This is a genomic window from Priestia abyssalis (genome assembly GCF_002019595.1).
Taxonomy (GTDB): Bacteria; Bacillota; Bacilli; order Bacillales; family Bacillaceae_H; genus Bacillus_BA; species Bacillus_BA abyssalis.
In genome coordinates this window covers 36,138-151,480 of the sequence record NZ_KV917369.1, presented here as the reverse complement: position 1 = coordinate 151,480, position 115,343 = coordinate 36,138, and the positions used below count along the sequence as shown (strand labels likewise).

100 protein-coding genes, 20 tRNA genes, 2 rRNA genes, 1 pseudogene, 1 riboswitch and 1 other annotated feature are annotated in these 115,343 nt (G+C 40.4%); of the genes and pseudogenes, 32 read left to right on the top strand and 91 right to left on the bottom strand.

Translation table 11 applies throughout. The features are described 5' to 3' along the window. Positions 1–39: 39 nt before the first annotated feature. From bcp to BK575_RS00750, 4 genes are all read right to left on the bottom strand, one after another. The gene (gene bcp / locus BK575_RS00765; RefSeq protein ID WP_078408473.1) at positions 40–507 is read right to left on the bottom strand and encodes a thioredoxin-dependent thiol peroxidase; all 468 of its coding nucleotides are present in this window, start codon (positions 505–507) and stop codon (positions 40–42) included. A gap of 119 nt (positions 508–626) precedes the next feature. Next, on the bottom strand, positions 627–1,412 hold the full coding sequence (locus tag BK575_RS00760) for an ABC transporter permease (protein WP_078408472.1): 786 nt from the start codon (positions 1,410–1,412) through the stop codon (positions 627–629). 3 nt (positions 1,413–1,415) lie between these two features. Further along, positions 1,416–2,207 (bottom strand): ABC transporter permease, encoded by a 792-nt coding sequence (locus tag BK575_RS00755; RefSeq protein ID WP_078408471.1) that lies wholly within the window; start codon positions 2,205–2,207, stop codon positions 1,416–1,418. Continuing rightward, entirely contained in the window at positions 2,200–3,213 is a 1,014-nt protein-coding gene (locus BK575_RS00750; RefSeq protein WP_078408470.1) for an ABC transporter ATP-binding protein, read from the bottom strand. Before BK575_RS00750 ends, BK575_RS00755 begins: the two co-directional genes overlap by 8 nt. 466 nt (positions 3,214–3,679) lie before the next feature. On the opposite strand from BK575_RS00750, the gene BK575_RS00745 reads away from it, so the two are divergent. The 3 genes from BK575_RS00745 (at position 3,680) to BK575_RS00735 (ending at position 11,021) form a co-directional block, all read left to right on the top strand. Further along, positions 3,680–4,975, top strand: a complete 1,296-nt coding sequence (locus tag BK575_RS00745) for a glutamate-1-semialdehyde 2,1-aminomutase (protein ID WP_078408469.1) — start codon at positions 3,680–3,682, stop codon at positions 4,973–4,975. A gap of 309 nt (positions 4,976–5,284) precedes the next feature. Next, the gene (locus BK575_RS00740) at positions 5,285–9,754 is read left to right on the top strand and encodes a glutamate synthase-related protein (protein WP_078408468.1); all 4,470 of its coding nucleotides are present in this window, start codon (positions 5,285–5,287) and stop codon (positions 9,752–9,754) included. A 178-nt stretch (positions 9,755–9,932) separates the two neighbouring features. Beyond that, positions 9,933–11,021, top strand: a complete 1,089-nt coding sequence (locus BK575_RS00735) for an FUSC family protein (RefSeq protein WP_078408467.1) — start codon at positions 9,933–9,935, stop codon at positions 11,019–11,021. Between the two features lie 162 nt (positions 11,022–11,183). Here BK575_RS00735 and BK575_RS00730 read toward each other — a convergent pair whose 3' ends face one another. Together BK575_RS00730 and BK575_RS00725 are read right to left on the bottom strand one after the other, a co-directional pair. After that, the gene (locus BK575_RS00730) at positions 11,184–13,496 is read right to left on the bottom strand and encodes a copper amine oxidase (RefSeq protein WP_078414589.1); all 2,313 of its coding nucleotides are present in this window, start codon (positions 13,494–13,496) and stop codon (positions 11,184–11,186) included. A gap of 174 nt (positions 13,497–13,670) precedes the next feature. Then, a complete protein-coding gene (locus tag BK575_RS00725) occupies positions 13,671–15,140 on the bottom strand; it encodes an aldehyde dehydrogenase family protein (protein WP_078408466.1) in 1,470 nt (489 codons plus the stop codon). A gap of 271 nt (positions 15,141–15,411) precedes the next feature. Between BK575_RS00725 and BK575_RS00720 the strand changes: the two genes are divergently transcribed. Beyond that, positions 15,412–16,143, top strand: a complete 732-nt coding sequence (locus BK575_RS00720; protein ID WP_078408465.1) for a response regulator transcription factor — start codon at positions 15,412–15,414, stop codon at positions 16,141–16,143. Positions 16,144–16,159: 16 nt separating this feature from the next. Further along, positions 16,160–18,208: a sensor histidine kinase gene (locus BK575_RS00715; protein ID WP_169907464.1), complete on the top strand. Its 2,049-nt coding sequence runs from the start codon at positions 16,160–16,162 to the stop codon at positions 18,206–18,208. Between the two features lie 145 nt (positions 18,209–18,353). On the opposite strand, the gene BK575_RS00710 is transcribed toward BK575_RS00715, so the two are convergent. The 3 genes from BK575_RS00710 to BK575_RS00700 form a co-directional block, all read right to left on the bottom strand. Further along, complete coding sequence (locus BK575_RS00710; RefSeq protein WP_078408463.1) at positions 18,354–19,904, bottom strand: solute symporter family protein; 1,551 nt, start codon at positions 19,902–19,904, stop codon at positions 18,354–18,356. Next, positions 19,901–20,248, bottom strand: coding sequence for a DUF485 domain-containing protein (locus BK575_RS00705; RefSeq protein WP_078408462.1), 348 nt, complete (start codon positions 20,246–20,248; stop codon positions 19,901–19,903). Before BK575_RS00705 ends, BK575_RS00710 begins: the two co-directional genes overlap by 4 nt. 357 nt (positions 20,249–20,605) lie before the next feature. Continuing rightward, a complete protein-coding gene (locus BK575_RS00700) occupies positions 20,606–21,571 on the bottom strand; it encodes an NAD(P)H-dependent flavin oxidoreductase (RefSeq protein WP_078408461.1) in 966 nt (321 codons plus the stop codon). A 78-nt stretch (positions 21,572–21,649) separates the two neighbouring features. On the opposite strand from BK575_RS00700, the gene BK575_RS00695 reads away from it, so the two are divergent. After that, a complete protein-coding gene (locus BK575_RS00695) occupies positions 21,650–22,165 on the top strand; it encodes a gamma carbonic anhydrase family protein (protein WP_078408460.1) in 516 nt (171 codons plus the stop codon). Between the two features lie 21 nt (positions 22,166–22,186). Here the strand turns inward: BK575_RS00695 and paaX are convergent, their stop codons facing one another. From paaX to BK575_RS00630, 13 genes are all read right to left on the bottom strand, one after another. After that, complete coding sequence (gene paaX / locus BK575_RS00690; protein ID WP_078408459.1) at positions 22,187–23,083, bottom strand: phenylacetic acid degradation operon negative regulatory protein PaaX; 897 nt, start codon at positions 23,081–23,083, stop codon at positions 22,187–22,189. Positions 23,084–23,185: 102 nt separating this feature from the next. Then, the gene (locus BK575_RS00685) at positions 23,186–23,962 is read right to left on the bottom strand and encodes an enoyl-CoA hydratase-related protein (RefSeq protein WP_078408458.1); all 777 of its coding nucleotides are present in this window, start codon (positions 23,960–23,962) and stop codon (positions 23,186–23,188) included. Positions 23,963–24,227: 265 nt separating this feature from the next. Continuing rightward, positions 24,228–25,433: a 3-oxoadipyl-CoA thiolase gene (gene pcaF / locus BK575_RS00680; RefSeq protein ID WP_078408457.1), complete on the bottom strand. Its 1,206-nt coding sequence runs from the start codon at positions 25,431–25,433 to the stop codon at positions 24,228–24,230. Next, entirely contained in the window at positions 25,430–26,305 is an 876-nt protein-coding gene (locus BK575_RS00675) for a 3-hydroxyacyl-CoA dehydrogenase (RefSeq protein WP_078408456.1), read from the bottom strand. Before BK575_RS00675 ends, pcaF begins: the two co-directional genes overlap by 4 nt. An 84-nt stretch (positions 26,306–26,389) precedes the next feature. Continuing rightward, positions 26,390–27,907, bottom strand: a complete 1,518-nt coding sequence (locus BK575_RS00670) for an aldehyde dehydrogenase family protein (RefSeq protein ID WP_078408455.1) — start codon at positions 27,905–27,907, stop codon at positions 26,390–26,392. Between the two features lie 17 nt (positions 27,908–27,924). After that, entirely contained in the window at positions 27,925–28,698 is a 774-nt protein-coding gene (locus BK575_RS00665; RefSeq protein WP_078408454.1) for an enoyl-CoA hydratase-related protein, read from the bottom strand. A 12-nt stretch (positions 28,699–28,710) separates the two neighbouring features. Next, on the bottom strand, positions 28,711–29,487 hold the full coding sequence (locus BK575_RS00660) for an enoyl-CoA hydratase/isomerase family protein (RefSeq protein ID WP_078408453.1): 777 nt from the start codon (positions 29,485–29,487) through the stop codon (positions 28,711–28,713). Continuing rightward, positions 29,484–29,789, bottom strand: a complete 306-nt coding sequence (locus tag BK575_RS00655) for an EthD family reductase (protein ID WP_028397054.1) — start codon at positions 29,787–29,789, stop codon at positions 29,484–29,486. The genes BK575_RS00660 and BK575_RS00655 overlap by 4 nt, the downstream gene beginning before the upstream one ends. 15 nt (positions 29,790–29,804) lie before the next feature. Then, positions 29,805–30,305, bottom strand: coding sequence for a 1,2-phenylacetyl-CoA epoxidase subunit PaaD (paaD, locus tag BK575_RS00650; protein ID WP_078408452.1), 501 nt, complete (start codon positions 30,303–30,305; stop codon positions 29,805–29,807). Positions 30,306–30,329: 24 nt separating this feature from the next. Beyond that, a complete protein-coding gene (paaC, locus tag BK575_RS00645; RefSeq protein WP_078408451.1) occupies positions 30,330–31,142 on the bottom strand; it encodes a 1,2-phenylacetyl-CoA epoxidase subunit PaaC in 813 nt (270 codons plus the stop codon). Continuing rightward, positions 31,139–31,492 (bottom strand): 1,2-phenylacetyl-CoA epoxidase subunit PaaB, encoded by a 354-nt coding sequence (gene paaB / locus BK575_RS00640; RefSeq protein ID WP_078408450.1) that lies wholly within the window; start codon positions 31,490–31,492, stop codon positions 31,139–31,141. Before paaB ends, paaC begins: the two co-directional genes overlap by 4 nt. A 25-nt stretch (positions 31,493–31,517) precedes the next feature. Continuing rightward, positions 31,518–32,474: a 1,2-phenylacetyl-CoA epoxidase subunit PaaA gene (gene paaA, locus BK575_RS00635; protein WP_078408449.1), complete on the bottom strand. Its 957-nt coding sequence runs from the start codon at positions 32,472–32,474 to the stop codon at positions 31,518–31,520. A gap of 97 nt (positions 32,475–32,571) precedes the next feature. After that, positions 32,572–33,897, bottom strand: a complete 1,326-nt coding sequence (locus tag BK575_RS00630) for a phenylacetate--CoA ligase family protein (RefSeq protein ID WP_078408448.1) — start codon at positions 33,895–33,897, stop codon at positions 32,572–32,574. A 755-nt stretch (positions 33,898–34,652) separates the two neighbouring features. Here BK575_RS00630 and BK575_RS00625 point away from each other — a divergent pair. The 3 genes from BK575_RS00625 to sucD all read left to right on the top strand — a co-directional run bounded on the left by BK575_RS00625 (position 34,653) and on the right by sucD (position 37,161). Further along, positions 34,653–34,901, top strand: a complete 249-nt coding sequence (locus tag BK575_RS00625; RefSeq protein ID WP_078408447.1) for a ferredoxin — start codon at positions 34,653–34,655, stop codon at positions 34,899–34,901. Positions 34,902–34,919: 18 nt separating this feature from the next. Beyond that, positions 34,920–36,080 carry an ADP-forming succinate--CoA ligase subunit beta gene (sucC, locus tag BK575_RS00620; RefSeq protein ID WP_078408446.1) on the top strand — a complete coding sequence of 387 codons (1,161 nt, stop codon included), beginning with the start codon at positions 34,920–34,922 and terminating at the stop codon, positions 36,078–36,080. A 178-nt stretch (positions 36,081–36,258) separates the two neighbouring features. Further along, positions 36,259–37,161 (top strand): succinate--CoA ligase subunit alpha, encoded by a 903-nt coding sequence (gene sucD / locus BK575_RS00615; RefSeq protein ID WP_078408445.1) that lies wholly within the window; start codon positions 36,259–36,261, stop codon positions 37,159–37,161. Positions 37,162–37,359: 198 nt separating this feature from the next. On the opposite strand, the gene nikC is transcribed toward sucD, so the two are convergent. The 10 genes from nikC to fabL form a co-directional block, all read right to left on the bottom strand. Then, entirely contained in the window at positions 37,360–38,259 is a 900-nt protein-coding gene (gene nikC, locus BK575_RS00610) for a nickel transporter permease (RefSeq protein WP_078408444.1), read from the bottom strand. A gap of 12 nt (positions 38,260–38,271) precedes the next feature. After that, complete coding sequence (locus BK575_RS00605) at positions 38,272–39,276, bottom strand: ABC transporter permease (RefSeq protein ID WP_078408443.1); 1,005 nt, start codon at positions 39,274–39,276, stop codon at positions 38,272–38,274. 167 nt (positions 39,277–39,443) lie between these two features. Then, positions 39,444–41,042, bottom strand: a complete 1,599-nt coding sequence (locus BK575_RS00600) for an ABC transporter substrate-binding protein (protein WP_078408442.1) — start codon at positions 41,040–41,042, stop codon at positions 39,444–39,446. Positions 41,043–41,105: 63 nt separating this feature from the next. Beyond that, complete coding sequence (locus BK575_RS00595) at positions 41,106–42,074, bottom strand: ABC transporter ATP-binding protein (protein WP_078408441.1); 969 nt, start codon at positions 42,072–42,074, stop codon at positions 41,106–41,108. After that, positions 42,049–43,065, bottom strand: coding sequence for an ABC transporter ATP-binding protein (locus BK575_RS00590; protein WP_078408440.1), 1,017 nt, complete (start codon positions 43,063–43,065; stop codon positions 42,049–42,051). Before BK575_RS00590 ends, BK575_RS00595 begins: the two co-directional genes overlap by 26 nt. Before the next feature lie 498 nt (positions 43,066–43,563). Further along, complete coding sequence (locus BK575_RS00585) at positions 43,564–45,315, bottom strand: ABC transporter ATP-binding protein (protein ID WP_078408439.1); 1,752 nt, start codon at positions 45,313–45,315, stop codon at positions 43,564–43,566. Between the two features lie 262 nt (positions 45,316–45,577). Further along, positions 45,578–46,111, bottom strand: a complete 534-nt coding sequence (ntdP, locus tag BK575_RS00580) for a nucleoside tri-diphosphate phosphatase (RefSeq protein ID WP_028397069.1) — start codon at positions 46,109–46,111, stop codon at positions 45,578–45,580. A gap of 377 nt (positions 46,112–46,488) precedes the next feature. Beyond that, positions 46,489–46,734, bottom strand: a complete 246-nt coding sequence (locus BK575_RS00575; RefSeq protein WP_028397070.1) for a YgaB family protein — start codon at positions 46,732–46,734, stop codon at positions 46,489–46,491. 293 nt (positions 46,735–47,027) lie between these two features. Then, positions 47,028–47,225, bottom strand: a complete 198-nt coding sequence (locus BK575_RS00570; RefSeq protein WP_078408438.1) for a gamma-type small acid-soluble spore protein — start codon at positions 47,223–47,225, stop codon at positions 47,028–47,030. A gap of 66 nt (positions 47,226–47,291) precedes the next feature. Then, a complete protein-coding gene (gene fabL / locus BK575_RS00565; RefSeq protein ID WP_078408437.1) occupies positions 47,292–48,041 on the bottom strand; it encodes an enoyl-[acyl-carrier-protein] reductase FabL in 750 nt (249 codons plus the stop codon). Positions 48,042–48,221: 180 nt separating this feature from the next. Between fabL and BK575_RS00560 the strand changes: the two genes are divergently transcribed. Then, on the top strand, positions 48,222–48,446 hold the full coding sequence (locus tag BK575_RS00560; protein ID WP_078408436.1) for a hypothetical protein: 225 nt from the start codon (positions 48,222–48,224) through the stop codon (positions 48,444–48,446). A 75-nt stretch (positions 48,447–48,521) separates the two neighbouring features. On the opposite strand, the gene mutY is transcribed toward BK575_RS00560, so the two are convergent. Beyond that, complete coding sequence (mutY, locus tag BK575_RS00555; protein WP_078408435.1) at positions 48,522–49,625, bottom strand: A/G-specific adenine glycosylase; 1,104 nt, start codon at positions 49,623–49,625, stop codon at positions 48,522–48,524. A gap of 179 nt (positions 49,626–49,804) precedes the next feature. Here mutY and BK575_RS00550 point away from each other — a divergent pair, with 179 nt between their 5' ends. After that, positions 49,805–50,785: a metal-dependent hydrolase gene (locus BK575_RS00550; protein ID WP_169907462.1), complete on the top strand. Its 981-nt coding sequence runs from the start codon at positions 49,805–49,807 to the stop codon at positions 50,783–50,785. A gap of 122 nt (positions 50,786–50,907) precedes the next feature. Here the strand turns inward: BK575_RS00550 and BK575_RS00545 are convergent, their stop codons facing one another. Next, positions 50,908–51,177 carry a YfhJ family protein gene (locus BK575_RS00545; protein WP_078414588.1) on the bottom strand — a complete coding sequence of 90 codons (270 nt, stop codon included), beginning with the start codon at positions 51,175–51,177 and terminating at the stop codon, positions 50,908–50,910. 131 nt (positions 51,178–51,308) lie between these two features. Here BK575_RS00545 and BK575_RS00540 point away from each other — a divergent pair, with 131 nt between their 5' ends. Both BK575_RS00540 and BK575_RS00535 read left to right on the top strand, forming a co-directional pair. Then, the gene (locus BK575_RS00540) at positions 51,309–51,467 is read left to right on the top strand and encodes a small, acid-soluble spore protein K (RefSeq protein ID WP_078408433.1); all 159 of its coding nucleotides are present in this window, start codon (positions 51,309–51,311) and stop codon (positions 51,465–51,467) included. Between the two features lie 29 nt (positions 51,468–51,496). Further along, positions 51,497–51,658: a YpzG family protein gene (locus BK575_RS00535; RefSeq protein WP_078408432.1), complete on the top strand. Its 162-nt coding sequence runs from the start codon at positions 51,497–51,499 to the stop codon at positions 51,656–51,658. 127 nt (positions 51,659–51,785) lie between these two features. Here BK575_RS00535 and BK575_RS00530 read toward each other — a convergent pair whose 3' ends face one another. Beyond that, on the bottom strand, positions 51,786–52,100 hold the full coding sequence (locus BK575_RS00530) for a YfhH family protein (protein WP_078408431.1): 315 nt from the start codon (positions 52,098–52,100) through the stop codon (positions 51,786–51,788). Between the two features lie 262 nt (positions 52,101–52,362). Here BK575_RS00530 and BK575_RS00525 point away from each other — a divergent pair, with 262 nt between their 5' ends. Next, positions 52,363–53,019, top strand: a complete 657-nt coding sequence (locus BK575_RS00525) for an SDR family NAD(P)-dependent oxidoreductase (protein WP_078408430.1) — start codon at positions 52,363–52,365, stop codon at positions 53,017–53,019. 137 nt (positions 53,020–53,156) lie between these two features. On the opposite strand, the gene recX is transcribed toward BK575_RS00525, so the two are convergent. Continuing rightward, entirely contained in the window at positions 53,157–53,969 is an 813-nt protein-coding gene (gene recX / locus BK575_RS00520; RefSeq protein ID WP_078408429.1) for a recombination regulator RecX, read from the bottom strand. A 166-nt stretch (positions 53,970–54,135) separates the two neighbouring features. Between recX and BK575_RS00515 the strand changes: the two genes are divergently transcribed. The 5 genes from BK575_RS00515 (at position 54,136) to BK575_RS00495 (ending at position 57,732) form a co-directional block, all read left to right on the top strand. Next, the gene (locus tag BK575_RS00515) at positions 54,136–55,014 is read left to right on the top strand and encodes a TIGR01777 family oxidoreductase (protein ID WP_078408428.1); all 879 of its coding nucleotides are present in this window, start codon (positions 54,136–54,138) and stop codon (positions 55,012–55,014) included. Positions 55,015–55,048: 34 nt separating this feature from the next. After that, positions 55,049–56,176: an amidohydrolase gene (locus tag BK575_RS00510; protein ID WP_078408427.1), complete on the top strand. Its 1,128-nt coding sequence runs from the start codon at positions 55,049–55,051 to the stop codon at positions 56,174–56,176. Positions 56,177–56,439: 263 nt separating this feature from the next. Further along, positions 56,440–56,997, top strand: a complete 558-nt coding sequence (locus BK575_RS00505) for a GNAT family N-acetyltransferase (protein ID WP_078408426.1) — start codon at positions 56,440–56,442, stop codon at positions 56,995–56,997. Between the two features lie 328 nt (positions 56,998–57,325). Continuing rightward, positions 57,326–57,454 (top strand): YfhE family protein, encoded by a 129-nt coding sequence (locus tag BK575_RS00500; RefSeq protein WP_078408425.1) that lies wholly within the window; start codon positions 57,326–57,328, stop codon positions 57,452–57,454. A gap of 89 nt (positions 57,455–57,543) precedes the next feature. Beyond that, positions 57,544–57,732 carry a YfhD family protein gene (locus tag BK575_RS00495; RefSeq protein ID WP_078408424.1) on the top strand — a complete coding sequence of 63 codons (189 nt, stop codon included), beginning with the start codon at positions 57,544–57,546 and terminating at the stop codon, positions 57,730–57,732. A gap of 499 nt (positions 57,733–58,231) precedes the next feature. Here the strand turns inward: BK575_RS00495 and BK575_RS00490 are convergent, their stop codons facing one another. The 5 genes from BK575_RS00490 to BK575_RS00470 form a co-directional block, all read right to left on the bottom strand. Beyond that, positions 58,232–58,573: a zinc ribbon domain-containing protein YjdM gene (locus BK575_RS00490; RefSeq protein ID WP_078408423.1), complete on the bottom strand. Its 342-nt coding sequence runs from the start codon at positions 58,571–58,573 to the stop codon at positions 58,232–58,234. 36 nt (positions 58,574–58,609) lie between these two features. Next, positions 58,610–59,992 carry a 23S rRNA (uracil(1939)-C(5))-methyltransferase RlmD gene (gene rlmD / locus BK575_RS00485; protein WP_078408422.1) on the bottom strand — a complete coding sequence of 461 codons (1,383 nt, stop codon included), beginning with the start codon at positions 59,990–59,992 and terminating at the stop codon, positions 58,610–58,612. A 445-nt stretch (positions 59,993–60,437) separates the two neighbouring features. After that, complete coding sequence (pdaA, locus tag BK575_RS00480; protein WP_078414587.1) at positions 60,438–61,199, bottom strand: delta-lactam-biosynthetic de-N-acetylase; 762 nt, start codon at positions 61,197–61,199, stop codon at positions 60,438–60,440. Positions 61,200–61,447: 248 nt separating this feature from the next. Continuing rightward, positions 61,448–62,989, bottom strand: coding sequence for a fumarate hydratase (locus tag BK575_RS00475; protein ID WP_078408421.1), 1,542 nt, complete (start codon positions 62,987–62,989; stop codon positions 61,448–61,450). Positions 62,990–63,137: 148 nt separating this feature from the next. Continuing rightward, positions 63,138–63,323: an SE1561 family protein gene (locus tag BK575_RS00470; protein ID WP_078408420.1), complete on the bottom strand. Its 186-nt coding sequence runs from the start codon at positions 63,321–63,323 to the stop codon at positions 63,138–63,140. A 120-nt stretch (positions 63,324–63,443) separates the two neighbouring features. Here BK575_RS00470 and yfkAB point away from each other — a divergent pair, with 120 nt between their 5' ends. Then, positions 63,444–64,571, top strand: coding sequence for a radical SAM/CxCxxxxC motif protein YfkAB (gene yfkAB / locus BK575_RS00465; protein WP_078408419.1), 1,128 nt, complete (start codon positions 63,444–63,446; stop codon positions 64,569–64,571). A 99-nt stretch (positions 64,572–64,670) separates the two neighbouring features. On the opposite strand, the gene BK575_RS00460 is transcribed toward yfkAB, so the two are convergent. Both BK575_RS00460 and cax read right to left on the bottom strand, forming a co-directional pair. Next, on the bottom strand, positions 64,671–65,483 hold the full coding sequence (locus BK575_RS00460) for a YfkD famly protein (RefSeq protein ID WP_204524847.1): 813 nt from the start codon (positions 65,481–65,483) through the stop codon (positions 64,671–64,673). Positions 65,484–65,819: 336 nt separating this feature from the next. Further along, on the bottom strand, positions 65,820–66,875 hold the full coding sequence (gene cax, locus BK575_RS00455) for a calcium/proton exchanger (protein WP_078408417.1): 1,056 nt from the start codon (positions 66,873–66,875) through the stop codon (positions 65,820–65,822). Between the two features lie 237 nt (positions 66,876–67,112). On the opposite strand from cax, the gene BK575_RS00450 reads away from it, so the two are divergent. Next, complete coding sequence (locus BK575_RS00450; protein WP_078408416.1) at positions 67,113–67,529, top strand: pyridoxamine 5'-phosphate oxidase family protein; 417 nt, start codon at positions 67,113–67,115, stop codon at positions 67,527–67,529. An 81-nt stretch (positions 67,530–67,610) separates the two neighbouring features. Here BK575_RS00450 and BK575_RS00445 read toward each other — a convergent pair whose 3' ends face one another. Then, positions 67,611–67,994, bottom strand: coding sequence for an OsmC family protein (locus tag BK575_RS00445; RefSeq protein ID WP_078408415.1), 384 nt, complete (start codon positions 67,992–67,994; stop codon positions 67,611–67,613). Between the two features lie 224 nt (positions 67,995–68,218). Here BK575_RS00445 and BK575_RS00440 point away from each other — a divergent pair, with 224 nt between their 5' ends. The 3 genes from BK575_RS00440 to BK575_RS00430 all read left to right on the top strand — a co-directional run bounded on the left by BK575_RS00440 (position 68,219) and on the right by BK575_RS00430 (position 72,137). Continuing rightward, positions 68,219–69,391 carry an MFS transporter gene (locus BK575_RS00440; protein ID WP_078408414.1) on the top strand — a complete coding sequence of 391 codons (1,173 nt, stop codon included), beginning with the start codon at positions 68,219–68,221 and terminating at the stop codon, positions 69,389–69,391. Between the two features lie 164 nt (positions 69,392–69,555). Continuing rightward, positions 69,556–69,702 carry a BH0509 family protein gene (locus BK575_RS00435; RefSeq protein WP_034329521.1) on the top strand — a complete coding sequence of 49 codons (147 nt, stop codon included), beginning with the start codon at positions 69,556–69,558 and terminating at the stop codon, positions 69,700–69,702. 518 nt (positions 69,703–70,220) lie between these two features. Then, positions 70,221–72,137 carry a heavy metal translocating P-type ATPase gene (locus BK575_RS00430; RefSeq protein ID WP_078408413.1) on the top strand — a complete coding sequence of 639 codons (1,917 nt, stop codon included), beginning with the start codon at positions 70,221–70,223 and terminating at the stop codon, positions 72,135–72,137. Between the two features lie 250 nt (positions 72,138–72,387). Here the strand turns inward: BK575_RS00430 and BK575_RS00425 are convergent, their stop codons facing one another. From BK575_RS00425 to BK575_RS00415, 3 genes are read right to left on the bottom strand one after another with little or no spacing between them, the layout of a single operon-like run. Next, positions 72,388–73,227 (bottom strand): YihY/virulence factor BrkB family protein, encoded by an 840-nt coding sequence (locus BK575_RS00425; protein ID WP_078408412.1) that lies wholly within the window; start codon positions 73,225–73,227, stop codon positions 72,388–72,390. Positions 73,228–73,239: 12 nt separating this feature from the next. Then, positions 73,240–73,587, bottom strand: coding sequence for a YtxH domain-containing protein (locus tag BK575_RS00420; RefSeq protein WP_078408411.1), 348 nt, complete (start codon positions 73,585–73,587; stop codon positions 73,240–73,242). A gap of 38 nt (positions 73,588–73,625) precedes the next feature. Continuing rightward, positions 73,626–74,099 (bottom strand): low molecular weight protein-tyrosine-phosphatase, encoded by a 474-nt coding sequence (locus tag BK575_RS00415; RefSeq protein ID WP_078408410.1) that lies wholly within the window; start codon positions 74,097–74,099, stop codon positions 73,626–73,628. 139 nt (positions 74,100–74,238) lie between these two features. Here BK575_RS00415 and BK575_RS00410 point away from each other — a divergent pair, with 139 nt between their 5' ends. From BK575_RS00410 to BK575_RS00400, 3 genes are all read left to right on the top strand, one after another. Next, positions 74,239–74,466 (top strand): DUF1128 domain-containing protein, encoded by a 228-nt coding sequence (locus tag BK575_RS00410; RefSeq protein ID WP_028397101.1) that lies wholly within the window; start codon positions 74,239–74,241, stop codon positions 74,464–74,466. 100 nt (positions 74,467–74,566) lie between these two features. Beyond that, positions 74,567–74,668: riboswitch (purine riboswitch) on the top strand. Between the two features lie 72 nt (positions 74,669–74,740). Next, positions 74,741–76,471 (top strand): adenine deaminase, encoded by a 1,731-nt coding sequence (gene ade, locus BK575_RS00405; RefSeq protein ID WP_078408409.1) that lies wholly within the window; start codon positions 74,741–74,743, stop codon positions 76,469–76,471. Between the two features lie 120 nt (positions 76,472–76,591). Beyond that, positions 76,592–77,470 carry a metal-dependent hydrolase gene (locus BK575_RS00400; protein WP_078408408.1) on the top strand — a complete coding sequence of 293 codons (879 nt, stop codon included), beginning with the start codon at positions 76,592–76,594 and terminating at the stop codon, positions 77,468–77,470. Positions 77,471–77,918: 448 nt separating this feature from the next. Here BK575_RS00400 and BK575_RS00395 read toward each other — a convergent pair whose 3' ends face one another. The 3 genes from BK575_RS00395 to hmpA all read right to left on the bottom strand — a co-directional run bounded on the left by BK575_RS00395 (position 77,919) and on the right by hmpA (position 80,742). Then, on the bottom strand, positions 77,919–78,620 hold the full coding sequence (locus BK575_RS00395; protein WP_078408407.1) for a CAP domain-containing protein: 702 nt from the start codon (positions 78,618–78,620) through the stop codon (positions 77,919–77,921). A gap of 270 nt (positions 78,621–78,890) precedes the next feature. Beyond that, positions 78,891–79,406, bottom strand: coding sequence for a type 1 glutamine amidotransferase domain-containing protein (locus BK575_RS00390; RefSeq protein WP_078408406.1), 516 nt, complete (start codon positions 79,404–79,406; stop codon positions 78,891–78,893). A gap of 139 nt (positions 79,407–79,545) precedes the next feature. Then, a complete protein-coding gene (gene hmpA, locus BK575_RS00385; protein WP_078408405.1) occupies positions 79,546–80,742 on the bottom strand; it encodes an NO-inducible flavohemoprotein in 1,197 nt (398 codons plus the stop codon). A 372-nt stretch (positions 80,743–81,114) separates the two neighbouring features. Here hmpA and BK575_RS00380 point away from each other — a divergent pair, with 372 nt between their 5' ends. Next, positions 81,115–81,555, top strand: a complete 441-nt coding sequence (locus tag BK575_RS00380) for an Rrf2 family transcriptional regulator (RefSeq protein WP_078408404.1) — start codon at positions 81,115–81,117, stop codon at positions 81,553–81,555. A gap of 145 nt (positions 81,556–81,700) precedes the next feature. On the opposite strand, the gene BK575_RS00375 is transcribed toward BK575_RS00380, so the two are convergent. After that, positions 81,701–82,522, bottom strand: coding sequence for a YitT family protein (locus BK575_RS00375; protein WP_078408403.1), 822 nt, complete (start codon positions 82,520–82,522; stop codon positions 81,701–81,703). Between the two features lie 361 nt (positions 82,523–82,883). Here BK575_RS00375 and BK575_RS00370 point away from each other — a divergent pair, with 361 nt between their 5' ends. Continuing rightward, on the top strand, positions 82,884–83,951 hold the full coding sequence (locus BK575_RS00370) for a M20 family metallopeptidase (protein WP_078408402.1): 1,068 nt from the start codon (positions 82,884–82,886) through the stop codon (positions 83,949–83,951). Positions 83,952–84,090: 139 nt separating this feature from the next. Here BK575_RS00370 and BK575_RS00365 read toward each other — a convergent pair whose 3' ends face one another. Continuing rightward, positions 84,091–84,708, bottom strand: coding sequence for a YflT domain-containing protein (locus BK575_RS00365; RefSeq protein ID WP_078408401.1), 618 nt, complete (start codon positions 84,706–84,708; stop codon positions 84,091–84,093). A 209-nt stretch (positions 84,709–84,917) separates the two neighbouring features. Here BK575_RS00365 and BK575_RS00360 point away from each other — a divergent pair, with 209 nt between their 5' ends. After that, a complete protein-coding gene (locus tag BK575_RS00360) occupies positions 84,918–85,421 on the top strand; it encodes a hypothetical protein (RefSeq protein ID WP_078408400.1) in 504 nt (167 codons plus the stop codon). A gap of 182 nt (positions 85,422–85,603) precedes the next feature. On the opposite strand, the gene megL is transcribed toward BK575_RS00360, so the two are convergent. The 4 genes from megL to BK575_RS00340 all read right to left on the bottom strand — a co-directional run bounded on the left by megL (position 85,604) and on the right by BK575_RS00340 (position 90,002). Beyond that, positions 85,604–86,809 (bottom strand): methionine gamma-lyase, encoded by a 1,206-nt coding sequence (gene megL / locus BK575_RS00355; RefSeq protein ID WP_078408399.1) that lies wholly within the window; start codon positions 86,807–86,809, stop codon positions 85,604–85,606. A 490-nt stretch (positions 86,810–87,299) separates the two neighbouring features. After that, the gene (gene tatC, locus BK575_RS00350) at positions 87,300–88,025 is read right to left on the bottom strand and encodes a twin-arginine translocase subunit TatC (protein WP_078408398.1); all 726 of its coding nucleotides are present in this window, start codon (positions 88,023–88,025) and stop codon (positions 87,300–87,302) included. Positions 88,026–88,146: 121 nt separating this feature from the next. Next, a complete protein-coding gene (gene tatA / locus BK575_RS00345) occupies positions 88,147–88,344 on the bottom strand; it encodes a twin-arginine translocase TatA/TatE family subunit (protein WP_078408397.1) in 198 nt (65 codons plus the stop codon). A 14-nt stretch (positions 88,345–88,358) separates the two neighbouring features. After that, the gene (locus BK575_RS00340) at positions 88,359–90,002 is read right to left on the bottom strand and encodes a PhoX family protein (protein WP_078408396.1); all 1,644 of its coding nucleotides are present in this window, start codon (positions 90,000–90,002) and stop codon (positions 88,359–88,361) included. 276 nt (positions 90,003–90,278) lie between these two features. Here BK575_RS00340 and BK575_RS00335 point away from each other — a divergent pair, with 276 nt between their 5' ends. Beyond that, positions 90,279–91,820, top strand: a complete 1,542-nt coding sequence (locus tag BK575_RS00335; protein WP_078408395.1) for an FAD-dependent oxidoreductase — start codon at positions 90,279–90,281, stop codon at positions 91,818–91,820. A 76-nt stretch (positions 91,821–91,896) separates the two neighbouring features. Beyond that, the gene (locus tag BK575_RS00330) at positions 91,897–92,094 is read left to right on the top strand and encodes a YwbE family protein (RefSeq protein ID WP_078408394.1); all 198 of its coding nucleotides are present in this window, start codon (positions 91,897–91,899) and stop codon (positions 92,092–92,094) included. Between the two features lie 61 nt (positions 92,095–92,155). Here the strand turns inward: BK575_RS00330 and BK575_RS00325 are convergent, their stop codons facing one another. The 35 genes and pseudogenes from BK575_RS00325 to BK575_RS00155 form a co-directional block, all read right to left on the bottom strand. Then, positions 92,156–92,596, bottom strand: a complete 441-nt coding sequence (locus BK575_RS00325) for a DUF2935 domain-containing protein (RefSeq protein WP_078408393.1) — start codon at positions 92,594–92,596, stop codon at positions 92,156–92,158. Between the two features lie 300 nt (positions 92,597–92,896). Next, positions 92,897–94,351 (bottom strand): alanine/glycine:cation symporter family protein, encoded by a 1,455-nt coding sequence (locus BK575_RS00320; RefSeq protein WP_078408392.1) that lies wholly within the window; start codon positions 94,349–94,351, stop codon positions 92,897–92,899. 1,104 nt (positions 94,352–95,455) lie between these two features. After that, entirely contained in the window at positions 95,456–97,399 is a 1,944-nt protein-coding gene (locus tag BK575_RS00315; RefSeq protein WP_078408391.1) for an endonuclease MutS2, read from the bottom strand. Positions 97,400–97,877: 478 nt separating this feature from the next. Beyond that, complete coding sequence (locus BK575_RS00310; RefSeq protein WP_139367948.1) at positions 97,878–99,008, bottom strand: PLL family lectin; 1,131 nt, start codon at positions 99,006–99,008, stop codon at positions 97,878–97,880. A gap of 236 nt (positions 99,009–99,244) precedes the next feature. Next, positions 99,245–100,024: a Cof-type HAD-IIB family hydrolase gene (locus tag BK575_RS00305; RefSeq protein WP_078408390.1), complete on the bottom strand. Its 780-nt coding sequence runs from the start codon at positions 100,022–100,024 to the stop codon at positions 99,245–99,247. Positions 100,025–100,091: 67 nt separating this feature from the next. Continuing rightward, a pseudogene (locus BK575_RS00300) lies at positions 100,092–100,307 on the bottom strand (hypothetical protein); the annotation flags it as partial. Between the two features lie 63 nt (positions 100,308–100,370). Further along, on the bottom strand, positions 100,371–101,534 hold the full coding sequence (locus BK575_RS00295; RefSeq protein WP_078408388.1) for a mannitol-1-phosphate 5-dehydrogenase: 1,164 nt from the start codon (positions 101,532–101,534) through the stop codon (positions 100,371–100,373). Between the two features lies 1 nt (position 101,535). Then, complete coding sequence (locus BK575_RS00290; protein WP_078408387.1) at positions 101,536–101,973, bottom strand: PTS sugar transporter subunit IIA; 438 nt, start codon at positions 101,971–101,973, stop codon at positions 101,536–101,538. Further along, a complete protein-coding gene (locus BK575_RS00285) occupies positions 101,974–104,097 on the bottom strand; it encodes a BglG family transcription antiterminator (RefSeq protein WP_078408386.1) in 2,124 nt (707 codons plus the stop codon). Between the two features lie 251 nt (positions 104,098–104,348). Further along, entirely contained in the window at positions 104,349–106,139 is a 1,791-nt protein-coding gene (locus BK575_RS00280; RefSeq protein ID WP_078408385.1) for a PTS mannitol-specific transporter subunit IIBC, read from the bottom strand. 303 nt (positions 106,140–106,442) lie between these two features. Continuing rightward, on the bottom strand, positions 106,443–106,673 hold the full coding sequence (locus BK575_RS00275; RefSeq protein ID WP_078408384.1) for a helix-turn-helix domain-containing protein: 231 nt from the start codon (positions 106,671–106,673) through the stop codon (positions 106,443–106,445). Positions 106,674–106,751: 78 nt separating this feature from the next. Continuing rightward, complete coding sequence (locus tag BK575_RS00270) at positions 106,752–107,981, bottom strand: hemolysin family protein (protein ID WP_078408383.1); 1,230 nt, start codon at positions 107,979–107,981, stop codon at positions 106,752–106,754. A 584-nt stretch (positions 107,982–108,565) separates the two neighbouring features. Beyond that, positions 108,566–109,174, bottom strand: coding sequence for a methyltransferase (locus BK575_RS00265; RefSeq protein ID WP_078408382.1), 609 nt, complete (start codon positions 109,172–109,174; stop codon positions 108,566–108,568). 82 nt (positions 109,175–109,256) lie between these two features. Then, a tRNA-Ile gene (locus BK575_RS00260) sits at positions 109,257–109,330 on the bottom strand. Between the two features lie 20 nt (positions 109,331–109,350). Next, a tRNA-Gly gene (locus BK575_RS00255) sits at positions 109,351–109,424 on the bottom strand. Positions 109,425–109,437: 13 nt separating this feature from the next. Continuing rightward, positions 109,438–109,513 (bottom strand) — tRNA-His (locus BK575_RS00250). 2 nt (positions 109,514–109,515) lie between these two features. Further along, a tRNA-Tyr gene (locus BK575_RS00245) sits at positions 109,516–109,600 on the bottom strand. An 18-nt stretch (positions 109,601–109,618) separates the two neighbouring features. After that, a tRNA-Thr gene (locus BK575_RS00240) sits at positions 109,619–109,691 on the bottom strand. 10 nt (positions 109,692–109,701) lie between these two features. Next, positions 109,702–109,777, bottom strand: a tRNA-Phe gene (locus BK575_RS00235). A gap of 159 nt (positions 109,778–109,936) precedes the next feature. Beyond that, positions 109,937–110,012, bottom strand: a tRNA-Asp gene (locus tag BK575_RS00230). Positions 110,013–110,050: 38 nt separating this feature from the next. Beyond that, a tRNA-Ser gene (locus BK575_RS00225) sits at positions 110,051–110,143 on the bottom strand. Positions 110,144–110,172: 29 nt separating this feature from the next. Beyond that, positions 110,173–110,247, bottom strand: a tRNA-Asn gene (locus BK575_RS00220). Between the two features lie 10 nt (positions 110,248–110,257). After that, positions 110,258–110,331 (bottom strand) — tRNA-Met (locus BK575_RS00215). 18 nt (positions 110,332–110,349) lie between these two features. Next, positions 110,350–110,425, bottom strand: a tRNA-Ala gene (locus BK575_RS00210). A gap of 20 nt (positions 110,426–110,445) precedes the next feature. Further along, positions 110,446–110,522: transfer RNA gene (locus BK575_RS00205), tRNA-Pro, on the bottom strand. A gap of 55 nt (positions 110,523–110,577) precedes the next feature. Continuing rightward, positions 110,578–110,654 (bottom strand) — tRNA-Arg (locus BK575_RS00200). Positions 110,655–110,791: 137 nt separating this feature from the next. Further along, positions 110,792–110,880: transfer RNA gene (locus BK575_RS00195), tRNA-Leu, on the bottom strand. 14 nt (positions 110,881–110,894) lie between these two features. Continuing rightward, positions 110,895–110,969: transfer RNA gene (locus BK575_RS00190), tRNA-Cys, on the bottom strand. A gap of 8 nt (positions 110,970–110,977) precedes the next feature. After that, positions 110,978–111,052 (bottom strand) — tRNA-Gly (locus BK575_RS00185). A gap of 12 nt (positions 111,053–111,064) precedes the next feature. Beyond that, positions 111,065–111,146 (bottom strand) — tRNA-Leu (locus tag BK575_RS00180). Positions 111,147–111,153: 7 nt separating this feature from the next. After that, a tRNA-Lys gene (locus tag BK575_RS00175) sits at positions 111,154–111,229 on the bottom strand. An 83-nt stretch (positions 111,230–111,312) separates the two neighbouring features. Continuing rightward, a tRNA-Val gene (locus BK575_RS00170) sits at positions 111,313–111,388 on the bottom strand. A 7-nt stretch (positions 111,389–111,395) separates the two neighbouring features. Then, positions 111,396–111,470, bottom strand: a tRNA-Glu gene (locus BK575_RS00165). Between the two features lie 51 nt (positions 111,471–111,521). Continuing rightward, a 5S ribosomal RNA gene (gene rrf / locus BK575_RS00160) occupies positions 111,522–111,637 on the bottom strand. A 186-nt stretch (positions 111,638–111,823) separates the two neighbouring features. Then, positions 111,824–114,756, bottom strand: a 23S ribosomal RNA gene (locus BK575_RS00155). Between the two features lie 307 nt (positions 114,757–115,063). Next, positions 115,064–115,343 (bottom strand) — a sequence feature (16S ribosomal RNA rRNA prediction is too short).

The window sequence follows — 115,343 nt, the reverse complement described above, 5'->3', positions numbered from 1 at the left end:
GGTTCTAGACGAATAACCATTTTTGAAAACCTTTTCTTCTTAACTTTCTTCCTTAATAAAAGACAAAGCCTCTTCTACATGACCTTTTACTCTAACTTTCCGCCACTCTTTAATCAATATCCCATCTTTATCAATGACGAAAGTAGACCTTTCAATTCCCATATATTCCTTCCCAAAATTCTTTTTGAGCTTCCAGACTGCATACCGCTCTGCAGTCTCATGATTTTCATCTACAAGCAACAAGAAAGGCAAACCATGTTTTTCTGCAAACTTTTGATGCTTGTCCACAGGATCCGGGCTAACTCCAAGAATAACAGCATCCAACTCCGCGAACTGTTCGTGATAATCGCGAAAATCACATGCTTCCGTTGTGCAGCCAGGCGTCATATCCTTTGGATAAAAGTACAATACAACATACTTCCCTCGAAAGTCTGTTAATTTCACCGTTTCCCCTGTTTGTGCCACCAGTTCAAAGTGCGGGGCCGCTTGTCCTACTGCTGTTGTCATTTTCACTTCTCCTACCCTTCATGAATCCATTGTCTAGTTAAGCGTATCGAAATATAGCTTCAAAAACAACTAACTGTTGCAAGATCACAGCAGAAACAGTTAGACTCATCTCCCCCGTTTTAATTACCAGCTCCCCGATACCTTTTCACTCCGATGTTCCACAATATAAACGAAAGTATAAAAAATACTAATCCCATTACAGGTGTTAAAAAGGCATAGCCGTACCACTCTGTCCGCTTTAAAAAATAAGCAGATGGATAAACACCCACAAAGGCAAAAGGTAAAATCCATGTGAGTACATAACGAATGACCCGATTATAAATATCAACTGGATAACGCCCATAATTCCCGATGTTATACATAGTAGGCATGATGGATGTACGGGCATCTGACCAAAACCCTATACTTGCAAGAGACACAAAAATTCCTGCATACACCAGCGCGCCTCCTACTACAAATAAAATAAAAATAAATGGATCGTACCAATGAAAACTTAATTGAAGTTTAAAAGAAGCATATGCCATAACCGCTATTCCCGTAAACGCGCCAAACAAAGATTCCAATTCCATCCGCTCCAGCACAACCTGGAACAAACTGTGAATGGGACGTGTTAAAATCCGATCCATTTCTCCCTTTACGATATAACGTTCGTTAAAGTCCCAGATATTAAAGAACGAGGCAAATAAAGCGAACGGCACTAAGAAGAAACCGTAAATGAAGATAATCTCTTCCCTGGACCAGCCATTTAAGAACTGCGTATGTCCGAATACAACTAAAATAAAGATTAAATTGACTCCTTGAAACAGTAAGTCCGACAACATTTCTACAAACATATCAGCACGATATTGCAAACGAGTCTTCATGTATTGGGCAATATATTGAACAAACATCGATAAATAAAACACGTCTTACCCTCCTTGAATAACCATCCGTTTTTTAGCCGCATTCCATAACAAATGAACCGGAATCAGCAATAGGACGGCCCAAATTCCTTGGAATAATAGCGCTTCTACCATTTCATTCCCTTTAAAGCCTTCCGTAAAAATCATACTCGGAATATAACTGATCGATTGGAAAGGAAAAAATTTCATAAACTCCTGCGCCCAAAGAGGATAAAAGCTAATTGGCAATAAAAGGCCGGAAAACAAATCAATGACTACGCGTTTCGCTCGAATTAATCCGTCATTATTAAACAGAAAGAATGTTGTAATACCTGTTAATAAGTTGATTTGAGTATTAATAATGAAACTTAGCACAATGGATAAACTAAAATAAAGCCAGACAGACATATTTGTTGAGAAATCAACAGGAAATAAAAAAGAAACAATAACCATGCCCGGCAAGGAGAAAAATACTAATCTAAAAATCCCTTCACCCAATCCCTGCATCGTTTTCATACCCAAATAGCTGTATGGTCTTATCAATTCAACAGCGACTTTCCCTTCTTTAATCTCCATTGCAATTTCTCGATCAATATTATTAAAGTAAAAAGCCCTCGCCATCCATGAAACAGCAACATACGTAGTCATCTGAATAATGGATAACCCTTGTATGTCTTCCTTCCCTCCGTAAATGGCTGACCAAAGAAAATAGTAGGCTCCTATATTGATGCTGTAGATTAAAATCCCGCTATAATAATTGGTCCGATATGCCAGCATCATGAGAAAACGAATACGAATCATCTCTAAATACTTAGCCACGAATAGCACCTTCTTCATAAATGTTGCGGATAATTTCTTCTGTTGAAACTTCATTGATGCTAATATCTTTTATTTGATATTGACCTACAATACGACCAATAAGATCAGACATGACATCTTGTTGATTTTTAATATGAGCGACCCATATATTCTTCCTTTCTCCCGCCATCCACGCAACAGATAAGTCTCCCGTAAGCAAGGTAAGCTGTTCTTTAGAAGGAGGAGCTGTAAATTCAAAGACGATCTGCTTTCCTTCTCCCCAAGTCGAACGGAGATCTTGAAGAGCTCCATCATAAATGATATTTCCTTCATCTAACATGACCACCCGTTCACAAAGAGCTTCAATATCGGACAGGTCATGGGTAGTCAATAAAATGGTTGTATTATACTTCTCATTAATTTCTTTTAAAAACTGGCGAATTTTTAATTTTACCAATACATCCAACCCAATGGTCGGCTCATCTAAAAATAATAACGGCGGATTATGAATCAATGCGGCAGCCAGTTCACATCTCATTCTCTGGCCCAGTGACAATTTACGAACCGGCTTGTCCAGTAAAGGACCAATGTCTAATGTTTCGATGACATGATTCATATGGTCATTATATTGCTCATCTGTTACCTTATAGACTTTCTTCAATAGGCGAAAGGATTCTTGCACGGCAATATCCCACCACAATTGAGAGCGTTGCCCAAACACGACTCCAATTGTCTGGGCGAATTTCTCCCTTTCTTTATGAGGATTCATTCCATTCACGATCACTTTTCCTGATGTTGGCGTTAGAATGCCTGTCAGCATCTTAATGGTCGTGGATTTCCCCGCCCCATTCTCCCCAATGTAACCGACCATTTCCCCCTGCCTCACCGTAAATGAGATATCATTAACCGCAGGAAGAATTTTATAATTACGGGTAAAAAGATCGCGAAACGCTCCCTTTAACCCTGAACGACTTGAATAGGACTTGAATTCTTTTCGCAGATTTTCTACTTCTATTGCATTTGGCATGTTATTCCCTCCATGATTTTCAACCATAAAGACTAGTTTATACAATCTCCGGCCACTTTCACAAATACTATGCCCAAGAAACTTTTAGCGGATTAGCTCCAACAGCAAAAAACAAAAGGGGAGCGGACAATCGACTTAAACATTTTTGATTACGGCAGCCCTTAAATATATATTCCACTTAATAATTCGACACATCTTCATTTCATCGAGGGGCATCACAATCGGAGAGCTAGACAACTTGAATTCGCCCCCAAGGGTTCACCTATGCGGATGGCGCCAACCCCGCAAGGGGGGGTGTCAGCCGCTTAGGTCTAGAAAATTCGGCGTGGCCGTTCTTTGGTCATGTCGAATTTTCTAAATCGATCTATATAGAAGTTTTTTAAGATGACCAAAATTCTGCTAGAATAATGGAGTCAAAAAGAAACTATTTAAGCACCAGTCATATTTTAAATTAGGAGGATTCAAGATGAATTTTACCAAGTCAGAACAAATCCATCAGGAAGCACTTGAACATATAGTCGGGGGAGTCAATAGCCCTTCCCGCTCTTACAAAGCAGTAGGAGGCGGGGCTCCCGTTGTGATGGAAAAAGGGAAAGGCGCCTATTTTTGGGATGTCGACGGCAATAAATACATTGACTATTTGGCTGCTTACGGACCCATTATTACAGGACATGCTCACCCTCACATTACAAAAGCGATTCAACAAGCGGCAGAAAATGGTGTATTGTACGGAACACCACACGCCCATGAAGTGACATTTGCCAAAATGCTGAAAGAAGCGATGCCTGCCATGGATAAAGTTCGTTTTGTCAATTCGGGTACCGAAGCTGTCATGACGACCATTCGTGTTGCGCGTGCGTATACAGGGCGAGATAAAATCATTAAGTTTGCCGGATGCTACCACGGACATTCTGACTTAGTACTCGTTGCAGCAGGTTCTGGCCCTTCTACCCTTGGGACTCCCGATTCTGCAGGGGTTCCTAAAAGCATCGCTCAAGAAGTCATTACAGTTCCATTCAACGATATCGAACCACTTAAAGAAGCGCTCGAAAAATGGGGAGAACAGATTGCCGCAGTGCTGGTTGAGCCGATTGTCGGGAACTTTGGCATTGTCGAACCAGAGGCCGGTTTCTTGCAGCAAGTAAATGATTTGACTCATGAAGCAGGCGCTCTTGTGATTTACGATGAAGTCATTACAGCCTTCCGCTTCATGTATGGAGGGGCCCAGGATTTATTAGGAGTTAAACCCGATTTAACCGCCCTGGGGAAGATTATTGGCGGCGGTCTTCCAATTGGAGCTTACGGCGGACGAAAAGAGATTATGGAAAAAGTCGCTCCGTTAGGCCCTGCTTATCAGGCAGGAACGATGGCCGGTAATCCAGCTTCTATTTTAGCAGGCATTGCTTGCTTGGAAGTACTTCAACAAGATGGCGTATATGAACATCTCGATCGATTAGGTGCTATGCTGGAGGCAGGCATTTTAAAACACGCTGACACATACGGTGTTCCCATTACCATTAATCGTCTAAAAGGCGCCTTAACGGTTTACTTCACAACTGAAAAGGTCAGAAACTATGAACAAGCCGAAAACACAGATGGAGAGATGTTTGCCAAATTCTTCAAGTTGATGCTCCATCAAGGAATTAACTTGGCCCCTTCCAAATACGAGGCATGGTTTTTAACAACTGAGCATACAGAAGAAGACATTACCAATACATTAAATGTCGTAGAACACGCATTCAGTCAGCTGAAAAGCGAATAATTATGCATATTTTGAAATAAACGGGGGAGTTTGATTCTCCCGTTTATTTTACCCAAATAATGAAAACGTTTTCAACTTTACTTTAGAAAATTAATTTCACTCCAAAAAAAGCTTTCCTCTCATTGTATACAGTATCCAAAGGAATGAATAAATAATTGAAATTTTTTCCCTTTCGTGATACGATGATATTTGATAAATTCAGAAAAATTAAAACATTTAGTTTACAATACATTGTTTACTAATAGAAAGATTTGTGATGGAGGTGAACGGCAGCAAAAGTGTACTCTATGTATACTTTAAGCCAACGTTATGCAAACAACATGGACCCCTAGTTTATTTAAAGATTACCATCTTCATGAGCATGATGCATGTGGAATTGTGTCGGTCATGGAAAAAACAAACAATCCCACAAAGGCTAATATCGACATGTGTATCGACGCTTTGACTACAATGAATCACCGTGCCGGATTCGTAAACAATGAAGGTGATGGAATTGGCGTTCATATTGACCTGCCAAAAGCTTTGTGGAAAGAAAAGCTTGTTCAAGCCGGGCAAGATTCCAGTTTAGTAGATTCTTCTTCCTTTGTGGCTGGGCATATTTTCATTTCAAAACATGCTAATGCAAGCGATATCAAAAAACGGGTGGCTTCCCTCTTCTCCCAAAAATCCTTCTCTATTGTATACGAAGCTGACAATGTAATAGATACAAGCGCTTTAGGTCCTCTCGCCCAAAATGAAGAGCCTCATTTCTGGCAATTTGCTTTAACAGCATCAAGTACCGAAAATTTGTCCAAAACATTATTCGAATTAATAATTGAAATCGAGCAAGATGAACATGTGCACGTCGCCTCTTTAAGCAATTCCTATGCCGTTTATAAGGTGATGGGAGCCGGCAGCACATTGAGACAGTTCTATCATGACCTGCAAAACCCGCTTATCGCTTCAACGATGACATTAGGACATAACCGTTATTCTACCAATACGTTAACAAGCTTCTTTCGTGTGCAGCCATTTAGTTTATTAGGACATAATGGAGAAATCAATACAGTAGCCAAATTGCGTGACGAAGCGAGAATGATAAACGTTCCTCTTACAAAAGGGGGAAGTGACTCACAAGATTTGGATCGAATCATTCAAACCTTGATTGCCCGTGACGGTTATTCCCTGTTTGAAGCAGTCGATATTTTGTTCCCTCCAATTATTAACGAGATCAAATCATATCCTTCTCATCTGCAAAATTTATACACGTACATTCGTGAAGGCTGGGGTCATTTTGCCCAAGGGCCTGCTGGTATTATTTCCAGATATGGAGACGAAGCTGTGTTTAGTGTGGACGCTCTCGGACTTCGCCCTCTTTGGAAGCTTGAAACAGCTACCTCCTATCTATTCTCGTCGGAACCGGGAATTATTCCAAACAGCGAATACACGGCTGAACCAAAACCTTTGGCACCAGGCGAAAAAATCGGTCTGAAATGGAATAGCGAGGGTGTTATGGATATCTACCATTATCCTGCTTTTCAGGAGGAAGTGTACAAGCGCTTTACAGCACGTATTCCACTTTTCAATGAAGCTGAACGGTTAACACCGCCAAAGTATGAGGAGCTCACCTTAGAAGCGGCTCCATCTAAAGTATCGAACGGACAATACGCAGCATTTGGCTGGGACCGTGAGCATATTCAATTGCTTGAACAAATGGCAGAAAAAGGAGCCGAGCCAATCCGTTCTCTTGGACATGACGCCCCTCTTGCGGCCATTGATTCTTCCCGCAAAAATTTAGCGGATTTCATTAAAGAAAGTGTAGCCGTTGTTACAAATCCTGCAATTGATCGTGACCGTGAAACGGAACATTTTTCTACAAGGACCATCATTGGAAAACGCCCTTCCTTAACAAAGAATGAGGTTGAGAACTATGTAGTAGAACTATCTTCTCCCTTGCTGATTGAAGGAGAAATGGGCTATAAATGTTCATCATTATTAGAGCATCCCTCTTATAACCAGCTAGTCCATGCTTATGAATCAAAAGGGCTCGTTCACTATTTATCAGCAACCTTTAGTGAGCAAGAAACATTAAAGCAAGCTTTAGACCGTTTAAAAACTGAGGCCATTAACGCTGTACAGGAAGGAAAAACACTTATTATTCTTGATGATACAAAAGCCCATCAGGACGGGTTTTTATGGATTGATCCTCACCTGATTACGTCTGCTGTCGACCAAGCACTCGTGCAAAAGCAGCTGCGCCGCAACTGTACATTATTGCTTCGATCAGGTGCGATTCGATCTTTACATGACATTATTGTAGCGTATGGATTAGGGGCTAACGCCATCAGTCCTTACTTATTATTTGCAACAGTCAGCGAGGAAGAAGTTCATCCCGTCATGAACTTATACCAATCTCTCGTAAAAGGATTGGAGAAAGTCATTTCTACCATTGGGATTCACGAACTTCGAGGGTATGGCCGACTCTTTTCTTCCATCGGACTGCATGAAGATATCGCTTCCGTGTTAAATGTAGTTAACTTCTTTGGTTCAGATCAATTAAAGTATGACTTTCACGCCTTAAAAGAAGATGCACAAGCAAGAGCCCAAGAGTTTCAAGATGAAAAAGCAAGACCGGGGAAAACATTCCACTTATTCCCTAGGGTTTGGAAAGCCATTGGGGAAGTAGCTCAAACAGGCTCTTATGAATCTTATCGCGAAAAATTAACTGAACTCGAGGAAAATAGTTCCACAACTATTCGACATTTGACCCATTTAGTTCAGGCAGCCAAACCAACAACACCGGAAAAAGTTGATATTGGGGTAGGAGAACATAGCTTACCGTTTATCATCGCATCCATGTCTTTCGGTTCTCAAAATGAAATTGCCTTCCGTGCTTATGCGGAAGCAGCAGACCGTTTAAAGATGATCAGTTTAAATGGGGAAGGCGGCGAGATTAAGGATATGCTCGGAAAGTATCCTCGTACCCGCGGGCAGCAAGTTGCCTCTGGACGTTTTGGTGTCAATGCGGAGCTCTTGAATTCTTCTAATCTTTTAGAAATCAAAATAGGGCAAGGAGCAAAACCTGGGGAAGGCGGTCATTTACCAGCTTCCAAAGTGACAGCGAAGATTGCAGAAGCACGTAATGCAACTATTGGATCTGATTTAATTTCCCCTTCCAATAACCATGACATTTACTCCATTGAAGACTTGGCACAAATGATTGCCGAGCTAAAGACAGCAAATGATCAGGCAAGAGTAGCTGTTAAAGTACCGGTCGTTCCAAACATCGGTACAATCGCTGTCGGAATTGCCAAGGCAGGTGCAGATATTATTACATTAAGCGGATTTGACGGCGGTACCGGGGCTGCCCGTATTCACGCCCTTCAATACGTTGGATTGCCTGTTGAAATCGGGGTAAAGGCTGCCCATAACGCACTTTTAGAAGCAGGACTGCGTCATGAAGTAGAGATTTGGGCCGACGGAGGCATTAAAAGTGCTCTTGACGTCATGAAAGTGATGTTATTAGGGGCAAACCGCATCGGTTTCGGAACCCTTTCCATGATTGCAATCGGCTGTACGACCTGTCGCGGCTGCCACTTGGATACATGCCATGTGGGAATCGCTACACAAATTGAATCGGAAGCACAGGCAAAGGAACATGGTCTGCGCCGTTTTGTTCCCCGCCAACTAGACGGAGCTGTTCAAGGATTAATGAACTTGTTTACAGCGTTCGGTGATGAGCTCAAACGCTTGACTGCAAGCCTTGGATTCGAACGCCTGCAAGATATTGTAGGACGCTCTGATTTACTTGCACAAGTTCGCGGCAAAGATTTAATGGATTTAACGTATTTGTTAAAAACTTTGGATATCCAACCGTTTGCCAAACAAGAAATCGCAGCGAGCAGCGAACAGCCAAGACTAAGCGCAGCAGTCGGTGCAGAATATTTAGATTTTGACGTAGAAGACTTAGGAAAGTCACGTGAATATGAAGCTGTCACATCTGAACAGCGGATTTTGGGAAGCCGTGTATCTTGCCATCGAGTACGTAACCGTTTGGATGGCTCTTATCATAAGCTTCCAAGCATTAAACTTCAGTATAAAGACGGTTCAATCCCTGGAAATGGTCTAGGGGCTTATAATAGTGCAGGAATCGATATTGAAGTGTCAGGCGGAGCCCAAGATGGAACCGGCAAAACCTCTATTGGAGGCAATATTTTCGTCTTTAAATCAAAAGGATTAGATGGAAACTATTACAATGGTTCAGTCGGAAAAGGCTTTGGTTATGGAGCGCAAAAAGGACTGCTTGCCGTACAAGGCAACGCCGATGCAAGAGCCGGTATTCGTCTATCTGGTGCCGATATGATAATTGGCGGCAAATTAAACAACGCCATTCCTGAAGAAGAGCATGGAAATATTGGTGTAAATGCCAACATTAAAGGCTTCGCATTCGAATACATGACAAACGGAAGAGGTCTTGTTTTAGGGGATCCGGGTCCATGGATTTGTGCAGGGATGACGGGCGGTGTCATATATTTAAGACATCAGCCTGAACTGGGGCTAACAAAAGAAGCATTACAGCGACGTATTGCCAAAGGGGCAAAAGTGAGCATTATGCCGTTGAACAAAAAAGGCATAAGCGATATAAAAGAGCTTTTAACCATTTACCGTGATGCGTTAAATACACAAGGCCAAATAGAAGAAGCGAAAGAAATCGACACACTTCTTCAACAGCCGGAGAACTACTTCCTGCAAGTCATTCCAACTAAAGAACAAGCGGATCCTTCCGTTTCAACTGAGTAAGCGCAAATACCCTATTGGTAAAAACAATCGAAAAATCCCGCAAATTGGCGGGATTTTTCTTTTTTCTTCTCTTGATATCAGGCTATAAACCTTGTATATTATGTTATTGTTTACTTTAAATCTAATTGAATAATAACTAACTAAAGATTATTTTAGAGGAAAGGAATTTTAAACCCACATGAAACTTGGTGCCCGCATTTTAAAAACGGGAATTGCCATCACCCTTGCTATTCTATTGGCACATCTTTTACAGCTTCCATCTCCGATTTTTGCTGCAATCGCTGCTGTATTTGCCATTCAGCCGTCGATTTATCGTTCTTATTTATCTGTATTAGAGCAACTCCAGGCAAATATTATTGGAGCTATTTTAGCCATTATCTTCGTATTAATTTTTGGAAACAATCCTTTTATTATTGGATTAACGGCTGTCATTGTTATTGCGATTAATTTAAAACTAAAAATCGAAAATACGATTGGCCTGGCCCTCGTCACTGTCATTGCCATCATGGAAAATACAAGCGAACAGTTCATCGAATTTGCCATTATTCGCTTTTTGACGATTATGCTCGGAGTCTTATCTGCTTTTATAGTCAACCTCGTTTTCATTCCTCCCAAGTATGAAACGAAGCTTTATTATAAAATTGTCGATACGACAGAAGAAATCATTAAATGGACTCGCATGAATATTCGTCAGGCTTCTGAATACACGTTATTAAAGGAAGACATTGAGCGGATTAAGGAAAAAATGAACAAAATGGAGCTGCTGTTTACTCTTTATAAAGAAGAGAGGATATATAAGAAAAAGAAAGTTCTTGTTAAGTCGCGAAAACTAGTCCTTTTTCGCCAAATGATTGTCACTACAACAAGAGCATTAGGAACATTGAAACTTTTACACCGTCTCGAACACGATATGCATCATATGCCAAAGACGTTTCAACACCTTATTAGATCAGAAATTGATTGTTTATTAACATACCATGAGCAAGTGATGTTAAAGTTTGTAGGGAAAATCAAAACACAATTTTCAGAAACCATGGCCAATGAAGTATGCAGCAGCAAACGAGCACTAATCGATCACTTCATGAAGCAAAAACTATTTGAGGATGAAGAAGAAAATAAAATGGTCTATCACCTCTTTCCTCTTGTTTCGGCCATTGTTGAGTACAGTGAACAATTAGAACATCTCGATAAACTCATTGACAGCTTCCATAGTTATCATAAAGAAGTTAATGAATTTGATATTCAAGAGAAGCAGGAGAATGAATAAAAGAGGTTGACTCAAAAGGTATGAAAAGCATACCTTTTGAGTCAACCTCCTGAAAAGGCCCGTCATGAGAATCCTGCAAAATCAAGGATTCAGTGACGGGCCTTTTCAATAAAGAATCATTTTTGTGGTCTGTCTAGAACTTACGGGGCAGCCACTACCTGATTATTTTGAATCTTTTTTAGGCAAATCTAATGTTGGGGTACGATCAAAGAAGTTCCAAGGTTTTAACATCGCATGCACCCATTCTGTTGGCATCATCGGCCATTCTTCAGCACGTGCTACATGAGTTGCTCCTGTGGTCATCCATACAACATTATCCGTATTTTCAATCGAACTATTATCCGCTGTATATTGCTTTAATCCAGTATCGGTTTTACTGCGGTTAGGATATTTTCCTTCCGGGTACCGTTCATTAGGATCATAGTTCGTTACCCAAATTTGTTTATCCATAAAGTTGACTCGCTTTAAAAGCCAATCATCTTCACTAAATAATGCTCCTTTGGCAATTGGATGAGTTCCTCCTGCAAAAGGTATAATTTGGTAAGAGACGGGATTCCCCACTTTGTTTTCTTTATTAGCATTACTTAATAAGCGAATGGTTGACGGATCAAACTTCTGAATAGCCTCTTGTTCAGTTGTCACTGTTTTCTTCTCAGTAACCATGACACTCTTACGAGGACCGCCATCCTGATTTTTTTCTACTTTTGGGTTAATTTCCGTTAGCGAATTTTTCTCACCATCGACATCCAAATCAAGTCTGAAATTGTAAATATGCTGATGAGTTGTCCCTACAATGTTATTATCGAGCAATGTACCATATCGTGTATCATCCTCAGCGGTTTCATCATGCATCGTTTTTGTTTGAACGCCTTTTACAGCTTCTATACCAGATGCTCCCACATCAATTTTAATGGTTCCATTTTGTGATAAAACCCAATCAAAGATATAATCATAGTTTCCTATTGTGCTAATCCAGCGCATAACTAATTCTCGACGTTCACGGCTCTGATTTTCTTCTGTAAATGTAGCAAGGTCGGCATGTTTATATTCCGGACCCGCATACTGCTCAAAAACGGCAATAGCATTTTTTATCGTGTAAGGATTTCCTGCATTATCAGCAATCGTTGCATCAAGCAGTAAAGCATTTTCTGGTACATCCGTTCCTAATTCAAGAGGTGCAGTTAATTGCCCCATCCCATAGTCACCAGCATCTAAATAGGATTTAAAATACCATCCAACATCTGGATCTCCATAAGGAACGATCATCCCGCCCAGTGATCCCTCATACATAATTTTTCTTTTTTTACCATGATCATTATAAGTAACAGTTGATAATACAGGTCCTACACGTGTATCTAAACGTAAGTGAAAATCCCAATTTTGCCAACTGATTGTATTTCCTTTAACATGATAGTTCTTGCCTTTAGGCTCTGTAATAGTAAGGGGCCTTACATCTACTTTTTCCGTATAATCTCTCCCATCATAAGCATTTAATTGCATTGGAACCGGAATGACTCCTTCATCTTCCACTTTAATAACTTTCTTCTTTTCAAGATCCACAACTGCAACTAAATTTTCGATTGGATGCGCCCAAAAATTCCCGTCACCAGTATTTAAATAGGAAACAACTTTTAGCAAACGTTGATCATGCTTCAGACCATCTTCTCCCTCAAAATAGCCAACTGTTAACGGTGTAGCTACAACTTTTTTTATTTCATCTATACCGCGTTTCTTAAGTGCCTTTGCAAACTCCGTACTTGATTCGATGGCAGCTTGGACAGCAGCAAAATCATCTACCATAACCATGCCATGGACACCATCGATTTCATTCCAGGAGACTAGTTTTTTGGTTGATAGATTAACTTCTCCCTCAATTACTTGCTTACCATCTAATGCAATAAATTCTGCTTTTCTAACAAATGTTTCTTTTTTACTCTTATTAAAAGTCCAATCCCAGACTTGCTTTTTATCAGGCAGTTTTAACGTAATTTCTGTAAAACGAAGACTCTCCTGATATTTTCCCGCCTCTTTTAATACATTTATGACAGCTTCAATTTCTTTCGGTGTTAATGGGTCGAGCGGATGAGCCTCGCCTTCTATTTGAACGGTTTGGTCGAGATTAGGCAAAACTTCATTGATAAAATGGTGAGACACATAGACTTTTCCATCTTTTTTTGTTACGGGCGATTCTAATTTAATCACATCATCATTCACATTCGCTTTATTGGAACCAGGTTTTATCTTTATTACCGTATCGTCTTTTTTGATTGTGATTGTATCTGTGAAAAAACTCCAAAAATTTGATCTCACAGTGGCACCTGTACCCTCTAATGCAGTGTCCAATTCAACAGATTCTACTTCGCCGCCGTGAGCAAATGCCCTGTTCTTATAGAATAATGAGAAAGAAGAGAGTGTCAACATTAGTGCAGTAACGACAATAATTCCTGCCTTCATAATCCTTTTCTTTATTTTCATAAGCATAGTCCTTTCATTTTCTTTTTTACCATCATTAAATAAAGGAAACTTCTATCAGTGGGTTGCCCTGTCTCCCACTGATAGATAATCGATCTTATCAGTTTTTTTAGTACAGAGTAGCCGGTTATTACTTTTAGAAGAGCAATTAATGCTTAAATTGCTCTTTTTATTACTCTAGAAGCCGTACCAGTTCAATTTTTCTTTACTTAAATCAACCCAGACATGTTTCGTTTTTGTATACATGTTTAATGCTTCGATACCAAGCTCGCGTCCAAATCCGCTTTGCTTATTTCCTCCAAAAGGAGCCGTACTGTCCAACATACTATATGTGTTTACATAAACTGTCCCTGCATTTAACCCTCTTGCCATACGCAGGGATCTTGATAAATCGTTTGTCCATACCCCGGAAGCAAGACCGTAAATTGTGTTATTTGCTTTTGACAATGCATCTTCTTCATCAGTAAAAGGAATAATAGAGACAACTGGTCCAAAAATCTCCTCTTTTGCGATCGTCATATCATTGCTCACATCTGTAAAAACCGTTGGCGTATAGAAGAATCCTCCCCCTAATGATTGATTCCTCCTGCCGCCTGTTACAAGCTTTGCCCCTTCATCCTGTCCAATTTGAACATAACGCTCAATGACATTCAGTTGTTGCTCGGATACTTGAGGGCCCATTTGCGTAGAAGGGTCAAGCGGGTTTCCAACTCGAATAGATTCTACTTTTGAAACAAAGCGATCAATGAAATTGTCATAAATACTCTTTTGGACAAACAGTCTTGATCCTGCTGCACATACTTGTCCCTGAGCGAAGTAAATCCCAAATAATGAACCATTCACTGCTTCTTCTATATCAGCATCCTCAAAGACAATGTTAGGTGATTTCCCTCCCAGTTCCAAAGACACTGGACGCAAATTATTACTTGCTGCTCTCATAATCAGTTTCCCTGTCGCCGTTGAGCCTGTAAAAGCAATCTTATCTACATCCGAGTGGGAAGATAACGCCGCACCTGCGCTAGAACCACGTCCGTTTACGACATTAATTACTCCATCCGGAATGCCTGCTTCTTGCATTAATCTTGCCAACTCTAGAATGCTGATAGGTGTTTGTTCAGCAGGTTTGATAACAATCGTATTTCCAGCTGCCAAAGCAGGGGCCAGCTTCCACATGGTTAGCATAATCGGAAAGTTCCAAGGAACGATAGCTCCAATGACACCGATCGGTTCACGTAACGTAAAGTTAAAACGATTGCTGGGCGATGCTAATGTATCCCCTTGAATCTTATTAGCCATACCTGCATAGAACTCCAATACATCGATAGCTGCTGGAATGGCAATCATCTTTGTTTCATTAATAGTCAGCCCGTTATCATTTGATTCTGTCTCAGCCAAGTAATCTAAGTTTTCCCATAGCTTCTGAGCTACCTTATACAATAAACGGCCACGATCACTAGGCGCCATGGAACTCCAAGGACCTGATTCGAATGCCTTGCGTGCCGCTTTTACAGCTAGATCTACATCTTTTTCATCACCTTCAGCTACAATTCCATTGATTTCTCCCGTTGCTGGGTTAATGGACTCAAATGTTTTGCCAGATTGTGAACCCACCCATTGACCACCAATAAATGATTGATATTCCTTCATTCCTCATCTCTCCCTGTAAATTTCTTTATAAAGCTTATCGAAATATCCATATACATCTTGGCTCTTATAGCTTGTATTTTATTGGTCTACTATTTTTCATTTCCTTCCTCCCCTCAGTTCTTCTACCTTATTTTTGGCTATTATAAAAGACGAAGTTAAAGAATTATCAAAATTATGTTAAAATTTTAGGAAAAATACTTTGAATAACTCTTACTTTTTTAAATAGTGAACAAATCAAACAAAATATACGTTTTAAGAAAAGGAGATAAATATGCTAACTAACTCCAACGTACTGATAGTCGATGATGAACCTGAAATTAGAGAGCTCATAGGGCTTTATTTAACAAGGGAAGGATGCAACGTTCATGAGGCACAAAATGCAAAAGAAGCTATTCAACAAGTCGAACATATCAACCCGGACCTTGTCGTTCTAGACGTTTTTTTGCCAGATTTGGACGGGATTGAATTATGCCGGAAGATTCGTCAAATAACAGAGGTCCCCATCTTGTTTCTAAGCTGTAAAGATTCAGAGATAGATAAAGTAATAGGGTTGAGTGTAGGTGGAGATGATTATATTGGGAAACCATTTAGCATGCATGAGTTACTTGCACGTATTAAAGCTCATTTACGCAGGAGTCTTTTAATACATAAACGAGTAGAAAAAAACATTTATAAATCGGCCTCTATTTTATTGAATGCCGACCGCCATGAATGTCATGTTTCCAATCAGAGGCTCATTCTCACTTCCAAGGAATTTCAACTGCTGCATTTTTTTATGAGACACCCTCAACAAGTATTCAGTGCCGAACATCTCATGGAAAAAATATGGGGATTTGATGCAGAAATCGATACAAAAACGGTCATGGTCCACATTGGGAATCTAAGAAAAAAACTACAGGGAACCTCTAAAAAAGAGGGTATTATATCAACCATTAGAGGAGTAGGATATAAATTTAATGAAGACGTTCAAGAAGTTACTTCAAATATTTCAGAAGGGTTTTAAAACATTTCGCGGGAGAATGCTGTTTATATTTCTGTTGTTCTCCATAGGCCCGCTTATATTTATTGTATATATGGTCATGCATAACCTCGATGATTTATTGGATATGACAAAAAAGCGGACAGAAGTTGCCCTCTTAAACAATAATGTCTATCTGTATCAAGAACATGTCAAAAAGCAGGCTCAAATCATCAATGAACAACTAGATTCCATTGCAGCCCAGCTCAACCCAACCCGGATACTTGCAGAAGATGTGTTTAATCATTCTATCATCGTGGATGGCTACAATTTGCAGTTAACCAAGGAGAAGGAAGGGTACTATTGGGAGAAGGTAAATGGTGATGTGTCCAACATTGGTGTAAGCGCTAACACTGCAATAACTCCAACTATTAGATCTCGATTGGCTGAATCTAAAATATTGGAAAACACATTTAAAACCATTGTAGAACAAGATCCTAACATAGCGGCCATCTACTTTATAGGAGCTGAATCATACTGGCGTATTTATCCTAAGCTGAATGTCAAACAAGAAGTGGACCAAGGCTACCTAAAACCAGATATTGATTTTACGAAACAGCCGTTCTTCTATTCTGCCACTCAATCTCACAACCAAAAGGCAGCCTGGACTAATACGTATTTAGACTTAACCCATCGAAAAGAAGTGCTTTCTTTGTCCTTGCCTATACATACAACAAATGGAGAATTTATAGGAGTTATCGGTGCAGATATTACGCTTTCACAAGTATTGGACTATTTGCTGGGGTTTGAGTTTAAGGAGAAAGGGGCTTACGCGGTGCTCATTGATTCAAATCAGCAATTCATCTCCTACCAACCTAAAGCGAAGAATGACTTACCTTTTTTAGATCGGCATATTCGTGGACAAATGAGTAAACAGCATAAGTTTTCAACCACTATTAATAAAAAAGAGAAGCTAATATTAACCTCGGAAGTAGAGAATACAGGATGGCAGCTGGCCTATATTATTCCCAAAAAGGATGTGAGCCGTCCTATTAACACTATTTTAGAGGAACAATTAAAAGCATACAGGCAATCTTTTGTCGTTCAATTTATTAGTTTAGTTTTAGTTTTGACCATCGTTTTAATTGTTATATCAGTTATATCATGGAGAAAATTCACCAAGCCTCTTTCAGAAGTAATAAAAGGAATTAGAAGCATTAATAAAAATAATTTAAAAATTAAAATCGGCAAGCAGTCATTGACCGAGTTTCAAGTGTTAAGTGAAGCTTTTAACCAGATGGCCGACCGGATCAATGAACTCGTCGAAAACTATCAGGATTTAAACTCAAAATTAGAAGGAAAAGTACAAGAACGAACCGCTCAATTAAAGCGAATCAATCTCTCTTTAAAAGAAGCAAACGATAAATTATCCAAGATGGAAGAGGCACGAAAAACTATGTTTGCCAACATTGCACATGATTTAAAAACTCCCATCACGCTCGTTTTAGGATACATGGAAGCCATTCAACACGGTGTCATCCAAAAAGAAGATTTTGATGAATATTTAAACCGCATTCAAAAACATCTCCACTCTATTAACCATCTAGTCAAAGAAGTATATGAATTAAATAATGTAGAAATGGGACAGAGTACATTTAAATTCGAGGAAATAAACGTAGAAGTTTTTTTCCAACATCTTAAAGACAGCTATAAAAACCAGGAAAATATAGATATCATGATAGAATCCTCCCTACCGTCTTTACATATAGATAAACGCTATATGGAGCGTGCTATTTTTAATCTGATAGATAATGCCCTAAAATATTCGGAACCCAATGCCTCTGTTATGATAAGAGTGAGCAAAGAAGAAAAGCATCTTCATATAGTCATTTCCGATTCCGGCTGGGGAATCTCTCCAGAAGACTTACCTTATATTTTTGATCGCTTCTACCGGGTAGATAAAGCCAGAAACTCGGATAAACCCGGAAACGGACTCGGTTTGGCCATAGTAAGAGAAATCATTCACGCTCACCGCGGGGAAATTAAGACAGACAGCCAATTAGGGAAAGGTACGAAATTTACCATTATGATTCCGTTTCGCCCTGTATGATGTCATAAAAAACATCTATAAACTAAACCCTCCTCTCTAAAATGTTTTGATAAACAGAGAGGAGGGTTTTATTTATGGATTCACATCGCGAGTTTTTGAGTAGTCAGTAAAAAGCATCTATATACCCTTGAAATATACTATTTTTTTAATGATCTTTCGCCGCGCTAATGCCATATCCAGTATTGGATTTGAATAGAACCTCAGCAAAGCTTTCTGTATTGGCTTTTTCTTTAGATAGAATAGTCCCCAAATAGGCCCCCAGGAATCCTAATGGAACGGTATAAATGGTTGGATTCAACATAGGGAAAATCGGATCTCCCGTAAAGATGGCTGCTCCAGGCGTCGGATTCCATACATTCGGGCTCAAAAGAACGAGCGTAACAGAGCTTAACAATCCAAATACCATTCCCATAATCGCTCCTGTCGCATTAAAGCGCTTCCAATAGATTGTGCATAAGATAACAGGCAAGTTAGCACTGGCGGCGATACCAAGAGCCAATACCGACAAGAAGGCGACATTGAGCTTTTGAGCAAATAAAGCAAGCAAAATAGAAATAACTGCTACTCCAATCGAAGAAAGACGCGCGACAAGTACTTGCTGCTTTTCTGTCACATTGCCGCCTTTAATAATTTGTCCATATATATCATGGGCGAATGCTGAAGCAGATGTTAACACAAGACCTGAAACGACTGCAAGAATGGTCGCAAACGCGACAGCCGATACAAAGGCAAATAAAATTTCCCCACCTACTGTAAGCGCCAATAAAGGAGCCGCCATATTACCTGCAGGGTTAGCCGCCACAATATTATCAAATCCGACAAACGCAGCTGCCCCGAAACCTAAAAAGATTGTCATGATGAAGAAAGCACCAATGAACCAAGTGGAATATACGACAGATTTACGGGCAGTCGCAGCATCTTTTACGGTGAAGAAACGAACGAGAAGATGCGGTAAACCCGCTGCTCCTAATACAAGAGCCATATTGAAAGAGATCATGTCCAATCCGTCTTTATATTTATTGCCCGGATTGAGGAATGCATCTCCTAATGGAGTGACGGATTTCACATGTTCAAACATGCTCATGACATTGAAATTAAATTTGGCAAATACAATAAAGGTCAAAATGAAAGAGCCGACAAGCAATAAAACCGCTTTCGTAATTTGAACCCAGCTAGTAGCCGTCATTCCTCCAAAAATAACGTAAATCGTCATTAAAACACCTACGAGAAGAACAGACCACGCATAATCGATCCCAAGCAATAATTTAATAAGTCCACCTGCTCCAACGAGCTGTGCAATCATATAAAAAATGGAGATAACTAATGTGTTAAGAGCCGCTACTCCACGAACCTTTTTGGAATTAAAACGAGCCGTAATCATGTCAGCCATGGTGTATTTCCCCAAATTTCGAAGCGGTTCTGAAACGAGATAAAGCAAAAATAAAAAGGCAACAAGATTTCCAATACTCATATAAAAACCATCAAAACCTATCAAAGCAATGGCCCCTGTAATTCCAAGGAATGAAGCGGCTGACATAAAGTCTCCGGCTACTGCTAAACCGTTTTGCCAGGCAGTCAAACCACCTCCTGCCGTATAAAAATCACTGGCATTCTTCGTTCTTTTGGATGAAAGGTACGTAATGGTCAACGTTAAAAGGATGATGCCTAAAAATAAGGATAAAGCCACTGTACTCATTGATCTAGTTCCTCCTTATGTTTAGCTAAAATATTCGCTGCTAAATTATCATATTTTTCTGACTTCTTTATATAAATAAACCCGCAAACCCAGACAAGCACAAACTGCAGTAAAGCATAGACCCATGCCCACGGAATATGCCCAACCGCTTGATGGGTCAATACTTTCGTATAAGCAGCTAAAATAGGCAATAAAAAATAAAACCCAAAGAAAAACACTGTCATCGGCAAAATAAATGCTTTTTTCTGTTTTAACAGTTCCTGAAAGTCCGCTGTTTCAACCAGTGATGTGTAGGCAACCTTTTTTATGTCGGATTTTTGCTTCTGCTGAACTTGTACTCCCATACATGCTCCCCCTTTTTATAACAAGTATAATTAATTTTAAATTATCTTTGTTATAGTTCTTTCGTTTTTAATTAACTTCCCAAAAACCACCTTGTTAATCAATGACTGTCCTCTCTATCAATTACATCTATCAACCTCCTATCATTAATATAACAAAAAATAAATAAATCGAATTATAAACGGCATATAAAAAAATATATTAATTTAAAATAAAAGTATCATACCGCCAGATAATTGTAAATAAAATTCAGATATTTCTTTCGAATTTTTTCGAATTAACCTTTACTATTCTGAGAAAGTATTTCTGCATAACAAAAGGCTCGAAGGACTAAACCTTCGAGCCTTTGTTAATATACATTAGTCAAACTTCAAAGCTTCTAATTCTTTGGCGGATTGAGCGATTTGTAGACTTGCTTCCTCAAGCATACTATGAATTAATTCTTTGACACTCGGTATATGAGAGATTAATCCAGCTACCTGCCCGCTGTTAACAAATCCGTTTTCTAAATCACCTAAAACCGCTCCTGCTACATGTTGCTTTTCTGATGTCATCTCATTGTACTGTTCTAAAGTGATTCCTTCCTTTTCCATATCGGCCATTTTATTGGCGTACGGAACTTTCAGCATTCTTCTTACCCGTCCGACAGAACGTCCCACGATGACTGTATCCGTATCACTCGCCTGAACGAGCTTTTGTTTATACACATCATGGAATGGAGCTTCCTTGGTGGCAATGAAGCGCGTACCGATTTGGACACCACTGGCTCCAAGCATCCAAGCTGCCGCTAAGCCTCTTCCATCTCCAATTCCTCCGGCTGCCAATACAGGAATTTCCACACTTTGAACAATTTGCGGAATGAGTGTAAAAGTTGTCAGTTCAAGATTAGAGTTGATGCCCGCTGCCTCATATCCCTCTGCTACTAACACATCCGCTCCTGCTGCTTCCGCTTTTTGTGCATGTTTCACAGACGCAACTACCACTATAACCTTTATTCCATGCTCATGAAGGATCGGAATAATAGGAGCCGGATTTCCAGCAGACAATGACACTACAGGAATGTCATGTTTAATCACCAGCTCTACCAACTCTTTGACAAAAGGCGAAACAGTAATAGCAATATTTAAAGCAAATGGTTTATTCGTTCTTTTTTTGGTTTCTAGAATAATTTTTTCCACTTCTTCTGGCGGCATGGTTCCGCAGCCAATCGTTCCTAATCCTCCTGCCTCTGATACGGCCGCAGTCAGAATCGCGTTGCTGATATTGCCCATCCCGCCCTGAATGATTGGATATATAATTTTCAGTTGTTCACATAAATATTTCATTTTTTCCCCTCCCCATATTAATAATGTTATAATAGAAATAAGATAAAAACAATTGCAATAATGAAAAGGGGAGATGTTATGCTTATTTCTCATAATGGAAAACAGCCGCTCGTTCATGAAACCGTTTTTGTAGCTCCGGGGGCTTATTTAATCGGAGACGTGAAAGTGGCAAAGGAATCAACCATTTGGTTTAATGCTGTCCTGCGCGCAGATGAAGGCGCTATCATAATCGGAGACAGATGCAGTATCCAAGATAACTCTACTATTCATTTATACGAAGGCTGCCCTGTAACAATTGAAGATGAAGTGACAGTCGGCCATAACGTTATTCTGCATGGATGTAAAATAGGAAAGCGTTCGATCATCGGAATGGGCTCTACTATATTAGATGGGGCTGAAATTGGTGAAGAATGCATTATAGGAGCCAATACACTTATTCCATCCGGCAAGAAAATCCCTGCTCGCTCTCTTGTAGTAGGCTCTCCAGGTAAGGTAGTCCGTGACATCACAGAAAAAGATTTGGAACTGATTCAGCTATCCATTGATGCTTATGTCCAAAAAGGATATGAATTTAAACAAATTCTTGATAAGTAAAAAATTCCTAGAGGACTCCCTCTAGGAATTTTTTACCTGCTCGCTGATCAAGGGATGATCAGCCGCATTATAAGATCGATCTTTTCGCCTTAAGTCATTGTCCTCTTGAAACACATCTTCAAAAAAACGATTGGCTGGTTCAGCCAGTAATTTATAATACTGACTAAATAGCAAAGCCGCATGATTGCCACTCCAGCGTGAAGGCAGCAACTCTTTTGGCAACCCTGGATCGATAAATAAAAACTTACGGTATTCATGCACCAAGTTCGTTCTTTCTACGAAACATTCTGCATCGGTCATCTGCCCTCTTTGAATGATGCTTTGATGAACAATATACTTTTTACTGTATGTAGAAATGAACTGTTCGTATTTCTCTTCAATGTCTGTTAGGGGCCAGCTTTTTTCTACTAACGCTTGATTTTCCTTCGGACCTTTGTAATCGGACAAAAAGAAGTCGACATACGGTTCAACATCGTATTTATCGATTAAGAGCTCAACTTCTTTATCCAAGTTGTTAGGTGATATCCAACAGCCATTGGAAAAGCTTCCGAAACCGCTCCATAATAGTTCTTTTCTGAACTCATCGCGAACTTGCCTTTTCTCTTCCGGAATGGTGTACATTAAAATTCTCCACTTGCCATCCCATTCATGCGGATTTAACTTAAAAATTCTTCGTGCCGCTTCTTCCACCCGATTGACACCGCGATCGGTAAGAAAATAATAGCTCTTATTTCCCTGTTTTTCAGACTGTACCCAATCCTGTTTAAGCATACGGGAAACCGCTACACGCACCGCTTGTTCGTTATGGCCAAATTCCTTCAACAAACGGATTAAACTGCCAATCCAAATTTTATTGCCGTAATGTCGGATATAATCGCCGTAAATCGTGAAAATCATCGATTGTGTGTTTGTACTCATTCTTCTCTCACTCTTTCTATTTGCACCGCCTACTCATGTTTTACAGTATCGTACTAAAGATTTATTATTATCATATCTGATATTTCTTAACAATCGCAACTATTATTTTCCCATAAAATTTGGAGATCTGCGTTCACTGAAAGCTCTTAACGCTTCTAAACGGTCTTCTGTCGGAATCGTGATTTCGTAAGCTTTCGATTCAATCGCAAGACCTGTCTGCAAGTCCACATTCATCCCTTGAGTGATGGCATACTTAGCCTGCTTTAAGGCAACTGGCCCATTCTTCATCATCTCGCGCGCAAACTCTTCACAAGATGCCATTAACTCTTCTTTGTTTACGACTCTAGTTAGTATGCCCCATTCATAGGCCTGAGCAGCAGAGATTTTACGTGCCGTAAAGATAAGCTCTTTCGCCTTCGCTTCCCCTATTAAACGCGGCAGACGCTGTGTTCCTCCAGCTCCGGGAATGATGGCCCAGCTTGTTTCTGTAAGCCCCATTTTCGCTACTTCAACAGCAATTGAAAAGTCACATGCCAGCATTAATTCGAATCCCCCGCCAAAGGCATAACCATTTACAGCAGCTATAGTAGGTTGCGGAAGAGCAGCAATACTGTTAAATACATCGCGAATAGCCTTTACGTTTCTTCTTACTTCTGTTTCGTTCAGCGTCTTTCGCTCTTTCAAATCCGCTCCTGCACTAAAAGCTTTCTCACCCGCTCCAGTGAAAATGACGACTCTTACTTCTGGGTCAAGCTGGATGGAATCGACGACTCCCTGCAGTTTATGCAGTGTCTCGTAATCGAAACAGTTCAGCACATCTGGCCGATTAATTGTAACATAACCGATATTATTTTGTACTTGATATAAAACAGAGGACATTCTTCCTACACTCCTTTTTTGTTAGCATCTGCACGAAAGCCCTTTGAGCAAAAGAAACTTTCACATAATTCCCATTCCTAAATCACAATCATTATTTTTACTAAAAAACCCCGTCATTGAATCCTAATGTCATTGGATTTTCATGGCGGGGCCTTTTAGGACGATGACTCAAAAGGATGTTTTTTAATACCTTTGGAGTCACCCTCCCTTTTGTTTTATCCTATTCTAAAAGGCAGGCTAAAACCCTGCAAATGATCGCTTTTCTTTATTCGGTTACATTCTCTACAATGGTTGCAATTCCTTGGCCAACCCCTACGCACATGGTCGCAAGCCCGTATTTTGTATCACGCTTTTTCATCTCATAAATAAGGGTTGTCAAAATGCGTGCTCCGCTTGCGCCAAGCGGATGACCGAACGCAATGGCACCGCCATTGACATTTACCTTGTCTGTATCTAACTCTAATTGACGGATACACTCCAGCGATTGGGAAGCGAATGCTTCGTTTAATTCAATTAAACCGATATCTTCTACCGTTAAATTGGAACGTTGCAGCGCTTTTCTTGTAGCAAAAATCGGGCCTATTCCCATGATAGCCGGCTCGAGCCCTGCCGTTGCTCCCACTACATATTTGACTAGAGGTTTTAAACCTAACTCTTTCGCTTTATCAGCGCTCATGATTAAAAGCGCGGATGCACCATCATTGACACCTGAAGCGTTACCTGCCGTAACAGTTCCTCCTTCAAACAGAGGCTTTAGTTTCCCAAGCTTTTCTAACGTTGTATCCGGACGAGGATGCTCATCCGTATCAACGACAATTTCGTTTCCTTTTCTATCTTTGTATACAACCGGGACGATTTCTTCTGCAAAACGGTTTTCTTCCATTGCTTTTTTCGCTCGCTGCTGGCTGTCAACAGCAAATTGGTCCTGGTCGCTGCGTGAAATGTTAAAGCGTTCTGCCACATTTTCCGCAGTTCTAGGCATAGTGTCTACACCATACATTTCTTCTAATTTCTTATTCGTAAAACGCCAGCCAATCGTCGTGTCTTGTAATTCCATACTGCCGCGTGGAAACTCTTTATCAGGCTTGGCCATGACGAAAGGTGCACGTGTCATGCTTTCCGTACCGCCAGCAATGTAAATGTCCCCTTCTCCAACAGCAATCGCTCTGGCTGCATACATCACCGCATCCAACCCAGATCCGCACAAACGGTTGACTGTTGTACCCGCAACGCTGACTGGGAGTCCCGCCAATAAAGCTGACATTCTTGCCACGTTACGATTGTCTTCCCCTGCCTGATTAGCGTTTCCGAAAATCACTTCTTCAATTTCATCAACCGGAAGATCTGGATTGCGTTCTACAAGTGCTTTAATGACGACCGCACCTAAATCATCGGGACGTACACTTTTCAAAGCCCCGTTATATCTGCCAATCGGCGTTCGAACTGCATCTACAATGACTACCTCTCTCATTTTTTAATCGCCTCTTTTTCCTTATTTGTATAATCATATACGCCTCTGCCTGACTTGCGTCCTAGACGGCCTGCCTTTACATATTGCTCCAATAACGGGGCCGGGCGATACTTTTCGCCTAACTTCTCGTGTAAATACTTCAAATTATTCAAACGGGCATCTAATCCTACAAGGTCAACAAGCTCAAATGGTCCCATCGGATAATTCAATCCTAATTTAATGGCTTTATCAATATCTTCCGGTGTACCAAGTCCTTCTTGCAGCATATAAAAAGCCTCATTGCCAACTAAAGCACTGATGCGGCTCGTGACAAAACCCGGAAATTCATTGATGACAACCGTTTCTTTCCCCATCTGTTCCGCAACTTCTTTAATCACTTGTGCCGTTTCATCGCTTGTTTCTAATCCACGAATGATTTCAACAAGCGGCATTTTATGCACAGGGTTAAAGAAATGCATCGCAATTGTTTTTTCAGGACGCTTTCCGTATGAAGCAATCTCCGTTGGACTCATCGTTGAAGTATTCGTTGCAAAGAAACAATGAGCTGGTGCATATTCTTCAATCGTTTCAAATACCGCTTTTTTGATTTCCGCTTTCTCAGGAACAGCCTCAATCACTAAATCCGCTTCACTGGCCGCTTCTTGTAAACTAGTAGCATAGTAAAGGTTTTTCTTGGACAATTCTACTGTTTCAGCGGATATTTTACCTCGGGATAATCCTTTTTCAAAAATGCTGTTAATTTCGTTTTTTGCATTCTCTAAAGCTGCTTCATTCACATCTACCAATGTAACAGAGTAGCCGCCGACAGCCCCTACATAGGCAATACCTCTTCCCATTACGCCTGAACCTACTACAACAATGTTATTTATCATGGTTGTCCTCCTTTTTGAACACACACTTATACAAATGAGTACGAATAAAGCCCATAAAGAGCTGTATTCGTACTCATCATTACATTACACGCCAAACGGATTTAACGGACGGCTTCCGTAGTAAGAAATAATACTTTTCGTTTCAGTGTATAAATCAAGTGTTTCAATGCATAGTTCACGGCCAAAGCCTGATTGCTTATAACCGCCAAACGGTGTTCCAGGCATCGCTGAGAACGGGCAGTTCACCATGACGATACCAGCTTGGATTTGATTTGCTACACGAGTAGCGCGTGCTCCGTCTTTCGTCCATACAGCTGAACCTAATCCAAATTCAGTATCATTAGCTAATTTGATTGCTTCTTTTTCATCTTTAAATTTCATAATAACAACAACTGGTCCAAAGATTTCTTCTTTAACTACTTTCATGTCATGATTGACATTGGCAATAACAGTTGGTTCGTACCAGAATCCATTTTCAAACCCTTCGACTTTTGCTCCTTTACCGCCGGCTAAAATTTCAGCACCATCTTCGATTGCAGATTTCACATAACTATCCACTACATCCCATTGGCTTTGATCAATAATCGCACCAACATGTGTTTCTTTGTCAAAAGGATTTCCTAATTTTAATTTCTTTGTCTTTTCAACAAATTTACTTACAAACTCGTCATAAATGTCTTCGTGTACGTATAAACGTGAGCGAGCTTCACAAGACTGACCTGTATTGTAGAAAATACCGAATAAAGAACCGTCTACCGCTGCATCGATATCCGCATCATTAAATACGATATTAGGAGATTTACCGCCTAGCTCCAACGTAACACGCTTTAACGTTTGAGACGCTCTTGCCATGATGTCTTTACCGATTGGTGTAGAACCCGTGAAGGCTACTTTATCTACTTGTGTATGCTCCACTAAGTAGTTTCCAACTTCTGCACCTGAACCTGGAACGATGTTTACCACGCCTTCTGGTACTCCAGCTTCCAGGCAGATTTCTCCTAGGATAATCGCTGTAAGCGGCGTTAACGAAGCAGGCTTGACCACGACTGAACATCCGACAGCGATGGCAGGAGCGATTTTCCATGCAGCCATCATTAATGGGTAATTCCAAGGAATGATTTGCGCACAGACTCCCACAGGTTCTTTTTCAGTATAGTTGTGGAACTGTCCTGGCACAGGGTTCACCGTACCGCCGTGGCCTACAATGGCCCCTGCATAAAATTCAAAGTCTTCGATTGCCTGCATCACTTGACCTTGTGCTGCATGGAGGGACTTTCCTGTATCTAAAATCTCTAACTCTACTAATTCATTAAATCTTGAACGCATGATTGAAGCGATTTTATTTAATACACGAGAACGCTTATTAATAGGTGTTTTTTTCCATTTACCGAAATCAAATGCATTGCGAGCAGCTTGGATTGCTTTTTCTGTATCTTCTTTTGTTGCTTTTGCCACTTCTGCGATTACTTCACCAGTAGCAGGATTATATGTTTTAAATGTAGCGCCGTTGCTGCTTTCTACTTTTTCGCCATTAATAATTAAGTGATAAAATTCACGCTTCATTGCAGGCTTTTCTGCTTTGACTTCTTGAACTGTTGACATAATATATCCCACTCCTTTTATTTTCCTGTAAAAGCTGGTTTTCTTTTCTCTAAAAAGGCACTTACACCTTCTCGATGATCTGCTGTGAGCCCTGCGATTCGCTGACCCTCTGCTTCCCTTTCCAAAAACGATTCAAAAGGAAGGTCATTCGCTAAATTTAAATAACGTTTTATTAAACCGATTGCCTTCGTCGGCATATTTGCCAACCGAATGGCAAATTTCTCAACCTCTGCTTCCCACTGATCCAGTGGAATCATCTTTGTCACGAGTCCTAATTGAAACGCCTGGTCAGCTGAGACTTTTTCTCCTAAAATAGCAAGTTCTGCCGCCTTCGCATGACCAATCAATTTAGGAAGGAAATAAAGATTTCCTGAATCAGGAATTAACCCGACATGAACAAAGGCGTTAACAAAGCTAGCTTTTTCTGACGCTAATCGAAAATCACAAGCAAGTGCTAAACTAAATCCTGCCCCTGCCGCTACACCATTAACTGCAGCTATAATCGGTTTTTCACATTGCATAATTTGTTTCATCATTGGACCATAGTGATCTCTAAGAACCTGTCCGTGGTCCATACTTTCATTGACTTCTGATAAATCCTGGCCGGAACAAAAAGCTCGTCCCTCTCCTGTTATAACCACACAGCGAACCTCTTCATTGAAAGAAGCCTCTTTTACCGCTTCTTTAATTTCACGATTCATTTGGCCAATAAAAGCATTTAATTTATCCGGTCTGTTTAACCGCAGCCATGCTACTCCGTCCTTTACATTGTAACGAATGGTTTCAAACATTGTTTCTCCCCCTCATCTGCCTTTGAAATTCGGTTTTCTTCTTTCTATGAAAGCCTGCATTCCTTCTTTTTGATCTTCTGAGGAGAATAATAGATAAAAGTTTTTTCGCTCGTATTGCATTCCTTCATATAAAGAGTAGTCGACTGCTTTGTTAACGGAATCTTTAATAAGGCGTAACGATAAAGGAGGCTGTTTAGCAAGTTTCCCAGCAAACTTCATTGCTTCTTCCATTAACAATTCATGAGAAACAATTCGGTTAACGATTCCATGCTCCATTGCCTTCTCCACCGGAATCCGGTCTCCCGTCAAAAGCCACTCCATCGCTTTTGTTCTTCCAACAAGCTTCGTCAGTCTCTGCGTACCGCCTGCTCCCGGCATCACCCCGATATTGACTTCAGGAAATGAGAACTCGGTGCCGCTCGCTGCGATTAACATATCGCAGCAAAGCGCTAACTCAAACCCCCCGCCAAATACAAATCCTTTAACAGCTCCAATGATAGGCTTCTTGATTAAGGCTAGACGATCCCAATCGGCAAATTGATTCAATAACTCTAAACGAATAGAATCATCGTTTGCCATTTCGTCAATATCAGCCCCCGCTGAAAAAGCGCGGCCTTTTCCTGTCAGTAAAATGGTGATCACTTCATCGCGCTGATCAAATGATTCCATCGCTTCTACAATTTCTCGTACCATTGTGCGATTTAACGCATTGTATTGCTTGGGGCGGTTTAGTTCAATTACCCCCACCCCATCTACAATAGAAGTTTCGATGAATTGGAACACACTCATTTCACTTCTTCACCGATCATTAATGTGACAAGCTCCCCGGCAAATCCCATTAAATCTTTGCCCGACGCTTTACCTTCCGCAGAACGCATGCCTTGTTTAAGAGCCTCATGGTCGTCGTAATACATTTCACACATTAAATAATATTCTCCTTCTCCACCCATTGGAGATCCAACAACTTTAGTTACCTCCATTTTGCGAAGACCAGGAATCTTCTCCGTAATTGGAGCGTGTACATTAAAATAATGCTCATCAAATGCTTCTTTATTTTCAGGATGCTTATATAATGCGATCATTTTAACCATGTCTTTCTCCCCGCTTTACATTAAATTTGAGATAGGCTTCATTGCCTCAAATGGGTTTTTACAGCTTTTACAGTACAAAATGCTTCTGCATGCAGTTGGCCCAAAAATATTTTCCATCGTGACATAAGTAGAACCGCAATACGGACAATCAATATGCCATGACCCGTCTTCCTCCATATGTTTTGGAGGAGGAGCAATCCCAAAGGCTTTTAATCCTTCGCGCCCCTTTTCTGTTACACGATCTGACGTCCATGGCGGTGATTGAATAAACTCTACTGCCACTTCCCCAATGCCATCAATTTTCTTTACGGCTCCGACAATGTTGTTCTTAATAATTTCTAAGGCCGGACAGCCTAAGAAGGTCGGCAAAATCTTGATCGAAACATGATGATTTTCAATCGAAATATCTTCCACCATCCCTAAATCGATAATACTCACTGTATCGATTTCAGGATCTTTTACATTCTCTAATACGGTTAACACTTCTTCCTGTGTTATCTGTAAGGGTGCTATCATTTTTCACACCTCTTTTCTGATTGATTACCAAGGCGCAACAGGATCGAGGTTGTATACTTCCCCTAGTGTTGAAAGCGCATCATCTAATTCTTTCGTGTGCTCTCCATTGCGTCCATTTTGGCTTTGAGAATTTGCTTTTCTAGGAATCTCTAAATTTAGTGATTCAAATACAGGAGCCAAGACAACAGTCCATTTTTCTTTTAAAGCGCTTTCTTCTTCAATCAAGCCAAACTGCTTCATTTGTTCTGCATGACGCCCTAATGAAAATACATCATCAAAGTCACTCATTACTTTGTCCATTGCCTGCATCATTCGCCCTTTCGCTTCTTCCGTTGTACTTAAAAGTTGGACAAACCAAGTTTTCCAATGAAGCAAATGATAGTAAAGTTCCATATTTACTTTCACAGCCACTTCTGCCAGCGGACCGTATGTGCTTTGTTTTAAAGAATCTATTTTGACCTTCTTAGCTTGTGTATAGAAATAGTTTCTCACTACCGCATAAGCCCAATCGTATTGCGCATCTTCCATATAATGACCAGGACCGTTTACACGTTCTACTAAAATACTATTCTTTCTTTCATGTGCAGGACGGGCATGCGCTAAATCGTCTGCTTTCCCTAATCCCAATTCTTCTAACAGACTGTAGAACATGGCCGCATGCCCCATGCTGTCCTGGCTGATGGAAGAAGAAGCCACATCCTCCTCAATATGCGGAGCGAGTCCAAGCCACTCAGAGCCGCGGTAAGCAAAAAAGAAATCATCATCTGCCAGCTGGAATAATAATTCAACCAATGCCTCTTTATACTCTGGGCTTAATGCTTTCGCTGCTTCACTCATTTGTCTTTCCCCCCTGCCCATGACAAAATCTCTTTTTCATCGAACATTTTCTGTTCGTAATGACGCCATTTTTTCTTTAAATATCCATATCCTTTTGTTGTACGGTAATCTTTATTATCCAAACGATTTAATATTTGCTTCTCTTCAGGTGCCAGCGCTCGAATGTCTGATCTGTTAACCACCCAAATGTCAGCAACCGGTTCACGGCGCATGAAATTTTCTTGAGCCATAATCAAAGCCATTTCCGCGTTTGGAGCGAGCAAGCTGAATTGATGCTGAAACGCAGAGCTAGGTGTACGCTTACTAAACACTTCATACTCTTGATAAAATGTTTTATTGTTGTTTTCCATTTTTTCGTTTACTCCCTTCTGCTTCTCAGCTAATCGCTGCGCTTAATGCTTCTCGTACCCAAGCGTTACTTTCGTAAGATGTTCTGCGAAGGTTCAGACGAGCTTGAGATCGCGGACCTTGGTTTTTGCTGATTTTCTTTAACTCATTCCAATCCGGCTGCTGATATACCCATTGTTGCTTTTCCTCATCGAAATGAAGCGTTGGATCGGGAATTGTTAATCCTAATGATAAAATTCGCGGAATATATTTCGTAAAGAAAGCCTGACGTAGTTCTTCATTATTTTTTGTACGAATCTTGTACTTAATCGTTACGTCTTGTTTAGAGCTACCCATCGTAGTGCTGCTGGCAGGTCCAAAGAATATGAGCAACGGCTCCCACCAACGATTTAATGCCTCTTGAATCAATGCTTTTTGCTCTTCTGTTCCTTCAGCCAAAGCAATGATGATTGATTCTCCGTGCTGAGCATGGAACACCTCTTCAGCACAAATGCGCTGTAGTGCTCTTGCATATGGACCATAGGAAGCACCTAACATATCCGTTTGAGTAATAATCGCTGCTCCGTCTACAAGCCAGCCGATTAGTCCTGCATCTCCCCAAGTTGGCGCCGGCATATGAAACACGTTGTGAAACTTAAGGTCACCTTTAAATAAGTCTTCCATCAAGTCCCCTCGTGTTTTTCCATAAGGCTTTAACAAGTCTTCCGCTACACGCAGCAATAATTGACCGTGTCCCATTTCATCTTGTACTTTTGCCATAATGCCGAGTTTACGACGAAGGGAAGGAGCTTTCGGTACCCATTCTTTTTCCGGAAGCGCTCCCATTATTTCACTCATTCCGTGCATAGAAATTAATTTAGTAAGTGCCATTCTATATTCATCGGGCATCCAATCATCTACTTCGATTTTATCTCCCGCTTCAATTCGCTGCATAAACTGTTCTAGCTTTTCCGCCTCGGTTAATGTTTCTGTGAGATTAGACATCGTCTATTTCCCCCTCTTTTTTTATAACACTTTTATAACGTTATTATAAATTATTGTTATGAAAAAAATCAAATATATTCTAAAAAATTTTAATGTTTTATACAGTTATTGCCGTTTTTCGCTCATCTACAATACGGACTGCTTTTCCTTCAGATCTAGGAATGCTTCTTGGAGCCAGCACTTTCACCTTCATGCTCACTAAACAATTATTTTTCATGGAGTGCTGTACTTTTTTCATAATGAATTGAATATGCTCATGCTGCATGTCGCCGTTTACTTGTTGGTGAATCTCTTCAGTGGCTTCAACATGTAACTCGACTACATCTAACGTACCTTCACGACGTAATCTAATTTGGTAATGCGGTGCCAATTCTTCAATTTGGATTAAGAAATGTTCGATCTCAGACGGGAATACATTTACCCCTCGTATGATAAGCATGTCATCGATACGGCCTTTTATACGCGACATTCTCGTCGTTGTTCTGCCGCATTTACAGGTTTCTCTTGTAATAGAAGCTATATCCCCTGTGCGATAACGAATAACCGGGAATGCTTCTTTCGTTAAGCTGGTAAATACTAATTCTCCTTCTTCTCCATCCGCTACGGGCTCGAGAGTATCAGGATTAATGACTTCCACAATAAAATGATCATCCGCTATATGCAAGCCATCTTGTGCTTCATGACATTCCATGGCTACACCTGGTCCCATTACTTCACTTAATCCATAAATATCACAAGCTTTAATACCAAACTTTTCTTCTAACACTTTGCGCATTTCCTCAGACCAAGGCTCCGCCCCGAAGATACCAAATTTTAAAGAGCTGTTTTTTGGAGCTTTCCCCATTTCCTCCATTTCTTCAGCAACCTTCAAAATATAAGAAGGTGTGCCAGCAATGACGGTTGGTTTAAAGTCTTCAATAACCGTAATTTGGCGCTCTGTATTTCCTCCGGAGATTGGAACGGTTGCCATGCCAAGCCTTTCCGCTCCATAATGGATCCCTAATCCGCCTGTAAACAACCCATATCCGTAAGCATTCTGGAACACACCGCCTGGTTCTCCCCCTGCAAGTGCAATGGCACGGGCAACCATGTCGGCCCAATTATCAATATCATTCTTTGTATAGCCCACTACCGTTGGCTTTCCGCTCGTGCCCGAAGAAGCATGTATACGAACCACATCTTTCATATCTACAGCAAATAAGTTGAAAGGATAATTTTCGCGTAAAGCTTCTTTTTTGGTAAATGGCAGTTTACGTACGTCCTCTATAGTTTGGATATCTTCTACTGTTATATTAAGTTCATTAAACTTTTCTTGATAAAAAGGTACTTTAGCAGTCACTCTTTTTACTGTTTCCTTTAAGCGTTCCAATTGTAGCGCTTTCATTTCCCTTTGCGAATACGTTTCAACGTCATGAATAATCATTGTTCCATCCCCTTTGTTAGATTCCTTCCATTTAAACGCTTACAAAAAATCTCTTTGTAGGAAATACGTGTAACGCTGTTTTTGTTGCTTGTATGATTTTTGTTACACTTTATATTTATAACGTATCACATGTTACAATCATTGTAAATATATTCTGATATTTCTTTTTATTTGCATATATTCATCTAGACACTTCGAGATGGTCAAAAAAACAACCATGTTGAAAAATTAAACAAGACTTATATAAGAATGCATTTACTCATTTAACAGCCTTGACTATCTCCCCTTATTTTATAATCTCCCTATATTTTTCATTCTGACATAGGAGAAAATTCACCGGGTGGGAGTTTCTCATCTCCCATTCAGGGTTAGTTGAACTGATTGGATTCTCGGAGGCAATAATTCCCCAATAAGTAAGGAACGAAGACTAACTACGTGACGTCCTGTGCATCGGAACGTGATAGGTTTTTCCTATAGGATGAAAGAGGGAATCCTCAAAATAAACATTGACAAATATTTATTTTGTCATTATTCTGATTTTTAATATAACAAGAATAATATTCAAAACTTATAAATCGTTATATTAGTTTATCATTCATCATTTTGTATGCGCTTTAATTAACAACAAATTGGTAATCGTACTCAAGATGAGGGGGTGCTAAACAAATCAGTCGAGATGGTTGAGTTGATAATGTCTATTAATGTTTAATCTAGTATTTTTTAAAATGTAATTATTATATATGGAGGTTTTTAGTATGGCAAAATATACAATTGTTGATAAGGAAACTTGTATCGCTTGTGGAGCATGCGGAGCTTCTGCACCAGATATTTACGACTATGATGATGAAGGAATTTCCTTTGTTATCCTTGATGATAATCAAGGAAATGTAGAAATACCGGAATCTTTAGTGGACGATGCGGCAGATGCACGTGATGGCTGCCCTACAGATTCCATTAAGATTTCAGATGAGCCTTTTGATGGTGACCCTACTAAATTTGAATAAATGGCAGGAGGATGAATCATGAATATTCATGAGTACCAAGGAAAAGAGATTTTGAGAAAATATGGTGTATCTGTTCCGAACGGACTCGTCGCTTTCTCTGTAGAAGAAGCAATAGAAGCCGCTCAACAGTTAAGCACAGATGTATGTGTAGTGAAAGCGCAAATCCATGCTGGTGGACGCGGAAAGGCCGGCGGTGTGAAAGTAGCGAAAAATCTTCAAGAAGTACGTTTATATGCGGAAGAGATTTTAGGCAAGACACTTGTCACCCACCAAACAGGACCGGAAGGAAAAGAAGTTAAACGCTTATTAATAGAAGAAGGCTGCGATATTCAGAAAGAATATTACATTGGTTTAGTATTGGATCGTGCCACGTCACGTGTTGTTATGATGGGATCAGAAGAAGGCGGTACAGAGATTGAAGAGGTAGCAGAAAAAACGCCTGAAAAAATCTTCAAAGAAGTCATCGATCCAGTTGTCGGATTACAAGGCTTCCAGGCTCGCAGACTGGCTTTCAATATTAACATTCCAAAAGAATTAGTGGGACAAGCCGTGAAATTCATGATGGGCTTATACCAAGCGTTTGTTGAAAAAGACTGCTCCATTGCAGAAATTAATCCGCTCGTGACAACGGGAGACGGAAAAGTCATGGCGCTTGACGCAAAATTAAACTTTGATTCCAATGCGTTATATCGTCAAAAAGATGTATTGGAATATCGCGATTTAGAAGAAGAAGATCCAAAAGAAATCGAAGCATCCAAATACGATTTAAGCTATATTTCATTAGATGGAAACATCGGTTGTATGGTCAATGGTGCCGGGCTTGCGATGTCTACCATGGACATTATTAAGCATTACGGCGGAGATCCTGCTAACTTCCTTGATGTAGGCGGCGGCGCGACAGCGGAAAAAGTAACAGAAGCGTTTAAAATCATTCTTTCAGACGAAAATGTAAAAGGGATTTTCGTCAACATCTTCGGTGGGATCATGAAGTGTGATGTGATTGCTCAAGGTGTCGTAGAAGCAACGAAGCAAGTAGGCTTAAACCTACCTTTAGTCGTACGTTTAGAAGGTACGAATGTTGATTTAGGTAAGAAGATTCTAGAAGAGTCTGGCTTAAATATTACAGCAGCGACCTCTATGGCAGACGGTGCTGAAAAAATCGTTTCACTTGTAGGGTAAGAAAAGCGCAAGCGCCCGTTTAGCCCCGACAAGCGCTGGAAGCTTTCATAGCGAAGACGTTCTTTGTCTTCGCTATGAAAGCTGAAGCGACTCGAGAGGCTGGGCGCTGGAGCTGGACATGACACAGAGGGTCAAGATATAGATTCTCGTAGGAGATAAGAAAGGCAGGGGACTATTGATGAGCGTTTTTATTAATCAAGATACAAAAGTGATTGTTCAAGGGATCACTGGTTCAACTGCTTTGTTCCATACAAAGCAAATGCTAGAATACGGTACGAAAATTGTCGGCGGTACTTCACCAGGAAAAGGCGGTACAGAAGTAGAAGGAGTGCCTGTTTTCAATACGGTGGTCGAAGCCGTCGAAAAAACAGGTGCGAGTGCTTCTGTCATTTATGTTCCGGCTCCATTTGCCGCAGATGCGATTTTAGAAGCGGTAGACGCTGAACTAGATTTAGTGATTTGTATCACCGAACAGATTCCAGTGTTGGATATGGTGAAAGTGAAGCGTTATATGGAAGGGAAAAAGACTCGCCTTGTAGGCCCTAACTGCCCGGGTGTGATTACACCGGAAGAATGTAAAATCGGCATCATGCCAGGTTACATTCATAAGAAAGGCCATGTAGGGGTTGTCTCACGCTCTGGTACGTTAACATATGAAGCCGTTCATCAATTATCAGAAGCGGGCGTTGGTCAATCAACAGCGGTTGGAATCGGGGGAGACCCTGTCAACGGCACCAACTTCATCGATGTATTAAAAGCATTTAACGAAGATGACGAAACCTATGCGGTCATCATGATTGGTGAAATCGGCGGAACAGCCGAAGAAGAAGCGGCTGAATGGGTGAAAGCGAACATGACGAAGCCGGTTGTCGGCTTTATCGGCGGCCAAACAGCCCCTCCAGGAAAACGGATGGGCCATGCGGGCGCAATCATCTCAGGCGGTAAAGGGACAGCTGCTGAAAAAATCAAAACGATGAACGAGTGCGGCATTAAAGTGGCTGAAACACCTTCAGTCATGGGTGAAACGCTCATCTCCGTCTTAAAAGAAAAAGGAATTTATGAGGCTTGTAAAACACATTAAAATGGAATAAGAAAATTTCAGCTTATATATATGTATTAACAAAATGAGGAGGACTCAAAAGGGTAAAAACACCTCTTCTAAGTCGTCTTTCTGAAAGGCCCCATCATGAAAATCCAATAAAATCAGGATTTCGTGACGGGGCCTTTCATTATTTCAATAAAAATGGACCTTTTTTTAAGGTCCAAATCTATACTCTAATTAACTTTTCATTCGTGGATCGAGGGCATCGCGAAGACCATCACCCATCAAGTTAAAGCCTAATACGACCAGCATAATGGCTAAACCAGGGAAAATCATGGTCCAAGGGGCCTGTACTAAAAATTGCTTGGAGTCGGCAAGCATTTTCCCCCATTCCGGATTAGGCGGTTGTGCACCGAGCCCCAAAAATCCAAGCGCTGCCGCTTCAATGATGGCTGTCGCAATGGCAAGAGTTCCTTGGACGATAATAGGGGTCATACTGTTTGGCAAAATGTGTGAAAATAAAATCCTCGCATCACTCATTCCAATTGCTTTCGCCGCCATAATGTATTCTTCCTGTTTTACGCTTAATACCTTCGAGCGAATTAAACGTCCAAAGTTCGGAATGTTAATAATGGCAATGGCAATAAGGGCGTTTTGCAATGACGGACCTAATACCGCTACAACCCCAATCGCCAATAGAATGCTTGGAAATGCCAGCATAATATCAAAAACACGCGAAATCACGGTATCTACCCATTTGCCGTAATAACCGGCTACAATCCCGAGTATCGTCCCCACCACAACAGAACCTAATACAGAGAAAAATCCAACCCATAAGGAGATTCTTGCTCCATAAATGACCCGGGACAAAATATCACGGCCAAAATCATCGGTCCCGAACCAATGCTCACTAGAAGGCGGCTGCAGTCTCTTCGCTAAATCTTGTTCATTAATTCCTTGCGGTGCAATCATCGGTGCAAATGCAGCTAATAGGATGAAGAATAGTACGATAAAAGCCCCAACAAGTGCCAGTTTATTTTTTCGAAATCCTTTCCAAGCCTCTTTCCATGGCGAAACGGCCATGCCTTGCTGTACGGTCGAATTCAATGGTGCATCATTTCTTGCTAATTCTGCCATGAATGTGCCTCCCTAGTTATACTTGATTCGCGGGTCAATTGCCGCATAAAGAATATCAACAATCAAATTGATGAGTACAAAAATAACGGCAATCACAAGAATGCCTGACTGGATAACAGGATAATCACGGAAACCAATTGCCTCGTAAATGTAGCGTCCAATTCCAGGCCAGCTGAAGATCGTTTCTGTCAAAATCGCACCGCCAAGCAATAATCCTAACTGCAAACCAATAATCGTAATAATCGGAATGATTGCATTCTTTAATGAGTGCTTATAAACAACCCAAAACATTCTTAACCCTTTCGCTCTCGCTGTACGAATGTAATCGGAACGCATCACTTCAAGCATGCTTGAACGTGTAATGCGGGCAATGATCGCCATCGGAATGGTCGCTAAAGCAAAGCTCGGTAAAATGAGGTGCTGCAAAACTTGAACGAATTGATCCATCCGCCCTTGAATCAGCGTGTCAATGAGATAGAGATTCGTAATGGCCTCAATGGGATTACGCACATCTTCTCTTCCAGAAGTCGGAAGTGCTTCCAGTTGAATAGAAAATACCCATTGTTCCATCAGTCCAAGCCAGAAGATTGGCATTGAAACCCCGATTAAAGCCAGCAGCATGGCAGCATAATCAAACCATGAATTTTGGAACCACGCGCTAATAATACCAGCATTCACGCCAATTACTACTGCAATCAATAATGCGACAACCGCTAACTCCAATGTAGCCGCTAAGTAAGGCAGCATTTCTTCACTGATTGGAGATTTCGTTCGAAGAGAGTCTCCCAAATCTCCCGTTAATAAACCACTTAGGTAATGAAAGTACTGCGTATACCAAGGCTGATCCAACCCAAGCTCTTTAGTCAAAGCTTCAATAGCCTCTTCCGTTGCCAATTGTCCTAAAATAACTTGGGCCGGGTTACCTGGAATAGCGCGAATCATAAAAAAGACAACAAGCGATAAACCTAGTAAAACCGGTATCAGCATTAAAATCCTTCGTATAATATAAGAAAACATATCATCACTTCTTTCTCATGAGAGATAGTAGGAAAAGGGGTGACCCAAAAGGGGAAAAACAACCCCTCTTGGGTCACCCCTGCAAAATGGACCGTCATGTAAACCTATTAATATCAAAGGTTTTAGTTGACGGTCCATTTTCCAAAAATCATAAAGCTAATTATGGATTACTGAAACTCCACTGTCCCTAATTCATCAGAACCAGTTGGGTGTGCTTTAAATCCAGTAATGTTCGCTTTACCTGCTAACGCTGGTTTTGAATGCACAAGAGGTACCCAAGGAGCATCGTCTTTAATAATTTCTTGTGCTTTTTGATATAATTCATTTCGCTTCGCAGGATCTACTTCTGTTTGGGCTTGAATGAACAAGTCATGAACTTCGTCATTCTGATAGTAAGTGTAGTTATTGCTGCCGATTGAATCTTTGTCTAATAATACATATAAGAAGTTATCTGCATCACCGTTATCGCCAGTCCATCCAAGCAAGAAGGAATCAGCTTCACCAGCGCGTGCTTTATCTAAGTAAGTAGCCCACTCATATGTGACGATTTTAGCTTTTACACCGATTTTTGCAAAGTTGGCTTGAAGGGCTTCCGCTACTTTCTGACCATCCGGCATATATGGACGCGGTACAGGCATTGCCCATAGTTCCATCTCAAAACCGTCCGGATAGCCGGCTTCTTCTAATAATTGTTTTGCCTTTTCTAAATCAAATGGATAATCTTCGATGCTGTCATTATAGCCTTCTACTACTTCCGGCATTGGATTGATCGCCGGAGTTGCTTCACCAGCAAAGAATGCCTCTACTAATGCTTTTTTATCAACTGCATGGTTCAATGCTTGACGAACCTTTTTATCTTTTAACGGACCTCTTGTAGATGTTAATCCCAAGTAAGCCACGTTCAAAGATGGACGGAAGAATGTTTGTAAGTTAGAATCACTTTCAATTCCAGGAACATCCGTAAAATTAACGCCATCAATTAAATCTACTTCACCTGTTTTTAATGCATTTAAACGAGCTGAATTTTCAGGAATAACTTTGAAAATAACTTGGTTTAATTTTGGAAGACCATCCATCCAAAATTCTTCGTTTTTCACGATAACGATACGATCGTTGCGTTTCCACTCTTTAAATTTAAATGCCCCTGTACCCACAGGATTTTCATTATATTTGTCACCGTATTTTTCAACGGCTGCCGGAGATGAAATTGCAAACGGCGACATCGCCAAGTTTTTGAAGAATGGAGCCAATGGACGGCTTAGCTTAAACTCTACTGTAGCCGGATCAACTGCCTTTACTTCTTGAATAACATCGCCAAATTGAGAGTTGTAATAATAGAACTGCTCTTTGTTACCTGCTTTCCAGCGGTTAAAGTTGAATACGACGGCTTCTGCATTAAAGTCTGTACCGTCGTGGAATTTAATTCCCTCTTGAAGTTTAAGCGTATACGTTAAACCATCTTCAGAAACAGACCATTCTTTAGCAAGCCCAGGATTCAATTCTGTATCTTGCTCGCCAAACTCGATTAACGTGTTAAATAAGTTTTTTGTTACCTTGAACGACTCACCATCTGTTGCCGTCGCAGGGTCTAATGATACTGTATCTCCACCGCGGCCAAATACAAGTGTATCTTGTTTATTGCCGCCTTCTTGCTTCTCGCCTTCTTTCGATCCGCTTCCCGTTGACTCTGACTTACTGCATCCAACAAGAGCCATGGAAAGTGTCAATACGAAAACGAGTACTAAAGCATACCACTTTCTCTTCATTTGAAATCCCCCTCTTATTTTATATATCTATCATTAATGCTATCTACCATCTTCTCCTTTGTTTTACTCATAAAGATGACAGGCAACAAAATGATCAGGTGCAACCTCTTTCAATTCAGGGCGCGCCGTTTTGCATATATCCATACATTTGCCGCAGCGCGTATGAAAAGGACAGCCAACAGGAGGGTTAGAAGGACTTGGCAAGTCTCCTTGCAGGACAATTTGCTCGCGTTTAAAGTCCGGATCAGGTACAGGCACTGCCGAAAGCAGCGCTTCGGTATAAGGATGAAGCGGTTTTTCATAAAGCTTTTCACTTTCAGCCAGCTCTACCATCTGCCCTAAATACATTACTCCAACCCGATTGCAAATATGCCGAACCACCCCTAAATCATGCGAGATGAAAATATAGGTCAATTGAAACTCTTTCTGAAGATCCTCCAATAAGTTCAGAACTTGAGATTGAATAGATACATCAAGAGCCGATACCGGTTCATCCGCAATGATGAGCTTTGGATTTGTCATCAGCGCCCTGGCAATACCGATGCGCTGTCTTTGTCCGCCGCTGAACTGATGAGGATAGCGATTGGCATGATAACTGCTCAAACCGACCACTTGCAACATTTCCCTTACCTTCTGTTTTCGTTCTTCCTTATTGCCTATTCCATGAACGATAAGGGGCTCTTCCAATATTTTTTCAATGGTATGACGCGGGTTAAGGGAAGCGAATGGATCCTGAAAAACCATCTGCATTTCTCTTCTTAACTTGCGCATTTCACTATTGGATAAACTTGTAACCTCTTTTTCTTCGAAAATCACTTGACCATCAGTAGGCTCGATTAACCGGAGCAGCAACCGCCCCGTGGTGGACTTGCCGCATCCGCTTTCTCCTACAATGCCAAGTGTCTCGCCCTTTTTCACTTCAAAACTTAAACCGTCTACCGCTTTTACAGATCCTATTTCCCTACTTAATAGACCGCCTTTAATCGGAAAGTGCTTTTTTAATCCTTTAACTTGTAGTAACGATTTCGCCATTGGCCTCAACCCCCTCCTCTGTATGTAAGAAGCAGCGTACACGGTGCTTCGCGCCATCTACTTCGTAAAGAAGAGGATCTTCCTGATAACAGCGGTCGCCGGCATACTCGCAGCGCCCTGCAAAGCGACAGCCTTTCTTAATGGATCCAGGCTTCGGCACATTTCCTGGAATGGAATATAAATGATCCTTTTTGTGACGCTTATCTGGAACAGATTGAATAAGCCCTTTTGTATACGGGTGCTTCGGATTTTTAAAAATCGTTTGCACATCCGCCTCTTCTACTACTTTCCCGGCATACATGACTGTGACCCGGTCACATACTTCGGCAACAACCCCTAAATCATGCGTAATGAGCATAATGGCTGTATTTAATTTTTCATTCAGCTCTTTCATCAGCTGTAAAATTTGTGCCTGAATGGTTACATCCAATGCTGTTGTCGGCTCATCGGCAATGAGCACTTGCGGGTCACACAGCAAAGCCATCGCAATCATGACACGTTGACGCATGCCTCCTGATAATTGATGCGGATACTCCCCATACAGTTCTTCCGGTCTTGGAAGCCCCACGAGCTTCAGCATTTTGATAACATGTTCTTTCGTTTTCTTTTTGTCCCATTTTCTATGTATGCGAATCGCTTCTGTTAACTGATTACCGATCGTAAAAAGAGGATTGAGAGAAGTCATCGGTTCTTGGAAAATCATCGCAATGTCATTTCCTCTTATTTCCCGCATCCTTTTCTCTGATGCTTGGACTAAGTCTTCGCCCTTAAAGTAAATATGACCGGAAGTAATCTTACCAGGAGGACTTGGGATAAGCTGCATGATGGAAAGTGAGGTTACACTTTTTCCACACCCTGATTCTCCGACAATTCCTAGAATTTCGCCTTCATTTATATGAAAATCCACATGATCAACTGCTGGTATTTCACCTTCATCGGTGAAGAAAGATGTATTCAACCCAACTACATCAAGAACTCTCTTTCTCGTCACATTCTCACATCCCAAAGTTACTTTTTTTGAAATAATTAGAATATTTTACATTTTTAGAGTATACATTCTATTCTAAAAAAGTTAAAGAGGGTTTATGTAAAATTACTGGATTTTTTATCGACATTTTTTTACAGTTTATGACAAAAGCGAGAAAAATACTGCAAGAACTTGATACACGTAAGACCAAACCTATAAGTCTCTTTTTATAAAACGCTTACATTTTTGGTTGCTGAGAAAAAAAACTTTTCCCCTCCCTACAAAGAGTTTTTTTTCTTGTGAAATTTATCTTTTGAATATAATGTCTTTCCATTTTAAAATCTTTTTTATGAAGTTCGAACGATATTATAAAAAAACTTTACTCCCAATCCCGTTGTCTCTTTTGTCTTTCCCCCAAATGATAAATCGCATCGTAAAAATCACTGATGGAACACATAAAAGGGGTCGCAATCAACAGAAATGATGTTGATTGCGACCCCTTTTATATAAGCCTTTCATCTTTTAATCCGTATCGAGTTGCTGCACCGTAAATAATTGATAATAATGACCTTTTTTATTCATCAATTCTTCATGTGTACCCATTTCAACAATCTTTCCGTGTTCTAACAAAACAATGCGATCCACATGGGTAATAGTTGATAAACGGTGAGCGACAATAAAAGTTGTTCGGTCTTTTGCCAGTTCTTCCAACGCTTCTTGAATGAGATGCTCACTCTCTAGATCAAGAGCGGAGGTCGCTTCATCAAAAATAAGAATAGGAGGGTTTTTCAAAAAAACTCTGGCAATGGCAATGCGCTGTTTTTGACCTCCAGATAGCTTGACTCCCCTCTCACCGACTTTCGTATCGTATCCCTCAGATAAATTCAAAATAAAGTCGTGGGCATTGGCTGCTTTAGCTGCTTGAATCACTTCTTCTTCCGTAGCATCTGGTTTTCCCATTAAAATATTTTCTCTTACAGATTCACTGAATAAAATTGTATCCTGTAGTACTAAACCAATTTTATCTCTTAGACTTCGAACTCTGTAATCCCGTATATCATGATGATCAATTAAAATTCTTCCTTCTGTTACATCATAAAAACGAGGCACTAAGCTAATGAGTGTTGATTTTCCACCCCCGCTCATTCCAACAAAGGCTATTGACTGCCCCTGCTCCACATGAAGATCTATACCGCTCAATACATCCATTTCCTCTTCTTCATATGAAAAAGACACGTTCTCAAACGTTACATCACCTTTTAACTCTTTACACTCGATGGCATCATGTTTATCGGTTATATCATACTTTTCATCAATCAACTCAAACACACGATCCATTGAAGCAAAAGATTGTGTAAGAGTCGTAGAGGAGTTCACCAATCGGCGCAATGGATTATAGAGGCGATCAATATACGCGATGAATGCAATCATCGTCCCAACCGTCAAATCCCCCTGAATCACTTGCCAGGCTGCATATCCAATGACGAGCAGCGGTGCTACATCCGTAATCGTATTGACGACGGCAAACGTCTTGGCGTTCCAGCTTGTATGCTCGAGAGCCCTTTCCAGGAAGTTACGATTCTGTTTATCGAATCGGACTTGTTCGTATTCTTCGATCGCAAAACTTTTGATAACCGAGATACCTTGAACTCTTTCGTGCAAATGACCTTGTACTTCAGCAAGAGCTTGGGATCGCACGCGTGTTAAATGACGTAACCGGCCGTAAAAATATTTAACAGAAAAAGCGTAAAAAGGAAATAAAATAAGCGAAACAATTGTTAAGGGGATATCCATCGTGAACATGATACCTACCGCAATGACAATGGTAAGCGTATCAAGCCACACATTCATCAATCCGGTAATGACAAATGATTTTGTCTGCTCCACATCATTTACAATCCGGGAGATGACTTCCCCTGCGCGTGTATTCGAATAATAACGCAAGCTTAGCTTTTGAAGATGATCAAACAATTTATCGCGAATATCATATAGCACTTTACTTCCAACCCACTGGGCATAATATTGACGGTAATATTCAATCGGCGGCCTTAAAATGATAAAAACCACAAACATGATCCCCATAATGGTTGCCAGTTCTTTCGTCTTTTCAACTGAAGAAAGACCGGCTTGATTCACGATATCATCAATGACGTATTTCAATAAAACAGGAATCAAAAGAGGAATTCCAAATTTAAGAATTCCAATAATAATGGTTCCGACTATTTGCCATTTATATGGCTTTACAAACTGCAAATAACGTCTTACAGTGCTCAGAAATCATCCCTCCTTGAATGGAAACCAAAGAAAAGTGCAAGCGCACTGTTTAGCCCCGACAAGCGCTGGAGCTGGACATCTCTGATTTTTCCCCACTTAAAAGCGGCTGTCCCATAAGTTATAAACGGGCCGCAAGAATAATTTTTGCTAAAAGGACCCATCACAGAATCCTTGATTTTACTTGATTCTCATGAAGGGTCCTTTCAGCAGGATGACTCAAAAGATATTTTTTAACCTTTTGAGTCATCCTTTTCGGCTAGACTTAAGGATTCCGGTAAGTTAAATATCGCTCATACCAAGTATCAATAAAATCAGGTGCAAATGGTCCTTTTCGCTGGCGAATCCAATTTTTTAATGTTTCTACATTTTCGTGTAAAATACGATCAATCACATCCGGATAATTCATTTGCTGGCGATGGCGTTCATATTCGTCTTCGTCGAGCAGTACATATGTCATATCCGGAAAAACCTTAATATCCAAATCATAGTCAATATACTTCAATGCTTCCTCATCATGAATGAACGGCGAGCTAATGTTACAATAATAATAAATGCCGTCTTCCCTAAGCATTCCAATAATGTTAAACCAATAGTTCGCGTGAAAATAACAAATGGCTGGTTCACGGGTAATCCACGTCCGTCCATCTGACTCCGTCACAACCGTACGGTCATTACCGCCTATTACCATACTTCTGGAACCTTTTAAAATAGTCGTGGCATCCCATATACGGTGTATTTTCCCATTATGTTTATAGCTATGTATTTGAATTGTTTCTCCTTCGATGGGAAAGCCCATTTTTACTCCCCTACTTTCCTTTAGCGCTTTCTAAACCTCCGACGTACAGGACATCGCGCTTTTAGAATATATTCGTTTAGTAATCCGTCATAATATAAATCTTAGCATGTATATGTCGTTTTTTCCCTATTTATATTATTATAGCGATTTAAGAGCCAATTTAAAACAAAGAGGATGGGTCAAAAGGGAAAAAGAAACCCTTTTGATCCATCCTCCTAAAAAGCCCCATCAGGAAAACCCAGTAAGACCAAGGTTTTTGTGACGGGGCCCTTCGGTAAAAATCAGTTCTTGTGGTTGGCTAAAGAATTACGGAAAGCCTCTTATGTTTATATGCAAATGATAAATCCCTTGCAAACCGTTCCAAAAACAAAGCTCCCTTATGACACAGTCGCTTGATACGTTTTTATAATTTCAGCAGTCTGTTCCTCAAAAGTCCTTTGAATTTCTCTTAACTGTATTTTCATGGAGGTAATTTCTTCACGAACACTCTTTAGTTGGGCTTCCTCTTGCAGCTTTTGAAGTTCAAATTCAATTTCCTGACACCGCTCAATTTCCGATTGCAAGAACAGTAACTGATCCATCGTTTCTAACTGTTGACCCACCAATAGATCGAAATGACTCATTTTTTCCCCCTCCTTATACACTTGCAGCACCATATCTTTACCGTACTTACATTCTTGCTTCAATGCGTTGAATCCTTTGACGAGATATGTAGACTTTCAAGAAGTTTTGTCGCTCCCGCTACTTTCATAAGAAATCAAACAACCCGTCTTCCAACTAAGAACAGCTATGCCTTGCGGGACTACCTTCGAAATCCTTGCCACCCATGGTTCTTCCTTGACCGCGACAATAAAAGTTTGGACGCACTGAAAAAAGGTACTCCCACGAATGAGGAAGTACCTTTTTGGTTAGTCAATTAAGAATTTTGTTGTTTTTTTGCTTGTGCTTGAGCATTTTGCTGTTTCACTTCTTGTACGTTAGTTTCAGAAGCGAATTCAGTGCCGAATTGGCCTGCTGCACCTGCACTTGCAGATTGAGCATTTTGTTGTTTTACGTGTTGTACGTTAGTACCAGAAACTGTTTTGTTAGCTTGGTTTTGAAAGTTGTTTGCCATTGTTAATCACCTCCACGACAATTAATCTGCCCCGGAGGTAAAAGAACTATCCATAAAATTATTTCTTTACATCATTAGCGAGCGTCCGCCATCTACAATGATGGTTTGACCGCGAATCATACTTGCGGCATCCGAGATTAAAAACATAACCGCATTAGCCAAATCAGCTGTTTCGACCATTCTTCCAGCAGGAGTATTCGCTTTTGCATCTTCCAGCAGTTCGTCTCTATTCGGAAAATGTTTGAGAGCGTCTGTATCTACCGCTCCCCCTGAAACCGCATTGACCACAATGTTTTTAGCCGCCAATTCAATTGCCAAATAACGTGTAAGGGCTTCGAGAGCCGCTTTAGAGACTCCGACGGTTGTGTAATTTTCCAAGTATCGAATCGAGCCGAGAGAACTAATGGTCACAATTTTTCCTCCGCCCGTTTTTTCCATCAATTTGGCTGCTTGTTGTGCACAAAATAAAAAAGCTTTGCTGTTAATATCCATCGTCCAATCCCAATGACTTTCTTCAAGTTCCATGGCTGGGCGCAATACACCTGAAGCGGCATTGCTGATAAACACATCCAGTCTGCCAAAAACCGCATCGATTTCAGCAAACATTTCTTTAATTTTATCTACTTTACCAACATTCGCCCGTACGATTAACACTTTTCTTCCAAGTGCTTCTATTTCCTTTGCCGTTTCTTCAGCTGCTGCTTTGCTTCTGGCATAGTTGATAACAAGATCATATCCTTCCTTTGCCAAACGCAGAGCGGTTTCTTTCCCAATCCCTCTGCTGCTTCCTGTAACAAGAGCTACTTTTTGTGACAACCTAATCACTCCTTAAAATTCCATCGTTACTTGTATTGTATAGGAAACAAGCTTTTTTGCCAAAATAAAGCGAAACGAGCCATGGACAGAATTTTTACGTTCATGGTTAGTTAGGCCCGCACGATGCGGGATAAAAACAAATTGACAAAGTCATCTTACTAAAATAGAGGTGAACGACACATGTATGTAGGTCGTGACATGACGGAATTATCCATGACTTCCAAAAAGGAATGGAAAGACAGTGAATTACAATATTTTCATCATTCACTTCAACAAATGGTTCCTTATTTGAATGCAGAAGGACAGACCATTCATCGTGAAATCATAAAAGAGATTGAAGCAAGAGGCGGGATGAGACGCCAAGAAGCGGACTACACCCATGGCACAAAAATCTCCTACGATTAATCACTCATTAAAAACTTTGATATGTTCAAACCTTAATGAAGGTTGATTTTCATTAGGCGGCTTTTAAAGGATACCTCATCCTTTGAAAGCCGCTTCTTTAAAGGCCTTTAAAATATTTTGATGAGAAACCGGAAAAGCATAGTCTTTTAATTCCTCAAACGTTACTTTTTTCATGATAGGCGTTTCTTCAATCTCTGAATCCAGCGTCCCTCGATAAACTTGTATATTCCATACAAGGTGGGAAAAAACATGCTGAATGGATGCAAACGGTTCATGCAAGGATACTTTCACACGATAATCGGTCCATACATACGCTCTAAATTGTTCTTGTTCCGAACCCGCTCCTTCTGCCATTTCTACATTGGGAAATTCCCATAGATTCGCCAGCAAGCCTTTTCCCGGTCGTTTATGAATCAATACTTTCCCTTCTTCATCGGTTAACACGGCGGCTGTGAGTTGAACCGTTTTAGATGATTTCTTTTTGGATTTGACAGGAAGTTCTGTCTGTACTCCTTCATGGAAAGCCCGGCAATGTTCACGTACAGGACATAACAAGCAAGACGGAGACGTTGGTGTACAAACAATGGCACCCAATTCCATTAATCCTTGATTGAAATAAGAAGGGTTGTCTTTAGCAATGATGAGACGGACCACATCTTCAAACAACTTCCTTGTTTTCGGTTTCGCGATATCATCCCAAATGGAAAGAATACGGGAGAGAACCCGCATAACATTTCCGTCTACCGCCGGCTCCGGGACTCCATATGCGATACTTAAAACGGCTCCTGTTGTATAAGGTCCTACCCCCTTAAGCTTTGAAATTTCTGCAGCCGTATCCGGTACCTTTCCTCCATACTGTTCTTGTACTTCTTTTACTGCAGTCTGTAAATTACGAACACGCGAATAATAGCCGAGTCCTTCCCATGCTTTTAATACTTTTTCTTCATCTGCATTAGCTAAACTTTCAAGGGAAGGAAACTGTTGAATAAAATTGTTGAAATAAGGAATGACTGTATCTACTCGTGTTTGCTGCAACATAACTTCGGATACCCATACCTTATAAGGATCTTGATTTTCTCTCCACGGTAAAATGCGCTGTTCTTGTTCAAACCATGAAATGAGATCATCCTGAAACTGTTTTATGTTAAAATGATTTACAATATCTTTACTTTGTTTCACGTTATATCCTCCGAGGTATTACTATAAATATAATGTAGTCCTTCAATCAGCTGGAGTTTGCCATCTGTTAGAGAGGGAATAAACTATCTTATATAGTTTAATTAAAGATAAAAAAATTTACTAATAATAAGATGAACATTGGCGAGGTAATCAACATCATAAAAAAGGAGGTTGTGCCTTTGGATACTGGTACTCATATTACGATGGGTATTGCATTGGGAGGACTGGCTACCCTTGATCCGGTTGCAGCATCACATCCCGCTACCGCTCAAGCAATCATGGTTGGAGCCATTGCCGGATCCCTTGCACCTGATTTGGATACCATTTTAAAGTTGCAAAATAATGCGACATACATTCGCAATCACCGCGGTATTACCCATTCTATTCCGGCCGTCATGCTATGGCCGTTACTAATTATTTTAATTGTTACATTCTTTTTTCCAACCGCCAATCTTTTACATTTATGGGCATGGACATTCACGGCTGTTATCCTTCATGTGTTTGTGGATATTTTTAATGCATATGGAACACAAGCACTTCGGCCTTTTACGAAAAAATGGATTGCATTGGGCATTATTAATACGTTCGATCCCTTTATTTTCCTCGTTCATATCGCAGGAATTATCGCTTGGGGATTAGGTGCCCATCCCGGCTATACATTTTTGATTGTCTATGCCATTCTTGTGATATATTATATCGTACGCTTTCGAATGCAAAGAAACGTGGCTAAGGCTGTGCATGCAAAAATTCCGCATGTCACAAGCCTCATTATTTCTCCAACGCTTCGATTTTCTCATTGGCATTTAGCGATTACGGCCAAGAACCATTTTTATGTAGGACGCGCAATCAAAAACAAAGTGATTGTTTATGATGAGTTCGATAAAGTACCGATTCCTGAATCAGATATTATCGATGCAGCAAAGGAAGATCGTAATTTATCCGCTTTTCTCTCTTTTTCCCCTGTTTACCGGTGGGAGATTGAAGAGTATAACGATCATATTGAAGTACGATTTATCGACCTGCGATACAGAAGCAAAGGCTATTACCCATTTGTGGCCGTTGTTCAGCTCGATTATGACTTAAATATTATTTGTTCTTATACAGGGTGGATTTTCAGCGAACAAAAACTGCGCAAAAAACTGGATTATTTACCCAACTAAAACAACCCTCTCTTGCTGGCAAACGAATATCCTCTTTAACCGAATAAGAAGAAAAACAATAAAAACAGCTGAACCGTCTTCTCAATCCTGCAGAAGACGGTTCATTTAGTTACTTCCCTTTATTAATGAGTGAGGTGATCATCTCGATTAATTAAATGTTTATATTTAGGATTTTCCGTTTTCATTTCATGCAAAACAGGACCATACTGCTGAATCCAGCGTCTTACGATTTGTTCTGTCATTTCTGGACCACGGTATTTTCGACCGGCTTTTGCATATGTGCTTTCAAAATCCTCCCACATCAATTCAATCCATGTCCGAGCTTGTGCATAAGATAATTTCTCATTCTTCTCCACTAATAAATCTGTAAGCCGTTTAAATGTATCCTCCATATTTTCCACCTCTTTTACCAATATTGTTTCAGGAATTTCACACATAGCGGCTCGCTTTTGAATCATACTAATCATGCGTGCCTGAAAAGCGCACGCATTTAATAAACCCTCTTAAAAAGGAGAGGATTACCATGAGGAATAAACAAAACGGTTTTCCAAACCAGCATACCCAGAAATTTGAAGGTGAACCAAGAGCAAAAGCAGAATTCGCCTCTAAACGAGCAAACGGTACCATCAATACACATCCACAAGAAAGAATGCACGCTTCTAATCAACGAACAGACGAATAGAAAAGCAAATCATGTTGGAGGTGTTTCGTTTGGGCAAAAACACAAACAAAAAATTTTTTGATAACCGACATTCCAATCCGTTTCAACAACCGTGGGCAAACCCGAAACATGCTCATGCACAGGTAAACGGACAAACGCAGCAAACTCAAGATTTAATTATTTTACAACATGAAGCCCGAAAACGATCTTAACATTTTTTTTCAAAAATGAGTGTGACGAAAAGTTCTTTTTAAGTCACATGGGAAAAGGGGCCGCCAGCAAAATCACATTGATTGACAGGCGGCCCATTCCTATTTTCAATAAGCGTAACTTACCCCTTCATTTTTTCAATATCGAAATCGGCAGTGCCTCTTCTTTCATATTCGCTCCAAGACGAAAACCCCATGCAAACACACCGTTCATATAATCAATCTTGAAGTAAGTACCGGGATCACCTTCAATTTCATATACCTCACCCGCTTTAAACTCATCTGGATTCAATAAATAAGATTTAGCAAGAAGAATTTTTCGCTCAAGAACGGCAAACTCATTAACCATTCCCATTTGTTCCGCTTTTCTTGCTTTTTCTTGAAGCGAACCAATTTCTTGTTTTAATTCCAACTCGCTCATATCGCTGTATCGTTTGTCCTGCATTCTATTTCCCCTTTCCATCTCCCGAATGTATTAACGCAAATATTGCCTTTGCATTACAGCCTTTTCTTATGTTAGTATACGAAAACACTTGAGAGAAGCGCAAGGCGCCCGCCTATTTAAAATCAGCATCAGACGAGTTGAGTATGCCTTAATCTAGATTGAGTACTCATGTTTTCTAACAAGAAACAAAAGATATTGCATGTTCCTGCTTTTATCATCCACAATACATAGATGGAAAACAAAAAAAGAAAGGGGATTTACCATGAAAACAGTCTTGATTACAGGTGCTGGAACAGGTTTAGGAAGAGAATTGGCCCTGCTCTATTCAAAAGACAACTACCATGCTATTTTAGCGGGTCGAACGTTGTCTAAGCTTGAAGAAACGAAACGTCTCATTGAACAAGAGAATGGAAAAGCCCACATATATAAGCTGGATATTCAAAATCCAAAACAGGATATCGACAACCTTCTACTTTCACATGAAGTAGACGTGTTAATCAATAATGCAGGAACAGGATATTTCGGAGCGTTTGAACAATTAAAAGAAGAGGAAATAAACGAGATGATTGACACCAACGTCAAAGGAACCATTTTTGTCACGCAGGCTCTCATCAAGCATCTTTTTTCAAGACCAAGCGGTAAAATCATCAACATCATTTCTACAGCCGGGTTAAGAGGGAAAGTGAACGAATCGGTATATGCAGCAAGTAAATTTGCTGTTCGCGGCTTCACAGAAAGCCTCCAAAAAGAATATGAGGGTACAACTATATCCATAATCGGAGCATATATGGGCGGAATGGATACCCCGTTTTGGGATGCCACAGACCATATAAAAGACAAAAGTCGTTTAAAGCCGCCAAGTGACATTGCAAGAATCATTTATGAAAACCAGCATAAAAACGAAGATATTACCCTATAGGTTGACGCAAAAGGAGAAAACAGCCCTTTGCGTCAACCTACTGAAAGGCTCCGTCCTTAAAAATCCAGTAAAACCAAATGATTTCATGACGGGGGCTTTCAGTGTGCAAAAACAAGAATATTATATTTCCACTGCGGTTACTCTTGATCTTTTAATTCTTCTAACAGCCGTTCGATATGTTCAAGGGAAAAACCTTTTCGGTATAAGGCTTGTTTCATTCTCCGTTCATATTCCCATCCACTATATTTCTCATAACGGCGATGAACCTTTAATCCTTGATATTTTAACGCTTCCCATTCCTCTTCGTCCTCTTTTTCCACATCCCACTCGTCAAATAGCTGTTGAATGATGGAAAAGGAATAGCCTTTTTGTTGAAGCGCCTGTTCAATTTTTTGCCTTAGAGCTGTCGCAGATAACTTTTGATGTTTCCCCTTTACTTTCTCTGCAACCTTAAGAGCAGTTTGAAGTTGGTCATTCGAACAAAAATCGAGTAAACTAATATTAATATACTCTTTATCAATTCCTTTTTCTTTTAACTCTTGCCGAATGAGATTCGGTCCCTTGACTGTCGTATTGATTTGCGTACGCGCATATGCTTTGGCAAACTCCAAATCATCCAGATAGCGCTGTTCATCCAACTTATGGATAATTTCTCGAATAACCATTTCTCCGACATCTTTTGATTTTAAATAAACAGATACTTCCTTTTTTGACCTCATTCGATAAGATAAATAATTTAAGGCTAAGTTGTAGGCTTTTTTGACTTCATCCGCATACTGTATTTCAGTCAAATCAAGGTCATCAATCTCTTTTCCCTTTTTCAGCTGAAATTTGACAAGGACATACTCATCAACACTAAAGCCGAATTCTTCGCCTTTTCCATAATCAAGATATACGTTATATCGCTCTTTATTTTTTGCTTGAGTGGTTATTTTTGTAATAATTGGCACAACTAACATCCCATTTCATACAATTTATTCCGCTTCGTCAAGAAAATTGGGTTCATTGACGAGAGCTTCTCTTCTTCCTTAACAATATACAAACTGCATGCATGTTTCAACGTTTGAATACATGGTGAAAAACATTGATAACAAATTATAAACAGGAGCTGATAACATGAAAATTGTTATTGCAGGCGGTACGGGCTTTGTCGGAAAAGCATTAACAGCTTCTTTTTCCACTCAGCAACATGATATATGGATTTTAACAAGACGTCCCCGCCCATCTTCAGAAAAGATTCATTATATCGAGTGGGAGCATGCCTCATCCATCGTTCAAGAGGCTGATGTTGTGATCAATTTGGCTGGAGTCTCCTTAAATAGCGGACGCTGGACCAAAGAAACGAAAAATGCCATTGTTAATAGTCGGATATCCACTACGAAACAGTTGGTTGAAATGATGAAAAATACTCCCAAAAAAGTATTTATTAATGCCAGTGCTGTCGGTTTTTATGGCACCTCAAAAAACGCTTCATTTACGGAGTCATCCCCTTCCGGTGGAGAGGACTTTCTATCGAATACCGTGAAAGCATGGGAAGAGGAAGCGCTAAAAGCCACACAATATAATATACGCACAGTTCTTACCCGTTTTGGGATTATCCTTAGCAAAAATGAAGGCGCATTCCCTAAAATGCTGATCCCATACCAGCTTTTTGCCGGAGGAACGGTCGGCTCAGGTGAACAATGGGTATCGTGGGTCCATATTGAAGACGTTGTCCGCATTATATCCTTTATCATCGACCATGAAGAACTAGATGGTCCTGTCAATGTGACTGCTCCCCATCCTGTTAAAATGAAGGAATTTGGCCAAGCGATAGCGAATGTAATAAATCGGCCTCATTGGCTTCCAGTACCGGAATTTGCCCTTAAAATGCTTTTAGGCGAAATGAGTGTATTAATTTTAAAAGGACAACGAGTTTTACCTCAAAAATTAGGCGAACACCATTACACTTTTTCATATGATAAACTAAAGGGAGCATTAAAACATTTAACATAAAGTTTGCAACTGTAGATAGGAGTTTTAGTTTAGTATGAAAAAGGTTTTATTTAAAAATGCGACCATTTATCCTATTACCTCCTCTGTATTATCACATCATGACTTACTGGTGGAAGATGGGAAAATCAAAGAAATCAGTCCTTATATCATCCCCTCAGAAGACATGGAAATTATTGATTGCAGCAATCAATATCTTTTCCCGGGTTTCATCGATGTCCATACCCATCTCGGCCTCTATGATGAAGGCACAGGATGGGCTGGAAACGATGCCAATGAAACAATTGAGCCTCTTACCCCTCATATTCGAGCCCTGGATGGTGTCCACCCTCTCGATCCTGGATTTCAAGACGCCGTACAGTATGGGATTACAACCGTTCATATTATGCCTGGAAGCGCGAACGTTATTGGAGGAACTACTTCGGTCATTAAAACAACAGGAAAAAACATTTCTGACATGTTAATACAGAAGACGGCTGGATTAAAAATTGCGCTTGGTGAAAATCCAAAACGCATTCACAGTCATGGCAATAAAGAATCGATTACGCGTATGGGCATTATGGGAATGCTGCGTGAAGCTTTCTACGGGGCTAAGTATTGCGATAATGTGGATGATTTACGTGTGAAACCGATCATTCGAGCGCTCAAACGTGAGATACCCGTTCGGATTCATGCGCACCGTGCTGATGATATCATCTCCGCCTTGCGCTTTGCAGAGGAATTCGATTTAGACGTTCGGATTGAGCATTGTACAGAAGGACATTTAATAGCGGAAGAACTGACGGGAAAAAACCTTAAAGTCTGCGTAGGTCCAACTTTAACAAGGCGCTCTAAAATTGAATTAAAAAATAAGAATTGGAAAACCTACCAAGCTCTTTGTGACCATGGTGTAGAAGTATCCATTACAACGGATCACCCGTACACCCCGATTCAATATCTTAATATTTGTGCTTCTCTCGCTGTACGAGAAGGACTCGATGAACAAAAAGCACTAGAAGGAATCACCATTAATCCCGCTAAAAACTTACGTGTAGATAATCGAGTCGGCAGTTTAGAAACAGGCAAAGATGCAGATATAGTCATATGGAACCATCATCCGTTTCATTACTTAGCTAAGCCAATTTTAACCATGATTAATGGTGAAATATTATTTAAAAAAAATTAACAAATTATCTATTTCTTTTTTAAATTTTTTTTAGTATGATACGTATGGTAAGAGTCATCTTTTCATCAAAAGTTGCTTACAATTGGATAAAACATTCAAATACATTCCGTTTATTTTGAATGGGAAGGCAAATGGTGCGCCACCAGTCGTTACTGGTTCTAGTGGGTTCGATTCCCACCCCGAAATTTTTTAATCTTTTATAAAAAATTTCGAGGGTGGGGGGCCAACAGTCGTGGTCTGCCCTCGAGTGGGAGGGAAACATTATGTTAAAAAAACGTGACTTACATGACTGTCAGGCTTTATATGAACTAATGGTGCATCCGGACGTCTTCCCTTTTGTGCGTCATAAAGCCCATTCTTACGAGGAGTTTTTATTTATTACAAAACAAACATTAGAAGCGGAAGAACACGGGGAAATTATTTCTCGTACGATTACAGACGAATGGGGCAATCCAATTGGTACGATCAATTTATTTGATGTACAAGATAATGCCGGGTTTCTTGGTACATGGCTGGGAAAGCCGTATCACGGAAAAGGCTATAATCAAATAGCAAAAGAAGCATTTTTTAATGAACTGTTTTACGAGCTGGGAATCGAACGTATTTTCATGCGCATTCGTAAAGTTAACGTTCGCTCCATGAAAGCAGCGGAAAAGCTTCCTTACGTGACATTAGCAAATGAAACAAGCAAAAGCCTTTACGAAGAAATCAACCAAAAAGGGGACATCTATAATTTATATGAAATCTCCAAAGACCTTTACACATTATACATTTTACGAAACGGCCAAGAACTTCAAGAAGAGCACCTTAAGGAAGCATAATAAAAATTCGAGAAAGTTCTCTTTTATAGATAGGATGTTGAAACTCCCTGAAAAAGAGACGGCATTCTCAATAATAGAAGCGAAACAGCTAAACGGTTTGAAACCATACAGTTAAGAGGTATCTGAAAGCACAGAAATCGTGCAATGTTCAGATACCTCTTTTTTACCCCGTATTAACGGGCATTAAGACCCCACTGAGAGAAGTTTTCCTTAGCCCTCTTTCGTGGAGAAAATAGCCATCAACGTGAAATCATTTGTTTGAAATGGAAATAGATTGGTCAAAATAGGAAATGTAAAGAACAACTATATTGACTTGGAGGGATTGAACATGGCTGAAAAGAAAAAACGTGACAAAACAAAAAGTACGTTAAGCAGCTGTCAAGAAGTATCTTATGCTCGGGATTTCAAGATGGCAGATCAGGCAGGCGGATATACCCCTAAAAAAGCGAGACATTAAGCTGACAATATCTTTCATACATACCGCCCTCCTTTTAACACACAATATGAAAGAACAATTGTTCAAATGTTTTAAAGGAGGGCTTTCAAATGGGCAGATCTCGCGGTGGAGGATCTAAAAGTAAAGCAAACTTGCCTCAAGTACCGAAGAATTTAAAATCAGATGGATATGATGTAGAATTTTCCATGGAGAAAGCGGATCAAGAGGATTTAGAGGCATTAGCAAGAGCCCAAGCAGCTGGAATTCGCGTCAATGAGATGAATAAAAGCAGAAGATAAAGAGAATTTTCATCCGTAGAGGGTTTACTCCCTGTTAGACAGGCAAAGTCAAAACCTTTTTTAACGGAGAATGTTAATTCCATTTATAATACGGGATAGTAAACATTTAACGATTTAGCGCTTACTTAATCGTTAAAATTGGATTATTACACAGACAAACGGAAAAGCAGAACACACAAGCTTTTCCGTTTGCTTTTTAATATTTCTTATTCACCTTTTAATTTTTATAAAAAGTTATTCATTATATATTCACACTTTTTATAAAAATTAAATATATACACATTTTTATCCACAACACTGTGGATATTGTGTATAAATTACATGCAACCTTCTATATTAGTGTTTCGGACATTTGTCATTTTTATAGGATTTTGTGCACAAATTATGTGGATATTGTGTATAACTCTGTGAATATCCTATAAATAAAGGTTTATCATAAGGATAAAATTGTGGATAAAATATATTTTATCCAATTCGTTCTTGTTGTCTTAAACCGTATTTATACCTTTTTAACAAATTCAGACTTTAATTGCATGGCTCCAAATCCATCAATTTTGCAATCAATATCATGATCTCCTTCAACTAAACGGATATTTTTTACTTTCGTACCGATTTTTACAACTGATGAACTTCCTTTTACTTTTAAATCTTTGATGACTGTTACAGAATCACCATCGTTTAAGATATTTCCGTTTGCATCTTTAACAACCGTTTTATTCTCACTATTTTCAGCTTCTGATTCTAAATTCCATTCATGAGCACATTCCGGACAAACGAAAAGACTTCCGTTTTCATAAGTGTACCCTGAATTACATTTTGGACAATTTGGCAAATTAGACATAATGTCATTTCCTCCATTCTTTTTGATTTATTCTAATTATTTAAGTAAAAGTTTAGTTACAGTTTCAACATGAGCAGTATGAGGAAACATATCCACAGGCTGAATGGATTCTACCTGATAAAATTTCGCCAGTTTTTCCACATCTTTTGCAAGAGTAGACGGGTTACATGACACATATACCACTTTTTTAGGTTTTACTTTTATAATGGATGTGAGCAGCTCTTTATCGCATCCTGTCCGAGGAGGATCGACGATGACCACATCTGGCTTCCACCCTTCTTTCACCCATTTCGGCATCCAGTGTTCCGCTTGTCCCACTACATATTTGGCATTATGGTATCCATGGTTTCGGGCATTTTTTTTCGCATCTTCAATAGACTCGGCAATGGTGTCCATTCCTCTAATCTCTTTTGCATCTTTAGCGAGCCATAAACCAATTGTACCTACACCGCAATATGCATCGACAACTTTTTCAGTTCCCGTTAAGCTGGCAGCTTTTTTCACCTCATCATAAAGCTTTACGGTTTGAATTGGATTCAGCTGGAAAAAGGCTCTTGCCGATAATTCAAACGAAAGATCTCCAAGAACTTCCTGAATGACCTCCTCACCTGCTAAATGAACCGTCTCCTCCCCAAAAATTAACGATGTTTTTCGCCCATTAATATTTTGCATAATGGATGTTACTTCAGGCAGGCGTTTCTTTATTTCCTCAATAAGCATATTTTTCCGTGGAATTTCCTTTTGACTCGTCACTAACACAACTTGTACTTCTCCTGTTTCAAACCCCACCCTTGAAATAATGGTACGAATGATGCCGCTTCGTTTACGTTCATCATAAACAGGAATTTGTAAATCTTGTAAAATCATTTTTATAACTGCCGTTACCTTATTGGTCGCACTATGTTGAATCGGACATGTTTCAATATCGATTAACTGATGTGAATTCAATCCGTAGAGTCCAGCAATCACCTTTTGATTTTTCATCCCCACTTGAAACTGCACTTTATTTCGATAACTCCAAGGCTCTTCCATTCCAATCGTATTGGCTACCTTTTGCTCGAGATTCTTCAGAGAACTATGTCTTTCAAAAGATTGCATGACAATATCCCGCTTTTGTTTAAGCTGGGATTCATATGTTAAATGCTGGAGTTGACATCCTCCACATTGTTCATAAATCGGACATACCGGTGCAATACGCTCCGGAGATTTCGTCTTAATACGCTTTACCTTTCCCTCTGCAAAATTGGGCTGAACATTCGTAATCTCTACAAATACCTCTTCATTTGGGAGCGCGCCCGGAACGAAAACCACTTGCTTTTTATAGTAACCGACACCTTCTCCGTTAATCCCCATTCTTTTAATGGTCAATAAAACGGTCTGCCCTTGCTTCATTTTGATGCCTGTATTTGTTTTGTTCATTTCTAAAACCTCAACTTATTTGTTTTTAAAAGCTTAAACATCTTCATACCTTAACATAGGGTTTTATTCCGGTAAAGGAGAAAACGGCACAACTCATACACGTTCTCCGTGTAACATATTTGAATTTGAATAAAAATAACTCTATTCACTTTAGTACATGATTTTCCTTATTTCGCTTTCATTATACCACTAAGAAAAGCAAAGGAATGTGTACTGGAACTATATAGATCGATTTAGAAAATTCGACATGACTAAAAAACGGCCATGCCGAACTTTCTAGACCTAAGCGGATTCGAGTTGTCCGGACCGCTGATTGTGAATATCTTTCGATAAACTGAAAACGTGTCTAGTTATTAAATGGAATGTATATAGACAAAACAAAAAGGAGGTGATCCAAAAGGGGTGATTTTGCCCTTTGGATCATCCTCTTATTTAATTAGAGGATCTATCTTGGCTGAAATAAAATAGGATTCACTTTAGCCTCATTCAATACATATTCATCCAGGCTATGAAATTCATATCCTTGCTTACGCAAATCCTCAATGGCTTGTGAAAGGGCTTCAGCATTATCTTTTGATACCGTATGAAGCAATAAAATGCAGCCTGGATGAATTTGACGCATAATGTTATCATACGAATATTTCCAGCCTTTCTGCTGATTCGTAATCCAATCAACAAAAGCGAGTGACCAAAAAGCTGTCGTATATCCTTCTTGCTTGGATAACGCTAACGTTCTTTCGCTGAAAATTCCACGGGGCGGTCGCAAGTATTTCATATCGTCACGGCCCGTAATTTGCTTATATTCATCTTTCACTTTTTGAAGTTCTTCTTTCAAACGCTTATCACTTACTTGAGTTAAGTCTGGATGATGCCATGAATGATTTCCGACAATATGTCCTTCTTTTACCATTCGTTTAACTAACTCTGGTTGATCTTTTAGATAATGGCCTGTAACAAAAAAAGCGGCAGGTACTTTTTTCTCTTTTAATACATCTAACACTTTTTCTGTATAACCATTTTCATATCCATTATCAAAGGTTAAGTAAATGTGTTTTTCCTTCGTATGTCCAATGTAAAAGGAATCATATTTAGCCAGCAACTCATCAAGTTCTTTACCAGCTGATGCAGGTTCGTGATTCTTGCTTTTAGCAAATCCCCAATGTATCGGTTTGTTGGAATACATACTCGCCAAAGTTCCCGTTTGCATGACAGAAAAACTAAGCCCTATCGTTAAACATAACAAAGAAATACGTTTAAACATGAGTATCACCCCTCTTGTTTTTTATTTTTAGTGTTTGTCTCAGCCACCCTTTCATGCACTGCATTGTTTTCCATAAAAGATGCTTCCATAAACGGGTAATTCTTTCAATTGAAAAAGGATAAGTTTGCTTTTCATTTAAAGAACAGTAAAACCCCCAATGTTTCATGTGAAACATTGGGGGTGAGAAAATATTTCTACTTGAATACCGGCTCTTTAAATTGGGCCAGTTTTTCAAGAGATGATTTATCTACATCTGCATGCAAGCTATTCCCATGTGAATCCATTGTTACTACCGCTTTAAAATCTTCTACACGGAGATGCCACATCGCTTCTGGAACACCGAATTCCATGAAGTTAACTCCCTCAACAGATTTGATACAATCTGCATAATATTGAGCTGCACCGCCGATAGCATTTAAATAAACACCGCCATGCTCTTTTAGTGCCGCTAATGTTTTCGGTCCCATACCGCCTTTACCAATAACGGCACGGATTCCAAATTTTTTCATGATGTCACCTTGGTAAGGCTCCTCGCGAATACTGGTTGTTGGACCAGCTGCCGCCACATGCCATTTACCATCTTCATCCTTGAGCATAACCGGGCCACAGTGATAGATAACTTGTCCATTTAAATCAACCGGACAATCATGATCACTTAAATATTTATGAATGGCATCGCGTCCGGTGTACATCATACCTGTAATGCGTACAACATCTCCTACCTTCAATTCACGAATTTGCTCTTCCGTGATTGGAGCTTGCAGCACCACCTCTTTTGTTTCAGAAGAAGTATCGGCTTGCTCTTCTGCCTGTTGCTCTTTCGAGAAGTCGATGAGTTCACCTTCTTGATAGAACCAGTCTTGGATATCCCCTGTCTCTGCATTCAGTTTCACACCTAAACGTCTGAACGCCCAGCAGTTATAAGCAACGGAAACGAAGAAGCTTGCCGGAATACGATTAATAACGCCCACTTTACAGCCAAGCAGCGTCGTTTCGCCGCCGAATCCCATCGTACCGATTCCAAGCTTATTAGCATTTTCCATTACGTACTCTTCAAGCTCTTTTAATGATTCGTTAGGGTTTACATCGTCTACACTTCGGAATAATTGCTCTTTTGCCAATTCATAGCCGGACGTACGGTCACCGCCGATGCCTACACCGATAAACCCAGCGCTGCATCCCTGCCCTTGAGCTTGATACACAGAATGTAAAATACATTTGCGAATGCCGTCTAAATCCCGTCCGGCTTTTCCTAATCCCTCAAGTTCACACGGCAAACTGTATTGAATGTTCTTGTTTTCACAGCCTCCACCTTTTAAAACGAGGCGTGCATCTATATAATCTTTTTCCCATTGTTCAAATTTAATGACAGGTGTACCCATTCCGAGGTTATCCCCGCTATTTTCCCCTGTCAGTGAATCAACCGAGTTCGGACGAAGCTTTCCATGTTTTGTAGCTTCTGCAATGGCCCAGTAAATAGCCTCTTTAATTTCCAATTGGTTCACACCAACCGGTGTTTTAATCTTGAACGTCGGCAAGCCGGTATCTTGGCAAATAGGCGAGATATTTTCGTCTGCCATGACAATATTATTTGTAATAGTAGCTAAAGACATTGCCGCACGTGTTCCCTCATTTTCTTGCGCCTTTGCTTTAGCGATAGCACGACGTACATCCTTTGGCAGCTTTGTTGATGTTTCGACAATCAGCTCATACATACTTTCGCGTAACTTATCCATTCCTAGTCTCCTCCCAATCCCCTATTAGTGTCGGTTTTCTAATATATAATCTACATTAAACATTATACTCCTTTGAATTTTTTAGCGAAAGACAAAATAAAAAGAGGATGTGTCAAAAAGGTAAAAGCACCTCTTTTGACACATCCTCCTATTTTGAGTCTTTTTTAAATTGTTCACATTTCATTTCTAAATCGTCAATCATTTGAATAAGGCGATCAATGTCCTCTAAGTCAGTATGTTCCGGCTCAATGGCATCTAATACATCTAGAAACATATTTAATCGCTGTTTTAAATAATCGACTTGTGCGTCTTTATCTTGAACTGCGTTTCCCATACGTTATTCGCTCCCTTCTTGCTTCTCACTTAATCCTAACGAATGAATTCATAATTGACAACTTCATTCAATAAATTTCATAATAGTCGTTGGCTTTCATTTTATTTAAAGGAGTCTTTTATGAATAAAATTTCATCACTTCAACCCATTACCCCTTCCTATGATCCATGGGAAGCTTATTTAGACATAAAACAATATGGCATGCCTACTTTAACCAATGTGGAGTTTACGACAACCACCCTTTGTAATATGCGATGTGAGCATTGTGCAGTAGGTTACACGCTGCAACCAAAAGACCCCGTCGCCCTCCCGATTGAATTGCTCATCAAACGTCTGGAGGAAATACCAACCCTTCGCTCATTGAGCATTACAGGAGGGGAGCCGATGCTCTCTATGTCTTCTGTCAAAAATTACGTTCTCCCTCTTTTAAAGTATGCCCGTGAACGAGGAGTACGTACGCAAATTAATTCAAACTTAACGTTGGATTTGTCACGTTACGAACTCATCGCTCCATATTTGGACGTATTGCATATTTCTCATAATTGGGGAACCATTGATGACTTTGCGGAAGGAGGATTTGCCATGATGGAGCGCAAACCAACTTATGAACAACGTGCGAAATATTTTGAGCGTATGATTGAGAACAGCAAAGCATTATCAAGAGCAGGCGTCATCGTGTCAGCTGAAACGATGTTAAACAAACGAACGCTTCCGCACATTGAACAGATCCATCGTCAAATTGTGGATGAGATGGAATGTAAGCGCCATGAAGTTCATCCCATGTATCCAAGCGATTTTGCCAGCACTCTTGAAACTTTATCGCTTGAAGACATGCGCTCCGCTATCCATCACTTATTAGACATTAGAGACGAAAATGTTTGGATGTTGTTTGGAACATTACCATTTTATCCTTGTAGTGATAACGACGAAAATTTAGACTTACTGAAACGACTGTATACAAGTAAAAATGTGACGGTACGAAATGATCCTGACGGTCGTTCTCGTTTAAATGTGAATATTTTTAACGGAGATATTATTGTAACGGATTTCGGAGATACTCCTCCTTTAGGCAATGTTCAAACACATACGCTTCAGGAAGCTTTTCAAACTTGGCAGCAATCTTCTCTCTCTGCGCAATTGAGCTGCCATTGCCCAAACGTACAATGCCTTGGACCAAATATTTTAGTAAAAAACAGCTACTATCCAACTGAAGACTTTACCAAAAAAACCTCTCGCCTATCTTTATAAGATACAATTCAACATTTGCTGCCCGATAAGAGCAGCATAAAGAGAGTGAGGCTGACTCAGAAGATTTTTCCCCCTTGAATCAGCCTTACTCTTTTTCTTCTATCTATGGTGATCATAAACCGCAAAGCCGAATGAAACATAATCTTGTACAGGGATCCACGCCCCGATTCCTTGAGAAGTAACGTTTTTTACGATAATCATTCGTTTTGTTCCTTTTAATACAAGGTATACCTCACCGTAAGTTACTTTCCCTTTTTCATTTACAGCAGGCGCATAACCGTATAAATAACCCACTTTTTTGGGCGGTACGTTATATACTTGGTCTTTCTTCGTTCCCGCTCCTATAACGGTGGTGAAAGCTAAAGGCAAATTCGTTTTTGACATTGCTTTTAACAGCATCATTTGCTTTACATGTTCTACGTTTGGAACTCTCGCTGTCAGCCCGCCCTTAATTTGCCTTTGCTCTTCTTGTTTATAGCGAATTTGGTAAGGCATTTTCCCTGCCCGATTATCAAAGAGATTCGCATTGATTCGTTGATATTCCCAATTTGTAGTCGTTTCTGTTGATTCATAATTCAATGGCCAGTGCCCTAAAAAAATGGTTGCTCGGGAGCCCAGCCCCAAAACGGATTTTGAAATTGTCGATTCATTCAGCATTCGAATCAAGTCAGGATTTTCGATTTTGACATTGGATGTATCCAATAACTCCTTGGCCAATTCACTTGGCTGTAAATACGGCATATCCTGTGTAGCATTAGGATATGTATTTTCTTTTGAGATATTTAAGGTTGAATTCGGCACCTTTACTGAAGAAGAGGTTTGCTGCTGGTTCCCTTCAGCCGCATATGCTTGAAATGGCGTGATACATAAAGAATAAAGAACAATAATTGACAATGATATCTTCCGAAGCATAGATAGGCTCCTTTCCATTCAAATCATCACGTATAGTTTTTTCAAAAACTTTTTTATTTATCCTCTCTTTCACGGAAAAATTATTCATTTCCAACTCAAAATGAAAACGTTAACAAAAATGTGGAATATTCAAAATAAATACCTCATATAGTCTTATTACATCCTTCAAAAAGAAAAGGAGGGAGACCTAGCCATTTAAAGACTTATACGACAGGGAGGGAGATTCTTAATACTTAATCAGCTTGAAAAAAGCCTTTGTCTTTCAAATGAAAGACAAAGGCTTTTTTCGTATATAATATAGAAGGCCGTGAGTGTACTTTACTCACGGCCTTCTATTTACAGTAGATAAAAACCGATTCCCATTATAACGTAGGCAGCCAAGAGCGTTGCTCCTTCAAACCAGTTTGTGTCGCCGTCATTAGAGATAACAATCATCAATAAAACCGCCGTGACCATTGAAATGAGTTCAGGCATAGTGAATACGAGAGGCATCGTTGTCGGAAATAAAAGTGAAACCAGGACAAGAACAGGCGCTACAAATAAAGCAATCTGCAATGTCGATCCCACAGCAATTTCAACCGCAATGTTCATTTTATTTTTATATGCCATGACAATCGCTGAGGCATGCTCTGCCGCATTTCCTACGATAGCAACGATAATAACCCCAATAAATAGTTCACTCCAACCAAACCGCTCAGCTACCACTTCAAATGTATGTACAAGATTTTCGGATACGTAAGCAACAGCAACTGTTGCTACAGCTAAAATGGCAAGAGCTTTTCCTTTTCCCCATTCTGCTTCTTCATGCTCTTCTACTTGATCACTTTTATGCTGATATACCCCGCGATGCGTAACCAAACGGAAAAATAGAGCCGATAAATAAAGCAAAATTAAGATGATAGAAATTCCAATACTTAATGTCAATGTTTTATCTTCAGGCATTCCCTGTGCAAACACTTCAGGAATGACAAATGCGACAATAACCGCAAACATCAACAGGCCGGAGTTATGGCGTGCATCATAGACGTTAAACTCCTGGCGCTTATATTTTAATCCGCCGACAAAAAAGGATAAACCTGCTACCAACAGCAAGTTTCCAAGAACAGAACCCGTTAACGAAGCCAGGACCACTTCCACAAGACCTTCTTTGAGAGCAAAGATCGAGATGATCAACTCAACTGCATTACCGAATGTCGCATTCAACAATCCTCCGATTTGAGGTCCTGCCACAACCGCCAAACTTTCTGTTGCTCTTCCCATGTAGCTGGCAAGTGCAATGATTGTTAAACAATAAATAACAAATAATAAAACAGGTGACCAGTGCATCAAGCTCCCAGCTACAGATAAAGGAACACCGATTAATACCGCCAGAAAAAATATCTTATTAACCATAATCAAGCACCTTCTTTTTTATTTTTTACCTTTTTTATTATAAGAATCGATAAACATTAAGAATAGGGGATTTTGGTATAATTTACATAAAAATTACTTTTTAAACTATTTCCTTTTCCTTTTACTTATAAACATCTTCTTTCTTAGTTATTCGCTTTTACTTTTATTTTCATGTTTAAAACTTTAGCCAATCAGGAAGATTAAGGATGGACATTTTTAAAATGAGGAGTTGAAGACATGTCAGAAGAGCTCAAAAATAAAGTTTTGACCATTTTAAGCAATCATAAAATCGGAACCTTAGCAACCATTCAAGACAACCGTCCCTATTCTCGATTTATGATATTTTTTCATGAAGATTTAGTATTATACACGGCAACCAATAAAGATACTCACAAGGTAGATGAAATTAAACAAAACCCAAATGTCCATGTATTACTAGGATATGAAGGAAAAGGATGGAATGATTCCTACGTTGAAATTGAAGCAACAGCTGCCATCTCTGATAATCAGGAGTTAAAAAACAAATATTGGAATGATTATTTAACGGAATGGCTAAGCAGTCCAGATGATCCAGACTATGTATTGCTTCAGCTTACGCCGGGAAGTATTCGCTATTACGAAAAAGCGGGGAGCAAACCAGAGGTACTTCAATAAAGGAAGTTTCCATGAATGGCGTTCTTACTGTTGTTTATGTGAGATCAAGAAGGGCCGGGATAAAGACCCTGGCCCTCGAATTCAGATAAGCTCAAAGCTCTCTGTCACTTCAATGCTTCCTACAACGGATTGAACCATTGGACAGTTTTTACGAGCAAGCTCCAATGATTGCTCTACTTTTTCTTTCGGTAAATTGTTTCCCTTTATTACATAATGAATATGGATTTTCTCAAGACGATTAGCTTTTTCTTCATTGCGTACAACCTCTGTTTGAATCGTCATATCCTCTACTTCAAGACGCTTCTTTTTCAAAATTTTACGTAAAACTCCTCCACTGCATACCGCAATCGACGAGACCATAAGCTGATATGGACGAAAACCGTATTCTTCTTCTCCTGCAATATGTAACTCCCCATACGGTAATTGGGCCGTAAATCCCGTCTCTGGTTTCATTTTGAATTCCATGTTTCTCACTCCTTTTCTTTGTTATAGCATAACCTTTTCAAGCATACAAATGATACAGCTGAACCACCAAATCAGTGCGGGGCAAAGAAAGCTTTCTTTAGGTGAGTTTCACTGCCTGTTAAATTCCCCAGATGTATATCCTGTATTAAAAATCTCTTGCAAGACGGTTCTACAACCTATACCATCAAAAAGAAATCATTTTATCAACCAGCGGAGATATACTTATGAAAATAAACAATATGCACCTTTGGATATTAGTCATGATCGTTGGCATTTCAGGTTTTTCTCAAGGCATGCTTCTGCCCGTTATTTCCATCATCTTTGAGCAAAGCGGGATTTCTTCTTCCCTAAACGGTTTGCATGCAACGGCCCTTTATATTGGCATTCTGCTGGCATCTCCTTTTATGGAACACCCATTGCGAAAATACGGATATAAGTCTTTTCTTCTTTATGGAGGCATGCTTGTTATCATTTGCCTCTTCTGTTTTCCTTTATGGAAATCATTTTGGTTTTGGTTCCTATTGCGATTATTTATCGGCATCGGAGATCATGCGCTGCATTTCGGTACTCAAACATGGATCACGTCTTCTTCCGCTTCCAATCAACTTGGCCGCAATATGTCGTATTATGGAATTTCTTTCGGACTTGGATTTGCTCTTGGACCTTCAATCGTTCCGCTTTTGCATCTCCATTCGTCTTTACCCTTTATAATTACAGGCCTGACAAGTTTAACTGTATGGTGCTTAATTTTTCTGTTAAAGAATGAATATCCAGCCCAAGACGATGCTTCCCCTTCTTTTTCAAGTACTGCAAGACGCTTCGGCCAAGTAATGAAATACGCTTGGATTTCACTGCTTTTACCTTTTTGTTATGGTTTTTTAGAGGCATCTCTTCATGGGAACTTTCCTGTTTACGCTTTACGAAAAGGCATTGCTATTGAAGAGGTTTCCATCATTCTCCCTGCCTTTGCCTTCGGGAGCATCGTGTCACAATTGCCGCTTGGAATTTTGAGTGATAAGTACGGGAGAAGAAATGTGTTAGTCTTCGTGTTGACTTCCGGGTTTCTAACCTTTTTATGTGCCAGTTTCGTGGAACAATCCACTATTGGCCTTGTAGCTTCTTTATTCACAGCCGGTATGCTTGTGGGGTCGACCTTTTCCCTTGGGATTAGTTATATGACAGATTTGCTCCCAAAACATTTGTTGCCTGCTGGAAATTTAATGTGTGGCATGGCTTTTGGCATCGGAAGTATAATAGGGCCTTTTATAGGCGGTTTATTCATTGAGTTTTCTCCAAATGCCAGCTTTTTTTATGTTATCAGCCTTATGTTATTATTTGCTCTTTTTGCCTTACAATCTTTCAAACAAAAAAAGTCGGTTTTCCATGATGCCGCTTAACGGATATAGGTAAATGGGACAATGCTTCCCGTTTACCTATATCCATTTACTTTTTTTGCCTATTTTTCAAAAAATTTAACACAAAAAGAATTTTCTGTTATATAATACAATTAACAACAATAAACTGTATTAAAACAGGAAAAGATTGAGAGGAGCTAATGAAGATGAGCAGACAAGAACGGAAAAACATGGTTGAATTTATTTCAAAGGTGAGAGAGCTAGACCGGGAGACATTAATGTATATGACAGATGCCGATATTGAACACATTTATAATGCCGTGTATTATCATCATGAAGAAATTGTAGAGTAGTTTCCTCTACGAAGAGGATGCATCAAAAGGGGAAAAAGTACCCTTTTGATGCATCCTCCTGAAAGCTCCGTTATGAAAATCCAGTACAATCAAAGGTTTCGTAACGGGGCGTTTCAGTAAACATCCATTTTTACGGCTGATTAGGACTTATAGGACAGGCTCTTTTTTAATCACTCATTAATCAGTTCATCATATATTAATCGAAAATAATCTTTTTCAACACCTTGGATTCATGGTATAATATGGGCAAATAAATATAGGGAAACGAAAGATGCTGCTATCTATTTAGATGGCAGCTTTCATGCTTTTTTAGGGGTAATGATTCTGATTCTAATTATCAATTGAAAAGAAAAGCGAAGGCGACTGTTCGATCTTGAAAGACATTGAAACTTCTGAGCGGGTAACTGCTCTTTGATTTTATAGGCAGAAGTGAAACGACTGAAAGATTAAGAGCCATAGTTAGACAGCAAAGAGAAAGTTGCATTCCCCTTTTCAATCAATAAAAAGGAGTGATATGTATGGAAGCAAATGTAGTAGCAAAACGAAAAACCGCAGAAAAACCTTCTTCTTTCGTCGCTTTCCTTTCCGACCATGGCGAATTAATAGCGGCTTTATTATGCGGTTTTCTTATTTTAGCCGGATGGATTGCATCCATAAACAATGAGTCAGCTTTATCTATTACATTGTTTGTATTAGCTTATGTGATCGGAGGATACGCAAAAGCGAAAGAAGGTATTGAAGAAACCATTGAGAATCGGGAACTGAATGTCGAGATGCTGATGATTTTTGCCGCGATCGGATCGGCCATCATCGGTTATTGGACAGAAGGAGCCATGCTCATCTTCATTTTCGCATTAAGCGGTGCCCTTGAAACGTATACAATGAATAAAAGTCATCGAGAAATCAATTCTTTAATGGAACTCCAGCCAGAGCAAGCAACTCGTATCTGCAATGGAATAGAAGAAGTGGTCCATGTATCCGAACTTTCCATTGGCGACTGCATCCTGGTTAAACCCGGTGAGCGTTTACCTTCTGACGGCATCATCGTAACAGGTGAAACAACCATTGATCAATCCGCCATTACTGGAGAAGCCGTTCCCGTTTTTAAGGCCGGAAAAGATGAAGTCTTTGCGGGTACCGTCAACTTAAAAGGGGCCATTACCGTTGAAATCACCAAAAATTCACAAGAAACGTTGTTTCAAAAAATCATTCAGCTCGTACAAAGCGCACAAAGCGAAAAATCTCCTTCTCAGCTTTTTATCGAAAGATTTGAAGGAATCTATGTGAAAATCATTCTAATTAGTGTAGGAGTGATGATGTTTCTTCCTCACTACGTACTTGGCTGGAGCTGGACAGAGACATTTTACCGGGCTATGATCTTACTTGTTGTCGCTTCACCGTGTGCTCTCGTTGCATCTATTATGCCCGCTTCTTTGTCTGCTATCTCGAACGGGGCTCGAAAAGGGATTTTATTTAAAGGCGGCGTGCATCTGGAACGTCTTACTCACTTACAAGCGATTGCCCTTGATAAAACAGGTACTTTGACAAAAGGAAAGCCGGAAGTGACAAACGTCATCATTCGCTCTGATGTAAATGAAACCGAGTTTTTGCAAAAAATCTCATCCATTGAACGCCAATCTAATCATCCATTGGCACAGGCCATTGTAAAACATGCAAAAGAACAAGGATGTGAACCATTGTTACCGCCTGATTATCTAGAAGATGTACCGGGCTGGGGAGTCATCGGTTCTGTCGGGAAAGAGGAATGGAAGGTTGGGAAAGCTGAGTTTATCGGAAAAGAAGAAGCTCTTTCTTTTCAAAATTCCATTGCTCTCAAGCTTGCTGAGGAAGGTAAAACGATTGTGTTTGCCAAAGATTCAAAAGGAATCATCGGCCTTCTTGCCTTAAAAGATGTCGTTAGGGAAGAAACCGCTTCTGCCCTGGAACACTTAAAGCGGCTTGGCGTTTACACGATCATGCTGACAGGAGATGGAGAGAAAACGGCTGAAGCAATCGCTCAAGAATGTCATGTAGACCATTATATGGCCGAATGCCTCCCAGAAGAAAAAGTTAACAAAATTAAAGACCTAAAAGGGGAATTCGAGACTGTCGCGATGGTGGGAGACGGAATTAATGATGCACCGGCCCTTGCAACAGCCCATGTCGGGATTGCCATGGGAGAAGGAACCGATGTAGCACTAGAAACAGCTGATATTGTATTAATGAAAAATGATTTATCAAAAATTGCGGAAGCGATGGAACTCTCAAAAAGAATGAACAAAATCGTGAAGCAAAATGTTATCTTTTCCATCACCGTCATCATTTTCCTTATTTGTTCCAATTTCCTTCAATTTCTCGACTTGCCTTTTGGTGTCATTGGACATGAAGGAAGTACGATACTGGTCATATTGAATAGCTTGCGCCTTTTAAAATAAGAAAAGACAGAGAAAACTGAAACAGCTTAGGGAAAACCCTAAGCTGTTTTTTTAATGGTAACCGTTTTGACCATTTTGACTGCCGCTTGTTTTATGTTTAGGTCGGCTCTTTCCTTTTTGCTTTGTACCGCCGTCTTTCTTTGTGTGCTTTGCCATGAAATGTAATCCTCCTCTAAAAAGTATTCGATTACATCCTATAGTATGGCTGTTTATGCCTTGTCTGTTGCCTGGTAATATGTGTGTGTATGATTTAGGAAAGACTGTGATGCTTTTGGCGGTAAATCGCGTTGACCTCTCCGCCTATGATAATAATCATACCTGATATATAGAGCCATAATAACAAAATAATAATGCCTCCTAAGCTTCCATATGTAGCTGTATAATTCCCAAAATTTCCGACATAATACGAAAATATGAGAGAAGCAACCATCCAGCCAAAAGTGGCGAAGGCTGACCCTCTTGTTACTTCTTGCAGCTTTAAATGTTTATTCGGTGCAAAGTAATAAAGTCCTGTAAAGACGATAAACAAAATCATCGCACTTAAAATCCATCTTGAAGCGGACCAAATGGTCAAAAATGTAGCAGACAACCCAAAAGTGGAAAATAAGTATAGCCCAATCATTTTCCCAAAAACCGGAAGAAGCAAAGCGGTTATGATGACGAAAATCATGCCGACTGTCAAAAGCATGGCCATTCCTCTAGCGACAAGAAAAGATCTGCTCTCTTCCACTTCATACGCACGGTTAAACGCTCTGACTATCGCGTTTATCCCGTTAGAAGCAGACCAAATGGTCGCGATGATCCCAAATGATAAAAGACCTTCATTATGTGAACCGATAATCGCATTCAAATTGACTTCAATCATTTTCATCGTCTGTTCCGGAGCAAATTCGCGAATTAAATTTAAGACATCTTTAGGCTCTAGAGGAAAAAAACCGATCAATGTAATCAAGAAGATCAAAAATGGAAATAGAGAAAGAAGAAAATAATAAGCCAGCTCTGCAGCACGACTTGGAATTTCATTTCGATAAAATCTCGTCACCAATTCCTTCAACCACGAAGAAGAACTCGTTCGCTCTATATTTTCCATATATTCACCTCTCTATTGATGAAGAGAATGTTCGTTTGACTCTTCTGCTGTAAAAACCTCTTTCGTTTCTTTTACGATGTCAAGAACTTGCGGTGTTACTTCCCTGAGTTCATCTACTTTTCCCGCTATAAAAGAAACATCCTCCGAAATATGTTCCACCGTTTCTTTAAATTCATTGAATTTTTCTTTTATCGCTTCCTGTGTTTGCTTTGGATTTTTTACCGCCTTGGTTACTTGAGCACCAAGCTTGCGGCTTCCTTCTATCACATGATTCCTTGTCTGTTTATCAAACATGGAAACGGCCGCTCCCACTAAAGCGCCAATTAAAATACCATCCAATAATCTGCTTCTTTTTTCCATATTTTCTTCCTCCTTTGTTTCTCCCATCTATTCTTCTTTTAAACATGAATATGCTTATCTATAATATCCGCGAGCAAATTTTCGCATCCTGTTGTTACCAGTTCATACACTTCGTCAAAATTCCCTGTAAAATAAGGATCCGGCACATCGTTCAATAGGGCATCCGGCACAAAGTCTAATAAGCGGCCAACGTATCCGGCTTTATTAAACCCAGACATTTTCTTCAAATTTCCAATGTTTTCTGCATCCATGGCAATAATATAATCAAAATCCGTTAGGTCGCTCTCCTTTACTTGACGAGCTTTAATTCCTTCAAAGTTAATCTGATTTTTTGTCAAAATATCTTGAGTTCCTTTATGGGGAGGATTGCCGATATGCCAGTCACCTGTTCCTGCCGAATCGATTGCAATTTGGTTCTCCAGTCCTTTCTCTTTCACCAAATGACGAAAAATCGCCTCTGCCATAGGTGAACGGCAAATATTCCCTAAACATACAAACAACACTTTTACCATTTTCGTTCTCCTTTTCATTTGATTTACACACATTATATACAAACGATTTAAAAAATGGAAAGTTCCCTTTCTCTTACAGTAGTTTTCTTTATGTTGAAACATGTTATAATGAAAAAAACAGGCGGAAGGACTGGAAAAAATGAATTTATCACAAAAAACAACCGAAAATGTTGAATTCATGATTGAAGCGATTAAAGAGAAATTAAAAGTATTGAATTTTGGTGCGATTAAGCCTTCCCACTTTGATGAAGAAATGTATGAAGAACTGCGCGACATTTATGATTTAGTGATGAAGAAGAATTCTTTCAGCCCGAATGAAATGCAAGCCATTGTTGAAGAATTAGGAAGCTTACGTAAACAAGCCTAGAACAATCGTCTCTATCTTCCTTTAACTGGATAGAGGCGATTTTTCTTTAGGGGTTTGTAAAAAAGCATTGACGAAAAAAGGTCTGACCTTTAGAATGAATCAAAATAAAGAAAAAGCCACTCGTATAATCTTGGTGATATGGTCCAAGAGTCTCTACCAAACTACCGTAAATAGTTGGACTACGAGAGTTGAACACACTACCCGTCTATTCTCTTTTTACGTTCTTCTCTTTTTAGTCTAACTACTTCTTTATTTTAAGAAAGGAGTAGACATCATGAACAAAACAAAACTCTACACTCAAATTTCTGCCTCAGGTAAAAAAATCCCAGCTGATATAGTGATCAAAAACGGAAAAATCATTGATGTATTCAATCTTGCTATCATAGAAGCCGATGTAGCCATTTCTGCAGGAATGATCGTCGGGATTGGAAATTATGAAGGAAAGACTACAATTGATGCACAAGGGCGTTATATTTCACCTGCTTTCATTGACAGTCATGTGCATATCGAATCTTCTATGGTCACTCCGAGAGAATTTTCAAAGCTTGTTGTTCCTCACGGTGTAACTACTGTTATTACAGACCCTCATGAAATCGCCAATGTTGCAGGCAGCGAGGGCATACAGTTCATGCTTGATGATTCAGCCGACCTTCCTCTTGATGTGATCGTCATGCTTCCTTCAAGTGTGCCGGCCACTCCATTCGAAAACGCCGGGGCTGTCCTTCATGCCGAAGACTTAAAACCATTTTATAAGCATCCAAGAGTTCTCGGATTAGCAGAGGTTATGGATTTCCCTTCTGTCAGGGATTGTTCCCCTGACATGATGAACAAATTAGCGGACGCCGCTGATAGAAATGCTTTAATCGACGGTCATGCAGCAGGTCTGGATGAAACAGGAATCAATATCTATCGCACCGCAGGCATTACGACAGATCATGAATGCACGAATGCAGAAGAAGCGTTAGAACGCTTAAGAAGAGGTATGTATGTATTGATTCGGGAAGGATCTGTCGCAAAAGATTTAAAATCATTAATTCCTGTTGTGAACGAACGGAATGCCCGCCGCTGCCTGTTTTGCACAGACGACAAGCATCTCGATGATTTGCTTGTAGAAGGGTCTGTAGACCATAATGTACGTCTTGCCATTCAAGAAGGACTCGATCCGTTACTGGCTATTCAAATGGCATCATTGAATGCTGCTGAATGCTATCAATTGAATGGAAAAGGAGCCATCGCTCCCGGTTACAAGGCCGATTTTTTACTTTTGGATAGCTTGGAAAATATAGAGATTTATCAAGTGTATAAAGCTGGAGAACTAGCGGCAGAACAAGGACTTTGTGTAGCTTCTTCATCGGTTCATGGAACGGAAACGGACACATTGACGGACTCTGTTCACACTCCTGCTCTGACTCAAGGACATTTCAATATCCCTATGACAAGTCCTTTGGCTCATGTGATTGGAATCATTCCGAACAGCTTGGTCACCAAACATCTGATTGAAGCTGCTGATATTCAAAACGGACAATTCATTCCTTCCATTGAAAAAGATCAATTAAAACTTGCGGTAATTGAACGTCACCATCACACAGGCAATATCGGTCTTGGAATTGTGAAAGGGTTTGGATTGACCTCAGGGGCGATTGCGACTACCATTGCACATGACTCCCATAATATCGTGGTAGTCGGGACGAATGATGATGACATGCTCTATGCCGTGGAAGAGCTAAAAAGACTGCAGGGAGGCATCACCATCGTCCAAAATCAACAAACGATCGCTTCTCTTTCCTTACCGATTGGCGGATTGATGACGAATGAACCGTTCGATCAAGTGAACGAATCACTTCATAAGCTTGATACAGCTTTAAAACAAATCGGGGCATCACAAGCCTTTAATCCATTACTGACCCTTTCCTTTTTAAGTTTGCCGGTCATCCCTGATTTGAAACTAACGGATAAAGGTTTATTCGATGTCAAAACATTTCAGCATATTAACATTCAAGCATAGGATTGAAACAAGCATCGCCGATTGTGCGATGCTTTTCTTTTACATCTAATATGGCCTCATTTTATAATGAGTTGATAACATGAAAAGAAAAAATTCTGTAAGCCAAAGGATAGTGAATATATGGACACGATTACACATACATTATTTGGCATTGGAATATACAAAGCCATCAATAAAGAAAAGATGAGTGAAAAAGAAAAGCGAGCTCTTCTCTTCACTTCTATAGGAGCCAGCCAAATTCCAGATATTGATGTGATCTCACAGCTCTGGGATACAGCGGGCCAATATCAATTGTGGCATCGCGGAATTACCCATTCTGTCTTCCTCGTACCGGTATGGGCCTTTTTATTTTTTATTATCAATCGACTTTTTTTCCGCATTAAAAGCTGGCCCTTCTTTTGGATTGCTCTTCTCGCAGTGTTTATCCATGATACAAGCGATGTATTCAATGCATGGGGAACAGGCTATCTTGAGCCATTTTCAAACGCGCGGCTCACATTTGGAACGATTTCTATCATTGATTTTGTTATTTGGTTTATCTTTTTATTAACGTTTGTGGCATCAAAAATCAGAAAAGAAATAGAAGAATATCGCCTTTACCGTATCAGTTGGGCATTAATCTTATTTCACGTCATGCTGCAATCGATCCAGGGGTATATTCTTTACGAACAATATAAACCTCGTTATGATCAAGTAGCTTTATCCGCCAGCTTTGTTCCATGGAATTACTCCATCATCGGTAAAAGTGGGGAAACCGTAGAAATCATTGACGACTCACTGTTAACAAAGGAAAGATTGCTATACAGGCTGCAATCAGGCAGTGAAAGTAACTTGGAGACACTATTTACTCAAAATCCAAAGGCCCGAACATTATACGAATGGTCTCCTTTTGTCGTGGTCGTAGATAATGGCCGCCAGCTCGGTATTTACGACCCAAGATTTTATCGAAAAGGACAATCCTTCCTCTTTGAACATATCGAGAAAACACAAGAACATTAAATGTAAACGTACATTTCTATAAAGTTAATTTAAAATTCCCCTTTTTATTTTCTCTTTGTCTTTCTGTTTTCCATCTTGAATCGATCATGCAAAGGTTTTTGTATAAGAAATCGGCAAGAACCCGTAAGGGAACTTGCCGACTTCTTATACGTAACGGGCTGGACCTAGCTGCTCTTCCCATGTCCAGCCCGTTACGTGGATTTATTTAATTCTTATTTCCCCCCTTCTTTTTCTTTTTTTATAATAGGCAGCTCCCTCTTTCACCAAAATGGGCAAAATAGCTGTCAAAATCCTTTTTATGATCGTTTTTCGAACCATTGTTTCACCTCTCCTTTTACTGATTGTATACCCCCTGCTTAGTTGCTAAAAACTTGTCATCAAGAAAGGCTCCCATCAGCTGCATTAAAATAAAAAAACACCCCTCCAGGCCGGAGAGATGTTTTAAGATTTATTTTCCAATGAACATTTGTGTCCAATAAGTTGAGCCGCCGCCTTCTACATATCCAACACCAATATGTGTAAAGTTCGGGCTTAAAATATTCTTGCGGTGACCATCACTGTTCATCCAGCCGTTCATGACTTCTTCCGGTGTCTGCTGGCCTTTGGCAATGTTTTCACCCGCTGTGCGGTATTCGATGCCAAATTGCTTCATCATATCGAACGGTGAGCCGTATGTTGGTGAAGTATGGCTGAAATAATTTTTATTCATCATATCTTTTGACTTTTCACGTGCAACATCACTTAATTTCGTATCTAATTGCAATGCTTGCAAACCTTGCTTTTGTCTTTCTTGGTTAACAAGCTCTACTACTTTCTTTTCGAATGCACTTGCAGATGATGCTTCAGCAGCTGGTTTCGCTGCCGGCTTTGCTTGAGCTTCCTTATTAGCTTTTGGAGTCGATGCTGCTTTTTGTGCATTGTTAGATGCTTGCGGAGCAGGAGCCGCTTGTTGTACTGTTGGTTTTTGAATATTAAATTTCTTGAACAGCTCATCAATATTATTTATATTTTGAACATTCATATGTTGAACATTCTGTTTTGAATATACTGGACAATTTATAGTTGAGGCGTCTGCCTGTGTTTGTGTAGCTAATAATCCGAATGACATAGCTCCAATAATAGTCGCGAAACGAAGTTTTTTGTTTTTCATATGTTGATGACCTCCTCGTTTTGTTTGACTCAACGCCTCCTATTCTCCATGAATTTTAGTAATCTATCAACCTTTTAAAGCTTCCAATATTATCAAGCTATGAAAATTAACAGCTGCGGAAAATTTAACCACACTTATAAATGCTGCAGCGATAGGAATAGTAAAGTATAGATTCTTTTTCCATTTTTTATAAAAGGAATTTATGGAAACACAAAAAAAGCCCCTCTTCTGAGAAGAGAAGCCATTTTTCACATATACTTTTATACGTTTTTAGCTTAATACATTTAACGATTCCTGAATGAATGCCGGTAAATCATCGGGTGTACGGCTTGTGACAAGCTGATTTCCGCATACAACGACTTCCTTGTCATGGAATGTGGCACCTGCGTTCTTTAAATCAACTGCAATGGACTTATAACCTGTTACATCGCGGCCTTTCAATGTTTCTGCTGTAATTAATAGCTGCGGCCCATGACAGATAGCCATCACCGGCTTTTTCGCCTCCATCATTTCTTTCGTGAATGAAACAAAACGATCATCTGCTCGTAGAATATCAGGCGAAAAACCTCCCGGTAAGAACAATGCATCAAACTCTTCCGGCTTTACCTCATCGATGTTGGCGTCAATCGTTGCGGTTGATTCTTCTTGTTTTCCTTTAACGGTCTTGCCTTTTTCTTTTTCAATAATAATTAGTTCATGACCTGCTTCTTTTAAGGCTTTTGCAGGTTCGGTATACTCGGAATCCTCATACATATCCGTCATTAAAACGGCAATCTTTTTACTCATTATGAATTCACTCCTTAAAAACTTGAATGGTTTGTCCATAGATAAAATACCCGCTATTTTCTTACGTAAACTTGATAAAACACAAAAAAGAGCTCACTTACACTGTGAGCTCTTTCTCCTGTTTATGTTCCCTACCAGCTTATAATTTTATGTTTGGTCCAAAAAATTCATAATGAACCGCCTCTTCTTTTACATTAATTTCCTTTAACGCCTTGTAAATGGCTTTCATAAAGGAAACCGGTCCACACATGTAATAGTCTGCATCCTTATCTTCTATTACTTCTTGAAGCCACTCAGCCGTAATATAGCCTTCTTTATCAAAGTTTTGCAGCATACGATCTTCCTCTGTCGGGTTTTCATAGCAGACGAATGTGTTGGCACTGACAGCGGCTGCCTCTTCACGAAGAGCATGGTAGCGGCCGTTACGGGCTGCATGAATGAATGTAATCTTACGGTTCGGCTGTTTTTCTGCTGCCGTTTTTAACATGCTCATTAATGGTGTGATACCTACTCCGCCGCTAATAAGAACAATCGGCTTCTCGTTTTCCATATCTAAAACAAACTCCCCAGCAGGAGCGCTCACCTCAATATGATCTCCTTCATTCACATAATCATGTAAATAATTGGATACGGCTCCTTCCGGTTTTTGATCATCCGCTTCACGCTTAACGGTAATGCGGTAATACTCTCCATTTGGAGCATCGGATAAGCTGTATTGACGAATATGCGTGTACTCTTTACCAGGGATGCTCACACGAACGCTAATATATTGACCCGGGGCGAAAGAAGAAACACCGGCACCATCTTGCGACTGTAAATAGAACGACGTAATAACATCACTTTCTTTTACTTTACGAACAACAGAAAATGGTTTGTAGTCTTTCCATCCGCCTTCTTTATTCTCTGCCGCCACATACATATCACGTTCCACTTGAATGAAAGCCTCTGCAATCACACCGTAAGCTTCTGCCCAAGCATTGATAATGTCATCCGTAGCGGCTTCTTTTAGCACATCTTTAATGGCTAACAATAAATGTTTTCCTACAATCGGATAGTGCTCAGCTTTTATTCCGATGCTGCGATGTTTATGCGCAATTTGCTTGACGACTGGAATAATTTTATCCAGCTGGTCGATATAGACGGCTGCGGCATAAACTGTGTTGGCTAAAGCTGTTTGTTGTCTGCCTGTTTTTTGATTCGTCTGGTTGAAAATATTTAACAACTCAGGATGTGCTTCAAACATCATTTCATAAAAACGCTTCGTAATCTCTTCACCATATTTTTCTAATACAGGAGCTGTACTTTTTACAATTTCAATTGTTTTTTCGCTTAACATTCTAATCCCCTCGCTCTTTTAAACATGTATTTAAAATACATCTTTATAATAAATAAAAATAATTGAAAAAGATATATATGAAATACACCTTTAAAAAAGTTGTCACAATTTCAAATGTTCACAGGTTTGAAACTCTTTTTTCTTATTAAAGAACCATGTTAATTTTCACTATTGTTGCCTCACTCGTTGAAAAAGCCTTTTTGGATGCTTTCAGCTAAAATTGAAAGTACATCATTCAAAAATCACCACTATACTTTAACAAAGCCTTCTTATAAAAAAACAGACGTTTATCTATACCGGCCCAAATATTAACATTCTTCTCAGAAACATGCTATGATAAGGATACCTTAACGAAATCAAGGGGTTATTCAAATGAGATTAACAAATTATACGGATTACTCTCTTCGTGTTTTATTATACTTGGCAGTCAAAAAAGAAAATGAATTAAGCAATATTAAAGAGATTGCTGACGCTTATCATATTTCAAAAAATCATTTAATGAAGGTCACTCATGAACTTGGAAAACTCGGCCTCATCGAGACCATTCGCGGGCGAAATGGCGGGATCCGATTAGCCAAACATCCGCGGGATATTAACATCGGTGAAGTCGTAGCCCAAACTGAAGAGGATTTTCATATTGTGGAGTGTTTTAACCGAAGCGGAAGCCTTTGTGCCATTACCCCTTCCTGTAAATTAAAGCATGTGCTGTACGAAGCGCTCCAAGCTTTCATTACGGTGTTAAAAGGCTATACGTTAGAAGATTTAATTTACAATAAAGACGAGCTTAAACAGTTGTTACGCTCTCGAGATTGAAAGCTTCTCCAATGAATTCCACCATGAAAAAAGCGCCTTAAGGAAGAGAGATTCACTCTTCCTTAAGGCGCTTTTGGCATTGTTTATATGAGATTTTGTCTATATGCTCAGCAGCAGCTTCAGCATGTTTTCTTGTCTCGTATGTTCATTTATCAGGCATGTCTCTTCGAAATAACCCGACCACTTCTACCGTTTCTGTGATATTGACGAAAGCATTAGGGTCTACTTCGTGAATAAGCGGCTTAACATCGACCAGCTCATAGCGGGAAATGACCGTCATCAAAATTTTGCGGCTTTGGCTTGAGTACGCTCCTTCTCCATCCATTACCGTGACACCTCGGACAAGATTAGTCAGAAGCTTTTGTTTCATTTCTTCACCCTTACTTGTAATAATCATTAAAGTAAGCTTAATGTGACTCGTATGAATGGCATCCACAACTTTACCGGTAACAAAAATGGAAAGCATGGTATACAGAGCAGCATCCCAATTGACGAAGAATCCTGATACAAATACAACAACTGCGTTCATTGCAGACAATAATGCACCAAGAGGAAAGTCCCTCTTGTTCGTCAACAACATCGCAATAATGTCAAATCCACCCGTTGAAGCAGATTGACGAAACACCAGCCCTACTCCAATACCTGTCAACACTCCGCCAAATACAGCGGATAAAATCGGATCCGTACTCACCGCTTTTATTGGAATAATATACAGCGCAACAGTTAAGGCAACAATAGATAAAAGTGTGTGCGCAACAAACCGCTTTCCTAATTTCATAAACCCAATAATTACGAGAGGGAGATTCAACAAAAAGTTCATCGTCCCTGTATTGAAAGGGGTTAAAATCCCAATAATCATAGCAATACCGCCAATGCCGCTGCTTAACACTTTGTGAGGAATCAAAAATAAATTGTAAGCGAACCCGATGATTATTGACCCTATTATAACCATAAATAATCTCTGCATCCCATCTACCTCTTGCTCACAAATTTAACCTTTTATTTCCTCTTAATTATAGCCGCTCATAATGGAAAAAAGTCAAAAAAAGTATATTCAGAAATTTACTTTTAGATATAAAGCAGTAAGCCTTTTTCTCAATTAAAGGGGTAAATACTCCATATAGGTTCCGCTTAAATTTTCGACAAGGTTCTTCATTGATTTGGAAATGGATAGCTATGTTTAGCATAACATAATAAAGGACATTTCATTCCTAAAGGATAAATGAAGGGAAAGTGCTTGAATGAGCACTTCCCCTTCATTCATTGACAAAATATCCTTTTAATCTAAAATTTAAGGCATACAATTCACCACAGAAGGAGGGGGTATAATGGGGAGACAATTACTAAAGGACTTAATTGCCATCGACAGTTCTACAAAAGAAGGAGCGAATGCTGCCGTTGAATTTTGTCGTCAATGGCTGATCGATCATCAACTCCCAGTCGTTTTATTAGAAAACAACGGCTATAAAATGCTCATATGTGAAATTGGCAGCGGTGAAAAAACATTGACTTGGAACGGTCATGTCGATGTCGTAAGCGGAAATCCCGAACAATTTGTCCCTTTAGAATCGGACGGAAAAATTTATGGACGCGGAGCTGCAGATATGAAGGCTGGCGTGGCCGCTATGATGTATGCGATGGTCTACTTAAAAGACAAGGCGATCGGTTCTCGTATTCAGCTTCAAATTGTTCCCGATGAAGAAACAGGCGGATTTCACGGCTCTGGTTACTTAGCCGAACAAGGATACAAGGGGGATTTTGTCATTTGCTCGGAACCCACTCAATTAGGAATTGGCTTACAGGCAAAAGGGATCCTGCAGCTGGATATTGAAATAAAAGGGAAAGCCGCTCATGGCAGCCGTCCATGGGAAGGAATAAATGCGATTGAAAAAGCTATGGACATTTATCAAGAGATTTTACAATTGCCTTTCGCCAAAGAAAGCTCAGCCCTTTATTCTTTTCCATCTATTAATCTAGCAAAAATTCACGCTGGAGAAGTATATAATAAAGTGCCTGATCGTTGCATACTGTCACTCGATATCCGTTTTTTGCCCACTCAAAAGATGGAAGATATTTTGCAGGAGATTAAAGCCATTACAGGAGAAGATATCGCATTGCATATGTACGGAGAACCTGTACGTACGGAGATAAACAGTCCGTTCATCCAGTCTTTGCGTCCGCTGATTGAAAAATATACCCAGGAACCAGCTGTCGTTTTTGGGCAACATGGCTCGGCTGATACCCGTTTCTTTTCTGCCCATGGTATTCCCGCTATCGAATTTGGTCCATCGGGAGCACACTGGCACGGGGATGAAGAATATGTAGAAATCGAATCAATCGAACTATATCAACAAATGTTAATTGAATTTGCTCTTCAATTCCACAAAGTTCAATAATCTTAAAAAATACCTGTCCCATCATTCTTAAACATAGCACAAAAATTATTTTCTACTAAAAAGCCCCGTCACAGCATCCTAGGTTTTACTGGATTTCCATGACGGGGCCTTTCAGAGGGCTAGCTTGAAACTTTCTGTATTAAAATCTCTCATTTTTTGAAGAATAAACGCCAGGACGGCCTTCCGTACCTATCACTCTATCTTCTTGTGTTGACTTACTTCTTGTACGGTTATAATCTTCAGTCAATGTACGGTCTACGTCGTTATGTCGCGTTAAGGTAAGATCATCCGTTAATGTCTCCCTATTCAAATTGTTGATATCTCTATCAACAAGTACTAAAATTTTTCCTTCTTTCACATAAGAATCGTAGCGATCGGCTTCATCTTCAGGAATTCCCATCCCGATTAATGCACCAGCCAATCCTCCAGTACCTGCTCCGACTGCTGCTCCTGTAAGAGTCGCGGCAATCGGTCCAGCTGCTAAGATTGGTCCGATTCCAGGAATGGCTAGTGCACCGACACCTGCCAATAACCCTGCAAGCCCTCCGATAGCACCGCCAGTCGCTGCACCTGCGGCTGCACCTTCTCCGGCTTTTGTTCCTGTTTCATCTGTAATGGACTCTATATCTTTTCGATTCTTCCCGATAACTGAAATATCTTCCGCTCTATATCCTTTCGCCTTCAAATCCTCAACTGCACGGATCGCTTCCGCTTCTGTGTCATATACTCCCACAATATGCTTTTCATTTGCATTCATATGAATCTCCTCCTAGTTAAAATTTCTGTTTGTGCTTACTTTGTACATACCCGTGGTTAAAAAGAGTTAAACCATTAAATCTATATAGACTCCTTTGAAGGATGAAATAAATCATGACGCTAGACATTTGAAAATGGAAAATAGAAACATGTTACAACGGAAACACCCTGGGTAAGAGTAGATAGGAGCCTTTTGAGAGGAGGATAAGTATGTTTGGAATGTATGATGTGTGGAAGTTTCTTTTAGCTTTCTTTATTATTCTGCCGGTCGTTACCTTTATCCATTTAATAGGACATATCTTTTTTGTCAAATTATTTGGCGGAAAAGGCGTGCGAATTATCATTGGATGCGGAGCGAAATTATATGTGCTCAGAAAAATCGAGATACGGAAGTTTTATTTTGGGTCTGGAGGATGCGAATTCTCTTATCTCAAATTCGAAAACCGCCTCACCCATTCTCTCATCTTCCTTGGAGGATCACTGTTTAATTTATTAAGTCTCCTACTGGTCAATACATTGGTAAAGGCAAAGATTCTGGAAGCATCCATGTTTTGGGATCAGTTTATTTATTTTTCTTTTTACTTCATCTTCTTTTCTTTATTTCCGATGGATGATCCATCCGGTCTTCCGAGTGACGGAAAAGCTGCCTACTTACTATGGAAAAAGAAAATGAAAAACAAGGAGACCGACGACTGCCAATACAACAAAGATTAATTTTTTTCAGAACCATCTCATGGTTATCTTTCTCATTTCAAATATACTAAAATGGGGTGAACCATAACCAAGGTGCACCCCTTCTATTTGAAACCCTGTAAAGTCATGACCCGCTCACAACTTATCCTTCGTTAACGGAGTGGTAAGTCCTAACAGGCAAAATTTACCTTTTCGTGTGCATGTCAAGAAGAGAAACTAGAACTTTCTGCTTTATTTAATGCATGATGTAAATCTTCCCATATGTCTTCCCATGCCTCTAGTCCAACCGATAACCGCAGAAGTTGGTCTGTTATGCCCATTTCTTCCCTGATCTCTGTTGGAACAACTGCATGCGTCATGGTGGCGGGATGTTGAATTAATGTTTCCGTATCGCCGAGACTTACTGCAATTTTAATGAGTTTCAAATCATTTAACAATCTTTGGGCATCTTTTTTAGTTCCTTTCATTTCAAATGAAATCAATCCGCCCCCCTGTTTCATTTGCTTTTTTGTAATCAAATATTGAGGATGATTGCAGTCCCCTGGATAGTAAACGTTCTGAACCATCGGATGGCTTTTGAGAAGTTCATATATTTTCATGGCATTAAAGGAGTGACGATCCATTCGAACCGGCAATGTTTTTATCCCTCTTAACAGTAGCCATGCATCAAAGGGAGAAATAATGCCACCGATATCTTTTTGTGTCGTCATTGCCATATTTTTTATAAAATCTTTCTTGCCCACGACAAGACCCGCAACGACATCCCCATGGCCGCAAATGTATTTTGTCGCACTATGAAGAACCACATCACACCCTAAAGACAACGGTTGCTGCAAATAAGGGGAAGCAAATGTATTGTCCACTACTACTGGGATTCCATGCTCTTTTGCCACTTTCACGACGAGCTGCAAATCAATTACTTTCATAGTTGGATTTACTGGAGTTTCAACGTATATACAAGCAGTTTCTGGACGGATAAGCTCTTTAATTTGAGACTCTGTTTCCATCAGGCAAAAATCATGTGAAATATGATATTTTTCATTCATTAATTTCAATAAACCAAATGTACAGCCATAAATTCCTTGTGAACAAATAATATGATCATGTGCTTTTGTTAAGGCAAACAAGACTGCCGAAACAGCCGCCATACCCGATCCAAAGGCAAGACCCGCTTCCCCTTCTTCCAGGGACGCGATTTTCTCCTCCAGCGCACGGACAGTAGGGTTAGCTAATCGGGAATAAATGTATCCCTCTTCCTCCCCTCTAAAGCGTCTCTCTCCTTGCTCGGCGTTATCAAACGTAAACGTAGATGTTTGAAAAATCGGAATAGACAGGCTCCCTAAATATTCTTTGGAATCATAGCCTCCATGAATAACTGTTGTCTCCATCTTTTTACCTTTCTCTTCCATACTCCTCCTCCTAAATATAAAGGAAACTTCCATCAGTGAGGTTTTTCCTTCCTCTCCCACAGATGGTTAGTTAGGCCCGCACGATGTGGGTCACACAGACGTTGCCGCAGGACGCGGCGGTGTTTCTCATGTTCGGGCTTTTACGGACAGTGATCCCCTACTTAGACTGCTTGGATTTCCCTCAAGTCTTGAAGGGGGCCCTACTGCCCGTTAATGCGGGATAAAAGAGCTGGCTGAATCTCTTTCCTTCTTGCTGATTGACCACGCTTTAAACATATTCATACATAGGCGTTACTCTTGGAATGCAAAGCTTCTCTTCCTTTATGATATGTTGAAACCCCTGTTTTTGGAAACCACTCCCATCAAAAGATGAGAATATCCTCAAAACAAAATACTTATGGGAAAGACCCGTCACTAGATCCTTGATTTCACCGGATTTTCGTGACGGGTCCTTACAGAAAGATAACTTAAAAGGGTGTTTCTATTTGATTCACCCTACCTCAGGAATCTCCTTTTTTCTATAGATAAATTTTGATAAACTGACACTCACTTCGTACAGTAAAATTAATGGAATAATCACCAAAATGTCGGATAGAAAATCCGGAGGAGTAATCAAGACAGAAATGGTAATGAGGACAAAATAAGCATACTTCCTCACTTTTTGAAGTCTGTATGGATTGATTAATCCTAAGCTTGTCAAAAACATGATTACCACAGGGAGTTCGAATAAAAAACCGAACGGCAAAGTCATATGTAAAAGAAATCGAAAATATTTTTCGGTCGTAAAAAAAGTGTTAAACATATCGCTTGATAAAGACATTAAAAAAGCCAGGACAATTGGAAACAGTACAAAATAACCGAATGAAATTCCCAATAAAAACAATAAAAATAAAGCGGGTATGTAGACAAGTGTTACCTTTCTCTCTTTTAATGTTAAAGCCGGCTTCACGAACAACCATATTTGATGGGCAGCGACAGGAATGGTAGCTGCAATGGCCATCACACTGGCAATCATTAAATAGACGACAAGCACATCGCTTGGACCTAAAATAGCAAGCTTAAAAGGAAGATCCTTTACAAAAAATTGATAAATATCTTGAACACAAATAAAGCTTAAGACTAAAAACAGCATAAAAACAACAAGTGTCACGATGATTCTTTTCCGTAATTCCTCAAAATGCTCTACCGCTTTCATATTTAAATCTTCCACGTTCATTCCCCCAAACCAAAACTCATATTTAATTTCTCCTTAAGAAAAAGACCCGTCGCTACACAGATAAATACATCTATGTTAACGCCAAGGTCCTTTTCTCTAAAATCTCTTTCAAAACCACAAATTATTTTACAATACTTTCCTTTTTGTCTGACACTTCCGGTTTTACATCATCCGAAACAAGTTCTCTTGTTGATTTTTTAAATTCTTTTAAAGTTGTCCCGAATGCACGGCCAATCTCCGGTAATTTAGATGGACCGAATATAATAAGAGCAATAACTAAAATTAAGATTAAACCCGGTACTCCGATATTCTGCAACATAGCTAGCCCTCCTCCTAATATTTAAACCCAGTAATAGCTACAACAGCCGGGCGAGGCTGGTTATCTCCTTTGCGGTGAGGCCACATACTCGTTGGTTTATTAACGTCTTCTGTTCCCTCTCCTGGATGCTGCACAGCCATGAATAAAGTCGTCTCATCTTTGGTAAAGCACGGACCTGTTAATTCAGCTTCAACCGGCGCTGAAGCAAATTGGAACGCTTCTCCTTGATTTTTACCCATTGAAGGGATAACGAATACACCATTATTCTTAAATACACTGTGAACTCCCTTGTTTAACGAGCTGGAAGAAATATCCGTTACTGTCCATAAATTTCCTTCACTATCAAACGTTAAATTATCCGGTGCACTGAATCCGCTTTGGCGTCCGCCCGCTGCAAAAATTTCAAAATCAAATGTTAAGGACCCTAAATCATCATTTGCTTCGATAAAACGCGTAATATGGCCATGGATGTTACCGTGATTTGCATTATTTGTATGCGCAATGAACACCGTTTTATCAAACGGGCTGATTTCCACGTCCTCTGGACGGTCTGTTGGAGTGGCGCCAAGTAAAAGTGCCGCTTCATGTGCGTTTACAAGAACATCTGCTTGAGTTTTGAACTTCTCTAAAAGATCCTGTTTGTCTTTTGCTTTCTCCCGAACAGCCTCGATTGTTAAAGCAATCCACTTCCCTTTTTTCATATCTGCTGCGTAAAGCGTTCCTTCTTCGAGCAAGTCAGAATTAGCTTGTTTACGAGACACGATGTATTTGTTTTTACTAATAAACTTGTACACACAGGCATCGGTTTTATCATCCCCCATGTAAACAACTACTCGTCCATCATTTGACAAGCCCATAGCAGAGTTTTCATGATGGAATCGACCAAGAGCAGTATGTTTACGCGGTTCGAACTTCTCGTTGAACGGATCTACTTCTACAATCCATCCGTAATGTGTTTCGTTAAGTCCTGCATCATTTGCTGTATCCTCATAGTTTTCTTCGGCAGACAACACCGTGTTCCACAAGGTTTGTCCTCCGGAACAGTTCGCAAACGTTCCTTGAACTGTGTTTGCTCCGCCGACCGCTGCAGACCCTTTTGCTGCCCCTGTCAATTTCATTGGTGTCAAGCCTGTGATACGACGGGCATATGTAGAATTGGGATCCATTTTCCAAGTTCCGTTCTCATCACGATATACTTCAATGATAGAACCTCCCTGGTTGTATAATAGCTTTTGAATTTGTTCCTTCGTATATTTCCCATCTTTTTCTTTTGGTCCTGTGACCCACAATTCACTTGTATATTCATGATTAACCCAAAGAAGGCCGCGTTCACTTGAACCTTGAATAGGGAAAAACAAAGTGAAATCGTTGTTATAGCCGAATGTATCTCCTTTTTTATTGATGACATCACCATACGCCGCCACTACATCATACTTAAATCCTCTAGGCAATACTAAATCATCTTGATCAGTTGGTTGAATAGGAGTAAAATTTAACCCCGATACTTTTCGTTTAAATCCAAATAAATGAGCTGCAGCTTTTTTCCCGCTCGCTTCCGCCGTAGGAGCAAGGGCACTCAAGCCTGTCGACGCCACCGTCATGGCCGTAATTCCTGTCCCTACATACGTCAAAAACTTTCTGCGATTCAATTCCGACATATTTACACCTCTTTGATTTAATAGATTACGTTTATCTATTCAAATCATATAATTAAAATATTTAGATAATATTTAGTTTTTGTTTATATTTTGTAAAATTTTGTTAAGTTTTGTAAATTAATCTTATGTATTTAGTCGAAAGAAAAAAGAAAAAACATGATTCTCTCTTCTTCTAAAAAACTCAAGATTTCTATGAACTATCTGATATGTGTTTTAGAATTCCTCCCATTGGAAAAATTAAGAAATAGCAATACCAATACATAGGAGGGAACATTCATGAATACAGACCGTTCTACTAAACGAGAAATACCTCAATACCCGGAGCCCTATTGGAGAGATTCGATCTCCTTACCCTCATTTCCAAAGCTGGAAAAAGATATTACAACGAGCGTAGCCATAGTGGGGGGCGGAATATCCGGGATCACCACGGCATACTTACTGGCCAAAGAAGGAGTGAACGTAACACTCATTGAAGCGGGAAAGATTTTAAACGGCACAACAGGCCACACTACCGCCAAAATAACCGCACAGCACGACCTTATATACGATGAACTAATCAACCATTTAGGAAGAGGAAAAGCGAGACTGCATTATGAAGCCGCCAATGAAGCTCTTCACTTTATTAAAAACAAGGTAAAAGAATACAACATCGCCTGTGATTTCAGTGAAGAAGATGCCTATCTATACGCTACCTCCCCACAATATAAAGAGAAACTGGAAAAAGAATATGAAGCCTACCAACAACTCGGAATTAATGGGGAACTAGTCAACAGCATTCCTTTCGATATTCAAATAGAAGCCGCCCTTATCATGAAAAACCAAGCCCAATTTCATCCTCTTCAATATCTGGCGGGACTCGTAGAACAAATCACGAAGCTAGGCGGCACCATTTATGAACATACAACTGCAACGGAAGTGGAAGAAGGCAGTCAGCCGACAATTAAAACGAGAGACGGATTTAAAATCACGTGCGATACGATCATCGCTTGCTCCCACTTTCCTTTCGACGATGGAAAAGGGTTTTATTTTGGCAGAATGTACGCAGAGCGTTCTTATGTCATCGGAGTCAAGACAAAAAAAGAATTCCCCGGCGGAATGTATTTAAGTGTCGATAATCCTGTTCGCTCTCTTCGTTATACAGCCGTAAACGGGGAAAAACTTGTACTGATTGGCGGCGAAAGCCATAAAACAGGGCAAGGAACAGATACGATGAAACACTATGAAGCTTTGGAGGAATTCGGCGACAAGGTTCTGGGGGTAGAGGAATATAGGTATCGATGGTCTGCCCAGGATTTGATCACGCTTGATAAAATTCCTTATATCGGACATGCCAGTTCGGGTCATCCCAATATTTTAGTGGCGACGGGATACCGAAAATGGGGAATGACCAACGGTACGGCTGCCGCTCTTTTATTGCGGGATATCGTCTTGAAAAAAGATAATCCTTATAAGGAGTTTTATACGCCATCAAGATTCCAAGCAGATCCTGATGTAAAACAATTTATTATGCAAAATGCGGATGTAGCCAAACATCTTATTTCAGGAAAGTTGCAGATCCCAACGAAAAGACCAGAAGATTTAGCGAATGATGAAGGCGACGTTGTCACGGTCAATGGAAAACGGGCAGGGGCTTATAAAGATGAACACGGTACTTTGCACATGGTCGACACAACCTGTACTCATATGGGCTGCGAACTAAATTGGAATCGAGGAGACCGCACATGGGACTGCCCATGTCATGGTTCAAGGTTTTCTTTTGATGGTGATGTAGTGGAAGGACCCGCGGACAAGCCTCTAAAACAAGTGAAAGAAGAATAGACCTTCAATAATCCCTTCCTTTTTCACAGGGGGTTATATTATAGTAGAAACAAGCATAGAAAAACGGGGTGTGAACATGAACGGACAAACGCGGGCCAATATCTCTCCAGGCCTTGAAGTAGATATTGTATTAAAAAAAGATCAAAGAACAGGGGCCTTAACAAGAGGAGTGGTCAAAGACATTCTCACCAACTCTCCTTTTCATCCTCATGGCATTAAAGTAAGGCTGCAAGACGGACAAGTCGGTCGAGTGAAGGAAATTATCAGAAAGTAATTCTTTATCAATATGAAGCAAAGTAAGAAAGGACAAGCGTTAGAGCTTGTCCTCTTTAAGTTTATGACAGTTGGGTCTGGTTTTTGGATAATAAAGCTTGAGCAATCCCCACAAAATATTCCGATTCACGGATGATATGATCTAAAACGACTTTTGCCGTCGGGTTTTTATTCACAGCTTCACTTTCCGTTTTAATTTGCCGGCATAGCTCAATAAATTTCAGACTTTGCTTTAAACAGAACAAAATAAGCTTTAACACTTTTTGATATAACTGTACAGGTACATAATAAGCGGACCGAACAACCGACTCAATATAACGCACGACTTTTTGGTGGGTTCTAGAAAGAGCTTCCTCCCATTTCTTCAATGCTTCCATATATTCTGGCTCCAAGCCTTTTACCAACTCGCGAATGACAACGGTATGCTCTTCTTCTTGATGCTTCCAGAATTCAGCCTCATCCAAAATACGCAATGGCATTTGCTGCCCGTAATAAAACTGCATGTCCATCCTCCATTATTGGTATTTTTACTCTCAATGTATGGAAGAGATTGAAAAGATATGCCTTCATTTTTCTGCTCCTTTTGCATGAAACAAAACAACACCCCGTTGAACATTCAACGGAGTGTTATTTGACTATTGACGACTTCTGCCTATAGTTTGATAATGGCTTGGATCTCCTACAAGCTTCTAAACCAATATGTGTATTCCACTCGATAACTCGGCATGTCTTCATTCCATCAAGAGACATTCACATTTGGTAGTTCAGAAAACTTGAATCTGCACACAAATTTTCTAAACCAGTTAAGAAACCTGCTCTTGATCTTTTTGGTATTCGTTCACCCAATAGTCTGCATTTTTAATGCCCAGTTTCTCAGGGTCAAATACTGGATCAAGACCTTGTTTCTTCTGAGCTTCATAGTCTTTTAGAGCCAATAATGCAGGTTTGGCCAAAATTAAAATTGCAATTAAATTCAACCAAACCATGATTCCTAAGCCGATATCACCTAAAGCCCACGCCAATGCCGCTGTTTTGACAGAACCGTAGAAAGTGACTGCCAAAATGACAAATTTCAGTGCTATTATAGCCCATTTACTATTTTTACCGCGCAGTAAATATGCAATATTAGTTTCTGCAATATAATAATAAGCCATGATTGTCGTGAAAGCGAAGAAGAACAAGGCAATAGCAACGAATCCGGCTCCAAACCCAGGAAGAACCGTTTCAATCGCTGCTTGCGTATACCCAGGACCAGGCTCCACATCCCCTAAATTGTTCACGATATATGAACCGTCAGGAGCTTGTGTATTATACATTCCTGTAAACAAAATCATAAAGGCTGTGGCAGAACATACAAGCAGGGTATCAATATAAATGGAAAATGCCTGTACCAATCCTTGCTTGGCAGGATGAGATACTTCTGCCGCTGCCGCCCCATGCGGCCCTGTTCCCTGACCGGCTTCATTGGAATAAACACCGCGTTTTACTCCCCATAAAATGGCCATTCCAATCATTCCGCCGAATGCTGAATCCAATGAGAAAGCACTTTTAAAGATAAGTGCGAAAACACTCGGTAATTCTCCAATATTCATAACCATGATAATAAGTGCTAGGACGATATATCCAAGAGCCATAAAAGGTACTACGTATTGAGCAACGTTCGCAATACGTTTAACCCCCCCAAAAATAATAATGGCTAATAAGATGACCAGAACAATACCTGTGACTGTCGGGTTGAGATCAAAGGCGTTTTCTAACCCCAATGCAATCGAATTGGACTGGACGCCGGGCATCAATATACTCATAGCTACAAGAGCCGCTATGGCAAATAATACACCATACCACTTCCATCCAATACCTTTCTCAATATAGTAAGCGGGTCCCCCCCGATACTCACCGTCTTGTTTTACTTTATAAATTTGAGCCAATGTACATTCAATAAAAGAAGTAGCTGCTCCCAGTAAAGCCATCACCCACATCCAGAAAACCGCTCCAGGCCCCCCAAAGGCTATTGCCGTTGCTACACCTGCAATGTTACCTGTTCCAACGCGTCCTGAAAGAGTTAAAGATAGTGCCTGAAAAGAAGAAACCCCGGCATCTGAGCTTTTTCCTTTAAACATTTGGACAACCATATCTTTTACAAGTCGTATTTGTAAAAAGCGTGTCAAAACGGAAAATAATAAGCCTACACCAAGACAGAAATAAATCATGGTAGTACTCCACAACACACCGTTAAGCCAACCGACGATTTGCTCCAAATAAAATCCCCCTTTTATATTCTGAATTTTTTATATATTGAGAATTATAAAGTATTTTTTCCTATTATACAATATAAATTGTAAACGAAGATTCATTATGAGTTAACGATAGTAGTTTAACACTGTAACTTGATAATGTATTGAATTAATAATATTTACGCTTCCATTCAAAAGGAGGGGGAGAGCAGTCCGTTTGGCGGAATTTATTATTCTAGTAGGAAATTAGCATCTGTTTTAATATGACACACGCATCGTTAATGGACCGTTCTTTTTTAGATTTGGTTATGACTGTTTCAGGCATCTTCGTTCCTCCTCTTACAATGAAACTTCAATCAGTGGGAATGCCCTTCCACCGTTGATTGTTAGTTGAATTAATCGGGCTTTTACTGGCAGTGTGATCCACGCCCATCTTCTGTGACTCCTTATCCTCTTAAGGGAGGGGATCTTACTGCCAGTTAATGCAGAAAAAAAAAATAAAAACACTATCTGTCTCTTAATTGTAAGAAACAAATAGTGTTTACCATATCGTGGAACTTCCCCATCCGTCAGGGGAAATTCCCTTACTTTCCTGGAGGAAGACACAGGATGTTTATAGTCGATCCATGATAAAATGGGGACGATCCTTTTACTCAATATAGGGGAAAGAAGCGAACTTATATAACGAGGACAAGCCAATAAACGTATAGAAGGCTGATGCCGTAATGGAAATGCCTTTTATCCAATAAGCAGGGCGGGGCTTTATGTATAAGCTAACAATATATAATTAGGAGAGAAAGCGCGAATTTAACCGTCATAAACAAAAAAAGGATGGGTTTCATATAAAGAATTCATTTTTTAAAAAATTGAGTTTCCTCATTTTCTTTAACAACGAGTTATTCATATTTAAATTAAAATGTTTTTCCCACTCCAAAACCATCTGACATTTTATTCTAAGAGGGTAGATTTGTTCTTTTCTTTTAGTCTTTCATAAACGATAAACTCTAACAGGATTTTTTAAAAATTTCCATATATTGAATAAGCTCTCAAGGTTCTCATATAAGCGGATGGCAAGGACCATCCGCGCTTATACGCAAATCGCTGAACATGATCGCTCTTTGCGCATGTTCAATGATTTATATCATCCATCTTTTCAATAAACAAACCTTCGACATGACCTTTCGACATCTTTTTCCTGATTTTACGGTGTTCTTTCGATTCAAAAATGATATCCATGTCATAGTCTTCGGGATACAGGTCTTCTGCCTTAATATAAAGTGTTAACCGCTTATGATTGAACACCATTTTTTCTCCTTTGACGAGAACTTCGACTTCTCCTTTTTCATTGGCTGGTTTGCTTACGATTCCTAATTCATTGATGGCTGGAATCTTCACATTATCTCCGCGTTTGAAGGAAATCACTTCAACTGCTTTTTCTTCCTTTTTGCCATGCTTTTGCTTTTGAATGTATTTTTCATTCATCGCCAGCTGCCGCTCCAGCTCATGCCTGCTGAAAGAAGACGATGCGTCATAGCTTTTTGGCTCCTTATAGGTGATTTCATGCGCTCTTTCGATGAGCTTCGGATGCATGCCAAGCCTTAGTGCAATCGCGAACGCCTGGCTTTCCCCTCCCTTTCCAATGATAAGGCGATATGTCGGCTGCAGGGTATCGGCATCAAATTCCATCGATCCGTTTTCAAATCCGTCCTGGTCAGCAGCATATGCTTTAATCTCGCTATAGTGAGTTGTCGCAAGCAAGGTCGCTCCTTTTTTGTACAGCTCTTCGAGAATGGAAGTTGCCAATCCCATGCCTTCAGCCGGGTCGGTGCCAGATCCAAGTTCGTCTAACAATACGAGCGTTTGCGGTGTCGTTTCTCCCAAAATTTCAATGATGTTTTTCACTCGGGACGAAAACGTACTCAATGATTGTTCAATGCTTTGGCCATCCCCGATATCAACGAGAATCTTCTGGTATATCGCGATTTCGCTCCCCTCTTCTGCCGGAATATGAAGGCCTGACTGAGCCATCATCGTCAACAGTCCGACCGTTTTGACCGTAACGGTTTTCCCGCCCGTATTGGGGCCGGTAATGACGAGCGCATCAAACGCTTCTCCGATGATGAAATTCAACGGAACGGCACTATTGCCCAAAAGCGGATGACGGGCATTCTTCAAACGAATGGTATGGTGTTCATTTATCTGAGGGGCTATCCCGTTTATCGCGTTGCTAAACTTTGCTTTGGCAAAAATCAAATCATATTGGGTCATCGTCTCAACTGCAAGTTGAATTTCATGCTCATGCTGCTCCACAAGGCCCGTTAGTCCCATTAAAATTCGTTGCTCTTCGATTTCTTCTTGTATTTTAAACAAATCAATTTCGTCTTGAATGCTCCCAATTTCTTCAGGCTCCACATAAACGGTAGCACCTGATGCTGAAGAATCAAGTACCGTACCTTTTATATTCTTTCTATACTCTTTTTTCACGGCAATGACATACCGTCCATTTCGAATGCTTACGATGTTTTCTTGAAGATATTTGCTGTACTTAGAAGATTTTACTACTTGTTCAATCCGGCTTTTCATGCGTTCTTCAAGAATCGAGATTTGCTTTCTTGTTTTTAATAAGCCTTTGCTCGCATAATCATCGACCCTTCCATTACGAATACAGCGAACGATTTCATCTGCCAGTTCCTTTAAATCTTCTAAAGAATACACATATGTTGTAATAATCGGCGCGGCATATTCCTTATCCTTCATAAAATTTTTCAGCTTTTCAATACACATCAGCAAGCCATGAAGGCTCATTAATTGATCCGGGCGCAGCGCTACACCTTTATGCATATTTTTTAAAATTTGCCCGATTCCCTTTAAACCATGAATCGGAACACTTGAGCTAATTTGAAGCACTTTTTTCGCCTCAGTCACCTCATGCAGCCAAGTCTCAATTTGTCTTTTATTTATAGATGGGGTTAAAACGAGTACTTTCTCTTTTCCTAGTTCTGAGATGGCGTATGATGCGATTTCTTGTTTCAAATCATTAAATTGAAGTGTTTCAATGGTTTGTGAATTCAATGGTATTTCCTCCTAAATAGTTTGGTTTAAACTAGTTGTACGTGCGAGGAAACGTAAGAGCACAAAGTGCCGAAACCTATTTTATTCAAAATAAAAAACCGCAAAAGAACATACACTCGTTCCGTTGCGGTTAATGGTAGTTGTTATACATGAAGCGTTCAAACAGAGAGCAAATAATTCAACCGTCCAAACGAAAACCGTGCAGGGCACAGTCCTTCATTCCTATCATTAGGAGTAGGCGCAAACTTGTGTTCTTAACATTTCGCATTCCGAAAAAAATCCATCAGGAAATAAGCATTGATTTCAATGCTTTTTTTCGGATACGCACGTATAAAATTACGTTTTAGTTAAGAACGGCACCTTCCATAAAACATACTCCTTTATTAAAAAGATACTTTGATTATAAACAAACTTCTGGAAAAAGTACATGGGCAGCGTATAGGGAAATCAAAACTTTCTTTACAGCATCCTAAAAAACTTATGACCACCACTTATGATACATGCGGTTGCCGCCGCCGCGGACGAAGCAGTCAATTCGGTTTTGTCCCCATGAAACCGCTCCTGGCGAGTCTTTCACACCGCCTCGGGGCGCTCCTAGGTCTTCCCATTCACTCCATCTTGAACCGTTCCACCATTTGTGCCACATCCGGTCATCGTTTCCTCGTACAAAACAATCCAGACGGTTGGCTTGCCATGAAGAGACGGCTGGGGCATCCTTCATTCCGCCTCGGGGTGCGCCCAGGTCTTCCCAGTTGCTCCACCTTGAGCCGTTCCACCACTTATGCCACATCCGGTTGCCGCTTCCGCGCACGAAACAATCGATTCGGTTTTGTCCCCATGAAACGGCTGCCGGGGCATCATCAATACCGCCTCGCGGGGCTCCTAGGTCTTCCCATTCACTCCACCTTGTACCATTCCACCATTTATGCCACATGCGCTCATCATTTCCGCGCACAAAACAATCCAGACGATTGGCTTGCCACGAAGCAACGGCTGGAGTGCTTCTGATGCCGCCGCGAGGAGCACCCAAGTCTTCCCATTCACTCCATCTTGATCCATTCCACCATTTATGCCACATCTTGTTATCATTTCCACGCACGAAGCAATCGATTCGATTTTTCCCCCATGACACCGCTCCTGGTGAGTCCTTCATACCGCCTCGGGGTGCCCCTAAGTTTTCCCATCCGCTCCATCTTGAACCGTTCCACCACTTATGCCACATACGATCATCATTTCCTCGTACAAAACAATCCAGGCGATTGGCTTGCCACGAAGCAACGGCTGGAGCTCCCTTCATCCCTCCAGGAGGAGATCCAAGGTCTTCCCATTCTTTCCAACGGGCTCGCCAACTTGAATCCAAATCATTTAGCTCAGGCATGTAGTATGGGTTCAGCTGCGGATATACTACCTGATTAGACTGCCCCCACAGAGTTGTTGGCACATAATTGGCATTTGCCTGAAATGCTCTCTGATCTTCCCATCCGCTCCAACGATCAAAATTTTCACAGCTCGGCTGAGGCATGTAATAATAAGCCGGGTAACAACATGGATAATAAACGGCTGGCACCATTACTCCATACGAATTTTGCGTCTGTCTGTATCTGTCCAACACTCATTCCTCCCCTTAATCATCATTTACATCATGTTATCCTATGATGTTTAAAACGATTTGGGTGATTGGCTATATGGTTTTATTTCATCTTTCCTTTTTAGAGGAATATTGAGACACAAAAATACTCAAAATAAAAAACCGCAAAAGAGCACTCAAGTTCATTCGCGGTTAATGACAGTGATTATAAAGGATATTCAAACTTTATATTCGTGACCTTTCGAATTCTAACGAGTTTAATCTAATAATCGAACCATTCTAAGACCATGCAAAATACCATCTTCATCAACAGACTTGGTTATGTATTTAGCAGCTTTTTTAGCCATATCATGCGCATTCCCCATAGCAATACTATTACTTACTGTTTTCAGCATTTCGACGTCATTTAATCCATCACCAAAAGCAAAAACATCTTCTTTTCCAAACCCCAGCTTTTCGGTTATTTTTTCAATTCCTTTTGCTTTTGAACCGCCGGCAGGGAGTACATCGACGGAAAGTGGATGCCAGCGAATAAAGTCAAAATGTTTAAATTCTCTTTCATAAAACTCTTCTTCCTGCTCGAGACAAAACAATAGAGCCTGATAAATTTCCCTTTCTTTAAAATAATTAGGATCATGTGTAGGGAATTTTTCGATTTTTAATGTGTTTATACTTTCGAAAATATAGTCGTGATGTGGAACATTTGCCTTCATATCTTCATGGTCCATATAAACAATGGGATGATTATTCGCGACCGCCATATCAGTTAAAGATTGTAGAGACCCTTTATTTAATGGGTTGTTATAGATAACTTCTCCTTTTAAAACGACGTATTGGCCGTTATAACTAACAAAAGTTTGAATATCTAACTCTTCGCGTAAGTCCGCAAACATAAACGGGGCACGGCCCGTTGCGATGGCTACTTCATGGCCTTTCTCTTTTAACGTTTGAATTGCCTGTCTCGCGGAATCCGGTAATCGCTTGTCATGGTCAAGAAGCGTTCCGTCTATATCAAAAAAGATTATTTTCATTGTCATGTTTCCACCTCGTTTTATTTTTGATAATTCAGATACTAACTAACTGTAAAGAAAAGATGATAATATGTCAAAGATGCATCCCCGTACCACCTTCCGCTCCTTTGACTTCTCCTTTCGATAGTGATGCTTTAATGGCTTCAATAGCCGCTTTTCGATCCGATTGATTGTACACGGCCGACCCGGCTACTAATACATTCGCTCCCGCTTCGACGCACAGCTTAGCCGTCTCTGTATTAATCCCTCCGTCTACTTCAATATCATTTGATAACCCGCGAATTTCAATCATCTGTGAAAGCGAAAAAACAAGGAACAACCAGTGATTATATACTGGATGTTCCTTGCTTTCTTATTGTAAAATTCCGCTTTTCAACAAATTGTATTGCTCCACAATCAACTGTGCTAAAACTGTTTGTCTATCCAATTTTGTGTATGCTTCAATTGCAGCTTCTAAACCGTTGTTTTGAATGTTCTCTTGTATAGCTGCCGCTTCCTCATCTTGCTGATAATTGTATAAAAGGGCTGCCGCAATGCTCTTTGCCAAATAAACCGGCTGCTCACCCACCAACTCAAAATATTGGGCGGCAGGACTTACAAGACGATCGTTCGGGCCCAGCTTGCGGATTGGAGAGCGCCCTACTCTTGTTACTTCATCAGAAATATGCGGATTTGAAAAACGTCCGATAATTTTATTAGTGTATTCTTTATGCTTTTCCATATCAAATTCGTATTTTTTGACCAACAATAATCCCGTTTCTTGAAGAGTCTTCTCGACAAGAATCTGGATTTCTTCATTTTTCATCGCTTCATCGATTGTTGGGATGTTCTTATAGTAGCCTAAGTAAGCCGCAACCGCATGGCCAGTGTTGACCGTAAATAATTTTCTTTCGATATAAGGTTTTAAATCATCTACAAACGTAATTCCTTCTACCGGCGGCTTTTCTCCGACAATTTTTGACTCATCTACTGCCCACTCATAAAAAGGCTCGACCATAACCATTAATTTATCTTCATTCGATTGATTTGGTACAATCCGGTCAACAGCGGCGTCCGGAAATCCAAAACGTTGATCGAAAACCGCTTTTTCTTCTTCACTGATTTTTTCATATACTTTTTCCTTAAGAAGCGTACTACCGCCGATCATGTTTTCACACGCAATAATGTTAAGCGGTTGATCTGTTGTTTGAACTCTCTTGCGTAACCCTTCAGCAATGAGTCCTGCAATAAGCGGTAAAATGTTAGGCCCTACTGCAGCAGTTACTAAATCAGCCTTTGCAATCGTATCAATTACCTGACCGGGATTCGCCTGACTGTTAATAGCGGATACATTTTTAATGAGAAGCTCTTCTTGAGAATTATCTGCAATCACGACGCGATATTCTTGCTTTTCATTTAATAAATCCACGATCTCACTATTTACATCAACAAAGCATGTTTGGAAACTGGATTGATATAACAGGCTTCCAATGAAGCCTCTCCCGATGTTCCCCGCTCCAAAATGCACCGCTAACATATTAGTTCACTCCTTCAAAAAGAGCCAAAATTTCCTCTTTAGATGTTGCATTCACGACACTTAGAACATTTTCTTCTTCTGAGCAAACGATGGCGATTTTCGATAAAATTTCTAAATGCTCATCGCCTTTCCCAGCAATCCCGATTAACAACTTAACAATATTTCCGTTACCAAAGTCTACACCGCCTGGCACCTGAATGATGGCGATACCAGATTCCTTTACAGACTGCTTGGCATCCTCCGTACCATGAGGGATGGCAACAAAGTTCCCCATATACGTAGATGTTAACTCTTCGCGCTCCAACATTTTTTCTACATAGCCTGCGTCAACGTAGCCTTTTTCAACCAATACATTTCCTGTTAATCGAATAGCATTTTCTTTGTTGGCCACTTCTGCGTTTAGTAAAATTGTTTCTGCTGATAAAATTGGTAAAGACATTTATAATCTCCTCATTTCTGTTAATTTTTCATCAAAAAATTGTTCAAATTTGGCTGCCATATAAGAAGAAATAGCCTGTTCATCATTTGATTCAAACAATGAAATACTCTGTTCATTTTCAATGATCAATGAACTAATGAAGCTTAATACCTCTAACCCTTGGCCCGGGAATTGTTCAGGGGATAGGAGTAAAAGAAGGCTGTTCGCTTCCATCTCCGTTTGATCCATCCCTTTAATTAAAATAGGCTTCTCGAGGCTGTGAATAGTAAAGGAAGGCTGCAGCACATACTCACTTCGTGAATGGAATAATACAAGCTTTGTACCGGGAATTCCTAAACCGCCAAGCTTCTCGCGCTCTAACAAAGCCTGTACAACGAGCTCTACATCTCCGATGACGCCTTGCCCATATAAAAATGTACAAGCTGTCTCTAAGAGCCCATCCACTTTATCCGATGCGGAAGATCCCATTACACGAAACCCTCTTAAAACAAGTGAGATGACCTTAGAGTATTGATAAATACTTTGCATTCTTTCTATCGTTTGCTCTGGATCCCCAAAATATGGAGTTTTCTCATTCGACAAAGGGACTCTCTTGTTTAAATCCTTAATATGGGTTCTTTTTCTAATGTATTGTCTAACATTCTCTATTTCTTCTTTTGTTAAAATCGGACTGACAACAATATAATCCTTTGAAAAATCAGGCAGAGTTATTGTTGAGATAATCAAGTCGGAGTCCTCTATATCGAGTTGGTTCAATTCAAATAACGATATATTTTTAAGCTGTTTAATCTCAGGTATTTCTTGCTGTAGCCTTGTCGCCAGCATTTTAGATGTACCGATACCGCTCGAACAAATGATAAGAGCTTTTAAATTCTCTATTTGGCGGCTTCCCAATAAGGCAGACCCAAAATGCATCACTAAATACCCAACCTCTTCATCCGGTATAGATAAATCCGCAAAGATTTTTTCTACCGCTTCTTTAACGATGACAAACAAATCTGCGTAGTCTTCTTTAATTTTTGGCAGCAAAGGGTTCGTGATCCCCATATTCTGTTTGATTCGATAAAGAGCCGGCTTTAAATGTGCCATCAGACCTTGGAAAAGAGAAACGTTATTAGTTAAATCATAATGTAATTGTCCCTCTACAAATTGGATGAGGCTTTTTGTTTTGATAGCCACCTGAAAACTCGACTCTTCGATCAAATATTCTTTATCATGCCTCAGCTTCGCTCCTTGCAGATGCATGGTAATATAACCAACTTCAGCAACGGGAATCTGGACATTAAACACTTTCATTAGTTTATCTATAATTTTTTCAGCTATTTTATATTCTGGTGCAGCCTGCAGGCTTTCTAAGTATGCTTGATCGATATTGATGTTCTCTCCTTGCAGAATGCGCTCCATCGCCAACGCCAGGTGAACGACCAGGCCGATATAAGCGCTGTCCGCTATTGCATAAGGCAGCTCTTCATTAATTTCTTCAATAACTTTTTCAACGATTAGCAGCTTTTTCTTTTCAACAAGCCCTAATAGCCTTTCAGAAATAGAATCTGTTTGTTGAACGGATTTTCTTTGGATGTTCTCTCTTACTAAAGACAAAAACTCTACCTCATCGAGATGATTGGTGATGATACTGCTCATCGCTCTTCTCTTGGATGTCTCTGTTCCTGCGACCTCTACCCCGTAACCTCTTTTTCGAATCAGAGATAAATCAAACTGTTTCAATCGGCTCTCTAATTTCGTTAAGTCATTACTGATGGTTGCAATCGTTACATTTAGTTCATTAGCAAGAGCTATGAGCTTAACAGGCTCTGTCGCCTCCAGCAAAGTACACAAAATCATGGTTTGACGCTCATCAGGAGTGTATTCATTGTAAGATAGGTTAAAGAGAATAAGCTTTAATTCCTCAATCTTTTGCTGCTCTCCAATGATTTGAATTCCTACCCCTGATTTTTTCAATAGAGTTAAATCATATTCTTTTAAGGTGTTCTCGACTCCCTTTAAATCTCTATGAATGGTACGGGCACTTACATCCATTTCATCAGCGAGATCTTTCACTGTAATCTCTTCATTTTTCGATAGTAAGATTTCAAGGACGAGCCTTTCTCTTGCAGAAATATACATACTGCTCACTCCATCAAGGAACTGTTATGGAACTCTTCATATCCATTAAAATGGTGACAACTTTTAAGCTTTATACCCACACCTTTATAATAAAACGTTTACACCGCTTGAAACAACGAAAGGAAAATGCATTTTCGTCAATATCGTTGTTGCCATTTTTAAAAAAGAGGAAACTCAGCTTACATAATCATTCTTTTTTACTGATGAATAAAAAAGTCTGACTCTATCAAGAATCAGACTAAACAATTCTATTATTTTAGCTTTTCAATAAGCTCATCATACTTCGGACTATTTAAAAAGTTTTCTACTGAAATATGACGGGCATTCGGCAATTTAGCTTTCGCGCGATCGGTTAAATCTTTATGCGTGATCACGACATCGGCATCAGCCGGTAAATTGTTAATGGATGTATTGGACACTGATACATCCAGCTCTGCTTTTTTCACTTTGTTTTTTAAGATTGATGCTCCCATTGCGCTGGAGCCCATTCCCGCATCACAAGCAAAGATAATTTTTGAAACATGACCATACCCCTGCTCTTCTTCCGCTTGTTCTTTCTCTTTGACCACTTCATCTTCTTGCCCATTCTTTAGTGCAGCCAACAATTCTTCATACTTTGGACTATTTAAGAAGTTTTCCACAGAGATATGAACGGCATTCGGTAATTTAGCTTTTGCGCGATCCGTTAAGTCTTTATGTGTAATGACAACATCCGCATCAGCTGGTAAGTTGTTAATTGACGTATTTGATACGGCAATATCCAGCCCAGCTTTTTGCACTTTATTTTTCAAAATCGACGCTCCCATTGCGCTGGAGCCCATTCCCGCATCACAAGCAAAGATGATTTTCTTCACATCTTTCGGCAATTCACTTTGCAAAGCTGCTTCTCTCACTTCAGCTTGCTCTTTATTTTCTTCTGTTTTAATTAAAGTAGCAGCTTTGCTCTCTTTTCCTTTTAATGCAGATGTTTTTTCAGCTGCTTTAGCTAAATCATCATCTTCTTCTGATTGCTTAGAAGCCTTTAAGATGACAGCTGAAATTAAGAAAGATACAACAGTTGCTGCCAAGACTCCCGCTAACACTCCCAAATAATTCCCTCTCGGCGTCATGGCTACTAACGCGAAAATACTACCTGGTGATGGCGCGGCCACTAATCCGGCATCAAATAGTAAGAACGTAAATACTCCAGTTGCTCCACCTGCGATAGCTGCTACAAGCAGAAGCGGTCTCATTAAAATATAAGGGAAGTAAATCTCGTGAATACCGCCCAAGAAATGGATAATAGCAGCACCCGATGCTGATTGTTTCGCCATTCCTTTACCGAATAAAATATATGCTAATAAAATCCCTAACCCTGGTCCCGGGTTCGATTCCAATAAGAATAAAATCGATTTACCGACATTCGTTGCTTGCTCGATACCGATTGGACTTAAAATTCCGTGGTTAATAGCATTATTCAAAAACAATACTTTAGCCGGTTCAATGAATACACTTGCAAGAGGCAACAGGTTGGCATCTACAATGGCTTGTACGCCCGCCGCTAATGTTTTATTCAATGTTAAAACGACAGGACCGATCCCTTTATACGCCAGTAACGTTAAAATTCCTGCGATAATACCGGCTGAAAAGTTATTCACTAACATTTCAAAACCAGATTTTACTTTTCCATCAATGGCTTTATCAAACTTTTTGATAGCCCATCCGCCTAAAGGACCCATAATCATGGCACCTAAAAACATTGGAATATCTGAACCGACAATGACACCCATCGTAGCGGTTGCACCAACGACACCGCCCCTTAAGTCATATACAATTCTTCCACCTGTAAATCCGATTAAAATCGGCAGCAAATATGTGATCATCGGCCCGACGAGCTTCGCTAGATCTTCATTTGGAAGCCAGCCTGTCGGAATGAATAAAGCCGTGATGATTCCCCATGCGATAAATGCGCCTATATTCGGCATGATCATACCGCTTAAATAACTGCCAAACCGCTGAATCTTTACTTTAACATCTGAGTTTGACTGATTTTGGTTCGTCATATTTATATAAACTCCTTTCAATATCGTGATATATGGATTGAATCTGTAACCTTATAATAAAGCGTTTCCATGCCAGCTACAATTTATAGAAAAACCGATTTTGTCAATTTAATTGTTGTCATGATTGAAATTGAGTCTATCATCACCTAAATTAAGTCAAAAAAGCCTCCTATCGACTCTGCCAATGTCGATAGGAGGCCCACTTAATCCTGCAATTACTTTGCAATCCCCATTACTCAAATACTAGTTCTTCTCGTTTTGGATTTCCTTTTTTAAAGTAATAACGAAATGATTGATTCTACGCTAATCTTCATCCTTTACATCTAAGTCTTCAGGAATTGGTTCACTCAAATATTCCGCTATCAGTTTCTTGTATGTTTCTACTTGTTCTAGGTGATTGTTAAATTGTTCTTTGTTAATTAAATATTGCGTTCCATCGTGAACGGCACGAATTTCCCCTTGAAGGACAAGACTTTTAATATATGATTCGGATAGAGATAAATATTCCGCCACTTCTTTGATTGTAAGATACATTCTGCTTCGCCTTCCCTCTCATTACTGCTTCTTCACTTCATAAAGACTCCCCCTATATTAGGCGGCCGCTAGTTAATGTTAATGTGCTTTCTTCACAATTTGTATTTGCTTGATAGTATAATCTTCAACTTTTTTGACTTCAAAGTGTAAATGATGATATTCAAACGTTTCTCCCTCTTTCGGAAGATGCCCAAGTTCTTTTAAAAGAAACCCTGCTAAAATGTCTTCATTTTCAGGGATTTTTGTTTTAAATACTTCATTTACACGACGTATCGCTAATTTCCCGTGGCAAATGATATGAGAATTTGTCAATTCATCAATTAGGACTTCTTCATCTTCGTCTGTTTCATCCGCAATCTCTTGTCCGATCATCGCTTCGATAATGTCTTCATGGCTGAGAATGCCCATTGTGCCCCCATACTCATCAATAACAATTGCCAAATGCTTCTTTTCCTTCAACATCATTTTAAACACTTTTTCAATGGACAGTGTTTCAATCACAAAAAGAGGCTTATTATCGATAAAGTCTTCAAATGCTTGGGTTGGATCCAAAGACCATTCCAGTAAAAGCTTAGAATGAAAAACACCTACGATATTATCCATATTTTCTTTATAAACCGGATATCTCGTATAATTGTTTGCCAACACAATATCCCGGGCTTGCTCGAAATTAGATTCAAAAGGGATTCCTTGGATTTCCATCCTTGGTGTTTTCAACGCATCACGGACATCTTTGCTATAAAAATCAATTGCTCCTTTTATACGCTGTGTCTCTTCATTTTGAAACGTCCCTTCAGTTGACGCAATATCCAACATCGTTTTTAATTCTTCTTTTGAAATCGTAACTTCTTCTACATTCCCTTTGGACAACATTCTAATAACCGCTCTTGTAAAGGTTGATAACAAAAAGGTTAATGGTTTGAAAATAATTAACAAAACATTAATGATAGGCGCAACCGCATAAGCAATTTTGTCTGCAAATGTAGCAGCGAGAGACTTCGGCAGCACCTCAGCAAAGATAATTAACACAACAGTTAAAATACCGGTTGCAATCCCAACGTTAAATCCATATTCAATCGCTACAATCGTGACAAGTGTCGGCAACATAATATTGGCGATATTATTTCCGATTAAGATGGCTGTAATCAATTCATCTGGCTTTGACACAAGTTTCAACAGCTTTTGTGCTCCTATATCTCCATTTTCTGCCCTTGTTTGAATTTTCATTTTGTTCACGGCAGTCAGTGCTGTCTCACTCCCCGAAAGGAAAAATGACATCATCAAAAAAAATAAAATGGCAATAAACAACCTATTTCCTCCCTATTCACTATCTTTCCAGATCATATGTGCGATTTAATTATAGTGTATCTCTTTGACTAATAGCAAAGACAATGTTATTTATCGGAGAGCCTTTCAAGATATGACCAGCCCATTCTTTTCGGATTCACGCACCAGACCATTTAAACATTACAATTACATATCATAAAATAATAATCTTTGAAAAAGCAGCGTTCGGGCTATTTATTCAGAAGGCTGCGCTTAACCTCCATTTCTTTCTCGTGTTTTGAGATGATTTCAACACAGCTCAAACCAGCCAGTGGGACAGAATTATTTGAATAGCGATACATGTTATCTTTGAAGGGCTACGGAAATTGTTCTAATTCGTCAACCAGCCTCATATCATCATATTTTTCTGAATATTTTATATTCATTTTAATGTAATAGTAAAGAATAGATGTAAATATTTAACCTCTCTTATCTTAAAAAGAGACTGACCTGCGAGTTCATTAAAAACGAACTTGCAGGTCAGTGCTTCATTATTGTGATAGAAGTTCTAATAATATTCCTCCTCATATATGAATGGTTCCAAGTTAAAAGATGGTTAATTTTTTCTAATATACTAATCGATAAATTAAAAATCTCTCACTATCATCTTTTTCATATAAACCGTGTAATATAATTTCCTCTTTTAGCTCAAAAGGGGTCTGGTTTTCTAAGAAGAAAATGTAATCGTCAGAACCATAATATAAAATCAGTTGGACGTCCCGCCCAACCGTTTCCACCGAACACAATACATTGTTGATGATCTTCATAAAAATTTGGATCGAAAATGGATTAAAGAAATAAAATCGGTTGTCTGACGGATTAATCTCGTACTCCTGAGCTAGGCAACATTGAAAATGAATGCGGCCTTGTTGATCTTTATATTTCTCCAAATAACGATTTCGATTTTTCACTGCTTCTTGGTAGAGCGTTTCATTCATTTCGATTCCTACAACTGAAGAGCGATACAAATGATTAATATAAAAATTTAACCGCCCTTTTCCACATCCGAAGTCCACAATACGATCACTATCTTTCAGCTCATATTTAGTAAATAGTTTTTCTAATGCATGATATGGTGTTGGCTCATAACGATGATAATGGAAGGATTTATTGAATTCCTTTTGGTCTCCACTTGTTTTAATGTTCAGCAATTCATCATACAACTGTTCTTTCATTGCTTTGCTCCTGTTCACGTGAAAAAACGCATTGACTATTTCAATGCGTTCTTAGTAGGTCATATAACGATTTATATCTAAATGGGCCTAAATGGACTCGAACCATCGACCTCACGCTTATCAGGCGTGCGCTCTAACCAGCTGAGCTATAGGCCCGTAAAACAAAGAAAATAATTTGGAGCGGGTGATGAGAATCGAACTCACGACATCAGCTTGGAAGGCTGAGGTTTTACCATTAAACTACACCCGCATATTTCATTTCATGGGGCGATTGATGGGAATCGAACCCACGAATGCCAGAGCCACAATCTGGTGCGTTAACCACTTCGCCACAACCGCCATGGTGGAGGGGGACGGATTCGAACCGCCGAACCCTGAGGGAGCGGATTTACAGTCCGCCGCGTTTAGCCACTTCGCTACCCCTCCATTTATTTAAACAAAAGATGCCGGCGAGAGGACTTGAACCCCCAACCTACTGATTACAAGTCAGTTGCTCTACCAATTGAGCTACACCGGCATTAATTAAGTGGTGGCTCGGGACGGAATCGAACCGCCGACACAAGGATTTTCAGTCCTTTGCTCTACCAACTGAGCTACCGAGCCATGTTATGGCTTGCGATAAACGTCGAATTTCTTTGTCAGCTTCACTCGCTCACATCCTCACGTATGCAAATACGCTGCGGTGTTTGCTCGATTGCTTCCTCGAACTTCTCGTTTCTCTCAACCCTTTTAAAATTAACATTGTATATCTTACATAGAAAATGGCGGTCCCGACGGGACTCGAACCCGCGATCTCCTGCGTGACAGGCAGGCATGTTAACCACTACACCACGGGACCACCTTAAAAATAATTTATTAAATATGAATTAGAATAAATGGCGGAGGAAGAGGGATTCGAACCCCCGCGGGCTGTTACACCCCTGTCGGTTTTCAAGACCGATCCCTTCAGCCGGACTTGGGTATTCCTCCACATGATTATCAAATTCATAAAAACAAATTGGCTCCACAGGCAGGACTCGAACCTGCGACCAATCGGTTAACAGCCGATTGCTCTACCACTGAGCTACTGTGGAATATTCTAAATAGCGGCGGAGGGAATCGAACCCACGACCTCACGGGTATGAACCGTACGCTCTAGCCAGCTGAGCTACGCCGCCGTATCTATTCAATTTAAATGGTGGAGCCTAGCGGGATCGAACCGCTGACCTCCTGCGTGCAAGGCAGGCGCTCTCCCAGCTGAGCTAAGGCCCCAATTGAACTATAGAATGAAGTGGTCGGGAAGACAGGATTCGAACCTGCGACCCCTTGGTCCCAAACCAAGTGCTCTACCAAGCTGAGCTACTCCCCGTTATGATTTAGCTACAGCTTCTAATCTTTCAGTCGCTTTCGCTTTTCATATAATATGGCGCGCCCGACAGGAGTCGAACCCATAACCTTCTGATCCGTAGTCAGACGCTCTATCCAATTGAGCTACGGGCGCATATTTTATTCATTGTCTAGCTGCGAAAGCCAAACCGTACGGCTGTTGCACTTCTTCCTGCGGAGTCAAAAAGCGACTCCTTCTCAGAAGCTCCAACATCCTATCGGTTTAAGCGGGCTTTCTCCGCTTTTCTTAATTGGTGCCGAGGACCGGAATCGAACCGGTACGGTAGTCACCTACCGCAGGATTTTAAGTCCTGTGCGTCTGCCAGTTCCGCCACCCCGGCATAAACATGAATAGTGGAGGCGGCAACCGGATTTGAACCGGTGAATAAAGGTTTTGCAGACCTTGGCCTTACCACTTGGCTATGCCGCCAATCACCATGGAGCGGAAGACGGGATTCGAACCCGCGACCCCCACCTTGGCAAGGTGGTGTTCTACCACTGAACTACTTCCGCAATAGTTAGAAGTGCGGGTGAAGGGACTTGAACCCCCACGCCTTGCGGCGCCAGATCCTAAGTCTGGTGCGTCTGCCAATTCCGCCACACCCGCATACAAATGGTGAGCCATGAAGGACTCGAACCTTCGACCCTCTGATTAAAAGTCAGATGCTCTACCGACTGAGCTAATGGCTCTTTAGCCGGGCTATCTGGATTCGAACCAACACATGATGAAGTCGAACTCCGTCGCCTTACTGCTCGATTATAGCCTGATAAACTGGTGGAGGATGACGGGATCGAACCGCCGACCCCCTGCTTGTAAGGCAGGTGCTCTCCCAGCTGAGCTAATCCTCCATTATAATGGTGACCCGTACGGGATTCGAACCCGTGTTACCGCCGTGAAAGGGCGGTGTCTTAACCGCTTGACCAACGGGCCAAAATAAAAACTCCTATACTCTTTTCAAGAAAAAAATTAGGAGTTTTTATTGCCTGGCAACGTCCTACTCTCACAGGGGGAAACCCCCAACTACCATCGGCGCTGAAGAGCTTAACTTCCGTGTTCGGCATGGGAACGGGTGTGACCTCTTCGCCATCATCACCAGACAATATGAAGGTTATTCCTTCAAAACTAGATAACAAGTTGCTGAGTATTGCTTTACTTTTCTTCATTGTCCAGCTACGGTTCCTAATCTTTCGGCCGTTTCACTTCTGCCCATGAAACCAAAAAGCCGTTTCCCGTTCAGAAGCTCCAACGTCTCTCAAGATTGAACAGTCGCCTTCGCTTTTCTTTAGGTTAAGTCCTCGATCGATTAGTATCAGTCAACTCCACATGTCGCCACGCTTCCATCTCTGACCTATCAACCTGATCATCTTTCAGGGATCTTACTAGCTTGACGCTATGGGAAATCTCATCTTGAGGGGGGCTTCATGCTTAGATGCTTTCAGCACTTATCCCGTCCGCACATAGCTACCCAGCGATGCCTTTTGGCAAGACAACTGGTACACCAGCGGTGCGTCCATCCCGGTCCTCTCGTACTAAGGACAGCTCCTCTCAAATTTCCTGCGCCCGCGACGGATAGGGACCGAACTGTCTCACGACGTTCTGAACCCAGCTCGCGTACCGCTTTAATGGGCGAACAGCCCAACCCTTGGGACCGACTACAGCCCCAGGATGCGATGAGCCGACATCGAGGTGCCAAACCTCCCCGTCGATGTGGACTCTTGGGGGAGATAAGCCTGTTATCCCCGGGGTAGCTTTTATCCGTTGAGCGATGGCCCTTCCATGCGGAACCACCGGATCACTAAGCCCGACTTTCGTCCCTGCTCGACTTGTAGGTCTCGCAGTCAAGCTCCCTTGTGCCTTTACACTCTACGAATGATTTCCAACCATTCTGAGGGAACCTTTGGGCGCCTCCGTTACATTTTAGGAGGCGACCGCCCCAGTCAAACTGCCCACCTGACACTGTCTCCCACCCCGATGAGGGGTGCGGGTTAGAATTTCAATACAGCCAGGGTAGTATCCCACCGACGCCTCCACCGAAGCTAGCGCTCCGGCTTCCAAGGCTCCTACCTATCCTGTACAAGCTGTACCAAAATTCAATATCAGGCTACAGTAAAGCTCCACGGGGTCTTTCCGTCCTGTCGCGGGTAACCTGCATCTTCACAGGTACTATAATTTCACCGAGTCTCTCGTTGAGACAGTGCCCAGATCGTTACACCTTTCGTGCGGGTCGGAACTTACCCGACAAGGAATTTCGCTACCTTAGGACCGTTATAGTTACGGCCGCCGTTTACTGGGGCTTCGGTTCAAAGCTTCGCTTGCGCTAACCTCTCCCCTTAACCTTCCAGCACCGGGCAGGTGTCAGCCCCTATACTTCGCCTTACGGCTTCGCAGAGACCTGTGTTTTTGCTAAACAGTCGCCTGGGCCTATTCACTGCGGCTCTCTCGGGCTTGCACCCTATCAGAGCACCCCTTCTCCCGAAGTTACGGGGTCATTTTGCCGAGTTCCTTAACGAGAGTTCTCTCGAACACCTTAGGATTCTCTCCTCGCCTACCTGTGTCGGTTTGCGGTACGGGTACCTCCCACCTCGCTAGAGGCTTTTCTTGGCAGCGTGAAATCAGGAACTTCGGTACTCTATTTCCCTCGCCATCACAGCTCAGCCTTACGGTGAACGGATTTGCCTATTCACCAGCCTTACTGCTTGGACGCGCATATCCAACAGCGCGCTTACCCTATCCTTCTGCGTCCCCCCATTGCTCAAACGGTGGGGAGGTAGTACAGGAATATCAACCTGTTATCCATCGCCTACGCCTTTCGGCCTCGGCTTAGGTCCCGACTAACCCTGAGCGGACGAGCCTTCCTCAGGAAACCTTAGGCATACGGTGGACAAGATTCTCACTTGTCTTTCGCTACTCATACCGGCATTCTCACTTCTAAGCGCTCCACCAGTCCTTACGGTCTAGCTTCACCGCCCTTAGAACGCTCTCCTACCACTGACATCGCAGATGTCAATCCACAGCTTCGGTGATACGTTTAGCCCCGGTACATTTTCGGCGCAGAGTCACTCGACCAGTGAGCTATTACGCACTCTTTAAATGGTGGCTGCTTCTAAGCCAACATCCTGGTTGTCTAAGCAACTCCACATCCTTTTCCACTTAACGTATACTTTGGGACCTTAGCTGGTGGTCTGGGCTGTTTCCCTCTTGACTACGGATCTTATCACTCGCAGTCTGACTCCCAAGAATAAGTCATCGGCATTCGGAGTTTGACTGAATTCGGTAACCCGTTGGGGGCCCCTAGTCCAATCAGTGCTCTACCTCCGAGACTCTTATCTTGAGGCTAGCCCTAAAGCTATTTCGGAGAGAACCAGCTATCTCCAAGTTCGATTGGAATTTCTCCGCTACCCACACCTCATCCCCGCACTTTTCAACGTGCGTGGGTTCGGGCCTCCATCCAGTGTTACCTGGACTTCACCCTGGACATGGGTAGATCACCTGGTTTCGGGTCTACGACCACATACTCATTCGCCCTATTCAGACTCGCTTTCGCTGCGGCTCCGTCTCTTCAACTTAACCTTGCATGGGATCGTAACTCGCCGGTTCATTCTACAAAAGGCACGCCATCACCCGTTAACGGGCTCTGACTACTTGTAGGCACACGGTTTCAGGTTCTCTTTCACTCCCCTTCCGGGGTGCTTTTCACCTTTCCCTCACGGTACTGGTTCACTATCGGTCACTAGGGAGTATTTAGCCTTGGGAGATGGTCCTCCCAGCTTCCGACGGGATTTCACGTGTCCCGCCGTACTCAGGATCCACTCAAGAGGGAACGAAGTTTCAACTACAGGGTTGTTACCTTCTTTGACGGGCCTTTCCAGACCTCTTCGTCTACTCCGTTCCTTTGTAACTCCGTATAGAGTGTCCTACAACCCCAAGAGGCAAGCCTCTTGGTTTGGGCTAATTCCGTTTCGCTCGCCGCTACTCAGGAAATCGCAATTGCTTTCTCTTCCTCCGGGTACTTAGATGTTTCAGTTCCCCGGGTCTGCCATCAATACCCTATGTATTCAGGTAAAGATACTGTTCCATTACGAACAGTGGGTTTCCCCATTCGGAAATCTCCGGATCAAAGCTCACTTACAGCTCCCCGAAGCATATCGGTGTTAGTCCCGTCCTTCATCGGCTCCTAGTGCCAAGGCATCCACCGTGCGCCCTTTCTAACTTAACCTTGCGGTAAAAGATTAGCGTCGAATTTCTTCGTTGGCTTCGTTTCTGCGCTGCTCACGTATATAAATACGTTGTGCTGCTCGAAACTTTGCCGCCTCGAACTTCTCGCTTCTCTTTTCCCTTTGTTCATTGACAAAGGATTTATGTTTAGAAAAGCTTTCACTTTCCTCAGCTATTACTGTTATCTAGTTTTCAAAGAACAACCATGTACCTTCAGGTACACTTATCAACTTGAAGGATGAACCTTCAAAACTGAACAAAACGTTTCGTCAACGACTCTTGTAAAAATCCTTAGAAAGGAGGTGATCCAGCCGCACCTTCCGATACGGCTACCTTGTTACGACTTCACCCCAATCATCTACCCCACCTTAGGCGGCTGGCTCCTTACGGTTACCTCACCGACTTCGGGTGTTGCAAACTCTCGTGGTGTGACGGGCGGTGTGTACAAGGCCCGGGAACGTATTCACCGCGGCATGCTGATCCGCGATTACTAGCGATTCCGGCTTCATGCAGGCGAGTTGCAGCCTGCAATCCGAACTGAGAACGGTTTTATGAGATTAGCTCCACCTCGCGGTCTTGCGACTCTTT

What these genes read in the sequence shown, in the direction of transcription:
- bcp (WP_078408473.1), bottom strand. Translation starts at nt 507, where the DNA reads ATGACAACAGCAGTAGGACAAGCGGCCCCGCACTTTGAACTGGTGGCA.
- BK575_RS00750 (WP_078408470.1), bottom strand. Translation starts at nt 3,213, where the DNA reads ATGCCAAATGCAATAGAAGTAGAAAATCTGCGAAAAGAATTCAAGTCC.
- BK575_RS00745 (WP_078408469.1), top strand. Translation starts at nt 3,680, where the DNA reads ATGAATTTTACCAAGTCAGAACAAATCCATCAGGAAGCACTTGAACAT.
- BK575_RS00740 (WP_078408468.1), top strand. Translation starts at nt 5,285, where the DNA reads ATGCAAACAACATGGACCCCTAGTTTATTTAAAGATTACCATCTTCAT.
- BK575_RS00735 (WP_078408467.1), top strand. Translation starts at nt 9,933, where the DNA reads ATGAAACTTGGTGCCCGCATTTTAAAAACGGGAATTGCCATCACCCTT.
- BK575_RS00730 (WP_078414589.1), bottom strand. Translation starts at nt 13,496, where the DNA reads ATGAAAATAAAGAAAAGGATTATGAAGGCAGGAATTATTGTCGTTACT.
- BK575_RS00725 (WP_078408466.1), bottom strand. Translation starts at nt 15,140, where the DNA reads ATGAAGGAATATCAATCATTTATTGGTGGTCAATGGGTGGGTTCACAA.
- BK575_RS00720 (WP_078408465.1), top strand. Translation starts at nt 15,412, where the DNA reads ATGCTAACTAACTCCAACGTACTGATAGTCGATGATGAACCTGAAATT.
- BK575_RS00715 (WP_169907464.1), top strand. Translation starts at nt 16,160, where the DNA reads ATGCTGTTTATATTTCTGTTGTTCTCCATAGGCCCGCTTATATTTATT.
- BK575_RS00710 (WP_078408463.1), bottom strand. Translation starts at nt 19,904, where the DNA reads ATGAGTACAGTGGCTTTATCCTTATTTTTAGGCATCATCCTTTTAACG.
- BK575_RS00705 (WP_078408462.1), bottom strand. Translation starts at nt 20,248, where the DNA reads ATGGGAGTACAAGTTCAGCAGAAGCAAAAATCCGACATAAAAAAGGTT.
- BK575_RS00700 (WP_078408461.1), bottom strand. Translation starts at nt 21,571, where the DNA reads ATGAAATATTTATGTGAACAACTGAAAATTATATATCCAATCATTCAG.
- BK575_RS00695 (WP_078408460.1), top strand. Translation starts at nt 21,650, where the DNA reads ATGCTTATTTCTCATAATGGAAAACAGCCGCTCGTTCATGAAACCGTT.
- paaX (WP_078408459.1), bottom strand. Translation starts at nt 23,083, where the DNA reads ATGAGTACAAACACACAATCGATGATTTTCACGATTTACGGCGATTAT.
- BK575_RS00685 (WP_078408458.1), bottom strand. Translation starts at nt 23,962, where the DNA reads ATGTCCTCTGTTTTATATCAAGTACAAAATAATATCGGTTATGTTACA.
- pcaF (WP_078408457.1), bottom strand. Translation starts at nt 25,433, where the DNA reads ATGAGAGAGGTAGTCATTGTAGATGCAGTTCGAACGCCGATTGGCAGA.
- BK575_RS00675 (WP_078408456.1), bottom strand. Translation starts at nt 26,305, where the DNA reads ATGATAAATAACATTGTTGTAGTAGGTTCAGGCGTAATGGGAAGAGGT.
- BK575_RS00670 (WP_078408455.1), bottom strand. Translation starts at nt 27,907, where the DNA reads ATGTCAACAGTTCAAGAAGTCAAAGCAGAAAAGCCTGCAATGAAGCGT.
- BK575_RS00665 (WP_078408454.1), bottom strand. Translation starts at nt 28,698, where the DNA reads ATGTTTGAAACCATTCGTTACAATGTAAAGGACGGAGTAGCATGGCTG.
- BK575_RS00660 (WP_078408453.1), bottom strand. Translation starts at nt 29,487, where the DNA reads ATGAGTGTGTTCCAATTCATCGAAACTTCTATTGTAGATGGGGTGGGG.
- BK575_RS00655 (WP_028397054.1), bottom strand. Translation starts at nt 29,789, where the DNA reads ATGGTTAAAATGATCGCATTATATAAGCATCCTGAAAATAAAGAAGCA.
- paaD (WP_078408452.1), bottom strand. Translation starts at nt 30,305, where the DNA reads ATGATAGCACCCTTACAGATAACACAGGAAGAAGTGTTAACCGTATTA.
- paaC (WP_078408451.1), bottom strand. Translation starts at nt 31,142, where the DNA reads ATGAGTGAAGCAGCGAAAGCATTAAGCCCAGAGTATAAAGAGGCATTG.
- paaB (WP_078408450.1), bottom strand. Translation starts at nt 31,492, where the DNA reads ATGGAAAACAACAATAAAACATTTTATCAAGAGTATGAAGTGTTTAGT.
- paaA (WP_078408449.1), bottom strand. Translation starts at nt 32,474, where the DNA reads ATGTCTAATCTCACAGAAACATTAACCGAGGCGGAAAAGCTAGAACAG.
- BK575_RS00630 (WP_078408448.1), bottom strand. Translation starts at nt 33,897, where the DNA reads ATGATTATTCATGACGTTGAAACGTATTCGCAAAGGGAAATGAAAGCG.
- BK575_RS00625 (WP_078408447.1), top strand. Translation starts at nt 34,653, where the DNA reads ATGGCAAAATATACAATTGTTGATAAGGAAACTTGTATCGCTTGTGGA.
- sucC (WP_078408446.1), top strand. Translation starts at nt 34,920, where the DNA reads ATGAATATTCATGAGTACCAAGGAAAAGAGATTTTGAGAAAATATGGT.
- sucD (WP_078408445.1), top strand. Translation starts at nt 36,259, where the DNA reads ATGAGCGTTTTTATTAATCAAGATACAAAAGTGATTGTTCAAGGGATC.
- nikC (WP_078408444.1), bottom strand. Translation starts at nt 38,259, where the DNA reads ATGGCAGAATTAGCAAGAAATGATGCACCATTGAATTCGACCGTACAG.
- BK575_RS00605 (WP_078408443.1), bottom strand. Translation starts at nt 39,276, where the DNA reads ATGTTTTCTTATATTATACGAAGGATTTTAATGCTGATACCGGTTTTA.
- BK575_RS00600 (WP_078408442.1), bottom strand. Translation starts at nt 41,042, where the DNA reads ATGAAGAGAAAGTGGTATGCTTTAGTACTCGTTTTCGTATTGACACTT.
- BK575_RS00595 (WP_078408441.1), bottom strand. Translation starts at nt 42,074, where the DNA reads ATGGCGAAATCGTTACTACAAGTTAAAGGATTAAAAAAGCACTTTCCG.
- ntdP (WP_028397069.1), bottom strand. Translation starts at nt 46,111, where the DNA reads ATGGGCTTTCCCATCGAAGGAGAAACAATTCAAATACATAGCTATAAA.
- BK575_RS00575 (WP_028397070.1), bottom strand. Translation starts at nt 46,734, where the DNA reads ATGAGTCATTTCGATCTATTGGTGGGTCAACAGTTAGAAACGATGGAT.
- BK575_RS00570 (WP_078408438.1), bottom strand. Translation starts at nt 47,225, where the DNA reads ATGGCAAACAACTTTCAAAACCAAGCTAACAAAACAGTTTCTGGTACT.
- BK575_RS00560 (WP_078408436.1), top strand. Translation starts at nt 48,222, where the DNA reads ATGTATGTAGGTCGTGACATGACGGAATTATCCATGACTTCCAAAAAG.
- BK575_RS00545 (WP_078414588.1), bottom strand. Translation starts at nt 51,177, where the DNA reads ATGGAGGATACATTTAAACGGCTTACAGATTTATTAGTGGAGAAGAAT.
- BK575_RS00540 (WP_078408433.1), top strand. Translation starts at nt 51,309, where the DNA reads ATGAGGAATAAACAAAACGGTTTTCCAAACCAGCATACCCAGAAATTT.
- BK575_RS00530 (WP_078408431.1), bottom strand. Translation starts at nt 52,100, where the DNA reads ATGCAGGACAAACGATACAGCGATATGAGCGAGTTGGAATTAAAACAA.
- BK575_RS00525 (WP_078408430.1), top strand. Translation starts at nt 52,363, where the DNA reads ATGAAAACAGTCTTGATTACAGGTGCTGGAACAGGTTTAGGAAGAGAA.
- BK575_RS00515 (WP_078408428.1), top strand. Translation starts at nt 54,136, where the DNA reads ATGAAAATTGTTATTGCAGGCGGTACGGGCTTTGTCGGAAAAGCATTA.
- BK575_RS00510 (WP_078408427.1), top strand. Translation starts at nt 55,049, where the DNA reads ATGAAAAAGGTTTTATTTAAAAATGCGACCATTTATCCTATTACCTCC.
- BK575_RS00505 (WP_078408426.1), top strand. Translation starts at nt 56,440, where the DNA reads ATGTTAAAAAAACGTGACTTACATGACTGTCAGGCTTTATATGAACTA.
- BK575_RS00500 (WP_078408425.1), top strand. Translation starts at nt 57,326, where the DNA reads ATGGCTGAAAAGAAAAAACGTGACAAAACAAAAAGTACGTTAAGCAGC.
- BK575_RS00495 (WP_078408424.1), top strand. Translation starts at nt 57,544, where the DNA reads ATGGGCAGATCTCGCGGTGGAGGATCTAAAAGTAAAGCAAACTTGCCT.
- BK575_RS00490 (WP_078408423.1), bottom strand. Translation starts at nt 58,573, where the DNA reads ATGTCTAATTTGCCAAATTGTCCAAAATGTAATTCAGGGTACACTTAT.
- rlmD (WP_078408422.1), bottom strand. Translation starts at nt 59,992, where the DNA reads ATGAACAAAACAAATACAGGCATCAAAATGAAGCAAGGGCAGACCGTT.
- pdaA (WP_078414587.1), bottom strand. Translation starts at nt 61,199, where the DNA reads ATGCAAACGGGAACTTTGGCGAGTATGTATTCCAACAAACCGATACAT.
- BK575_RS00475 (WP_078408421.1), bottom strand. Translation starts at nt 62,989, where the DNA reads ATGGATAAGTTACGCGAAAGTATGTATGAGCTGATTGTCGAAACATCA.
- BK575_RS00470 (WP_078408420.1), bottom strand. Translation starts at nt 63,323, where the DNA reads ATGGGAAACGCAGTTCAAGATAAAGACGCACAAGTCGATTATTTAAAA.
- yfkAB (WP_078408419.1), top strand. Translation starts at nt 63,444, where the DNA reads ATGAATAAAATTTCATCACTTCAACCCATTACCCCTTCCTATGATCCA.
- BK575_RS00460 (WP_204524847.1), bottom strand. Translation starts at nt 65,483, where the DNA reads ATGCTTCGGAAGATATCATTGTCAATTATTGTTCTTTATTCTTTATGT.
- cax (WP_078408417.1), bottom strand. Translation starts at nt 66,875, where the DNA reads ATGGTTAATAAGATATTTTTTCTGGCGGTATTAATCGGTGTTCCTTTA.
- BK575_RS00450 (WP_078408416.1), top strand. Translation starts at nt 67,113, where the DNA reads ATGTCAGAAGAGCTCAAAAATAAAGTTTTGACCATTTTAAGCAATCAT.
- BK575_RS00445 (WP_078408415.1), bottom strand. Translation starts at nt 67,994, where the DNA reads ATGGAATTCAAAATGAAACCAGAGACGGGATTTACGGCCCAATTACCG.
- BK575_RS00440 (WP_078408414.1), top strand. Translation starts at nt 68,219, where the DNA reads ATGAAAATAAACAATATGCACCTTTGGATATTAGTCATGATCGTTGGC.
- BK575_RS00435 (WP_034329521.1), top strand. Translation starts at nt 69,556, where the DNA reads ATGAGCAGACAAGAACGGAAAAACATGGTTGAATTTATTTCAAAGGTG.
- BK575_RS00430 (WP_078408413.1), top strand. Translation starts at nt 70,221, where the DNA reads ATGGAAGCAAATGTAGTAGCAAAACGAAAAACCGCAGAAAAACCTTCT.
- BK575_RS00425 (WP_078408412.1), bottom strand. Translation starts at nt 73,227, where the DNA reads ATGGAAAATATAGAGCGAACGAGTTCTTCTTCGTGGTTGAAGGAATTG.
- BK575_RS00420 (WP_078408411.1), bottom strand. Translation starts at nt 73,587, where the DNA reads ATGGAAAAAAGAAGCAGATTATTGGATGGTATTTTAATTGGCGCTTTA.
- BK575_RS00415 (WP_078408410.1), bottom strand. Translation starts at nt 74,099, where the DNA reads ATGGTAAAAGTGTTGTTTGTATGTTTAGGGAATATTTGCCGTTCACCT.
- BK575_RS00410 (WP_028397101.1), top strand. Translation starts at nt 74,239, where the DNA reads ATGAATTTATCACAAAAAACAACCGAAAATGTTGAATTCATGATTGAA.
- ade (WP_078408409.1), top strand. Translation starts at nt 74,741, where the DNA reads ATGAACAAAACAAAACTCTACACTCAAATTTCTGCCTCAGGTAAAAAA.
- BK575_RS00400 (WP_078408408.1), top strand. Translation starts at nt 76,592, where the DNA reads ATGGACACGATTACACATACATTATTTGGCATTGGAATATACAAAGCC.
- BK575_RS00395 (WP_078408407.1), bottom strand. Translation starts at nt 78,620, where the DNA reads ATGAAAAACAAAAAACTTCGTTTCGCGACTATTATTGGAGCTATGTCA.
- BK575_RS00390 (WP_078408406.1), bottom strand. Translation starts at nt 79,406, where the DNA reads ATGAGTAAAAAGATTGCCGTTTTAATGACGGATATGTATGAGGATTCC.
- hmpA (WP_078408405.1), bottom strand. Translation starts at nt 80,742, where the DNA reads ATGTTAAGCGAAAAAACAATTGAAATTGTAAAAAGTACAGCTCCTGTA.
- BK575_RS00380 (WP_078408404.1), top strand. Translation starts at nt 81,115, where the DNA reads ATGAGATTAACAAATTATACGGATTACTCTCTTCGTGTTTTATTATAC.
- BK575_RS00375 (WP_078408403.1), bottom strand. Translation starts at nt 82,522, where the DNA reads ATGCAGAGATTATTTATGGTTATAATAGGGTCAATAATCATCGGGTTC.
- BK575_RS00370 (WP_078408402.1), top strand. Translation starts at nt 82,884, where the DNA reads ATGGGGAGACAATTACTAAAGGACTTAATTGCCATCGACAGTTCTACA.
- BK575_RS00365 (WP_078408401.1), bottom strand. Translation starts at nt 84,708, where the DNA reads ATGAATGCAAATGAAAAGCATATTGTGGGAGTATATGACACAGAAGCG.
- BK575_RS00360 (WP_078408400.1), top strand. Translation starts at nt 84,918, where the DNA reads ATGTTTGGAATGTATGATGTGTGGAAGTTTCTTTTAGCTTTCTTTATT.
- megL (WP_078408399.1), bottom strand. Translation starts at nt 86,809, where the DNA reads ATGGAAGAGAAAGGTAAAAAGATGGAGACAACAGTTATTCATGGAGGC.
- tatC (WP_078408398.1), bottom strand. Translation starts at nt 88,025, where the DNA reads ATGAACGTGGAAGATTTAAATATGAAAGCGGTAGAGCATTTTGAGGAA.
- tatA (WP_078408397.1), bottom strand. Translation starts at nt 88,344, where the DNA reads ATGTTGCAGAATATCGGAGTACCGGGTTTAATCTTAATTTTAGTTATT.
- BK575_RS00340 (WP_078408396.1), bottom strand. Translation starts at nt 90,002, where the DNA reads ATGTCGGAATTGAATCGCAGAAAGTTTTTGACGTATGTAGGGACAGGA.
- BK575_RS00335 (WP_078408395.1), top strand. Translation starts at nt 90,279, where the DNA reads ATGAATACAGACCGTTCTACTAAACGAGAAATACCTCAATACCCGGAG.
- BK575_RS00330 (WP_078408394.1), top strand. Translation starts at nt 91,897, where the DNA reads ATGAACGGACAAACGCGGGCCAATATCTCTCCAGGCCTTGAAGTAGAT.
- BK575_RS00325 (WP_078408393.1), bottom strand. Translation starts at nt 92,596, where the DNA reads ATGCAGTTTTATTACGGGCAGCAAATGCCATTGCGTATTTTGGATGAG.
- BK575_RS00305 (WP_078408390.1), bottom strand. Translation starts at nt 100,024, where the DNA reads ATGACAATGAAAATAATCTTTTTTGATATAGACGGAACGCTTCTTGAC.
- BK575_RS00295 (WP_078408388.1), bottom strand. Translation starts at nt 101,534, where the DNA reads ATGTTAGCGGTGCATTTTGGAGCGGGGAACATCGGGAGAGGCTTCATT.
- BK575_RS00290 (WP_078408387.1), bottom strand. Translation starts at nt 101,973, where the DNA reads ATGTCTTTACCAATTTTATCAGCAGAAACAATTTTACTAAACGCAGAA.
- BK575_RS00285 (WP_078408386.1), bottom strand. Translation starts at nt 104,097, where the DNA reads ATGTATATTTCTGCAAGAGAAAGGCTCGTCCTTGAAATCTTACTATCG.
- BK575_RS00280 (WP_078408385.1), bottom strand. Translation starts at nt 106,139, where the DNA reads ATGACGAACCAAAATCAGTCAAACTCAGATGTTAAAGTAAAGATTCAG.
- BK575_RS00275 (WP_078408384.1), bottom strand. Translation starts at nt 106,673, where the DNA reads ATGTATCTTACAATCAAAGAAGTGGCGGAATATTTATCTCTATCCGAA.
- BK575_RS00265 (WP_078408382.1), bottom strand. Translation starts at nt 109,174, where the DNA reads ATGAAAGAACAGTTGTATGATGAATTGCTGAACATTAAAACAAGTGGA.